General features: G+C 73.6%; 106 protein-coding genes, 1 tRNA gene, 2 rRNA genes and 1 pseudogene (2 of these 110 only partly in view). 46 read left to right on the forward strand and 64 right to left on the reverse strand.

Annotated elements, in window-relative coordinates; genetic code table 11:
- From mshC to ACSU6Z_RS05155, 4 genes are all read right to left on the reverse strand, one after another.
- A protein-coding gene (gene mshC, locus ACSU6Z_RS05140; RefSeq protein ID WP_437043284.1) for a cysteine--1-D-myo-inosityl 2-amino-2-deoxy-alpha-D-glucopyranoside ligase crosses the window boundary here: on the reverse strand, positions 1-1,110 show its 5' portion. It extends 120 nt beyond the left edge of the window; the window shows 1,110 of its 1,230 coding nt (coding positions 1-1,110); the start codon lies at positions 1,108-1,110; its stop codon lies off the left edge, out of view.
- Between the two features lie 175 nt (positions 1,111-1,285).
- Positions 1,286-2,116, reverse strand: coding sequence for an SCO1664 family protein (locus ACSU6Z_RS05145; RefSeq protein WP_437043286.1), 831 nt, complete (start codon positions 2,114-2,116; stop codon positions 1,286-1,288).
- On the reverse strand, positions 2,080-2,670 hold the full coding sequence (locus tag ACSU6Z_RS05150) for a DUF3090 domain-containing protein (protein WP_358782137.1): 591 nt from the start codon (positions 2,668-2,670) through the stop codon (positions 2,080-2,082). Before ACSU6Z_RS05150 ends, ACSU6Z_RS05145 begins: the two co-directional genes overlap by 37 nt.
- 114 nt (positions 2,671-2,784) lie before the next feature.
- On the reverse strand, positions 2,785-3,471 hold the full coding sequence (locus tag ACSU6Z_RS05155) for a histidine phosphatase family protein (RefSeq protein WP_437043287.1): 687 nt from the start codon (positions 3,469-3,471) through the stop codon (positions 2,785-2,787).
- Between the two features lie 61 nt (positions 3,472-3,532).
- On the opposite strand from ACSU6Z_RS05155, the gene corA reads away from it, so the two are divergent.
- On the forward strand, positions 3,533-4,534 hold the full coding sequence (corA, locus tag ACSU6Z_RS05160; protein WP_437043289.1) for a magnesium/cobalt transporter CorA: 1,002 nt from the start codon (positions 3,533-3,535) through the stop codon (positions 4,532-4,534).
- A 410-nt stretch (positions 4,535-4,944) separates the two neighbouring features.
- Here corA and ACSU6Z_RS05165 read toward each other — a convergent pair whose 3' ends face one another.
- On the reverse strand, positions 4,945-6,000 hold the full coding sequence (locus ACSU6Z_RS05165) for an LLM class F420-dependent oxidoreductase (RefSeq protein ID WP_437043291.1): 1,056 nt from the start codon (positions 5,998-6,000) through the stop codon (positions 4,945-4,947).
- A 192-nt stretch (positions 6,001-6,192) separates the two neighbouring features.
- On the opposite strand from ACSU6Z_RS05165, the gene ACSU6Z_RS05170 reads away from it, so the two are divergent.
- Complete coding sequence (locus tag ACSU6Z_RS05170) at positions 6,193-7,179, forward strand: aldo/keto reductase (RefSeq protein ID WP_437043293.1); 987 nt, start codon at positions 6,193-6,195, stop codon at positions 7,177-7,179.
- Complete coding sequence (locus ACSU6Z_RS05175; RefSeq protein ID WP_437043294.1) at positions 7,176-9,593, forward strand: ATP-binding domain-containing protein; 2,418 nt, start codon at positions 7,176-7,178, stop codon at positions 9,591-9,593. Before ACSU6Z_RS05170 ends, ACSU6Z_RS05175 begins: the two co-directional genes overlap by 4 nt.
- Before the next feature lie 96 nt (positions 9,594-9,689).
- Here ACSU6Z_RS05175 and ACSU6Z_RS05180 read toward each other — a convergent pair whose 3' ends face one another.
- Complete coding sequence (locus ACSU6Z_RS05180; RefSeq protein WP_437043296.1) at positions 9,690-10,400, reverse strand: hypothetical protein; 711 nt, start codon at positions 10,398-10,400, stop codon at positions 9,690-9,692.
- Between the two features lie 47 nt (positions 10,401-10,447).
- Between ACSU6Z_RS05180 and ACSU6Z_RS05185 the strand changes: the two genes are divergently transcribed.
- The gene (locus ACSU6Z_RS05185) at positions 10,448-10,636 is read left to right on the forward strand and encodes a DUF5703 family protein (protein ID WP_125500254.1); all 189 of its coding nucleotides are present in this window, start codon (positions 10,448-10,450) and stop codon (positions 10,634-10,636) included.
- Positions 10,637-10,756: 120 nt separating this feature from the next.
- Here ACSU6Z_RS05185 and ACSU6Z_RS05190 read toward each other — a convergent pair whose 3' ends face one another.
- From ACSU6Z_RS05190 to ACSU6Z_RS05200, 3 genes are all read right to left on the reverse strand, one after another.
- A complete protein-coding gene (locus ACSU6Z_RS05190) occupies positions 10,757-11,542 on the reverse strand; it encodes a chaplin family protein (protein ID WP_437043298.1) in 786 nt (261 codons plus the stop codon).
- 147 nt (positions 11,543-11,689) lie between these two features.
- Positions 11,690-11,923 (reverse strand): chaplin ChpH, encoded by a 234-nt coding sequence (gene chpH / locus ACSU6Z_RS05195; RefSeq protein WP_437050184.1) that lies wholly within the window; start codon positions 11,921-11,923, stop codon positions 11,690-11,692.
- Positions 11,924-12,109: 186 nt separating this feature from the next.
- Positions 12,110-13,435, reverse strand: coding sequence for a M20/M25/M40 family metallo-hydrolase (locus ACSU6Z_RS05200; protein WP_437050185.1), 1,326 nt, complete (start codon positions 13,433-13,435; stop codon positions 12,110-12,112).
- 198 nt (positions 13,436-13,633) lie between these two features.
- On the opposite strand from ACSU6Z_RS05200, the gene ACSU6Z_RS05205 reads away from it, so the two are divergent.
- Positions 13,634-13,721, forward strand: a tRNA-Leu gene (locus ACSU6Z_RS05205).
- Between the two features lie 71 nt (positions 13,722-13,792).
- Complete coding sequence (locus ACSU6Z_RS05210) at positions 13,793-14,164, forward strand: YchJ family protein (RefSeq protein WP_437043300.1); 372 nt, start codon at positions 13,793-13,795, stop codon at positions 14,162-14,164.
- Between the two features lie 39 nt (positions 14,165-14,203).
- Here ACSU6Z_RS05210 and ACSU6Z_RS05215 read toward each other — a convergent pair whose 3' ends face one another.
- The gene (locus tag ACSU6Z_RS05215) at positions 14,204-14,905 is read right to left on the reverse strand and encodes a FadR/GntR family transcriptional regulator (protein ID WP_437043302.1); all 702 of its coding nucleotides are present in this window, start codon (positions 14,903-14,905) and stop codon (positions 14,204-14,206) included.
- Positions 14,906-15,042: 137 nt separating this feature from the next.
- Here ACSU6Z_RS05215 and ACSU6Z_RS05220 point away from each other — a divergent pair, with 137 nt between their 5' ends.
- Both ACSU6Z_RS05220 and ACSU6Z_RS05225 read left to right on the forward strand, forming a co-directional pair.
- The gene (locus tag ACSU6Z_RS05220) at positions 15,043-15,570 is read left to right on the forward strand and encodes a gluconokinase (RefSeq protein WP_437043305.1); all 528 of its coding nucleotides are present in this window, start codon (positions 15,043-15,045) and stop codon (positions 15,568-15,570) included.
- Between the two features lie 83 nt (positions 15,571-15,653).
- On the forward strand, positions 15,654-17,051 hold the full coding sequence (locus ACSU6Z_RS05225) for a gluconate:H+ symporter (protein WP_437043307.1): 1,398 nt from the start codon (positions 15,654-15,656) through the stop codon (positions 17,049-17,051).
- Positions 17,052-17,352: 301 nt separating this feature from the next.
- On the opposite strand, the gene ACSU6Z_RS05230 is transcribed toward ACSU6Z_RS05225, so the two are convergent.
- Entirely contained in the window at positions 17,353-18,303 is a 951-nt protein-coding gene (locus ACSU6Z_RS05230; RefSeq protein WP_437043309.1) for a hypothetical protein, read from the reverse strand.
- A gap of 319 nt (positions 18,304-18,622) precedes the next feature.
- Here ACSU6Z_RS05230 and ACSU6Z_RS05235 point away from each other — a divergent pair, with 319 nt between their 5' ends.
- The 7 genes from ACSU6Z_RS05235 (at position 18,623) to ACSU6Z_RS05265 (ending at position 24,487) form a co-directional block, all read left to right on the forward strand.
- A complete protein-coding gene (locus ACSU6Z_RS05235) occupies positions 18,623-19,516 on the forward strand; it encodes a DMT family transporter (protein WP_437043311.1) in 894 nt (297 codons plus the stop codon).
- Between the two features lie 32 nt (positions 19,517-19,548).
- On the forward strand, positions 19,549-20,058 hold the full coding sequence (locus ACSU6Z_RS05240) for an NUDIX hydrolase (RefSeq protein ID WP_437043313.1): 510 nt from the start codon (positions 19,549-19,551) through the stop codon (positions 20,056-20,058).
- A gap of 81 nt (positions 20,059-20,139) precedes the next feature.
- Positions 20,140-20,532, forward strand: coding sequence for a YidH family protein (locus ACSU6Z_RS05245; RefSeq protein WP_437043315.1), 393 nt, complete (start codon positions 20,140-20,142; stop codon positions 20,530-20,532).
- Positions 20,529-20,861 (forward strand): DUF202 domain-containing protein, encoded by a 333-nt coding sequence (locus ACSU6Z_RS05250; protein ID WP_437043317.1) that lies wholly within the window; start codon positions 20,529-20,531, stop codon positions 20,859-20,861. Before ACSU6Z_RS05245 ends, ACSU6Z_RS05250 begins: the two co-directional genes overlap by 4 nt.
- A gap of 243 nt (positions 20,862-21,104) precedes the next feature.
- Entirely contained in the window at positions 21,105-22,139 is a 1,035-nt protein-coding gene (locus tag ACSU6Z_RS05255; RefSeq protein ID WP_437043319.1) for a phosphotransferase family protein, read from the forward strand.
- Positions 22,140-22,143: 4 nt separating this feature from the next.
- Complete coding sequence (locus ACSU6Z_RS05260; RefSeq protein WP_437043321.1) at positions 22,144-23,361, forward strand: acyl-CoA dehydrogenase family protein; 1,218 nt, start codon at positions 22,144-22,146, stop codon at positions 23,359-23,361.
- Between the two features lie 205 nt (positions 23,362-23,566).
- Positions 23,567-24,487 carry a LysR family transcriptional regulator gene (locus ACSU6Z_RS05265; protein ID WP_437043323.1) on the forward strand — a complete coding sequence of 307 codons (921 nt, stop codon included), beginning with the start codon at positions 23,567-23,569 and terminating at the stop codon, positions 24,485-24,487.
- Here the strand turns inward: ACSU6Z_RS05265 and ACSU6Z_RS05270 are convergent.
- The 3 genes from ACSU6Z_RS05270 to ACSU6Z_RS05280 all read right to left on the reverse strand — a co-directional run bounded on the left by ACSU6Z_RS05270 (position 24,426) and on the right by ACSU6Z_RS05280 (position 27,659).
- Entirely contained in the window at positions 24,426-25,019 is a 594-nt protein-coding gene (locus ACSU6Z_RS05270; protein WP_437043325.1) for a TetR/AcrR family transcriptional regulator, read from the reverse strand. The two genes, ACSU6Z_RS05265 and ACSU6Z_RS05270, sit on opposite strands and share 62 nt — an antisense overlap.
- A gap of 208 nt (positions 25,020-25,227) precedes the next feature.
- Positions 25,228-26,892 carry a class I adenylate-forming enzyme family protein gene (locus tag ACSU6Z_RS05275; protein WP_437043327.1) on the reverse strand — a complete coding sequence of 555 codons (1,665 nt, stop codon included), beginning with the start codon at positions 26,890-26,892 and terminating at the stop codon, positions 25,228-25,230.
- Positions 26,889-27,659, reverse strand: a complete 771-nt coding sequence (locus ACSU6Z_RS05280) for an SDR family oxidoreductase (RefSeq protein ID WP_437043329.1) — start codon at positions 27,657-27,659, stop codon at positions 26,889-26,891. Before ACSU6Z_RS05280 ends, ACSU6Z_RS05275 begins: the two co-directional genes overlap by 4 nt.
- A 214-nt stretch (positions 27,660-27,873) precedes the next feature.
- Between ACSU6Z_RS05280 and ACSU6Z_RS05285 the strand changes: the two genes are divergently transcribed.
- Positions 27,874-29,118, forward strand: a complete 1,245-nt coding sequence (locus ACSU6Z_RS05285) for an exo-beta-N-acetylmuramidase NamZ family protein (protein ID WP_437043331.1) — start codon at positions 27,874-27,876, stop codon at positions 29,116-29,118.
- A gap of 49 nt (positions 29,119-29,167) precedes the next feature.
- Here the strand turns inward: ACSU6Z_RS05285 and ACSU6Z_RS05290 are convergent, their stop codons facing one another.
- Positions 29,168-29,425: a hypothetical protein gene (locus ACSU6Z_RS05290; protein WP_437043333.1), complete on the reverse strand. Its 258-nt coding sequence runs from the start codon at positions 29,423-29,425 to the stop codon at positions 29,168-29,170.
- A 538-nt stretch (positions 29,426-29,963) separates the two neighbouring features.
- On the opposite strand from ACSU6Z_RS05290, the gene ACSU6Z_RS05295 reads away from it, so the two are divergent.
- Both ACSU6Z_RS05295 and ACSU6Z_RS05300 read left to right on the forward strand, forming a co-directional pair.
- Positions 29,964-30,566, forward strand: coding sequence for a hypothetical protein (locus tag ACSU6Z_RS05295; protein WP_437043334.1), 603 nt, complete (start codon positions 29,964-29,966; stop codon positions 30,564-30,566).
- Between the two features lie 160 nt (positions 30,567-30,726).
- Entirely contained in the window at positions 30,727-31,458 is a 732-nt protein-coding gene (locus ACSU6Z_RS05300) for a 3-keto-5-aminohexanoate cleavage protein (protein WP_437043336.1), read from the forward strand.
- A gap of 261 nt (positions 31,459-31,719) precedes the next feature.
- On the opposite strand, the gene soxR is transcribed toward ACSU6Z_RS05300, so the two are convergent.
- On the reverse strand, positions 31,720-32,214 hold the full coding sequence (gene soxR, locus ACSU6Z_RS05305; protein WP_437043338.1) for a redox-sensitive transcriptional activator SoxR: 495 nt from the start codon (positions 32,212-32,214) through the stop codon (positions 31,720-31,722).
- Between the two features lie 152 nt (positions 32,215-32,366).
- Here soxR and ACSU6Z_RS05310 point away from each other — a divergent pair, with 152 nt between their 5' ends.
- Positions 32,367-32,828: a MaoC family dehydratase gene (locus ACSU6Z_RS05310; protein WP_437043340.1), complete on the forward strand. Its 462-nt coding sequence runs from the start codon at positions 32,367-32,369 to the stop codon at positions 32,826-32,828.
- Positions 32,829-32,868: 40 nt separating this feature from the next.
- Here ACSU6Z_RS05310 and ACSU6Z_RS05315 read toward each other — a convergent pair whose 3' ends face one another.
- The 3 genes from ACSU6Z_RS05315 to ACSU6Z_RS05325 all read right to left on the reverse strand — a co-directional run bounded on the left by ACSU6Z_RS05315 (position 32,869) and on the right by ACSU6Z_RS05325 (position 35,114).
- The gene (locus ACSU6Z_RS05315) at positions 32,869-33,513 is read right to left on the reverse strand and encodes a TetR/AcrR family transcriptional regulator (RefSeq protein WP_437043342.1); all 645 of its coding nucleotides are present in this window, start codon (positions 33,511-33,513) and stop codon (positions 32,869-32,871) included.
- Positions 33,514-33,597: 84 nt separating this feature from the next.
- The gene (locus ACSU6Z_RS05320; protein WP_437043344.1) at positions 33,598-33,885 is read right to left on the reverse strand and encodes a YiaA/YiaB family inner membrane protein; all 288 of its coding nucleotides are present in this window, start codon (positions 33,883-33,885) and stop codon (positions 33,598-33,600) included.
- Positions 33,886-33,962: 77 nt separating this feature from the next.
- Positions 33,963-35,114, reverse strand: a complete 1,152-nt coding sequence (locus tag ACSU6Z_RS05325) for an acyl-CoA dehydrogenase family protein (RefSeq protein WP_437043346.1) — start codon at positions 35,112-35,114, stop codon at positions 33,963-33,965.
- 110 nt (positions 35,115-35,224) lie between these two features.
- Here ACSU6Z_RS05325 and ACSU6Z_RS05330 point away from each other — a divergent pair, with 110 nt between their 5' ends.
- Both ACSU6Z_RS05330 and ACSU6Z_RS05335 read left to right on the forward strand, forming a co-directional pair.
- On the forward strand, positions 35,225-35,875 hold the full coding sequence (locus ACSU6Z_RS05330) for a TetR/AcrR family transcriptional regulator (protein ID WP_437043347.1): 651 nt from the start codon (positions 35,225-35,227) through the stop codon (positions 35,873-35,875).
- A 34-nt stretch (positions 35,876-35,909) separates the two neighbouring features.
- Positions 35,910-36,632, forward strand: a complete 723-nt coding sequence (locus ACSU6Z_RS05335) for an ArsR/SmtB family transcription factor (RefSeq protein WP_437043349.1) — start codon at positions 35,910-35,912, stop codon at positions 36,630-36,632.
- A 102-nt stretch (positions 36,633-36,734) separates the two neighbouring features.
- Here ACSU6Z_RS05335 and ACSU6Z_RS05340 read toward each other — a convergent pair whose 3' ends face one another.
- The 7 genes from ACSU6Z_RS05340 to ACSU6Z_RS05370 form a co-directional block, all read right to left on the reverse strand.
- Entirely contained in the window at positions 36,735-38,063 is a 1,329-nt protein-coding gene (locus tag ACSU6Z_RS05340) for an MFS transporter (protein WP_437043351.1), read from the reverse strand.
- A gap of 207 nt (positions 38,064-38,270) precedes the next feature.
- Positions 38,271-39,356 carry a Zn-dependent alcohol dehydrogenase gene (locus ACSU6Z_RS05345; protein WP_437043353.1) on the reverse strand — a complete coding sequence of 362 codons (1,086 nt, stop codon included), beginning with the start codon at positions 39,354-39,356 and terminating at the stop codon, positions 38,271-38,273.
- 89 nt (positions 39,357-39,445) lie between these two features.
- A complete protein-coding gene (locus ACSU6Z_RS05350) occupies positions 39,446-40,834 on the reverse strand; it encodes an aldehyde dehydrogenase family protein (protein WP_437043355.1) in 1,389 nt (462 codons plus the stop codon).
- 156 nt (positions 40,835-40,990) lie between these two features.
- The gene (locus ACSU6Z_RS05355) at positions 40,991-41,464 is read right to left on the reverse strand and encodes a DUF3574 domain-containing protein (RefSeq protein WP_437043357.1); all 474 of its coding nucleotides are present in this window, start codon (positions 41,462-41,464) and stop codon (positions 40,991-40,993) included.
- A gap of 47 nt (positions 41,465-41,511) precedes the next feature.
- A complete protein-coding gene (locus ACSU6Z_RS05360; protein WP_437043359.1) occupies positions 41,512-42,759 on the reverse strand; it encodes an MFS transporter in 1,248 nt (415 codons plus the stop codon).
- 49 nt (positions 42,760-42,808) lie between these two features.
- A complete protein-coding gene (locus ACSU6Z_RS05365; protein WP_437043361.1) occupies positions 42,809-44,230 on the reverse strand; it encodes a CitMHS family transporter in 1,422 nt (473 codons plus the stop codon).
- Between the two features lie 159 nt (positions 44,231-44,389).
- Complete coding sequence (locus ACSU6Z_RS05370) at positions 44,390-45,007, reverse strand: TetR family transcriptional regulator (protein WP_437043363.1); 618 nt, start codon at positions 45,005-45,007, stop codon at positions 44,390-44,392.
- A gap of 207 nt (positions 45,008-45,214) precedes the next feature.
- Here ACSU6Z_RS05370 and hmgA point away from each other — a divergent pair, with 207 nt between their 5' ends.
- Genes hmgA through ACSU6Z_RS05385 form a run of 3 tightly spaced genes read left to right on the forward strand, consistent with a single transcriptional unit; the run spans position 45,215 to position 48,528 of the window.
- Positions 45,215-46,567 carry a homogentisate 1,2-dioxygenase gene (hmgA, locus tag ACSU6Z_RS05375; protein ID WP_437043365.1) on the forward strand — a complete coding sequence of 451 codons (1,353 nt, stop codon included), beginning with the start codon at positions 45,215-45,217 and terminating at the stop codon, positions 46,565-46,567.
- Between the two features lie 28 nt (positions 46,568-46,595).
- Entirely contained in the window at positions 46,596-47,345 is a 750-nt protein-coding gene (locus ACSU6Z_RS05380) for a GntR family transcriptional regulator (RefSeq protein ID WP_437043367.1), read from the forward strand.
- Between the two features lie 22 nt (positions 47,346-47,367).
- A complete protein-coding gene (locus ACSU6Z_RS05385) occupies positions 47,368-48,528 on the forward strand; it encodes a type ISP restriction/modification enzyme (protein WP_437043368.1) in 1,161 nt (386 codons plus the stop codon).
- Here the strand turns inward: ACSU6Z_RS05385 and ACSU6Z_RS05390 are convergent.
- Complete coding sequence (locus ACSU6Z_RS05390) at positions 48,525-49,262, reverse strand: TetR/AcrR family transcriptional regulator C-terminal domain-containing protein (protein WP_437043370.1); 738 nt, start codon at positions 49,260-49,262, stop codon at positions 48,525-48,527. The two genes, ACSU6Z_RS05385 and ACSU6Z_RS05390, sit on opposite strands and share 4 nt — an antisense overlap.
- Before the next feature lie 63 nt (positions 49,263-49,325).
- Between ACSU6Z_RS05390 and ACSU6Z_RS05395 the strand changes: the two genes are divergently transcribed.
- Complete coding sequence (locus ACSU6Z_RS05395) at positions 49,326-50,300, forward strand: ATP-binding cassette domain-containing protein (protein ID WP_437043373.1); 975 nt, start codon at positions 49,326-49,328, stop codon at positions 50,298-50,300.
- The gene (locus tag ACSU6Z_RS05400) at positions 50,297-51,079 is read left to right on the forward strand and encodes an ABC transporter permease (RefSeq protein ID WP_437043375.1); all 783 of its coding nucleotides are present in this window, start codon (positions 50,297-50,299) and stop codon (positions 51,077-51,079) included. The genes ACSU6Z_RS05395 and ACSU6Z_RS05400 overlap by 4 nt, the downstream gene beginning before the upstream one ends.
- Positions 51,080-51,764: 685 nt before the next feature.
- On the opposite strand, the gene ACSU6Z_RS05405 is transcribed toward ACSU6Z_RS05400, so the two are convergent.
- Positions 51,765-52,034, reverse strand: a complete 270-nt coding sequence (locus ACSU6Z_RS05405; protein WP_437043377.1) for a hypothetical protein — start codon at positions 52,032-52,034, stop codon at positions 51,765-51,767.
- Between the two features lie 573 nt (positions 52,035-52,607).
- Positions 52,608-53,414, reverse strand: a complete 807-nt coding sequence (locus tag ACSU6Z_RS05410) for an SGNH/GDSL hydrolase family protein (protein WP_437043378.1) — start codon at positions 53,412-53,414, stop codon at positions 52,608-52,610.
- A gap of 670 nt (positions 53,415-54,084) precedes the next feature.
- Between ACSU6Z_RS05410 and ACSU6Z_RS05415 the strand changes: the two genes are divergently transcribed.
- The 5 genes from ACSU6Z_RS05415 (at position 54,085) to ACSU6Z_RS05435 (ending at position 58,771) form a co-directional block, all read left to right on the forward strand.
- Positions 54,085-54,918, forward strand: coding sequence for a glycosyltransferase family 2 protein (locus ACSU6Z_RS05415; protein WP_437043380.1), 834 nt, complete (start codon positions 54,085-54,087; stop codon positions 54,916-54,918).
- Entirely contained in the window at positions 54,915-55,940 is a 1,026-nt protein-coding gene (locus ACSU6Z_RS05420; RefSeq protein WP_437043383.1) for a glycosyltransferase, read from the forward strand. The genes ACSU6Z_RS05415 and ACSU6Z_RS05420 overlap by 4 nt, the downstream gene beginning before the upstream one ends.
- A 22-nt stretch (positions 55,941-55,962) precedes the next feature.
- Positions 55,963-56,736, forward strand: coding sequence for a polysaccharide deacetylase family protein (locus tag ACSU6Z_RS05425; protein ID WP_437050186.1), 774 nt, complete (start codon positions 55,963-55,965; stop codon positions 56,734-56,736).
- A gap of 78 nt (positions 56,737-56,814) precedes the next feature.
- Positions 56,815-57,909, forward strand: a complete 1,095-nt coding sequence (locus ACSU6Z_RS05430; RefSeq protein WP_437043385.1) for a DUF5925 domain-containing protein — start codon at positions 56,815-56,817, stop codon at positions 57,907-57,909.
- A 46-nt stretch (positions 57,910-57,955) separates the two neighbouring features.
- The gene (locus tag ACSU6Z_RS05435) at positions 57,956-58,771 is read left to right on the forward strand and encodes a DUF72 domain-containing protein (protein WP_437043387.1); all 816 of its coding nucleotides are present in this window, start codon (positions 57,956-57,958) and stop codon (positions 58,769-58,771) included.
- 8 nt (positions 58,772-58,779) lie between these two features.
- Here the strand turns inward: ACSU6Z_RS05435 and ACSU6Z_RS05440 are convergent, their stop codons facing one another.
- Positions 58,780-59,151 carry a GntR family transcriptional regulator gene (locus ACSU6Z_RS05440; protein ID WP_437043389.1) on the reverse strand — a complete coding sequence of 124 codons (372 nt, stop codon included), beginning with the start codon at positions 59,149-59,151 and terminating at the stop codon, positions 58,780-58,782.
- Between the two features lie 102 nt (positions 59,152-59,253).
- On the opposite strand from ACSU6Z_RS05440, the gene ACSU6Z_RS05445 reads away from it, so the two are divergent.
- The 3 genes from ACSU6Z_RS05445 to ACSU6Z_RS05455 all read left to right on the forward strand — a co-directional run bounded on the left by ACSU6Z_RS05445 (position 59,254) and on the right by ACSU6Z_RS05455 (position 61,109).
- Positions 59,254-60,183, forward strand: a complete 930-nt coding sequence (locus ACSU6Z_RS05445; RefSeq protein ID WP_437043390.1) for a GNAT family N-acetyltransferase — start codon at positions 59,254-59,256, stop codon at positions 60,181-60,183.
- On the forward strand, positions 60,164-60,664 hold the full coding sequence (locus ACSU6Z_RS05450; protein WP_437043392.1) for a DUF402 domain-containing protein: 501 nt from the start codon (positions 60,164-60,166) through the stop codon (positions 60,662-60,664). The genes ACSU6Z_RS05445 and ACSU6Z_RS05450 overlap by 20 nt, the downstream gene beginning before the upstream one ends.
- Positions 60,665-60,974: 310 nt before the next feature.
- Positions 60,975-61,109, forward strand: a complete 135-nt coding sequence (locus ACSU6Z_RS05455; RefSeq protein ID WP_437043394.1) for a hypothetical protein — start codon at positions 60,975-60,977, stop codon at positions 61,107-61,109.
- 35 nt (positions 61,110-61,144) lie between these two features.
- Here ACSU6Z_RS05455 and ACSU6Z_RS05460 read toward each other — a convergent pair whose 3' ends face one another.
- Positions 61,145-61,624 (reverse strand): GNAT family N-acetyltransferase, encoded by a 480-nt coding sequence (locus ACSU6Z_RS05460; RefSeq protein ID WP_437043396.1) that lies wholly within the window; start codon positions 61,622-61,624, stop codon positions 61,145-61,147.
- Between the two features lie 167 nt (positions 61,625-61,791).
- Entirely contained in the window at positions 61,792-62,238 is a 447-nt protein-coding gene (locus ACSU6Z_RS05465) for a MarR family winged helix-turn-helix transcriptional regulator (protein ID WP_437043398.1), read from the reverse strand.
- Positions 62,239-62,337: 99 nt separating this feature from the next.
- Between ACSU6Z_RS05465 and ACSU6Z_RS05470 the strand changes: the two genes are divergently transcribed.
- Positions 62,338-62,712 (forward strand): cupin domain-containing protein, encoded by a 375-nt coding sequence (locus tag ACSU6Z_RS05470; RefSeq protein ID WP_437043400.1) that lies wholly within the window; start codon positions 62,338-62,340, stop codon positions 62,710-62,712.
- Between the two features lie 267 nt (positions 62,713-62,979).
- Positions 62,980-64,158, forward strand: a complete 1,179-nt coding sequence (locus ACSU6Z_RS05475; protein ID WP_437043402.1) for a Cmx/CmrA family chloramphenicol efflux MFS transporter — start codon at positions 62,980-62,982, stop codon at positions 64,156-64,158.
- 362 nt (positions 64,159-64,520) lie between these two features.
- Here the strand turns inward: ACSU6Z_RS05475 and ACSU6Z_RS05480 are convergent, their stop codons facing one another.
- Both ACSU6Z_RS05480 and ACSU6Z_RS05485 read right to left on the reverse strand, forming a co-directional pair.
- On the reverse strand, positions 64,521-65,594 hold the full coding sequence (locus tag ACSU6Z_RS05480) for a S1 family peptidase (RefSeq protein ID WP_437043403.1): 1,074 nt from the start codon (positions 65,592-65,594) through the stop codon (positions 64,521-64,523).
- Positions 65,595-65,920: 326 nt separating this feature from the next.
- Entirely contained in the window at positions 65,921-66,826 is a 906-nt protein-coding gene (locus ACSU6Z_RS05485; protein WP_437043405.1) for a S1 family peptidase, read from the reverse strand.
- Positions 66,827-67,651: 825 nt separating this feature from the next.
- Here ACSU6Z_RS05485 and ACSU6Z_RS05490 point away from each other — a divergent pair.
- A complete protein-coding gene (locus tag ACSU6Z_RS05490) occupies positions 67,652-68,089 on the forward strand; it encodes a cell division protein SepF (RefSeq protein WP_437043406.1) in 438 nt (145 codons plus the stop codon).
- 51 nt (positions 68,090-68,140) lie between these two features.
- On the opposite strand, the gene ACSU6Z_RS05495 is transcribed toward ACSU6Z_RS05490, so the two are convergent.
- The gene (locus tag ACSU6Z_RS05495) at positions 68,141-69,313 is read right to left on the reverse strand and encodes an acyl-CoA dehydrogenase family protein (protein ID WP_437043408.1); all 1,173 of its coding nucleotides are present in this window, start codon (positions 69,311-69,313) and stop codon (positions 68,141-68,143) included.
- 176 nt (positions 69,314-69,489) lie between these two features.
- A complete protein-coding gene (locus tag ACSU6Z_RS05500; protein ID WP_437050188.1) occupies positions 69,490-71,094 on the reverse strand; it encodes an MFS transporter in 1,605 nt (534 codons plus the stop codon).
- A 271-nt stretch (positions 71,095-71,365) separates the two neighbouring features.
- Between ACSU6Z_RS05500 and ACSU6Z_RS05505 the strand changes: the two genes are divergently transcribed.
- Both ACSU6Z_RS05505 and ACSU6Z_RS05510 read left to right on the forward strand, forming a co-directional pair.
- The gene (locus ACSU6Z_RS05505) at positions 71,366-72,532 is read left to right on the forward strand and encodes a mannosyltransferase family protein (RefSeq protein ID WP_437043410.1); all 1,167 of its coding nucleotides are present in this window, start codon (positions 71,366-71,368) and stop codon (positions 72,530-72,532) included.
- Between the two features lie 269 nt (positions 72,533-72,801).
- Positions 72,802-73,836: a phosphatase PAP2 family protein gene (locus tag ACSU6Z_RS05510; protein ID WP_437043411.1), complete on the forward strand. Its 1,035-nt coding sequence runs from the start codon at positions 72,802-72,804 to the stop codon at positions 73,834-73,836.
- Between the two features lie 129 nt (positions 73,837-73,965).
- Here ACSU6Z_RS05510 and ACSU6Z_RS05515 read toward each other — a convergent pair whose 3' ends face one another.
- Entirely contained in the window at positions 73,966-74,181 is a 216-nt protein-coding gene (locus ACSU6Z_RS05515) for an I78 family peptidase inhibitor (RefSeq protein WP_437043413.1), read from the reverse strand.
- A 739-nt stretch (positions 74,182-74,920) separates the two neighbouring features.
- Between ACSU6Z_RS05515 and ACSU6Z_RS05520 the strand changes: the two genes are divergently transcribed.
- Both ACSU6Z_RS05520 and ACSU6Z_RS05525 read left to right on the forward strand, forming a co-directional pair.
- Positions 74,921-75,721 (forward strand): hypothetical protein, encoded by an 801-nt coding sequence (locus ACSU6Z_RS05520; RefSeq protein WP_437043415.1) that lies wholly within the window; start codon positions 74,921-74,923, stop codon positions 75,719-75,721.
- A 73-nt stretch (positions 75,722-75,794) separates the two neighbouring features.
- Positions 75,795-76,076: a hypothetical protein gene (locus ACSU6Z_RS05525; RefSeq protein WP_437043416.1), complete on the forward strand. Its 282-nt coding sequence runs from the start codon at positions 75,795-75,797 to the stop codon at positions 76,074-76,076.
- Between the two features lie 65 nt (positions 76,077-76,141).
- Here ACSU6Z_RS05525 and der read toward each other — a convergent pair whose 3' ends face one another.
- From der to aroH, 5 genes are all read right to left on the reverse strand, one after another.
- Positions 76,142-77,620, reverse strand: a complete 1,479-nt coding sequence (gene der, locus ACSU6Z_RS05530) for a ribosome biogenesis GTPase Der (protein WP_437043418.1) — start codon at positions 77,618-77,620, stop codon at positions 76,142-76,144.
- 59 nt (positions 77,621-77,679) lie between these two features.
- The gene (locus ACSU6Z_RS05535) at positions 77,680-78,282 is read right to left on the reverse strand and encodes a lysophospholipid acyltransferase family protein (protein ID WP_437050190.1); all 603 of its coding nucleotides are present in this window, start codon (positions 78,280-78,282) and stop codon (positions 77,680-77,682) included.
- 53 nt (positions 78,283-78,335) lie between these two features.
- Positions 78,336-79,031 carry a (d)CMP kinase gene (cmk, locus tag ACSU6Z_RS05540; RefSeq protein WP_437043420.1) on the reverse strand — a complete coding sequence of 232 codons (696 nt, stop codon included), beginning with the start codon at positions 79,029-79,031 and terminating at the stop codon, positions 78,336-78,338.
- A gap of 111 nt (positions 79,032-79,142) precedes the next feature.
- Positions 79,143-80,228, reverse strand: a complete 1,086-nt coding sequence (locus ACSU6Z_RS05545) for a prephenate dehydrogenase (protein ID WP_437043422.1) — start codon at positions 80,226-80,228, stop codon at positions 79,143-79,145.
- The gene (aroH, locus tag ACSU6Z_RS05550) at positions 80,225-80,587 is read right to left on the reverse strand and encodes a chorismate mutase (protein ID WP_437043424.1); all 363 of its coding nucleotides are present in this window, start codon (positions 80,585-80,587) and stop codon (positions 80,225-80,227) included. Before aroH ends, ACSU6Z_RS05545 begins: the two co-directional genes overlap by 4 nt.
- Positions 80,588-80,826: 239 nt before the next feature.
- Between aroH and ACSU6Z_RS05555 the strand changes: the two genes are divergently transcribed.
- A complete protein-coding gene (locus ACSU6Z_RS05555; protein WP_437043426.1) occupies positions 80,827-81,237 on the forward strand; it encodes a Rieske (2Fe-2S) protein in 411 nt (136 codons plus the stop codon).
- 235 nt (positions 81,238-81,472) lie between these two features.
- On the opposite strand, the gene ACSU6Z_RS05560 is transcribed toward ACSU6Z_RS05555, so the two are convergent.
- From ACSU6Z_RS05560 to ACSU6Z_RS05600, 9 genes are all read right to left on the reverse strand, one after another.
- Positions 81,473-82,519 carry a pseudouridine synthase gene (locus ACSU6Z_RS05560; protein ID WP_437043428.1) on the reverse strand — a complete coding sequence of 349 codons (1,047 nt, stop codon included), beginning with the start codon at positions 82,517-82,519 and terminating at the stop codon, positions 81,473-81,475.
- Positions 82,519-83,211, reverse strand: coding sequence for an SMC-Scp complex subunit ScpB (gene scpB, locus ACSU6Z_RS05565; protein ID WP_437043430.1), 693 nt, complete (start codon positions 83,209-83,211; stop codon positions 82,519-82,521). The genes ACSU6Z_RS05560 and scpB overlap by 1 nt, the downstream gene beginning before the upstream one ends.
- The gene (locus ACSU6Z_RS05570; protein ID WP_437043432.1) at positions 83,208-84,236 is read right to left on the reverse strand and encodes a segregation and condensation protein A; all 1,029 of its coding nucleotides are present in this window, start codon (positions 84,234-84,236) and stop codon (positions 83,208-83,210) included. Before ACSU6Z_RS05570 ends, scpB begins: the two co-directional genes overlap by 4 nt.
- Positions 84,237-84,254: 18 nt before the next feature.
- Positions 84,255-84,827, reverse strand: a complete 573-nt coding sequence (locus tag ACSU6Z_RS05575; protein WP_437043434.1) for a hypothetical protein — start codon at positions 84,825-84,827, stop codon at positions 84,255-84,257.
- Positions 84,812-85,948: a ParA family protein gene (locus ACSU6Z_RS05580; protein ID WP_437043436.1), complete on the reverse strand. Its 1,137-nt coding sequence runs from the start codon at positions 85,946-85,948 to the stop codon at positions 84,812-84,814. Before ACSU6Z_RS05580 ends, ACSU6Z_RS05575 begins: the two co-directional genes overlap by 16 nt.
- A 410-nt stretch (positions 85,949-86,358) precedes the next feature.
- A complete protein-coding gene (ald, locus tag ACSU6Z_RS05585) occupies positions 86,359-87,483 on the reverse strand; it encodes an alanine dehydrogenase (protein WP_437043438.1) in 1,125 nt (374 codons plus the stop codon).
- A 133-nt stretch (positions 87,484-87,616) separates the two neighbouring features.
- Positions 87,617-89,707 carry a tetratricopeptide repeat protein gene (locus ACSU6Z_RS05590; RefSeq protein WP_437043440.1) on the reverse strand — a complete coding sequence of 697 codons (2,091 nt, stop codon included), beginning with the start codon at positions 89,705-89,707 and terminating at the stop codon, positions 87,617-87,619.
- Positions 89,708-89,897: 190 nt separating this feature from the next.
- On the reverse strand, positions 89,898-90,524 hold the full coding sequence (locus ACSU6Z_RS05595) for an NUDIX domain-containing protein (RefSeq protein ID WP_437043442.1): 627 nt from the start codon (positions 90,522-90,524) through the stop codon (positions 89,898-89,900).
- Positions 90,525-90,648: 124 nt separating this feature from the next.
- The gene (locus ACSU6Z_RS05600; protein WP_437043444.1) at positions 90,649-92,313 is read right to left on the reverse strand and encodes a CTP synthase; all 1,665 of its coding nucleotides are present in this window, start codon (positions 92,311-92,313) and stop codon (positions 90,649-90,651) included.
- 539 nt (positions 92,314-92,852) lie between these two features.
- On the opposite strand from ACSU6Z_RS05600, the gene ACSU6Z_RS05605 reads away from it, so the two are divergent.
- Together ACSU6Z_RS05605 and ACSU6Z_RS05610 are read left to right on the forward strand one after the other, a co-directional pair.
- Positions 92,853-94,655, forward strand: coding sequence for a glycoside hydrolase family 15 protein (locus tag ACSU6Z_RS05605; RefSeq protein ID WP_437050192.1), 1,803 nt, complete (start codon positions 92,853-92,855; stop codon positions 94,653-94,655).
- Between the two features lie 261 nt (positions 94,656-94,916).
- The gene (locus tag ACSU6Z_RS05610; RefSeq protein WP_437043446.1) at positions 94,917-96,572 is read left to right on the forward strand and encodes a PucR family transcriptional regulator; all 1,656 of its coding nucleotides are present in this window, start codon (positions 94,917-94,919) and stop codon (positions 96,570-96,572) included.
- 10 nt (positions 96,573-96,582) lie between these two features.
- On the opposite strand, the gene ACSU6Z_RS05615 is transcribed toward ACSU6Z_RS05610, so the two are convergent.
- The 5 genes from ACSU6Z_RS05615 to ACSU6Z_RS05635 form a co-directional block, all read right to left on the reverse strand.
- A complete protein-coding gene (locus ACSU6Z_RS05615; RefSeq protein ID WP_437043448.1) occupies positions 96,583-97,725 on the reverse strand; it encodes a glycosyltransferase family 4 protein in 1,143 nt (380 codons plus the stop codon).
- A 534-nt stretch (positions 97,726-98,259) separates the two neighbouring features.
- Positions 98,260-100,002: a DNA repair protein RecN gene (gene recN / locus ACSU6Z_RS05620; RefSeq protein ID WP_437043450.1), complete on the reverse strand. Its 1,743-nt coding sequence runs from the start codon at positions 100,000-100,002 to the stop codon at positions 98,260-98,262.
- A gap of 182 nt (positions 100,003-100,184) precedes the next feature.
- Positions 100,185-101,096 (reverse strand): NAD kinase, encoded by a 912-nt coding sequence (locus ACSU6Z_RS05625; RefSeq protein ID WP_437043452.1) that lies wholly within the window; start codon positions 101,094-101,096, stop codon positions 100,185-100,187.
- Positions 101,093-101,908: a TlyA family RNA methyltransferase gene (locus tag ACSU6Z_RS05630; RefSeq protein ID WP_437043454.1), complete on the reverse strand. Its 816-nt coding sequence runs from the start codon at positions 101,906-101,908 to the stop codon at positions 101,093-101,095. The genes ACSU6Z_RS05625 and ACSU6Z_RS05630 overlap by 4 nt, the downstream gene beginning before the upstream one ends.
- A gap of 7 nt (positions 101,909-101,915) precedes the next feature.
- Positions 101,916-102,245: a hypothetical protein gene (locus ACSU6Z_RS05635; RefSeq protein WP_437043456.1), complete on the reverse strand. Its 330-nt coding sequence runs from the start codon at positions 102,243-102,245 to the stop codon at positions 101,916-101,918.
- A 42-nt stretch (positions 102,246-102,287) separates the two neighbouring features.
- Between ACSU6Z_RS05635 and ACSU6Z_RS05640 the strand changes: the two genes are divergently transcribed.
- Positions 102,288-102,635: a sterol-binding protein gene (locus tag ACSU6Z_RS05640; RefSeq protein WP_437043458.1), complete on the forward strand. Its 348-nt coding sequence runs from the start codon at positions 102,288-102,290 to the stop codon at positions 102,633-102,635.
- Here the strand turns inward: ACSU6Z_RS05640 and ACSU6Z_RS05645 are convergent.
- From ACSU6Z_RS05645 to ACSU6Z_RS05660, 4 genes are all read right to left on the reverse strand, one after another.
- Positions 102,619-103,506, reverse strand: coding sequence for an ABC transporter ATP-binding protein (locus ACSU6Z_RS05645; protein WP_437043460.1), 888 nt, complete (start codon positions 103,504-103,506; stop codon positions 102,619-102,621). The two genes, ACSU6Z_RS05640 and ACSU6Z_RS05645, sit on opposite strands and share 17 nt — an antisense overlap.
- Entirely contained in the window at positions 103,503-104,540 is a 1,038-nt protein-coding gene (locus tag ACSU6Z_RS05650) for a FecCD family ABC transporter permease (RefSeq protein ID WP_437043462.1), read from the reverse strand. Before ACSU6Z_RS05650 ends, ACSU6Z_RS05645 begins: the two co-directional genes overlap by 4 nt.
- On the reverse strand, positions 104,537-105,580 hold the full coding sequence (locus tag ACSU6Z_RS05655) for a FecCD family ABC transporter permease (RefSeq protein WP_437043464.1): 1,044 nt from the start codon (positions 105,578-105,580) through the stop codon (positions 104,537-104,539). Before ACSU6Z_RS05655 ends, ACSU6Z_RS05650 begins: the two co-directional genes overlap by 4 nt.
- Before the next feature lie 128 nt (positions 105,581-105,708).
- On the reverse strand, positions 105,709-106,740 hold the full coding sequence (locus ACSU6Z_RS05660) for an HAD hydrolase-like protein (RefSeq protein ID WP_437043466.1): 1,032 nt from the start codon (positions 106,738-106,740) through the stop codon (positions 105,709-105,711).
- Between the two features lie 71 nt (positions 106,741-106,811).
- Between ACSU6Z_RS05660 and ACSU6Z_RS05665 the strand changes: the two genes are divergently transcribed.
- Positions 106,812-108,116, forward strand: coding sequence for a DUF1015 family protein (locus ACSU6Z_RS05665; RefSeq protein WP_437043468.1), 1,305 nt, complete (start codon positions 106,812-106,814; stop codon positions 108,114-108,116).
- 80 nt (positions 108,117-108,196) lie between these two features.
- On the opposite strand, the gene ACSU6Z_RS05670 is transcribed toward ACSU6Z_RS05665, so the two are convergent.
- The 4 genes and pseudogenes from ACSU6Z_RS05670 to ACSU6Z_RS05685 all read right to left on the reverse strand — a co-directional run.
- On the reverse strand, positions 108,197-108,931 hold the full coding sequence (locus ACSU6Z_RS05670; RefSeq protein ID WP_437050193.1) for a tetratricopeptide repeat protein: 735 nt from the start codon (positions 108,929-108,931) through the stop codon (positions 108,197-108,199).
- A gap of 15 nt (positions 108,932-108,946) precedes the next feature.
- Positions 108,947-110,026 (reverse strand): annotated as a pseudogene (locus tag ACSU6Z_RS05675) (hypothetical protein); the annotation flags it as partial.
- Positions 110,027-110,150: 124 nt separating this feature from the next.
- A 5S ribosomal RNA gene (rrf, locus tag ACSU6Z_RS05680) occupies positions 110,151-110,267 on the reverse strand.
- A gap of 105 nt (positions 110,268-110,372) precedes the next feature.
- Positions 110,373-111,024 (reverse strand): 23S ribosomal RNA (locus ACSU6Z_RS05685) (it continues 2,470 nt past the right edge of the window).

Below are 111,024 nucleotides of genomic sequence, written 5' to 3' on the forward strand. Positions count from 1 at the left end.
CGGGGCGTCCAGGTCGTTCGCGAGGGCGTCGCGGATCTCCTCGACGAGGGCGTCGGCGGCCGGGCCGTCGGGCCGGGAGACGGCCGCGCGCCAGCGGCCGAGGCGGGCGACGGCGTCCCGGAGCACCTGGTCGGTCCACTCCCAGTCGGAGCGGTAGTGGTGGGCCAGCAGCGCCAGGCGGATGGCGGCGGGGTCGACGCCCTCGCGCCGCAGCTGCGAGACGAAGACCAGGTTGCCCTTGGACTTGGACATCTTCTCGCCGTGGAGGCCGACCATGCCGGCGTGGACGTACGCCTTGGCCATGGGGAACTCGCCGGTGAGGACCTGGGCGTGCGAGGCGCCCATCTCGTGGTGGGGGAAGGCCAGGTCGGAGCCGCCGCCCTGGACGTCGAACCCCATGCCGAGGTGGTCGAGGGCGATGGCGACGCACTCGATGTGCCAGCCGGGCCGCCCGCGGCCGAGGGAGCCGCCGTCCCAGCTGGGCTCGCCCTCGCGGGCCGCCATCCACAGCATCGGGTCGAGGGGGTTCTTCTTGCCCGGCCGGTCCGGGTCTCCGCCGCGCTCGGCGGACAGCAGCCGCATCGCGGCGGCGTCCAGGTTCGACACCCGGCCGAAGTGGGGGTCGGACTCGACGGAGAAGTAGACGTCCCCCTCGAGTTCGTAGGCGGCACCGAGGTCCCGCAGCCGCTCCACGAGCGGCACGATGCCGGGTATGGCCTCCACGGCGCCTATGTACTGGCGGGGCGGCAGCATGCGCAGCGCCGTCATGTCCTCACGGAAGAGAGCGGTCTCCCTCTCGGCGAGGGCGGTCCAGTCGACGCCGTCCCGTTCGGCCCGCTCCAGCAGGGGGTCGTCGACGTCGGTGACGTTCTGGACGTAGTGGACCTGCCGCTTGGTGTCGAGCCACACGCGCTGCACGAGGTCGAACGCGTTGTAGGTCGCCGCGTGTCCCATGTGGGTGGCGTCGTACGGGGTGATGCCGCAGACGTAGATACGGGCGACGGGACCGGGGTCGAGGGTGACGAGGCCGCCGGTCGCGGTGTCGTGGATCCTCAGGTCGCGGCCCTGACCAGGCAGGGCGGGGACCTCGGAAGCGGGCCAGGCATGCATGTCATGAGCGTAACCGGAGCGAGGTTGCGGCCACGAACCGGATCGAGCGGATGGCCGAGGAGACGCTCTTGCACACGACCGGCCGCTGTGCTGCGACGGCGCCGGGCCGCTCCGTGCCGCCGCCACGCCGCGCGGCGGTGCCGGCCGCCGGTGCGGCGGCCGTGCCGGGCGGCCCCTACACCGGCGGCCAGGGGATCGCCGGCCACTTTCCGCCCGGCTCCGGATGGACCCCCGAGGCCAGCAGCGCGTCGACCCGCGCGCGCGTGGCGCCGATCTCGGCGGGAGTGATCAGTCCGGCCAGCCGGACCGCCAGGGCACCGCCGTCCTCCAGCGCCTCCCTCAGTCCGCCGAGCACGGCCACGGCCTCCTCGGTGAGGGGCTCCCCGGCCCAGCCCCACAGCAGCGTGCGCAGCTTGTCCTCGGTGTGGAAGGTGACCCCGTGATCGATGCCGTACAGCCGCCCCTCGGCCGCGGGCAGCAGGTGGCCGCCCTTGCGGTCGGCGTTGTTGATCACGGCGTCGAGCACGGCGAGCCGCCGCAGGCGCTCGTCGTCGGCGTGCACGAGCAGCGCGGTCCGCCCCTCCGCGACCTCGGCGAACCCGATCGCCTTCCAGCCGGGGCCGGGCTCCTCGCCCTCCACCAGGGCGAGGATTTCCGCCTCCGGCTCCGTCTCGATCCACAGCTGGCACATGCCCTCGCCGTAGGGCCCGTCCCGCAGCACGGTGGGCGGCACGAGCCCCCAGCCGGTGGCCTCGGAGACCTCGTACGCGGCGACCTCCCGTCCGGCCAGCGTGCCGTCGGGAAAGTCCCACAGGGGGCGCTCCCCCGCGACCGGTTTGTAGACGCAGGCGGCCTCGCGGCCCTCGTGCGTCACCGTGCAGTACAGCGCCGCGTTGGACGCCTCACGGATGCGTCCGCGGACGGTCAGCTCGCCCCGGGCGAGCAGGTCGGCGGCCGGCGCCCCGGCCGTCACGCCCCGCGGCGGTATCCGTTCTGGCGCGGACATACGTGTCCTTCCGGGTCGAGCGGGAGGCTGCACAGCGGGCACGGCGGCCGCCCGGCGTTGACGACGTCCAGGGCGCGCTTGGCGAAGGCTCTGGCCTGCGCGCCGGTGAGCCGGACCCGCAGCATCGGGGGCCCGTTCTCCTCGTCCTGCAGGAGCCGCTCCTCGGCCTCGGCGAGGTCCTCCTCGGAGTCGGCGTCGAGTTCGACGAGGGCCTGCGCCTCGACGATCATGCGCTGTTCCTCGCCGTCCCAGGCCAGCGCCATGGTGCCGACCCGGAACTCCTCCTCGATGGGGGTGTCCAGCGGGGCGGTGTCGGTGATCTCCACGGGGGCGACGGCGGGGACGGCGGCGCTGCCGCCACTGCGGCGCACCACCTCGTCAAGAAGCTCGTCCATGCGTTCGGCGAGCGCGGCGACCTGGGTCTTCTCCAGGGCCACGCTGGTCACCCGGGAGCCGGCGGAGGCCTGGAGGAAGAACGTACGGCGCCCGGGCAGTCCGACCGTACCGGCCACGAAGCGCTCCGGCTGGTCGTAGAGGAACACCTGACGGGACACGTCCTGTCTCCATTGAATGTCGTGGCGAAAAGGCGGATCGGCGGGATGAACGGAACCTGGTGGACGCCGTGGGACGGCGCTGCTGCGACCGCTTCACCCTACTGCGGCCGACGATCACGGTGCGCCCGCACCGCCCCCGACGGTCGCGTCGTCGCCCGGCGGCTCCTCCCGCGGCGCCAGGGAGGCGAAGTCGCCGGTGTCGCCGAGACGGACGAGGAACGGCCGCAGCCGGGTGTAGCGGATCGCGGTGACGGAACACGGTTCGACACTGATCCGCTGGAAGAGGTCGAGATGGAGCCCGAGCGCGTCCGCGACGAGCGACTTGATGATGTCCCCGTGCGAGCACATGAGGTAGACGGCGTCGGCGCCGTGGTCGCGCTCCACGCGCGCGTTCCACTCGCGCACCGCCTCCGCGGCGCGGGTCTGCATCGCGCGCATCGACTCGCCGCCGGGGAAGGCCGCCGCCGAGGGGTGCGCCTGCACCACCTCCATCAGCGGCTCGTCCTTGAGTTCGGCGAGCTTGCGGCCGGACCAGTCGCCGTAGTGGCACTCCCCGATCCGCTCGTCGGTGTGGGGGCGCAGCTCGGGCCGGGCGTCGAGCAGCGGGCGGATCGTCTCCCGGCAGCGCTGCAGCGGGCTGGTGACGACTTCGGCGAGGGGCAGTCCGGCGAGCCGCCCGGGCAGGGCGGCGGCCTGTGCGGCGCCGCGTTCGTCGAGGCCGACGCCGGGCGTCCAGCCGGCGAGCAGCCCCTCGGTGTTGGCGGTGGAACGTCCGTGTCTGACCAGGATCAGCGTGGGCATGCGGCCAGGGTAGGCGTAGGCAACGGCGCGGTGGCGCCGGGGTGAGGGGAGAGTGCGTTCGGTGATCGTCGACTGCGCCATCTACCGGGACGGGCGGCGCCGCGAGGGACCCGAGGACTTCTCCGACGCGCTCGGCGAGGCGCGGGCCGCGGGCGGATTCGTCTGGGTCGGGCTGCACGAGCCGACCGCGGAGGAGTTCGACCTGGTCACGCAGGAGTTCGCACTGCACCCGCTGGCCGTGGAGGACGCCTTGAAGGCCCACCAGCGGCCCAAGCTGGAGATGTACGAGGACTCGCTGTTCATGGTGCTCAAGCCGGTCGTGTACGAGGCGGCCGACGACACCGTCTCCTCCGGCGAGCTCATGGTCTTCCTGGGGGACGCGTTCGTGGTGACGGTCCGCCACGGCGAGGGCGCCCCGCTGAAGGCGGTGCGGAACCGGCTGGAGCAGGAGCCCGAACTGCTCGCCAAGGGCCCCACCGCGGTGCTGTACGCGATCGCCGACGCCGCCGTCGACCACTACCTGGACGTGGCGACCGAGCTGCAGGCCGACCTGGAGGGCCTGGAGGCGGAGGTGTTCTCGCCGGAGGACGGCGGCTCGCGCCACACCGCGTCGCGGATCTACAACTTCAAGCGGCAGATCCTGGAGTTCCGCCGCGCCGTAGGCCCGCTGGTGCCGCCGCTGTCCCGGCTGGCGGGCACGGGCCCGTTCGGCGGGCCGGTGCGGGTGCCGTTCGTGGACGACACCGCGCGGCCCTTCTTCCGGGACGTGCACGACCACCTCACGCGCGTGAACGAGTCGGTGGAGGGCCTGGACCGGCTGGTCTCGGACATCCTGTCGGCGCATCTGGCGCAGATGAGCGTCCGGCAGAACGACGACATGCGGAAGATCTCCGCGTGGGCGGCCATGGCCGCGATCCCCACGATGATCGCGGGGATCTACGGCATGAACTTCGACCACATGCCGGAGCTGCGCTGGGTGTGGTCCTATCCGGCGCTGATCGCGCTGATGGCCGTCCTGGAGGTGCTGGTGTTCCGGCTGTTCAAGCGCCGGGGCTGGCTCTGAGGGGCGCCCCGGGCGGTCCGGCGGACCCGGACGCGGGGCGAAGTCGGGCCGCCCGGCGCGCCGCGCCGCTCGGGCGTCTCGGGCCGCACGGTCACCGGCCGCCGGGGCGCCCCTTGGGCGCCTGCCGCGCGGGTGCCCGCGGCAAGCGCCGCCGGCTTCGCCCTCCGCCGGCCGGGGACGTGCCCCGTGCGGTCCGCCACGGCGGGGCCGTCGCCCCGGCGGACACGGATCCCGGCGAGCGGCGCTCCCACAGCGTGCGCCCCTCCGGGAGGAAGCGTCCGGAGGCGGGGAGGGGCGTAACCAGGCGCGCGCGGGCGCGTTGTCCTGCGTGACGGCCGTGGCGGGGAAGACCCCCGAGCCCCCACCACGGCCGCGAGAACCCCACCGGCCGCGTCGGGCCGTACGCCGCGTCAGGCGAGGCCGGCGCGCTCCAGGGCCTCGGCGCCGGCGCGCAGGGCGGCGATGCGCTCGTCGAGCGTGGAACCCGCCGGGGCGAGGGAGAGGGTGGTCACCCCGGCCGCCGCGTAGGCCTTCATCCGGTCCGCGATCCGGTCCACGGACCCCAGCAGCGTCGTCCGGTCGATCAGCTCGTGCGGTACGGCGGCCGCGGCCCCCCGCTTGTCGCCCGACAGGTACTTCTCCTGGATCTCGGCGGCGGCCCGCTCGTACCCCATGCGCCGGGCGAGCCGGTTGTAGAAGTTCTGCCGGGGGCTGCCCATGCCGCCGACGTACAGCGCGGTGTACGGGCGGAAGGTGTCGGCGAGCGCGGGCACGTCCCCGTCGTCGCCGAGGGCCAGCGGCAGGGTGGGGCAGACGTCGAAGCCGTCGAGGCTCTTGCCGGCCCTCTCGCGCCCGGCCCGCAGGTGCCGGATCGCCGTCTCCTCCAGGTGCTCGGCCGACGGGAAGATGAGCAGGGCGCCGTCGGCGATCTCGCCGGTCTGCTCCAGGTTCTTCGGGCCGATCGCGGCGATGTACAGCGGGATGTGCTCGCGCTGCGGGTGCACGGTCAGCTTGATCGGCTTGCCCGGGCCGCCGGGCAGGGGCAGCGTCCAGTGCTCGCCCTCGTACGTCAGCCGCTCCCTCGTCATCGCCCTGCGCACGATCTCGACGTACTCGCGGGTGCGGGAGAGCGGCTTGTCGAACTTCACGCCGTACCAGCCCTCGGACACCTGCGGGCCGGAGACGCCGAGGCCGAGCCGGAAGCGGCCGCCCGAGAGGGAGTCGAGGGTGGCGGCCGTCATCGCGGTCATGGCGGGCTGCCGGGCCGGGATCTGGAAGATGGCCGAGCCGACGTCGATGCGCTCGGTCCGGGCGGCGACCCAGGCGAGCACGGTGGCCGCGTCGGAGCCGTAGGCCTCGGCGGCCCAGCAGACGGCGTAGCCGAGCCGGTCGGCCTCCCGGGCGACGGCGAGGTTGTCCGCGTCCATTCCGGCGCCCCAGTAGCCGAGGTTGATCCCGAGCTGCATGGCCGATTCCCCTTACCGATCAGTAACGTCCGTTGGGGCCCGACCTTAGCGCGGCCCGCGCGTGCGCGTCAGCAGCGGGCGCCCGCGCTGTGGTGCGGGAAGCGCGGAGCGGCGGTGTGCGGCCGCCGGGAACGGGAACAGGTGACCCGCGGGCACCCACGTGCGAACCCCTAGCCAGTAATCTCGGCGTTCATGGAGCAGAGGCATCTCGGCCGCACCGGCCTGCGCGTGTCCCGCATCGGTCTCGGCACCCTGACCTGGGGGCGGGACACCGACGAGCATGACGCGGCGGAGCTGCTGAAGACATTCTGGGAGGCGGGCGGAACCCTCGTCGACACCGCGGACGTGTACGGCGACGGAGAGGCCGAGTACCTGCTCGGCAAGCTCATCGGCGGCCTGGTGCCGCGCCGGGACCTGGTGATCTCGACGAAGGCGGGCAGCGTACCGGACCCCGACCGCCGCTTCGACGGTTCACGCGGCCACCTGCTCTCCGCGCTGGACGCCTCGCTCGCCCGGCTCGGCACGGACCACGTCGACCTGTGGCACGTCCACGCCTACGACCCCCACACGCCGCTGGAGGAGACGCTCAGCGCCCTGGACCTGGCGGTCAGCAGCGGCCGGGCCCGCTACGCCGGGGTCTCCAACTTCTGCGGCTGGCAGCTGGCCAAGGCGGCGACCTGGCAGCTGGCCGCGCCGGGCACGCGGACCCGGCTGGCCGGCACGCAGATGGAGTACTCGCTGCTCCAGCGCGGCGTCGAGCGCGAGGTGCTGCCCGCCGCGCTCGACCTCGGGATCGGGCTGCTGCCCTCCTCACCGCTGGGCCGCGGTGTCCTGACCGGCAAGTACCGGGGGGACGCCACGCCGCCGGACTCGCGGGCCGCCTCCGAGCACCTGGCGCCGTTCGTGGCGCCCTACCTCGACGACACGGCCAGCCGCATCGTGGACGCGGTGGCGACGGCGGCGGACGGGCTCGCGGTGACCCCGCTCCAGGTGGCCCTGGCCTGGGTCCGGGACCGGCCCGGCGTGGCCGCGCCCATCGTCGGCGCGCGCAACGCGCGGCAGCTCACAGCGGCGCTGTCAGTGGAGGCCCTTAGTCTTCCTGAGGAGATCTGCCGGGCGCTCGACGACGTGTCGGCGCCCGTGCACCGCTATCCCGATCACGACTGGAGCACGCTGTGAGCACGGAGCCCGAGACCACGGAGCACGCCGAGCCGGGGGCACCGGGCACCACGGGGGCCGACGCCGGCCGGGGCACGGGCGCCCCGGCCGGGGCACGGGGCGGCGGGGGCGACTCCCCGGGCCCGCAGGAGGCGGGCACCGGGAGCCGGCGGGGCGGGGACGGGGAGTCCGGCGGCACGGACCCGGACGACCGGGAAGTCCCGCACACCGACGGCGGGCACGGGGACGGGGACGCCGGGGGCGCGGGGACCGGGGGCGGCGGTCCCGCCGACGAGGACCCCGGTCCCCGGGACCCCCGGACCGGGGAGGGGGCCGGAGCCGGGGACGCGGACGCCGGCAGCACCGATGCCGCGGGTGAGGGCGGGAACCTGTCCGAGGCCGAGGCCGAGTTGCTCGCCCAGCGGCTCGAACGGGAGCGCATCGAGCGGCGGAAGGCGGAGAGGCAGGGACCGATCGAGAGCGGGCGCAAGCTCAGCGGCAAGGCGGCCGACCTGCTCGCCGCCGTCCGGGCCGTCGAGAGCGGCCGGAAGCCGGCGGCCCCCGTCTTCGACGCCCCCGCGCCGAAGACACCACGCCCCGCCCCCGAGCCGCCGCGCCCCGAGCCGGTACACCGGCCGCAGCCGGCCCCGGCGGCCGCCCCCGCGCCCCCCGCGCCCGAGGCCGTCCAGGCCCTGCGGCGCGTGCTGGCCGCAGGCGGCGCGCCCGAGGCGCTCGCGCCGCAGGTCGCCGCGGTCCTCGGCGAGAGCGCGGACGAGCGGCTGCGCACGGACCCCTGGCAGCTGCTGCGCGTCCCGGGCGTGCGGCCGGAGCAGGCCGACGGGTTCGCGCGGACGCTGCTCGGCGCGGAGTGCGGCCCGGGCGACGAGCGGCGAGGCCGCGCGGTCGCCGGCTGGCTCCTGGAGCAGGCGGCCCTGGCCGGGCACACCGCCCTGGAGCTCCCCCAGCTCACGGCCGCGCTGGGCCGGTACGGCGTCCCGGACGCCGACGCCGCCGTGCAGAGCACGCTCGCCGAGGGCGAGGCCCTGCTGTTCCAGGACGCCCTGGAGGAGCCCGGCGGGACGGCCCGGCGGGACGACGCGACGCAGGAGGACGGTGCGGACGGCGAGGCCCCGGCCCGCGTCCTGGTCGGTCTGGAGCGGTACGCGCTCGCGGAGGAGAGCCTCGCCGACGGCCTGGCCCGGCTGGTGAACTCGGCGCCGGCGCGGGCCGCCGCCGAGGAGGACTGGGAGCGGGCCGCCTCGGCGCAGGGCTCCGCCGCCGATCTGATCCGCGCGGTGGCGGCCCACGGCCTGGTCCTGCACACGGGCGGCGAGGCGTCCCTCGCCGAACCGGCGGCGCTGCTGCGCGCCGCCCACGGCCTCGGACTGCGCGCCTGGGCCGCCACACCCGCCCCGGCCGGCCGCGCCCGCTTCGCGGCCCTGCTGGACCGGCCGGCGGACACCGCGGCGGCCCAGCCGTCGCCCGTGACGACCGTGACCGGTCTGCTGGCCGGTTCCGAGGGGCCTGGGCGGGACGCGGACGGGGCGCTGGACCTGGATCTGCTCATCGTGTTCGACGCGCCCCAGCTGGACGTCGAGGCGGCTGCGCTGCTGACGGAGTCGCTGCCGGACGGGGCCCGGCTGGTACTGGCCGGGGACCCGGCGGTGCTGTGGTCCGCGGGCCCGGGGCGGGTCTTCGCCGACCTCCTGGCGGCACGGATCTGCCCCCGGGTCGCCTCCCGGCGCCCGGATCCCGGGCCGCTGGGCGAGCTGGTCTCCGGCATCGGCGTCGGGGAGCTGAACCAGGTGCGGGCCCCGGGCAAGGAGGTCGTGATCGTCCCGGTGCGGGACGCCGGCGAGGCCGTGCACCGGACCGTGCAACTGGTCGCCGACTCGGTCCCCCGCGCGATCGGCGTCCCCGCCGGCGAGAGCCAGGTGATCACCCCGGGGCACGGCGGTGCCGTCGGCACCCGCGCGCTGAACGCGGCGCTGAAGGAGCGGCTCAATCCGGGCCCCGGCCGCTTCGGCGGCTTCGACCCCGGCGACCGTGTCGCCTACTCCCCCGTCCCGGGCCGCACGCTGCCGGGCCGGGTGGTGGGCGCCGACGCGGACGGGCTGCACCTGTCCTGCGCCGACGAGGCCGTCGTCGTACCGAAGGAGCAGGTGGAGCGGTGCGTGCGGCACGGGTGGGCGCTGACCGCGCACCAGGCCGCGGGCGGCCGGTGGCCCGCGGTGGTCGTGGTGCTGCCGGGTGACGCCGTACCGGCCCTCAGCCGCCCCTGGATCTACACGGCGTTCGGCCGGGCCGAGCGTCATCTGTCCGTCGTGCACGGTGTGGAGCAGGCGCTGCCGCGCGCCGTGGCCGAGGTCGCGGCCAAGCCGCGGACGACCCGCCTGCCGGCGCTGCTGGCTCCCCAGGTGCCCGCGGCCGGCTGAACGGGCGGGGACGGAACGCGACGGCGGCGGTCGCCGGGGCTGTCCCGGCGGCCGCCGCCGTCTGCCGTCGTCGTGCCGTGGGACGGCGCCCGCGGCTCAGCGCTCGGCGTCGAGCCCCTCGTCCCCGTCCGGGTCCGTGTCGAAGCCGTCGGGGTCCTCCACGTTGTCGTCGTCGTCATCGTCGTCGATGTCGTCGTCGATGTCGTCGTCGAAGACCGCGCTGACGTCGAAGCGGCAGACCACCTGCTGCGGGTCGATCTGTTCGAACGGTGCCTCCAGCCACTCGCCGGCCTCGGCGGGCTCGTCCGCGGCCGTCACCCACAGTGTGGAGTCGCCCTCCTCCAGGCCGAACTCCTTGTGCCGGGAGGCGATCTCATCCGGTTCGAACTCGCCGAACAGGAGGCCGAGCGCACCGTGGACCGTGCCGGAGGCGCTCACGTCCGCGCGGTCGTCCTCGTCCGCCGTCTCGATCCGCCGGGCCTGCGCCAGCAGCCGCTGCGGTTCCACGACGGTGTAGTCGCGGCGGATCAGTACGCTCAGCGCGTTCGGTTCCTCCGGGCCCGTGTACGGCGGCAGCGTGTCGTCCGCTCCGGGGATCTCGAAGGGGGTGACCTCGTCGTAGCGGTCGTAGAGCAGCTCGTCGTACGCCTCCGCGGCCGCGGCCAGCTGGTTGAACGCCTCGTAGACGGCCGGGTCGTCCTCCCCCGACCTGCGTTCGACCGCGGCCAGGTGGCGGTCGAGCGCGGTCTTGACCGCCTCGGCGGCGGCGCGTACCTCGGCAGCGGTGGGCTGCGCAGCATCAGACATAGTGCAGACGCTATCCGTAGCAGGCACCAGCCCGCACAATAGATGCGATGCCGGAATACGAATTTGTCGACGTGTACGTACCTCGCGGGGTCTCCCGCAAGGAGGCGACACGTCTGCTGACGGACCACGCCGAGTACGGACACTGGGAGTTGTACCGCCTGAGCCTGCTGCGCGACGGCAGCCGCAGAGTGCGATTGCGCCGGCGGATCATCCGCCAGGTGCGCGCCACGTGGTGAGCGGGCACGGGGAGTGAGCGACGCGCACGCGGCGGGCCCCGCGGGTGCGGGGCCCGCCGCGTGTGCCGGGTGTACGGCACCGGGTGCGTGCTGGACGCCGTGCCGCCCCCAGCCGCCGCGTCACGCCGAGGCACGCCCCTTGCGGTAGAGGACCGTGCCCGCGAGCAGCACGCCCGCGCCCATCGGCAGGGCGAGGCCGAGCGGCAGGTCGCTGCCGGTCTGCGCGAGCTGCGCGGTGCCCTCGGACTGGGTGACGGTCTGGACGTCCGGCTGGTTGGGGGCGGGGCGCGGGGAGTCGCCCGGCTTGTCGGGGGTGGCGGGCTTGCCCGGGTCGCCAGGCTTACCCGGATCGCCGGGCTTACCCGGGTCATGGGGCTTGCCCGGCTTCCCGGGAGGCGTCTCGTGGCCGCCGCCCGGCGGGGTGCCGTGGTGTCCGCCCCCGTTGGCGCAGTCGTTGCCCCCGGCGGCGTTGCCGAGGCCGACGACGCTGACGCCGTTGCCGCAGACGTTCACCGGAACGTGCACCGGCGCCTGGACGTGGTTGCCCGAGCCGACGCCCGGCGAGTCGCCGGCGTGGCCGCCCGCGTGCGAGCCGCCGTGACCGCCGGAGCCGCCATGACCGCCGGAGCCGCCGTGACCGCCGTGCCCTGCGGAGGCCCCGCCGTCCTCGTTGACGCACGTGTTGCCCACCGCCGGATTGAGGACGCCGACGACGTTGACCGTGTTGCCGCAGACGTTCACCGGGACGTGCACCGGCGCCTGCACCGTGTTCCCGGACAGCACGCCGGGCGACCGGGAGCTGGAGCCGTGGGCGCCCGAGTCGGCGTGGGCGGTGCCGCCGGCGGCGGCGATCACTCCGGTGGCCGCCGCCACCGTCATCAGACCCTTGCGCGTGACCTGTCGCATTCGCTGGATACCTGCCTTCGACCTCGTACTGATGTGCCGTGGTGACGTTGTCCCGAACCCGTCGTTCTCAAGGCGGGTCGGCCCCGGAGCGCATGGCGCGCACTCCGGGGCCGATGGGCTCAGCCCCTCAGAGGCTGAGACTCGACGTCACTTGTTGATGCAGGTGTTACCGAAGGCGGGGTTCAGCAGCCCGATCACGGAGACCGTGTTGCCGCAGACGTTCACCGGAACGTGCACGGGCACCTGCACGACGTTGCCGGACACGACACCCGGGGAGTTCACGGCGGCACCCTGAGCACCGGAGTCGGCGACGGCCATGCCCGCGCCGGTGAGAACCAGGCCACCCGTGGCGACCGCAGCAGCGACGACCTTCTTGATCATCATTCCTCCTAGTTGGCAATGCGATCCAAAGTGCGGATCACATGACGAGTAACGAGGAGGGAGTAATGGAGCTACGAGCTGATGGGCACATTCACCCGTTCCCAGTTGGCGTAGTACGCGCGATCGAATAACGGAGTCTCGTTTCAGCGGGCAAACCGGGACGCATCACTTCCGGACGCGGCGCCCTCAGGACGCGTCGATGAACCGGTCGAGCACGCGCACGCCGAACTTCAGCCCCTCCACGGGCACCCGCTCGTCGACGCCGTGGAACATGCCCGCGAAGTCCAGCTCCGGCGGCAGCTTCAGCGGCGCGAAGCCGAAGCAGCGGATGCCGAGGTCGTCGAAGGACTTGGCGTCGGTGCCGCCGGAGAGCATGTACGGCACCGCCCGCGCGATCGGGTCCTCGGCGCGCAGGGCGCTCTGCATGGCGTCGACGAGGCGGCCGTCGAAGCCGGTCTCCAGCGCCTTGTCGGCGTGCACGTCCTCGCGCTTCACGCGCGGGCCGAGGATCCGGTCGAGGTCGGCGAGGAACTCCTCCTCGTAGCCGGGCAGGAAGCGCCCGTCGACGTGGGCGGTGGCCTGGCCGGGGATGACGTTGACCTTGTAGCCGGCGCCGAGCATGGTGGGCGCCGCCGAGTTGCGCAGGGTGGTGCCGATCATGCGGGCGATGCCGCCGAGCTTGGCGAGGGTCTCGTCCATGTTCTCGGGGTCGAGTTCGGTGCCGAGCGCGTCGGACAGCTCGTCCAGGAAGGCCCGTACGGTCTTGGTGACGCGCACCGGCCACGTGTGGCGGCCGAGCCGCGCGACGGCGTCGCACAGCTCCGTGATCGCGTTGTCGTCGTTGGTCATCGAGCCGTGGCCGGCCGTGCCGTCGACGGTGAGCCGCATCCAGTGCATGCCCTTCTCGGCGGTCTCGACGAGGTACAGGCGCAGCTTCTCGTTGACGGTGAAGGAGAACCCGCCGACCTCGCCGATCGCCTCGCTGACGCCCTCGAAGAGCTCGGGGTGCCGGTGGACCAGGTGCTTGGCGCCGTACGTGCCGCCCGCCTCCTCGTCCGCGAGGAACGCCAGCACGATGTCGCGGGGCGGCTTGCGCCCGCTGCGCAGCCGGTCCCGGACGACCGCGAGCGTCATCGCGTCCATGTCCTTCATGTCGACGGCCCCGCGCCCCCACACGCAGCCGTCGGCGATCTCGCCGGAGAAGGGGTGGTGGGTCCAGTCGTCCGCATTGGCGGGGACGACGTCGGTGTGGCCGTGGATGAGCAGGGCGGGCCGGGACGGGTCCTCCCCCTCGATCCGGGCCACCGTGGAGGCGCGCCCGGGATGGGACTCGAAGATCTGCGGTTCGAGTCCGACCTCGGCGAGCTTCTCGGCGACGTACTCCGCCGCCTTGCGCTCGCCCGGACCCGAGTGGTCGCCGTAGTTGCTGGTGTCGATCCGGATCAGCTCGCGGCAGAGGTCCACGACCTCGTCCTCGCCGGTGACGCCCTCGGCCGTGCCCGTCTCGCTCACGTGCTTCCTCCCGCTGTCACTGCTGGTGGTCACTGCTGGTGGGTCCCCCTCATCCTCCTCCTCCCGCCGGTGCCGCCCAAGAGGGGTCCCGGCTCGTCACACGCCGTTCACGCCGGACGGGGGGTGATCGGGGCACTCCGAAAGCCTGGTAATGTTTACGTCGTCGCCGCGGGGAACACCCCGAACGACAGACACCTTGTCCGGGTGGCGGAATGGCAGACGCGCTAGCTTGAGGTGCTAGTGCCCTTTATCGGGCGTGGGGGTTCAAGTCCCCCCTCGGACACCACCGAAGGCCCCTGCGTCGCAGGGGCCTTCCGCGTGTCCGGGTGCCGGCCGTGAGCGGGCACAATGGCGGGCATGACCACGCGTTCCTGCCCGTGCGGACTGCCCGGGGCGTACGAGAAGTGCTGCGGCCGCCATCACGCCGGTGCGGCGGCGCCGACCGCCGAGGCGCTGATGCGGTCGCGCTACAGCGCGTTCGTGGAACGCGACGAGGCGTACCTGCTGCGCACCTGGCACCCCCGGACGCGCCCGGCGCGGGTGGACTTCGACCCGGGGATGCGGTGGACCGGGCTGGAGATCCTGGAGACGAGCGGCGGGTCGGCGTTCCACACCACCGGGACGGTGACCTTCCGCGCCTCGTTCCGGGGCGGCGCGCTGCACGAGCGCAGCCGGTTCGAGCGGGTCGACGGGGCCTGGGTGTACGTCGACGGGGATTTCCTGGAGTAGACGGGGACCTCCCGGGGCAGGGGGCGAAGCGGCCCCGGGTCAGGGGGCCAGGACGTCCAGTTCCCGCAGCGCCCCCACGGTGATCTCCCGGGTGAGCTCCTCCGCGCGGGCGGCGTCGCCCTCGCGCACCGCCTCCGCGACCTTCACATGGAGGGTGACGGCGGCGGGGGCGGGGTCGTGGAACATCACGTCGTGGTGCGTGCGGCCGGCGAGCACCTCGGCGACGACGTCCCCGAGGCGGGCGAACATCTCGTTGCCGGAGGCGTCGAGGATCACGCGGTGGAAGGCCACGTCGTGGAAGAGGTACTGCTCCAGCCGGTGGCCGCGTGAGTTGGCGACCATGCCGAGGGCGCACTCGGTCAGCTCCGCGCACTGCTCCGCCGTGGCGTTGCGCGCCGCGAGGCCGGCGGCGACCGGCTCGACCGCGGAGCGGAGCACGGTCAGGGAGCGGAGCTGGTGCGGGCGGTCGGCGCCGGCCAGGCGCCAGCGGATGACCTGCGGGTCGTAGACGTTCCACTCGGCCTTGGGGCGGACGGTCACACCCACGCGGCGGCGCGACTCGACCAGGTGCATCGACTCCAGGACGCGGACGGCCTCGCGCATCACGGAGCGCGACACCTCGAAACGCTGCGCCAGCTCGTCCGTACGCAGGACGCTGCCCGGGGGGTACTCGCCCGCCGTGATCTCGGGGCCGAGGGTGTCCAGTACGTGGCCGTGCAGCCCCCGGCCCGTGGTGCTCATGCACTCAGCGTACGGGGTGGATCACAGAACCAAAAAATCAGACTTATATGTCACAGGGTCTTGAATTCGTCGTACCTAATGGGTTTCAGTTGCCCCGACATCACGTGTCGACGAAGACAGCAGACAGCGAGAGCACGATGCATCAACCGCGCACCCCCCACGTCGTCGTGGTCATGGGCGTCGCGGGCACGGGCAAGACCACCATCGGTCCTCTGCTCGCGGCCCGGCTCGGCGTCCCCTACGCCGAGGGCGACGACTTCCACCCGCCCGCCAACATCGCCAAGATGTCGGCCGGCACCCCGCTCACCGACGAGGACCGGTGGCCGTGGCTGGACGCCATCGGCGCCTGGGCGCGCGGGCGGGCGGGGCTCGGCGGGGTGGTGAGCAGTTCGGCGCTGAAGCGGTCGTACCGCGACCGGCTGCGGGCCGCGGCCCCCGGTCTCGTCTTCGTCCACCTCACCGGCAGCCGCGAGCTGATCGAGGACCGGATGTCGCACCGGCAGGGGCACTTCATGCCGACGGCCCTGCTCGACTCCCAGTTCGCCACGCTCCAGCCCCTCCAGCCGGACGAGGCGGGCGTCGCCGTGGACGTCGCGGGCAGCCCCGAGGAGATCACCGAGCGTGCGGCGCGGGCCCTGAGGGACCTTCCCGAACCCACCCGGTAACCTCCGCGCCTCCCGGGGCCGCGCCCTCACCGGCGTCCGCGGCCCCGCCATCCCCCGAACCCCCTCACCTCAAGGGAACCACCGTGACCAGACTCAGCGTCGAGATGCTGGCAGCGGGGACCGCCGAGCCCATCACCTCGGCCGGCCACGCCCAGCTGGGCGTGGCCGTGCTGTCGGGCATCGCCGTCATCGTCCTGCTCATCACCAAGTTCAAGCTGCACGCCTTTCTCGCGCTGACCATCGGGTCACTGGCGCTCGGCGCGTTCGCCGGGGCGCCGCTCGACAAGGTGATCACCAGCTTCACCAACGGCCTCGGTTCGACCGTCGCCGGTGTGGGCGTCCTGATCGCCCTCGGTGCGATCCTGGGCAAGATGCTCGCCGACTCCGGCGGCGCGGACCAGATCGTGGACACGATCCTCGCCAAGGCGGGCAAGCGGTCGATGCCCTGGGCGATGGTGCTGATCGCCTCCGTCGTCGGTCTGCCGCTGTTCTTCGAGGTCGGCATCGTGCTGCTGATCCCGGTGGTGCTGATGGTCGCCAGGCGCGGCAACTTCTCCCTGATACGCATCGGCGTCCCCGCGCTCGCGGGCCTGTCCGTGATGCACGGCCTGGTCCCGCCGCACCCCGGCCCGCTGGTCGCGATCGACGCGGTCAAGGCCGACCTGGGCGTCACCCTGGCGCTCGGCGTGCTGGTCGCCGTCCCGACGGTGATCATCGCCGGTCCGGTGTTCTCGAAGTTCGCGGCCCGCTGGGTGGACGTCCCCGCCTCCGACCGCATGATCCCGCAGCGCGCCTCCGAGACCCTGGAGCGGCGACCCGGCTTCGGCGCCACCCTGGCCACCGTCCTGCTGCCGGTCGTCCTGATGCTCGCCAAGGCGCTGGTCGACATCATCGTCGACGCCCCGGACCACCTGGTCCAGCGCGTCTTCGACGTCGTCGGCTCCCCGCTGATCGCGCTGCTCGCCGCGGTGATCGTCGGCATGTTCACGCTGGGCGTGCCCGCCGGGTTCGGCAAGGAGCGCCTGTCGCAGCTGGTCGAGAAGGGGCTCGCGCCCATCGCGGGCGTCCTGCTGATCGTGGGTGCGGGCGGCGGTTTCAAGCAGACGCTCGTCGACTCCGGCGTGGGCCGGATGATCCTGGAGATCTCCGACGACTGGTCGATCCCGGCACTGCTGCTGGCCTGGCTGATCGCGGTGGCGATCCGGCTCGCGACCGGTTCGGCGACCGTGGCGACCGTCTCGGCGGCCGGCCTGGTGGCGCCGCTGGCGGCCGACATGTCCACCACGCACGCCGCCCTGCTGGTCCTGGCGATCGGTGCCGGCTCGCTGTTCTTCAGCCACGTCAACGACGCCGGTTTCTGGCTGGTGAAGGAGTACTTCGGCCTGAACGTGGGCCAGACCGTCAAGACCTGGTCGCTCATGGAGACGATCATCTCCGTGGTGGCCGGCGCACTGGTCCTGCTGTTGTCCTTGATCATCTAGGGCCTGGCATCACCCTCCCGTCGCCGCCCGCAGGACGGTCCCGCGGCGCCGGGCGCGTGCTCCGGGGGTCCCCCCGGCCCTCGTACGGGATGCGCCCGGGCCGGGGCCCGGTGCGGCGGGAGGCGCACGGCGTCACGGGGCGGACGGAGTCCGACGACGGGGCCCGGGGCGGCGCCTCGCGGACACGCCGGTCCGCCACGAGGGGCGGCCCAGCGGGACGGTGGAACGGTCCCGCTGGGCCGCCCCCTCTTCCTCCTGCCCGCGGTCGTCGTCGGACCGCCCTTCCGGGGGGCGCGGGGTGTCAGGCCCTGCCGAGCGCACTGGCGCGGGCGGCGCGGAAGGCGGCGCGGGCGTCGCGGCCGGGATACGACCAGGGCTGGGAGGTGGGACGGTCGCCGATGCGGTGGAACAGGGCGGCGGCCTCGGCGCTCCGCCCCTCGCAGAACTTGGCGTGGGCGAGGAAATTGAGGTCGACCAGCCGGCGCGGGTGGCCGTCCTGCTCCCACTCCAGCCACCAGTCGAAGGCCGCCTTCATCACCAGCCGGGCCCGGCGGCCCGCCCAGTGGCCCGAGGCGGCCGGGTCGGCGGGCTCGTGCCCGGTGGCGGCCAGTACGCGGTAGCGCTCGGCGTGTGCGATCACCGGCAGGATCGCCAGCGGAGAGTCGGCGGGTGCCCGTTCGGCGGCCCAGGCGGCGAACTCGTAGACCTCGTGCAGCGGGTCCGGGCCGGCGTCGGCGCGGCGTTCGGCGAGCCGGGCGACCATCAGGTGGTGGGCGTGGTGGTGGTCGGCGTACCGTCCGCGCACCTCCTCGAAGGCGCGCACGGCATCCCACTCCTCCCCCCGTTCGCACTCCAGCATCAGCAGCCCGAGCCAGGGCGTCGGATCGGCGGGGACCCGCCCGGCGGCGTTCCGGCACGCCTCGCGGGCGCGTTCGGGTTCCTCCTCGCCGCGCAGGGCGCGCCGGACCAGGGCCAGGGCGAGCAGGACCGCGGCGTCGGCGGACTCGGGCTCGGCGAGCAGCCACTCGCGGGTCCGGGCGGCGCAGCAGGGCTCCCCGGCCAGGACGGTCACCCGGTGGCCGCGCCGGTCCCAGTCGTCCCCGGTGCGGGCGAGCAGGGAGCGGGCGGAGCGCCATCGCCCCCGGGCGAGCGCGGTGCGGGTGGCGACGAGGTCGGCGTCGTCGAGAGCCTCGTCGAGGACCTGGGCCGCGCGTCCGCGGCCGCGGCCGAGGGGAGGCGGGGGTGGGGGCACCGCGGGACTTCCTCACGCGCTGTTTCGGGGCGTCGGCCACCGAACCCTCAGGAGCCGATCGATCACGCACAGCAAATCGTTAGCCAAGGCTTGGCGTCAAGGTCCCGGATGGCGTTATACGGTTCAACTACCCTTGCTTTACGGGTACTTGAGATATCCAGCGCGCCGTCCGGCCCCCATTGTGGCCTGCGTCATGGCGTCACGTGTTCCGCCCCCGCACCATGACACTGCGGTCACACCCCCACCGGGCACGGCGACGGCGCGGCCGGCCGCCCCGCGACGCACACCCGAGGCCCGCCCGACGATCGAGGTACGCAGCGTGTCGGTCCTGGTTCCCGCCCTCGCCCTGAGCGCCGCGTGCTGTCTCGGCTTCGGTTTCGTCCTCCAGCAGGACGCCGCCCGGCGGGCCCCGCCCGGCGACTTCCTCTCCCCGCGCCTGCTGCTGGACCTCATGCGGGTGCCGCGCTGGCTGGGCGGCACCGCGCTGGTGGCGGCCGGCATGGCGCTGGGCGCGGCCGCGCTGGGCCGGGGCGAGCTGTCCCTGGTGGAACCGCTGCTGGCGACGAACCTGCTCTTCGCGCTCGCGCTCTCCCGCCGGCGCACCCGACAGCCGCTGGGCCGGCAGGGCTGGGCGGGTCTCGTCCTGCTCGCGGGCGGCGTGACCGCGTTCGTCGTGGCGGGTGAGCCGCGCGGCGGGACCGCGGCGACCGACCCGCTCCGGCACTGGCTGATCATCGGCCCGACGACGGGACTCGCCCTGCTCCTCACGGCCTGCGCCAAGCGCTCGCGCACGGCCTCCGCCCCGGTCCTGCTGGCCCTGGCGGCCGGCCTGCTGTACGGCGTCCAGGACGCCCTGACCCGGGTCAGCGGCGACCGCTTCTCGGCCGGGGGCCCGGCCCATCTGCTGGCCTCCTGGCAGCCGTACGCCGTCCTGCTCATCGGCGTCACCGCGATGATCCTCGTGCAGAGCGCGTTCGAGACCGCGCCCCTGCGCATGTCGCTGCCCGCGCTGACCGCGGCCCAGCCGCTCGCCGGCATCGCCTGCGGGGTCGGCTTCCTCGGCGACCGGCTGCGCACCGACGCGGACGCCCTCACCTGGGAGGCATGCGGGCTGGCGGCCGTCGTCACCGGCATCGTCCTGCTGGGCCTGCACCCGGCGATGCCCCGGGGGACGGCACACCGGCGGCCGGCGCGGGACCTCCAGCCCCGCTGACCACCGCCGCGGGCCCCTGCTTGGATGGACCCATGAACGCTGCCGACGAGATCCTCGACATCGTCGACGACAACGACCGGGTCGTCGGGCGGGCCCCGCGCGGCGAGGTGTACGCGCGCGGTCTGCGCCACCGCTGCGTCTTCGTCCTGGCCCGGGACGCCCGAGGCCGCGTCTTCGTCCACCGCCGCACCGCGACCAAGCTGGTCTTCCCCTCCCTGTACGACATGTTCGTCGGCGGTGTGGTGGGCGCGGGCGAGTCCTACGACGAGGCGGCTCTGCGCGAGGCCGAGGAGGAACTGGGCGTGTCCGGGCTGCCGCGGCCCGCGCACCTGTTCACCTTCCTGTACGACGACGGCGCCGGGCGGAGCTGGTGGTCGGCGGTGTACGAGGTCCGCTGCGAGGCGCCGGTGCGGCCGCAGGCCGAAGAGGTGGCCTGGTACGACTTCCTCCCCGAGGAGGAGGTCGAGCGCAGGCTGGACCAGTGGGAGTGGGTGCCGGACGGACGGGCGGCGTACGAGAGGCTGCGGGCGTACCGGGGATGACGGGTGGGCCGGTCACGCCTCCCCGGTCCCTCCGGGCGGAGAGGAACCCCGGCACCCGCCCCAGCCGATAGGGTCGTGAACGTGATCGAATTCGCACGGACCGTCCGGCTGTGGTTCGCGCCCGGGGAGATCCGCCGCGAGGGCAGCACGCCCGACTACCGTTTCTCGCTGGCGAACGAGCGCACCTTCCTGGCCTGGCTGCGCACCGCGCTCGCACTGGTCGGCGGCGGCTTCGCCGTCGACCAGTTCCTGCCGGGCCTGCGCTGGGGCTGGCGCGTCGGCCTCGCCCTGTCGCTGCTCGCCGCCGGTGCGCTGTGCGCCCTGCGCGCGGTCAACCACTGGGTCCGCTGCGAGCGCGCCATGCGCCGGGGCGAGGACCTGCCGGTGTCGCGGTTCCCGGTCCTGCTCGGCGTCGTGATCGCCGTCGTGGCCGTCGCCATGGTCGCCGTGGTCCTCCTCGGGTGGGAGGGGTGACGCCCGCGGCCGCCCCGGACCGCGACCCCGGTCTCCAGCCCGAGCGCACCCGCCTCGCCTGGCGCCGTACGACCCTGTCGGCCACCGCGGCCGCCGTCCTCGCCGCCAGGACCGCCCTGCACGCCGACGCCTCACCCGCCGCGGTCGTCGCCGCCGTCCTGTGCTGCGTCCTCTGGCCGGCCTTCCTCGTCCTCGCCCACCACCGCATCCGCGCCCTCGCGTCGGCGGCGGGCCCCCCGGCGCTCCCCCCGGCGCACGCCACCGCCGCGGCCCTGGGCACGGTGGCGACGGCCGTGTGCGGGGCGGTCCTCGTGCTCCGAGTGCCCTGAGCGCCCCGAGTGCTCCGGGCCGACGTCCCGACGAACACCGGGGCCACCGGGACGGCCACCGGCAGCGGCCCCTCCCCCGTCCGGCAGTTCTCCGCCGCCCCGGCCGGGGGCTGCCGTCCGGTCGTGGCGCCGATCACGTTCCGTCCGGGCACTGGACGGCATACCGACCGGTCGGCATCATGAGCGAGTACCGTCCACCCGCCGCGGACCCCCGCAGGCCCGGCAGGACCCGTAGGAGCGACGATGAGCCCCGACCACTCGCCCGGACTCGACCTCGACCGGCTGCGCGGCCTGCTCGACCGCGAGCGTCCCGGTCTGGTGGGCGGCCCGCTGTCCGGCCGGCTGATCGAGGGCGGGCGCTCCAACCTCACGTACGCGGTCTCCGACGGCACGGCGAGGTGGGTGGTGCGGCGCCCGCCACTCGGCCACGTCCTGGCCACCGCGCACGACATGCGGCGCGAACACCGGGTGATCAGCGCTCTGCACCCGACGGACGTGCCGGTGCCGCGCCCGGTGCTGCTGTGCGAGGACGAGGAGGTGATCGGGGCGCCCTTCTACGTCATGCAGTTCGTCGAGGGCACCCCGTACCGCACGGCCGCCCAGCTCGCCCCGCTCGGTCCGGACCGCACCCGGGACACCGTGCTGAACCTGGTGGACACGCTCGTCGGGCTGCACGCCGTGGACCCCGCCGAGGCGGGCCTGGCGGACTTCGGCCGCCCGGAGGGCTTCCTGGACCGGCAGCTGCGCCGCTGGGCCAAGCAGCTGGCCGCCTCCCGCACGCGCGACCTGCCCGGCATCGACGAGCTGCACGCCACGCTCGGCCGGGAGCTGCCCCGCTCCCCCGCCCCGGCCGTGGTGCACGGCGACTACCGGCTGGACAACGTGCTGATCGGCGCGGACGACCGGATCACGGCGATCCTCGACTGGGAGATGTCGACGCTCGGCGATCCGCTGACCGACCTGGGCCTGCTGGTGATGTACAGCTCGCCGCTCGGCCTGCCCGACTCCCCCGTCTCCACCACCGCCGAGGCCCCCGGGCACCCGTCCCCCACCGAGCTGATCGAGCGGTACGCCGCGCGCTCGGGACGGGATGTCCGGGCCGTCTCCTGGTACACGGCGTTCGCCTGGTTCAAGCTGGCCGTGATCCTGGAGGGCATCCACTACCGCTACACGCGGGGCCAGACCGTGGGCCGCGGCTTCGACCGCATCGGCGACCTCGTCCCCGTCTTCATCGAGCACGGCCTGACCACTCTTCACCAGGGCCTCCAGGAGGGCTGATCGCATGGACTTCGCGTTCGACGCGCGCACCGAGGAACTGCGCGCCAGGCTCCTCGCCTTCATGGACGAGCACGTCCACCCGGCCGAGGCCGTCGCCCACGAGCAGCGGACACGGCTGGCGTCGCCCTGGGACACCCCGCCGGTCGTCGAGGAGCTGAAGGCCGAGGCCCGCCGCCAGGGCCTGTGGAACCTCTTCCTCCCCGACGCCGAGCACGGCGCCGGCCTGACCAACCTCCAGTACGCGCCGCTCGCGGAGATCACCGGCCGCAGCCCGCAGCTCGCGCCGACCGCGACGAACTGCGCCGCGCCGGACACCGGCAACATGGAGGTCCTCGCCCAGTTCGGCGACGAGCGGCAGAAGAAGCAGTGGCTCCAGCCGCTGCTGAACGGGGAGATCCGCTCCGCGTTCGCGATGACCGAGCCCGAGGTGGCCTCCTCCGACGCCACGAACATCACCACGCGCATCGAACGGGACGGCGACGAGTACGTCGTCACCGGCCGCAAGTGGTACATCTCCGGCGCGATGAACCCGGACTGCAAGATCTTCATCGTGATGGGCAAGACGGACCCGGACGGGGCCGACATCCGCCGCCAGCAGTCCATGGTCCTGGTCCCACGCGACACCCCCGGCGTCACCGTCCGGCGGGCGATGCAGGTCTTCGGGTACGAGGACCACTGGCACGGCGGCCACGCCGAGGTGGTCTTCGACCACGCGCGCGTGCCGGTGTCGAACCTGATCGGCGAGGAGGGCGGCGGCTTCGCCATCGCCCAGGCCCGGCTGGGCCCCGGCCGCATCCACCACTGCATGCGGCTGATCGGCATGGCCGAGCGGGCGATCGAGCTGATGTGCCGGCGGGCGGTGTCCCGTACCGCGTTCGGCAAGGCGCTGGCGCAGCAGGGCGTGGTGCAGAACTGGATCGCGGACGCGCGGGTGGCGGTCGAGCAGCTGCGCCTGCTGGTGCTGAAGACGGCCTGGATGATGGACACCGTCGGCAACAAGGGCGCCCACACCGAGATCCAGGCCATCAAGATCGCCACGCCGCGCACGGTGGTGGGCATCCTGGACCGGGCGATCCAGCTGCACGGCGCGGGCGGTGTCAGCCAGGACTTCCCGCTGGCCGAGCTGTACGCCGGGGCCCGCACGCTGATGCTCGCCGACGGCCCGGACGAGGTGCACCAGCGGTCACTGGCGCGGCGGGAGCTGAGGAAGCACCTCCCGTAGCCCCCGTGGCTCGGCGGGCTCAGTAGCCGCCGGAGTAGTGGTGGTCCGCGCGGGCCAGTGCGCGGACGAAGGAGACGAGGCGGAGCCGGAGCGGTGGCCTGCGGTGCACGCGCGGTGGTCTGCGGTTCATGCGTCCAGCGTGGACCGCGGCCCGTCCAGCGGTCCAACAGATGATTTCGCTGGGGACCATCTCTAGAGTAGATGGATGGAGTTGCGCCAGCTCCGCCACTTCATGGCGGTCGTCACCGAGGGCGGCTTCACCGCCGCCGCCCGTGCCGAACTCATCGTCCAGTCGGCGCTCAGCACCTCGATCCGGAATCTGGAGCGGGAGCTGGGCGCCGACCTGTTCGACCGCACGGGCCGCCGGGTGGTGCTCACGGAGGCGGGCCGTGCGCTGCTGCCGCAGGCCCGTGCGCTGCTGGCCGGTGCCCAGGCCGCGCGGGACGCGGTCGCGGCCGTGGCGGACCTGGCCGCGGGCCGGGTGGCCATCGGCACCATCCAGACGCTGACCTGCGTGGACCTGCCCGCCGAGCTGGCCGCGTTCCACCGCCGGTTCCCCGGCGTCCAGGTCTCCGTGCGGGACGCGCCGGTCGGCGAGCTGACCGAGGAGCTGCGCGCGGGCGAGCTGGACCTGGCGTATCTCGCGCCGGACGCGCGGGAGCTGCCCGAGGGGCTGACCGCGTACGCCGCCTGGCACGAGGAACTGGTACTGATCACCGCGCCGGGCCACCCGCTGGCCGGGGCGGGCCGGACCCTCGTCAGGGACCTCGCCGAGGAGCCGTTCGTCGACTTCCGCGCGGGCACCGGCCTGGAGACGGCGGTGCGGCGCCTGGCCGCCCACTGCGGCCTGGAGCGCCGCATCACCTGTGACGTCACCCAGATCGGGCTGCTGGTGGATCTGGTGCGCGCCGGGATCGGGGTGGCGTTCGTGCCGCGGCGGATCGGCGAGCGGGCGGGGCTGCCGTGCGTGGAGGTCCGGCAGCCGGAGCCGGCCCGCACGGTCGTCCTGGCCGGGCGCGGGCCGCGGCCGCGCAATCCCGCGGCGGCGGCCCTGCTCGATCACCTCACGGGCGCAGGGCCCGCAGCAGCAGGTCCGCCAGGTGGTCGGCCACTTCCCGCGGGGTGAGCGGGCCGTCGGGGCGGTACCAGGTGGACAGGTGGTGGACGGAGCCGAAGTGGTAGTCCACCACGAGGTCGGCGGGGGTCGCCGCGGAGAAGACGCCGGTCCGCTGGCCCTCCTCGACCAGCGCGCGGAAGCGCTCGTGGTAGCGGCGGCGCTCGGCGCGTACCTGCTTGTTCTTCTCGGGGCTGAGGTGGTGCATGGAGCGGAAGAAGATCGACGCGTCGTCGAGGTTCTCGATGGTGGTGACCACGACGTCGGCCGCCGCGTCCCGCAGCCGCTTCTCCACCGGCTCGTCGGCGTCCGCGAAGGTGTCCAGGCGTTCCTGCTGGAGGCGCAGCACGCGCGCGTACACCTCGTGCAGGAGGTCGTCCTTGGAGCCGAAGTAGTGGTAGAGCGCCCCCTTGGTGACGCCGGCCGCCTCGACGATCTCCTGCACCGAGGTGCGGTCGTAGCCCTGCTCGGCGAAGAGCCGGGTGGCGGCGGCCAGGAGCCGCTGCGGCACCGGTGTCCCGTCACCGTCCGTCGTCCTGGGCACTGCCGCCACCTGCCTTCCTGTCCGTTCCGCTGCTGGTTCGCGCTGCTAGGGCCTCTCGTTCGGATCATGCCGGGCTCGCGGGGCCTGGTGCCGTGCCCCGCCGCGTTGTCGTCGGTTGCCATGGCTCCGCCATGGCGCCCTCCTCCGCCTTGCGATGCACGGCACCGGGTCCCGCTCCCTGATCCGACCTGATCCCAAACGAAAGACCCTAGTCGCCGTACGACCGGGAACGCAGTTCCCGACGGAGGATCTTCCCACTCGCCGTCTTCGGCAGGTCGGGCAGGATCTCCACCTGGCGCGGGTACTTGTAGGCGGCCAGTCTCTCCTTGCAGTACGCGGCGAGCTCGCCGGGGTCCGCCTCGGCGCCCGGGCGCAGGCTGATGTACGCCTTGACGGTCTCGCCCCGGTACCCGTCGGGCACGCCGACGACGGCGGCCTCGCGCACCGCCGGATGGGTGTGGAGCACGTCCTCGACCTCGCGCGGCCAGACCTTGAAGCCGGAGGCGTTGATCATGTCCTTCTTGCGGTCGACGACGTAGAGCCAGCCCCGCTCGTCCATGAAGCCGATGTCGCCGGTGCGCAGTTCGCCGCCGGGGAAGGTCTCGGCGGTGGCGTCGGGGCGGCGCCAGTAGCCGGGCACGACCTGCGGCCCGCCGACGACGATCTCGCCCTGCTCCCCGAAGGGCACCTCCCGCCCCTGGTCGTCGACGATCCGCACGACGGTCTCCGGGCCGGGCAGGCCGACGGCGAGGGTCCCCGACGCCGGATCGACGGGCGCCTCCAGGTGGGGCGGGACGGAGGCGCAGGGGGCGGTGCACTCGGTGAGGCCGTAGCCGTTGCGGATGTACGGCCCGAAGCCGGCCCGGAACCTCTCCACCAGGGCGGGCGGCAGCGGGGCGCCGCCGGAGGAGATGGCGGCGAAGGACGCGAAGTGCTCGCGGGTGGCGGACGGGTGGGCGGCCAGCGCCATGAAGGCGGTGGAGGGGCCGACCGTGTAGTGGGGGCGGTGCTCGGCGAAGGCGTCCAGGACGACGCCGGCCTCGAAGCGGTAGGCGAGGACGAGGGTGCCCGCGCTGTTCAGGCAGGCGCCGAACTGGCAGACCATGCCGGTGATGTGGAACAGGGGGGCGAGGGCGAAGTAGACCGGGGCCTCGGGCAGGGCGAGCCCGGTCCGCTGCCGCTCGGCGTTGTACATGATGTTGCGGTGGGTGTTGGTGGCGCCCTTGGGGGTGCCGCTGGTACCGGAGGTGTAGCTGATGAGGGCGATGTCGTCCGGACCCGGCGCGCGGTCCTCGGGGGCGGGCCGGCCCGCGCGGGCGACGGCGGTCAGGTCGTCGGCGTCGGCGGCCCGCGGGAGCCGTTCGAAGGTGAGCACGCGCGCGTCGGCGCGCGTCTGGAAGTCCAGCTCGCAGGCGGTGAGCACGGTCCGCACCGGGGTGCCGGCGGCCGTCTCGCGCAGGTACGACTCCCAGGCCCGGTCGGAGCAGATCAGCGCCGACACCTCGCCGTCGCGCAGGACGTGGCCCACCTCCCCCGACTTGTACATGGGGTTGACGGGGACGACGACCGCGCCCGCCTTCCAGGCGCCGAGGACGGCGAGCACGAAGTGCGGGGAGTTCTGGAGCAGGACGGCGACCCGGTCGCCGCGCCGCAGGCCGCGGGCGGCGAGGTGCCCGGCGACGGAGTCGCTCAGCTCGTCCGTCTCGCGGTAGCTCAGACGGCCGTCGAAGTAGGCGAGGAAGGTGCGGTCGGGAGCCTCGGCGACGGCCCGGCGCAGGGCGTGCACGAGCGAGTCGGCGGGGCTGACGGGGGCCTTCTGCGCGTCGGTGAGGAGGGCCAGCCAGGGCTTGGCGGCGTAACGGGAGGCGGTCATCGGGCACTCGCCTCCTCCCACTGCCGCTGGAGCCGGTTCATGCCGCGCAGCCAGCGTTCGGGCTCGGCGGCGCGGGCGCGGTAGTACGCGGCGACCTCGGGGTGCGGCAGGATCAGGAAGCGGTCCTCCTCGATGCCCCGGAACAGGGCGTCCGCCACGTCCTCGGGGTCGATCGCGGTCGGCCGGAGCACCAGTTCCCCCGCGCTGCCGCTGGCGGTGAGCATGTCGGTGCGCACGCCCTGCGGGCAGATGGCGTGGACCTTCACGCCGCGGTGGCGGTACGTCAGGGACAGCCACTCGGCGAAGGCGTGGGCGCCGTGCTTGGTGACGCTGTAGGGGGCGGCGCCGATCATGGTGAGCAGCCCGGCGGCGGAGACGGTGGAGACGAACCGGCCGCCGCCGCGCTCCAGCCAGTGCGGGAGCAGCCGGTGGGCCGCGCGGACGTGGGCCATGACGTTGACGTCCCAGGCGAGCGCCCAGACGGCCTCGCCGGCCGCCTCCGAACCGCCGCCGGCGACACCGGCGTTGGCGCAGTAGACGTCGACGGTGCCGCCGAGCGCCGCGCGGGCCTCGTCGACGATCGCCGAGGCGTCGCCGGGGACCGCGATGCCGCCGATCTCGTCGGCGACGGCCTCGGCCCTCCGCGCGTCCAGGTCGTTGACGACCACCCGGGCGCCCTCGGCGGCGAAGCGGCGGGCCAGCGCGGCGCCGATGCCGCCTCCCGCCCCGGTGACGACCACTCCGGCATCCTGCACGGCTTCCACCATCGGTCTCCTTCGACGCGACGCGAGTCATCGGCTCTGCTGCCACGACAGACTAACCAGTCGGTATGTAAGGGGGAAGGGGTGTCCGCCACGGGGTTCCCCGTGGAGGTCGGGCGACGTCTCCCGCGGTGTGGCGCGGTCGGCCTCGTTCCGCGCGGCCCGGTCGGGCGCTAGCGTGCGTGGGCATGTCAGCCGCCGCGCTCCCGGAGGTCACCGCATGAAGCTGTCCAGACGGACCCTGCTCGCCACCACGGCCGCGGTGGCGGCCGGCACCGGAACCGGTACCGCCCAGGCGGCCCCCGCGGGCGGCAAGCGGCTGCGCACCGGTTTCGAGCGGCTGGCCGCCGACGGCTACGCCCTACTGGAGGGGCAGCGGGTCGGCGTCGTCACCAATCCGACCGGGGTCACCGACGGGGGAACGCGGCACATCGTCGACGTGATGCACGCCGACGACCGCGTCGACCTGGTCGCCGTCTTCGGCCCCGAGCACGGTTTCCGCGGCACCGCGCAGGCGGGCGGTTCCGAGGGCCGTCACGACGACCCGGCCACCGGTCTGCCCGTCTACGACACGTACCTCAAGAGCGGGCAGCCGCTCGCGGACGTCTTCACCGCGTCCGGCGTGGACACCGTCGTCTTCGACATCCAGGACGTGGGCGCCCGCTTCTACACCTACATCTGGACCCTGTACGACTGCATGGAGGCGGCGCGGCTGGCGGGCAAGCGGTTCGTGGTCCTGGACCGGCCCAACCCGGTGAGCGGGCGGGCGGCGCTGGGCCCGGTGCTGCACAAGGAGTTCGCGACCTTCGTCGGGCGGCAGCCGATCGCACAGGCGCACGGCATGACGGTCGCGGAGCTGGCGCGGCTGTTCAACGGGGAGTTCCTCGCGGCGCCGGTACCGCTTCGGACCGTGCGCATGTCGGGGTGGAAGCGGTCGGACTTCCACGACGCCTCGGGGCTTCCCTGGGTGCCGCCGAGCCCGAACATGCCGACGCCCGACACCGCGCTGGTGTACCCGGGGACCTGCCTGTTCGAGGGCACGAACCTGTCCGAGGGGCGGGGCACGACCCGGCCGTTCGAACTGCTGGGCGCGGAGGGGATCGACGGCCGGTGGGCACGGGCGGTGAACGAGCTGCGCCTGCCCGGCGTGCGGTTCCGGGAGGCGTACTTCGCGCCGGTCTTCTCCAAGTTCCAGGGGAGGACCGTCGGGGGTGTGCAGCTCCATGTGCACGACCGGGCGGCGTTCGATCCCGTGCGCACCGGGATCGCGCTGCTGGTGACCGCGAAGCGCGCGTGGGACGGCTTCGCCTGGCGGCCGGACCACTGGATCGACAAGCTGACCGGCTCCGCGCGCGTGCGCACGATGATCGACGCGGGGGCGGACACCGACGCGGTGGTGGGCGCCTGGCAGGAGGAGCTGGCGGCGTTCCGGCGGGTGCGGGCGCAGTACCTGCTGTACCGGTGAGCGCGGTGCCGGGCGGGCGCCGGGGCGCCGGCGCCCGCCCGGCGCGCGGTCAGCGGCGGGAGGTGAGCCCGACGGCCTGCCGGCGGGTCGTCCGGTTCCGCCAGCCGGTCCCGTCGTGTCCGGTGCCGCCCGGGGCACGGCGGACGATCGGGCCGGCGCACCACCGGTTCCCGGCCGCGCGGCAATCGTCGCCGGGGTAGACCTGGGCGGCCGTCTTCGCCGCCGCCTCCTTCGCGGTGCCGAGCAGCACGTCCCGGCGGGACCCGCACCGGTTCGCCGGGCACCGCCCCGATGTCCTGGTCGGCATGGCCCCACCAGCCGTACCGGAAGGCGCTGCCGCCGTGCGCGCCGGCCGGGCCGTGCGCGGCGGACGGGGCTCGCCGACCGGCAGGCCGCTGGTGAACGCCGTTTCCGCGGTTTTTGCCGTTTTCGCCGTTCCCCCCGTGTCCGTCGCCACCGCCGGGGAAAGCGGTGACACAGGAGCGGCCGTCGGGACGCATACCGACGCGGCCTTCAGGAACCCGGGGATTCCGCGAGGAGTTCTCAGTCCGTCGGGGGTGGTGCGCGGCGTGCGTCGCGGCATGGCGGCTCCTCCCGGCAGGGTGCGCCGGACGCTACCGCCGGTACCCCCGAGATCGAAGATGAGCATGCGTCACTTTTCGGAGTCAGTACAACAGGCACACGGTTCGCGTCGGCCGGCGCGCGGGCACCTCGGCCGGCTTATGGGGGCCATCGGAAAACGGATGGAGCCGAATCGCGTGTCGACACGTCTACTCGGCGACGTCCGTACGACGACGCCGCATGACCGGAATACACAGGTGCAAGTGTGACGGAGGTGCAGGGCGATGGCCGGTTTCCGGAGTCTGGCAAGACAGGTCCGCGATCCACGGTGTGATCTGGCGCTGCGGCGCTACTCGCTGCGCAAGTGCCTTGAGCGGTTCGCCCCTTACGGGCACAGGGCGACCTGGGACCACTTGTGCTCCCGGTGGGGGTTCGATCCGGAGGACAGGTCACCGGATCCGGCGCGGCTGGTGGCCGCGATGGACGAGCTGGAGGAGGCGCGAACGGTCTGGCTGGCCTACGAGGTGGAGTTCGCCAGGCGCCGCAAGAGGGAGAAGCACGACGGGTTGCGCAGGCCGGGCAGCGTGGACGACTGGCACCGGCTGACCTGGGGCGGCTTCGGCGTGGCGTGGTGCGACGACCCGCGGGTCCATCCCCGTGAGCCGCTGGCCGAGGTACTGCGCCGGCTGATCGCGGCCCTGCGGCGCGAACCGGGGGCGGTCTGCCCGGTGTGCGAGGGCGAGCGGCTCGTGTGGAGGTACGGCCTGGCGCACGAGCCCTCGGCGGGACCGGTCTGCGCGGACTGCGGCATCCTGGTCCCGCGGCCCGTCCTCACCCCCGAGGCGCTGGCGGACGCCAGGCGGGGACGGCAGTTGGTGCCGGCCTGAGCGATGGCCGGCGGCGTGCGCGACGGGGCGCGGCCCGCGGACGCCCGCAGGGGCGCGCCGGGACGCCGCGCCCCTGCGGGAGGCGGCCGTGCGTCCGGGGCACGGGCGCCGAGGTCCGCCGCGGGCCCGGTCGCCGGTGCGGTCCGGCATCCTCGAAGGCATGGTGCAGGTGTGTCTCAACGGCGGCCGGACGGCCGCCGACGGCGTGCGGGTGCCGCTGTCGCCGGAGGCGATGGCCGAGTCGGCGGCCGAGGCCGTGGCGGCCGGCGCCACGGACGTCCACGTCCATCCCAAGACCCCGTGCGGGAAGGACAGTCTGTCGCCTCGCGTGGTCGCGGCGACGCTGGAGGCGATACGGGCGCGGGTGCGGGTGCCGGTCGGCGTGACCACGGGCGCCTGGGCGGCACCGGACCCGGCGGCGCGGCTGGAGCGTGTCCGGGCGTGGACCGTCCTGCCCGACCACGCCTCGGTCAACTGGCACGAGCCGGGGGCCGAGGAACTCGCCGCCGCCCTGATCGAGCGCGGGATCGGCGTGGAGGCCGGCATCTGGTCCGGCACGGACGGCGCGGCCCGCTTCGCGGCCTCTGCGCTCGGTCCCCGAGTGCTGCGCGTGCTCGCGGAGGTCACGGACACCGTCCCGGCGACCGCGGAGGCGTCCGCGCGGGCACTGCTGGCCGAGATCGGCACCGCGCACGGGCGTCCCGTCCTGCTGCACGGCGAGGACGGCGGTGCCTGGCCGGTGCTGCGGCTGGCGGGGAGACGGGGCCTGGCGACCCGCATCGGCCTGGAGGACACGCTTCTCCTGCCCGACGGCCGGCGGGCGGAGTCGAACGCGCGGCTGGTCGCGGCGGGTCTGACCGAGTGGCGCTCCGCACGTGGACGCCGGCGCTGACGCGCCGTTCACCCCGTTCGCCGGTGTGCCGCTCGCACCGGCCCCCTCGCACCACCGCCCGGCCCCCGTCCGCGCACGCCCGGAAACGCGCCGCGCCGGCGCGGGAACCGCGCGCCACGATCCGGCGCCGGCCCATCCCTCACGGCCGTCCGCGGGCCGGAACCGCGCGGCGGGGCGCGACGGGGCCGCCCGGGCGTACGGGCGCCCGGGTGACCGGGCGCGCGGCGGACCCCGCGCACCGGCCGTGACGCGCCCGGCCGTTCAGGCGCCGGATCCGCCGCGCTTGCGGGCGGCGGCACCGGTCCGTTCCACCATCAGGCGGGAGCCGGCGCCCCGTTCGCCGAAGACGTCGCCCGGGTTGGACAGCACGCAGGTGTCCAGGGACAGGCAGCCGCAGCCGATGCAGTCGGTGAGGTGGTCGCGCAGCCGGTTCAACTGCTGGATGCGCTGGTCCAGTTCGGAACGCCAGATCTCGGAGAGGCGGGCCCAGTCCTCCCGGGTGGGCGTGCGCTCCTCGGGCAGCTCGGCGAGCACCTCGCGGATGGTGGCGAGCGGTATGCCGACCCGCTGCGAGGCACGGATGAAGGCGACCCGGCGCAGGGTGTCACGGCTGTAGCGGCGCTGGTTGCCCGTGGTGCGGCGGCTGGTGATCAGACCCTTGGACTCGTAGAAGTGCAGGGCGGAGACGGCGGCGCCGCTGCGCGCGGCGAGCTGGCCGACCGTGAGCTCGTGGATCTTCTCTGGAATCTGGGGCACTCTTCGAACCCTACCGACTCCCCCCTCCCCTTCCGTTGACACCGCCCGTACGACCGGAGCATGCTAAGCAGTCGCTTAGAGTAGGCGGCGCGAGACCGACACGAGCACCACAACCCAGGGCATCACGACCCTGCGACGCGGGAGGCCGGGACATGGCAGAGCCGAGGATCTTCACCTCCGCCGACGACCTGAGGGCGGCGGTGGGCGAGCGGCTGGGGCACACCGACTGGCTGGAGGTCGACCAGAAGCGGATCGACCTGTTCGCGGAGGCGACCGGTGACCACCAGTGGATCCACGTCGACCCGGAGAGGGCCGCCCAGGGCCCCTTCGGGACCACCATCGCCCACGGCTACCTGACCCTCTCCCTGCTGCCGCTCTTCGGACCGCAGCTGATCCGGGTCGAGGGCGTGAAGATGGGCGTCAACTACGGCACCAACAAGGTCCGTTTCCCTTCCCCCGTGCCGGTCGGCTCGCGGCTGCGCGCCACCGCGACGATCACGGGGGTGGACGACGTGCAGGGCGGCGTCCAGGTGACCGTCGCCTTCACCGTGGAGCGCGAGGGCGGCGAGAAGCCGGTGTGCGTGGCGGAGTCCGTCTCGCGCTACTACCTCTGAGCGGCGGCACCGGGCACCACCCGGCCGGCGGCGCCGGACGCTACCCCCGAGCGGTCCCGGGCCGCTTCGCCCCCACCATCCGCAGCACGAGGTCGGCGTAGAGCGCGCCGACCTCGTCGGGCGTCCGGGGGCCGTTGACGTTGAACCAGCGGGCGACGTCGATGCACAGCGACAGCACGGCGAGCGTGGTGCCCCGCACGTCCGCCACGTCGAACTCGCCCGACGCCACACCGTCCTCGATGATGCCCCGCACCTCGGCGTCGACCTGGCGGCGCAGCGCGAGGATCTCGGCGCGGGCGTCCGGCCCGAGCGCGTCCAGTTCGTACTGGACCACGCGCGCGGTGGTGCGCCGCCCCGCGTGCCAGCGGACGAAGGAGCTCACCGCGTCGGCGAGCCGCTCGGCGGCGCCGCCCTCGCCGCGGGCGGCCGTGCGCAGGATGTCCAGCGCCTTGTCGTGGCCGATCCGGCTGATGCGGTGGAGCAGCTCTTCCTTGGTCTTGTAGTGGATGTAGAGCGCGGCCGGGCTCATCCCGGCGCGGCCCGCGATGTCGCGGGTCGTCGTCGCGTGGTAGCCGCGCTCGGCGAAGGCCTCCACGGCGGCGACCAGCAGCCGCCGGGCCGCGTCCGGGGTGACCTCGCCCCACGGCTCGGTGTCGCCGCCCGCCGTCTCCTGCGCCGTACTCATCGCTCGCTACGCCCCTCTCGGTGACAGGAGCTCCACCATACCGCCGAGGGTGAGCGGGCGCTTAGCGCGCCCGCCCCGGGCGGCTCACAGCTTTTCGAAGGGGTCGTGCTCGGCGAGGAGCTTCTCCAGCCTCGCCTGGTCGACGCGGCTGACGATCTGCCCGGCCTCCTGCCGGTCGCGGACGACCTTGGCGAGGGTGAAGGCGGACGTGACGAGGTAGAGGACGGCGACGGCCAGGAAGGCGCGCACCCAGGCGTCCGTCCGCAGGTTGAAGATGCCGAGGGCGGTCGCGGCGAGGGCGACCGCGAAGGACGCGACGGCCTGGCCGTAGAAGGCGGCCGTGCTCTGCTGCTTGACCGGTGTGTCGCTCATGGGGACAAGGGTCGGCGGATGCGGCCGGGGCCGCATCCGCCGGGGTACTCAGGTCGCGTACTCAGGGCCGGGGGCGCCTAGAACGCCGACACGCCCGTCAGCGCGCGTCCGATGACGAGTTTCTGGATCTGGCTGGTGCCCTCGTAGAGGGTCATCACACGGGCGTCGCGCAGCAGCTTGCCCGCCGGGTACTCGTCGATGTAGCCGTAGCCGCCGAAGACCTGGAGGGCGTTGTTGGCGGCGCGGACGGCGGCCTCGGAGGCGAACAGCTTGGCCTTGGAGGACTCCACGGCGAAGGGCTGCCCGCGGTCGATGAGGTCGGCGACCCGCCAGGTCAGCAGCCGGGCCGCGTCCACGTCGACGGCGATGTCGCTGATCAGTTCCTGGACGAGCTGGTGGCGGGCGATGGCCTTCCCGAACTGCTCCCGCTCCCCGGCGTACTTCACGGCCGCGTCCAGAGCCGCCTGGGCTATGCCGACGCAGCCCGCCGCGACCGACATCCGCCCCTTGGCGAGGGCCGACATGGCGACCGGGAAGCCCTTGCCCTCCGGCGCCATCATCGCGGAGGCGGGGACGCGCACGTCCTGCAGCACCAGCTCGGCGGTGGCCTGGCCGCGCAGGCCGAGCTTGCCGTGGACGGTGCGGCGGGTCAGGCCGGGGGTGTCGGCGGGGACGAGGAAGGCGGAGACGCCCTTGTGGCCGGGGGCGTCGGTGGAGCGGGCGAAGAGCAGCACCACGTCGGCCCAGGTGCCGTTGGTGATGAACATCTTGGTGCCGTTGATGACGTAGTCGCCGCCGTCGCGCACCGCGCGGGTGGACAGGTTGCCGGCGTCGGAGCCGGTGCCCGGCTCGGTCAGGCCGAAGCAGCCGACGTACTCGCCGGAGGTGAGCCCCGGCAGCCAGCGCCGCTTCTGCTCCTCGCTCCCCCAGGCGGCGATGGTCTTGGCGACCAGGCCGAGGGAGACGGAGACGATGCCGCGCACGGAGGAGTCCCCGCGGCCGAGCTCCTCCGTCACCAGGCAGTACGCGAGGTGGTCGCCGCCCGAGCCGCCGTACTCCTCGTCGACGGTCAGCCCGAGGAACCCGATCTCGCCCAGCTTCTTCACGATCGAGCGGTCGACCTCCTCGGCGCGGTCCCAGGCGACGACGTGGGGGGCGATCTCCCGCTCGACGAAGTCCCGGGCGAGCTGCCGGACGGCGGCCTGCTCCTCGCTGAGCTCCAGGTTCATGCCGAGTCACCCCACAGAAAGACGACAGAGAACGGCGCAAGCCGTGGCTTGGGAGCCGCACCTTTAAATTAGCACTGCTAGTTTCCGAGCGCAGCCCTACTATGTGCGCCATGGCCCGACCGCGCAAGCCCCTGCTCAGCACCGACCGCATCGTGGAAGCGGCCCGTGCCCTGGTCGACGCGGAGGGCCTCGCGGCCGTCTCCACGCGCCGGCTCGCCGCGGAGCTGGGGGTCAGCGGGCCCTCGCTCTACAACCACTTCCGCACCAAGGACGAGATCCTGGAGGCGGTCGCCGACTCGGTCAGCGCCCAGGTCGACCTGTCGATGTTCGGGGACGGCCGGGACTGGCGGACCGCGCTGCACGACTGGGCGGTCTCCTACCGGGCCGCACTGCGCGACCACCCCAACATCGTCCCGGTCCTGGCCCGCGGCCCCGGCCGCCGCCCGGCCGCGCTGCGCCTGGCGGACGCCGTCTACGGCGCGATGGTCGACGCGGGCTGGCCGCCCGCGCAGGCGACCTCCATCGGCGCGCTGATGCGGTACTTCATCATGGGCTCCGCCCTCGGCTCCTTCGCCGGGGGCTTCGTGGACGACGCGAGCGCCTACGACCCGGCCGACTACCCGCACCTCGGCCAGGCCCACCTGCTGGCCGAGCAGCAGGAGAAGATCGACGAGCGGGCCTTCGAAACCGGGCTGGCGGCCCTGCTGGACGGGCTGGCGCAGCAGTACGAGCAGGTGCGGCGGACCGTCCCGCCCGCCTAGGACCCTTCGGTGCGCGCCGAACGGTCCCTGCCGCATGCTGGGGCCCATGGCCGACAACCCCCGAGCCGCACCGCTGGCGCGGTTCGCCGCGCTGATCGCCGACGGGACGCGGGCCACGTGCCTGCCGGCACTGCTCGACGGGCGGGCGTGGACCGCCGGTGAGCTGGCCCGGCACGCGGGAGTCGCCGCGTCGACGCTGAGCGAACACCTCGGCAAGCTGGTCGCGGGCGGTCTGCTCGCCGAGGAGCGGCAGGGCCGGCACCGGTACGTACGGCTGGCCGACGCGCGGGTCGCGCAGCTCGTGGAGGACCTGGCCGCGCAGGTCGCGCCCCAGGCCGCGGCCCGGCGTCCGCGCGCCCTGCGCGCGGCGGGCGCCGGGTCGGCGATGGCCCGCGGCCGCACCTGCTACGACCACCTCGCCGGGCGGCTCGGGACCGCGGTGACCGACGCGCTGACCGCCCGGGGACTGCTGCGGCAGGACACCGGCTTCGCGCTCACGGACGCCGGGCCGGCCTGGTTCGGCACCGTCGGCATCCGCCTCGACCGCACCGGCCGCCGCCCCCTCGCCCGCGCCTGCCTGGACTGGACCGAGCGGCGGCCCCATCTCGCGGGCGCCGCGGGCGCGGCCCTGTGCCGGCACGCACTGGACACCGGCTGGTGCGTGCGCATCGGCTCCGAGCGGGCGGTGAAGGTGACGCCGGCGGGTGAGCGGGCGCTGTCCGAGCTGCTCGGCATCGAGGCGGAGGCGCTGCGCTGAGCGTCGGCGCCCCGCCCGCCTGCCGCGTGCCGGTGGCAGGCGGGACGGCCGTGCGTCCCGCCGCCGTGGTGGGCGGGTCCGCGGCCCGGCATCGCCTCGCGGTCAGCGCGAACGCGCCCTGCCGGCCAGGACCTTGATGGACAGCAGGGCGATCACCGCGAGCGCGATGATGTAGCCGGAGACGGCCATCGACGTGCCCGTCGCCTCCAGCAGCAGCACCATCACGAACGGCGCGAGTCCGCCGCCGCCGACGGCCGCGATCTGGTAGCCGAGGGAGGCGCCGGTGTAGCGCATCTCGGCGGTGAACAGTTCGGCGAACAGGGCGGCCTGAGGGCCGTACATGACGCTCAGGAAGCAGCTGGCGACGAACGTGCCGACCGCCAGCCACAGCAGCGAACCGGTGTCGATCAGCAGGAACAGCGGTACGGCCCACAGCGCGAGGCCGGCCGCGCCGAGCGCGTAGATGCGGATGCGGCCGATCCGGTCGGACAGGGCGGCGGAGGCCGGGATCAGCACGAGCTGGGTGAGGCTGACGCAGAGGGAGACGGTGAGCACCGGCCCGCGCGCCATGTCCAGTTCGCGGGTGGTGTAGTCGAGGACGCCGGTGATGAGGATGTAGAACGTCGCGGTGTTCACGGCGAAGGAGCCGCCGGCCAGGAACACCGTGCCGAGGTGGCCGCGCACGATGGTGCGCAGCGGTGAGGTGCGCTCGCCCTTCTCCTTCTCGGCCAGCGCGCGTTCGGCCCGCCGGAACTCCGGGGTCTCCTCGACGCGGGTGTGGATGTACCAGGCCAGGCCCAGGACGAGCAGGCCCACCAGGAACGGCACCCGCCAGCCCCAGGACTCGAACGCCGCCTCGCCGGTGAGCGCGCCGGCCACCAGGAAGACGGTGTTGGCGGTCACCACGCCGATGGGGACGCCGAGCTGGACGACGCTGCCGTAGACGCCGCGTCTGCCCTCGGGGGCGTACTCGGTGGCCAGCAGCATCGCCCCGCCCCACTGGGCGCCGACGGCGACGCCCTGGACGACGCGCAGGAGGACGAGCAGGACCGGCGCGGCGACGCCGATCGTGTCGTACGTGGGCAGCAGGCCGATGCCGGTGGTGGCCAGGCCCATCAGGGTGAGCGCGAGGACCAGCATGGGCTTGCGGCCCTTCTTGTCGCCGAGCTGCCCGGCGACGATGCCGCCCAGCGGGCGGGCGAGGAAGCCGACGGCGAAGGTGGCGAAGGAGGCCAGGACCGCGGCGGTGGAGCTGCCGGAGGGGAAGTACAGGTCGCCGAGGACGAGGGCGGCGGCGATGCCGAAGACGAAGTAGTCGTACCACTCGACGGCGGAGGCGAGGGCGGCCGCCGTGGCGACGCGGCGGCGGTTGCGGTCCGCGGGGGCGGCGGGGGCGGGGGTGAGCGGTTGCGCGGAAGGTGCCGTGTCCATGGGTGCGCGCTCCGGGGGTGCGGGGGACGGAACCGGGGGGTGGCTCGGGTCCCGGGAACGTACTGACCGGACGGTATGGACGTCAACGGGTCGTGCGGCGGCAGTTTCCGTCCTCCCGGACGCGGCGCCGGGGGCCGCGGGCACGCCCGGGACCCCGGCGTCCCGAGGGGGCCGGGGTCGTGGGGCCGACAGGTCCTGGGGCGGGCGCTAGAAGACGACCAGCGCCCGTCCGCCCTTGCCCGCCAGCATGTTCTCGAAGGCGGCCGGGATGCCGTCCAGGGCGATGCGCTCGGTCACCAGGACACCCAGGTCGAGGCGGCCGGCGCGGACGTGCTCGGCCAGCACCGGGAGGTCGCGGGCCGGGTCGCAGTTGCCGTAGACGCAGCCGGACAGGGTCCGGCCCCAGTGGAAGATCTCCAGTGCGTTGAAGGTGACCTGCTGGTCCTTGCCGCCGATGCCGACGACGGTGGTGCGTCCGCCGCGCCGGGTGGATTCCCAGGCGGTGCGGATGGTGTCGGCGCGGCCCACGCACTCGACGGCGACGTCCACGCCCCGCTTGCCGGTGAGGGCGCGGACCTCGCGGGCCGTGGTGTCGGAGGCGACGACGTAGTCCGTGGCGCCGGCGGCGCGGGCCAGCCCCTCCTTCCGCGGGGAGACGTCGATCGCGACGATCTTCGAGGCGCCCGCGATGCGGGCCGCCTGGAGGGTGGCCAGCCCCACTCCCCCGGCGCCGAACACGGCCACCGTCTCGCCCGGCCGCACCCGGGCCGAGTGGTGGACGGCGCCGTAGCCGGTGAGGACCGCGCAGCCGAGCAGGGCGGCGTCGGTGAGCGGGATGCCGTCCGGGGCGGGCAGGACGCAGGAGGCGCGGACCACGGTCTCCTCGGCGAACGCGGCGACGTTGAGGCCGGGGTGCAGCCCGGTGCCGTCGTCCGCGCGGCGGGCGTACACCTCGGCGGCGCCCGCCAGGGCGTTGTCGCACAGCCAGACCTCGCCCAGCGAGCAGGGGTGGCAGGTGCCGCAGGACGGCGCCCAGTTGAGGACGACGCCGTCACCGGGCGCGACGTGGGAGACGCCCTCGCCGACGGCGACGACGGTGCCCGCGCCCTCGTGGCCGAGGACGGCGGGGACCGGCACCCGCATGGTGCCGTTGGACAGGGACAGGTCGGAGTGGCAGACCCCGGCGGCGGCGAGCCGGACGCGGACCCGGCCGGGGCCGGGCTCGGGGAGGTCTACCCCGGTGATCTCCAGCGGGGCCCCCGGGGCGGGGACGACGGCGGCGCGGACAGCCATGGGTTACGGCACCTCTCCTGTGAACTGGAGGGACGGGACTGGAGGACGGGACCGGAGGGACTTCACCGGAAGGAACCGGACGGGAGCGGCTAGAACTGGAGCGACTTGGTCTGGAGGTATTCCGCCAGGCCGTGGACGCCGAGTTCGCGCCCGACGCCCGACTGCTTGTACCCGCCGAAGGGCGCCAGCGGGTTGAACCGTCCGCCGTTGATGTCCACCTGGCCGGTCTCCATGCGGCGGGCGAAGGCGACCGCCTCGGCCTCGTCCGCGGCCCAGACGGCGCCGGCGAGGCCGTAGACCGTGCCGTTGGCGATCCGCAGGGCGTCCTCCTCGTCCTCGTAGGAGAGGACCGACAGGACCGGGCCGAAGATCTCCTCCTGGGCGACGGTCATGCCGGGGGTGACGTCGGCGAAGACGGTGGGGCTGACGAAGTAGCCCCGCTCGCGCGGCGCTTCGGGTCCGCCCGCGACGAGGCGGGCGCCCTCGGCGAGGCCCTTCTCGATGTAACCGCGCACCCTGGCCCGCTGCTTGGCGTTGACGACGGGGCCGATGCGGTCGCCGTACTTGGCGGCGGCGGCCGCGGCCAGCCCGACGGCCTCGTCGTACCGATCGCGGTGGACCAGCATCCGGGTCCAGGCGCTGCACGTCTGGCCGGAGTTGGACATGACGTTGGCGACGCCGACGTTGACGGCCCGGGCCAGGTCGGCGCTGGGCAGGATGACGTTGGCGGACTTGCCGCCGAGTTCGAGGGCGACCTTCTTGACGGCGGCGCCGGCGATCGCGGCGATCTTCCTGCCGACGGCCGTGGAGCCGGTGAAGGAGACCAGGTCGACGCCGGGGTGTTCGGCCAGGGCCTGGCCCGCGACCGGACCGAGGCCGGTGACCAGGTTGAAGACGCCCGCCGGGACGCCGGCCTCGTGCACCGCTTCGGCGAACAGCTGTGCGGTGAGCGGGGTGTCCTCGGCGGGCTTCAGTACGAGGGTGCAGCCGGCCGCCAGCGCCGGGGCGACCTTGGCGACGATCTGGTGCAGGGGGTAGTTCCAGGGGGTGATGGCGCCGACGACGCCGACCGGCTCCTGGTAGACGGTGGAGTTGCCGATCCTCTCCTCGAAGGCGTACGCCGCCGTCAGCTCGGCGTACGAGCCCGCGACCGCGATCGGCGCCCCCACGTGCACGGTCTGCGAGAACTTCAGCGGCGAGCCCAGTTCGGCGGTGACGGTCTCGGCGATCTCGCCGGCCCGGGCCACCAGGACGTCCCGCAGGGCCGCCAGGCGGGCGGCGCGCTCGGCGGGCGGGGTGGCGGCCCAGCCCGGCAGGGCGGCGCGGGCGGCCCGTACTGCGGTGTCGACGTCCACGGCGTCGCCGGCGGGAACCTGCGCGATCACCTGTTCGTCGGCCGGGTTCACCACCTCGATCACGTCCCGGCCCGCGGCGGGCCGCCAGGTGCCGTCGATGTACATGCCGTCGTGTGCCTTCATCACGTTCCCTCCGGGCGGGCCTCGTCGTCCGCGCCCCAAACTAGCGCTGTTAGTTTTCCGGCACCAGGGGTGGCCGCCATGGCACGGCCACCCGCCGCGGAACGGCAGCGGAGGACGGGACCGGGACCGGGGCGGAGGACGGGACCGGGGCGAGGGTCAGAAGTCGACCCTGGCCCGCAGGTCCACCCGGCCGACCGACTCCTGGGCGAACGCCTTCTCGTAGGCCCGGCGGATCTCCTCGATCCGCCGGTCGCTCCGCGCCGCCCGCGCCACCGGATACAGCAGGATCAGTTCGTACGACCGCTCCTTCTGGATCCGCCCGCTCGCGTCGCGCCACTGCCCGCGCCCGCTCCGCACGGTCAGCCCGTCCGGGAAGCCGGGCGTGACCTCCTCGTCGACGAACGCGGTGAACTGCTCCTCGGTGACGGCCGGTTCGCCGTCGGACCGCTCGGTGCCGAAGAGGAGCCGGGTCTCGGCGTACGGCGCACCGCGCGCCGGCGCGGCGGCCGCGACGGAGGGCGTGCCGTCGCCGTCGCCGTCGAGGGTGGCGTACGCGGTGGGCGCGGCGACGGCCAGCAGGAGACCGGCCGTCACGAGGGCCCTGCGGCCCCGGATGGGAGGGAAGTCCATGCCCCCTTCCCTACCCGGTCGCGGGCCGCCCGCCCACCCGTGCCGCCTCACCGCCGGCGGGTGGTGCGCCGCGGCGCCCGCGCCCGGCGGGTGCCCGCGGCGGGCGGCTGCCCCCCGGCCGGATCGGCCGGTCCGGCCGGGGAGCGCAGGGCGACGCCCGCGGAGAGCAGCAGCAGGCCGCCGAGCATGACGAAGGGGGTGGCCGCGCCGGTGGCGCCGGCGACCAGGCCCGCCCCGGCGGGTGCGGCGACCTGTCCGAGGCGGTTGCCGGTCAGGCGCAGGGCGAGGGCCGTCGAGCGGGCGCCGTCGGGGGCGGCCTGGACGACGGTCGTCATGGACAGCGGCTGGCCGACGCCGAGGCAGAAGCCGAGGGCGGCGAGCATCACCGCCAGCGCCCACACCGGCACCGGCAGCGCGACGCCCGCGCACAGCAGGGCCGCCAGCAGACAGGTCGCGGTCAGCAGGACGGTCCGGCCCAGCAGCCGCAGCAGGGGCGTCAGCACCAGGCGGCAGGCGATCGTGGCCGCCGCGCGCAGGCTGAGCAGGACGCCGATGACGGAGGGCGCGATGCCGCGGTGCTCGCCGACCACCGGGAGGTAGGCGGTGAGGATGTCCGTCGCGGACAGCACCGACAGGCTGACGAGGATGCCCGCCGGCACGCCGCGGGCGCGCAGGATGCGCCGGACCGGGACCCGCTCCCCGCGCCCGGAAGGGGACGCGACGGCCGCGGGGCCCTCGATGCGCCACAGCGAGGTGAACCCGACGGCGGCGCCCGCGCCCGCGGCCAGCAGGGCGAGCGCGCTGCTGCCGGCCATGTCGTGGCCGTCGACGAGGGCCCCGGCGGCGATCGGGCCGACGAGTTGGCCGAGGGAGGCTCCGATGGTGAAGTGCCCGAAGTTGCGGTCCTGTTCGTGCGGCGCGGAGCGGCGGGCGACCAGTGACTGGGCGCCGATGACGAAGCAGAGGTGGCCGAGTCCCATCACGCCGCTCCACAGCGCCATCGCCCACAGGGAGTCCGCGACGCCGCTCAGCGCGCAGCCGCCGGCGATCAGGAGCACACCGGCCGGCAGCAGCGGCGCGCAGCGGCCCTGGTCGGTGCGGCGGCCGAGGGGCACGGCGGCGAACAGCGGCAGCAGCGCGTACACGCCCGCGATGACGCCGACCGCCCGCTCGTCCGCACCGAGCGCCAGGGCCCGGTAGGAGACGGCGGGCCGGGCCATCGACACCGCCCCCTGCGCGCAGCCGAAGGCGATGACGAGGCGGAGCAGCCAGCCGCGGCTCCCACCGGGCTCCATGATCGTGGTCCTTTCGGTGAAGGGGGTCGGGAAGGCCGCGCCGGGGAGGTCAGACGATGCCGAACAGGACGGCCGCGCCGAGGACGGTGAGGCAGGTCAGCACGGCCCACTTCACCACGAACCTGGTGTGGTCGCCGAACTCGACCTTGGCCATGCCGACGAGGACGTAGACGGCCGGGACCAGCGGGCTCGACATGTGCAGCGGCTGGCCGACGATGGAGGCGCGCGCGATCTCCAGCGTGGAGACGCCGTGCGCCTGGCCGGCCTCCGCGAGCACCGGGAGGATGCCGAAGTAGAAGCCGTCGTTCGACATGAAGTACGTCAGCGGGATGCTGAGCACGCCGGTGACCAGCGCCATGTGCGGACCCATCCCGTCGGGGATGTTGTCCACCAGCCAGGTGGCCATGTGGTCGACCATGCCGGTGCCCTGGAGGACGCCGGTGAAGACGGCGGCGGCGAAGACCATGCCGGAGACGTTGAGGACGTTCTCGGCGTGCGCGGCGATGCGGGCCTTCTGGTCGGGCATGTGCGGGAAGTTCACGGTGAGGGCGAGCGCGGCGCCGAGCAGGAACAGCACCGGGATCGGCAGCCACTCCATGATCATGGAGGTGAGCAGGGCGACCGTGAGCAGCGCGTTGAACCAGTACAGCCGGGGACGCAGGGTGGGCCGGTCCGGGTCGATGCCGTGGAGTCCGTCGCCGCGGTCGGCGGTGTCGTGCGGCGCGGCGCCGGAGCCGCCGGTGCGCGTCCTGCCCTTCCCGGCACCGGCACCGGCACCGGCACCGACCAGCACCGTCTCGGTCTCCTGCTCCTCCTCCTTCTCCTTGCCCTCCGCGAGCGCCTCGTCCAGCGTCAGCACGCCCAGCCGCCGGCGCTCGCGGACACCGAGCACGTAGGCCAGGAGGAGGACGAAGAGGAGGCCGGCGGCCAGGGCCGGGATCATCGGGACGAAGACGTCGGCGGCGTCCACCTTCAGCGCGGTGGCGGCGCGGGCGGTGGGGCCGCCCCAGGGCAGGGTGTTCATCACGCCGTTGGCCATCGCGGCGACCCCGGTCATCACGACCAGGCTCATCTTCAGGCGCTTGTACAGCGGGTACATCGCCGAGACCGTGATCATGAAGGTGGTCGAGCCGTCGCCGTCCAGGGAGACGATCGCGGCCAGTACGGCGGTGCCGACGACGATGCGCATGGGGTCGGCCTTGCAGAACCCCAGGATCGCGCGGACGACCGGATCGAAGAGGCCGACGTCGATCATCACCCCGAAGTAGATGATCGCGAACATGAGCATCGCCGCCGTCGGGGCGAGGTCGGTCACGCCGTCGACGACGTAGTCGCCCAGGTGGGCGCCCTTGCCGACGAGCACGCAGAACAGCGCGGGGATCAGCACGAGCGCCGCGATCGGCGACATCTTCTTCAGCATGATCAGGACCAGGAAGGTCGCGATCATGACGAAGCCGAGGATGGTCAGCATGAGTGGACACCTAACGTTCGCCCTTGAACATCCCACCAGGGCAGGCGGTGCGACGACGTTAGGTGCCGCCCAGCAGTGTTAACAAGATGTTGACACGCGAGCAATAAGCGCAAAACTCCAGGTCACAGCCGCGTGTACGCCGCTGCGACAGCCGGTGCGTCAGTCCAGTACCCGCCCCAGGTACGCCCGCAGCAACTCCCGCACCTCCTGGATGATCTTCTCGTCCCCGTCCGGCGCGACCCGGAAGGCGAGGTGCACCAGGGTGTCGGCGGTCTCCACGGCGACGAGGAAGGCGCGGCGCACATCGTCGTCGAGGTCGCGGCCGATGTGCCCGGACAGCAGTGCGGTGAAGCGGTCGGCGACGCGGTGGTTGGGCCCGGCGCGCCTGGCGCCGACCGGTATCTGGTTGCCGAAGTCGACGAGCGAGAAGCCGGGCGCGGACCGCTTCATCGCCAGGTACTCGTCGAGCATCGCGTCCAGCGCCGCGCGCCAGCCGCCGTCGCCGGTCTTCCTCAGCCGCTCGGTCACGCGCTGCGCGTACCGTTCCAGGTTGCGCTGGGCGAGCGCGTCGGCCATCTGCCGCTTGTTGCCGAAGAAGCGGTACACCGAGCCGATGGGCACACCGGCGCGCAGGGCCACCGCCCGGGTGCTCAGGGCCTCGTAGCCGACCTCGTCCAGGAGGTCGGCGCAGGCGTCGAGGATCCTGGTCAGCCGTTCGGCGCTGCGCCGCTGCACCGGGGCGCGGCGGAGGGATGTCGCGTGGGGCACGGCCCTCATGATGCCTTCTCGCCGCGGCCGGGTGAACCGTGTCTCCCGGTACGGGCCCGCGGCCCCCACCCCACTTCCTCGCCCGGCCCTCGCCCCACCCGCCGCCCGCACACCCCTTGCGCCCGCGAGGCCCTCATTCCTACGGTGATGCATAGGAATCAATCACGGAACCGGCCGGCACCGGCCGGCGTGTGGTTCGGCGGCGAGGGAGCGATCATGGTCGATGGGGGTGCCTCCCGCGCGAGCGGGTTCGAGCGCGGGGGAGTTCGGAAGGCCGCGGAACAGCTGACGTACCTGTCCGGCTTCGGCAACGAGCACAGCTCCGAGGCCGTACCGGGCGCTCTGCCCCAGGGCCGCAACTCACCGCAGCGGGCGCCCCTCGGCCTGTACGCGGAGCAGCTCAGCGGCACGGCGTTCACCGAACCGAGGGCGTACAACCGGCGCTCGTGGCTGTACCGCATCCGCCCGTCGGCCGCGCACCCGGCGTTCACCCGCGCGGACAACGGCGCGACGGCCACCGCGCCCTTCACCGACATGGCCCCCGACCCCAACCGCCTGCGCTGGAACCCGCTGCCCGAACCGCCCGCCGGAACGGACTTCCTGGCGGGCCTGTGGACCCTCGGCGGCAACGGCGACGCCACCCGGCGCACCGGCATGGCCGTACACCTGTACCACGCCAACACCTCGATGGAGCGGGTCTTCGGCGACGCGGACGGCGAGCTGCTGATCGTCCCGGAGCGCGGCGGGCTGCTGCTGCGCACCGAGTTCGGCCTGCTGCACGCCGAGCCGGGCCATGTGGCGCTGATCCCGCGCGGGGTCCGCTTCCGCGTCGAGCTGCTCGACGGCACCGCCCGCGGCTACGTCTGCGAGAACTACGGCGCCCCCTTCCGCCTCCCCGACCTCGGCCCGATCGGCGCCAACGGCCTCGCCAACCCGCGGGACTTCCGGGCCCCGGTCGCGGCGTACGAGGACGTGGAGGGCCCGGTGGAGGTGGTCGGCAAGTTCTGCGGCAACCTCTGGACGGCCACCTACGACCACTCCCCCCTCGACGTGGTCGCCTGGCACGGCACCCACGTGCCGTACGTCTACGACCTGCGCCGCTTCAACGTGCTCGGGACCATCTCCTACGACCACCCCGACCCGTCCATCTTCACGGTGCTCACCTCCCCCTCCGAGACCCCGGGTCTCGCGAACGTCGACTTCGTCGTCTTCGCGCCGCGCTGGCTGGTGGGCGAGGACACGTTCCGGCCGCCGTACTTCCACCGCAACGTGATGAGCGAGTACATGGGCCTGATCGAGGGCGCCTACGACGCCAAGGCGGAGGGCTTCGTGCCGGGCGGCGGCTCGCTGCACAACATGATGTCGGCGCACGGACCGGACCGCGAGACGTTCGACAGGGCGAGCGCCGCCGACCTGAAGCCGCAGAAGGTCGACGACGGGCTGGCGTTCATGTTCGAGACGCGGTGGCCCGTGACCCTCACCCCCCGGGCGGCCCGCGCCGAGCACCTGCAACAGCGCTACGACGACGTCTGGCAGGGCCTGGAGCGGCACTTCCGCCCCTTGCCCTGATCCCTCCCCCGCCGGTACGGATGACCCCGTGACCTCCTTCGCCCCGGACTCCCTCGTCCTGAACCGCAAGCTGCCGCTGTGGTACCAGGTCTCGCAGTCGTTGCGCGCCTCGATACTCGGCCGCTCGCCCCGGGACCCGCTGCGCCTGCCCACCGAGGAGCAGCTGGCCGGGCACTACGGCGTGAGCGTGCTGACCATGCGGCAGGCGCTGAAGGAGCTGGAGGAGGAGGGGCTGATCAGCCGCCACCGCCGGCGCGGCACGTTCATCGAGCCGCACGCCCGGCGGGGCACCCCGGTCCGGTTGCTGGGATCGGTGGACGCGATCGTGGCCCAGCAGTCCGGCATGGTGACCGAGCTGCTGGAGCACGGCAGCGGACCGGTGCCGGCGGAACTGGCCGAGTACTTCCCGGATCTGGCCGAGACGGCGACGTACCACCGGCTGCGCCGCGACGAGAAGACCGGCGAGCCCACCAACCACGCCCGCAACTGGGTCCGTCCCGAACTGGCCGCGCGCATCGAGCCGGACGACCTGGCCCGCCGGCCGATGACCAAGGTGCTGCGGGACGTCGCCGGCGCGGACATCAGCCGGATCACGGACACCGTCCAGGCCCGGCTCGCGGACCCGGAGACGGCACGGCTGCTGCGGGTCCCGCTGCTCAGCCCGATCCTCCACTACACGGGCGTCACCTACGACACGGACGGGCGGGTGCTGGACGTGGCGGTCATCCACTACCGGGGCGACCGCTTCTCCTTCACGGTCACGCTGGACGCCACCTGAGGCCCTCGCGCACCGTCGTACGATGCCCGGCGTGACGTACGACGACGCTCCGCTGCTGGCGGACCTCATGCCGTGGTCCGTCGCACCGCCGCGGCTCGGCCGGGGCTGGCCCGCGGGACCCGACCCGGCCTCGCTCAGGGCCCGTTGGGACGCCTTGGTGAAGGCGGAGGGTCCCGATCGGGAGGTCCTGTTCGAGCCGACGCGCTCACGCACGCTGCACACGGCGGTCGGGCAGCTGCCGGGCCGGGGCGGCGGCACGGAGAGGCTGGCGCGCGCCGCGGGTCCGTGCCCGGAACCGGTCCGGGTACTGCGCGCCCCCTTCGACGAGCAGTGGCTCATCCCCGACCACCGGCTGATCGACGCGGCCCGTCCGGAGCTGTGGCGGGTGGCGGACGAGCGGCAGATCTTCGTCGTGGAGACACCCGCCCCCGCTCCCGGCCCGCTCCTCCTCGCCACCTCCCTGCTCCCGCTGCTCCGCCCCGGCCGCGTCCGTCCGCTCTACCGCCGCCCGGGCGGCACGGAGCCCAACCTGGCCCCCGGGCTCCTGGACCACCTCGCCGCCCGCCTCGGCCACGCCCCCGGCCCGCCGGACGTGCTGGCCTGGATCGTGGCGGCGGCCCGGCCCGGCCCGCGCGTCCCGCTCACCGCGGACCCCGCCCTGTGGGCCCACGGCGTCGCGCTGGGACACCGCGCGCTGTGGCTGATGCGGCGCGACGGCGAGCGGCCCAAGCTGCCCGGCGGCCGCCGCCCGTACGTCCGCGCCCCGCTGCCGGCACGCCCCCGCGCCCTCCACTACGACCGGGCCGGGGAGACGCTCCACCTCGACGAGGGCCGCGTCTCCCCGGTGCCGCCGGACGCCTGGGACTTCGAGGCGGGCGGGGTCCGCGTCCTGGAGCGGTGGTTCGCCGCCCGTACCGCCGGGGGCGAGCCGGGCACGCTGGCCGCGATCGGCCCGGCCCACTGGCCGCAGACCTGGACCTCGGAACTCCTGGAACTCATCACGGTCCTCGCGCTGCTCGCCGAACTCCGTCCGGCCCTGGAGGCGCTGACGGTGACCGAACCGGTCACCACGGCCGAACTGCGCGCGGCGGGAGTGCTCCCGGTGCCGGAGCGGGCCCGTCGGCCCGCCTCGGTGCTGGACCACCGGGAGGAGGGCCCGGAGGGGCAGTTCGCTCTGGTCTAAACCCTGTCGGGCCCCGGACGCCGGCCCGCGGGCTCGAAGCCGTCGAGCACCCGCCCCAGCATGCGCTCGAACACCGCCTCCAGGTCGATCGGCCCCGGGTCCTGGAGGAAGGCGGCGGCCAGGCGGGGGTAGGCGCCGCCCGCCATCTGGCCGCCCAGGTAGGCGGCCCGCACGGCGTTCTCCTGTTCCTCCGACCACGGCAGCGACCGGGTGCGCTCCGCCGTGGCCAGCTCGTTCGAGACGTACACGGTGACGCAGCCGTTCACCATCGCGACCAGCTCCATCTTGGTGCCGTAGGGCGCGTCGAACGAGTCGAGGCAGGCCATGCAGTGTTCGAGGTAGCGCAGGGTGTTGGGGCCGAAGCCGTACGCCGACGACATCAGGCGCGGCAGCCACGGGTGCCGGCGCATCAGCGCGCGGGTCTGCCGGGCCACCCGGAGCATGTCGGCACGCCAGTCGCCCGACGGTTCCCACAGTTCGTGCTCGCCGGCGACGGCGTCCACCATCAGCTCGTGCAGGTCCTCCTTGCGGGGGACGTAGTTGTAGAGCGACATGGTGCCGCAGCCCAGTTCGGCGGCGACGCGGCGCATCGAGACCGCCTCGAGCCCCTCGGCGTCGGCGATCCGCACCGCCGCCGCCGCGATGTCGGCGCGGGAGTACGCCGGACGGGGCCCACGGCCCGCGCGCTCGGGGCGCGTCCAGATCACTTCGGGTACGGCCGCTCGGCCCGCCATCGATCATCACCTCTTGCCCCATCCTAGTTACGTACACCGTACGTAGTGCGCTATGGTCGACCCATGACTACTACGTACGCTGTACTTAGTGAGGGTCTGGAGAAGCGGTTCGGCCGGGTCCACGCGGTGCGCGGGCTGGATCTCGCGGTGGCCGCGGGAACGGTCTGCGCGGTCCTCGGGCCGAACGGGGCGGGCAAGACCACGGCCGTCCGCCTGCTGACGACGCTGCTGCGGCCCGACGCGGGCTCCGCCCGGATCGCCGGGCACGACCTCCTCCGGGAGGCCGCCGCGGTACGCCGTCGGATCGGCGTCACCGGGCAGTACGCGTCGGTCGACGGCGACCTCACCGGACGGGAGAACCTGCGGCTGTTCGCCCGGCTGCACCGGGTGCGCGGTCCGGCGGACCGGGCCGCGGAGCTGCTCGGCCGCTTCGGGCTGACCGAGGCCGCCGACCGGCCCGTCTCCACCTATTCCGGCGGCATGCGGCGGCGGCTCGACCTGGCCGCGAGCCTGGTCCGCCGGCCCGACGTCCTCTTCCTGGACGAGCCGACGACCGGTCTGGACCCGGCCGCCCGTAACGACATCCGGGAGGCCGTGCGCGAGCTGCGGCGGGACGGCACGACGGTGCTGCTGACCACGCAGTACCTGGAGGAGGCCGACCAGCTCGCCGACGACGTCGCCCTGGTGGACCGGGGGCGGGTCGCGCACACGGGGTCGCCGGCGCAGCTCAAGGCGGTGGTGGGCGCGCACGCCGAGGTCGTCGTCGCCGACGCGGACGCCATGGTGCGGGCGGCTGCCGTGCTGGACCGGATGACCGGGGCCGAGCCGTCGTTCGACCGGGACCGCAACGCGGTCGGAGTGGTGACCCGGGACACCACGCTCACCCTCCCCCGCCTGGTGCGCGAACTGGACGCGGCGGGCGTGCCGCTGCTCGACGCGAGCCTGCGGCCGCCCACCCTCGACGACGCCTTCCTGCGGCTCACCCGGGGCACGGCCACGGACGGCACCACCGGCGACGACGAGGAGCGTGCGGCATGAGCTCACTGGTGTACGACGGCACCACGATGCTGGGCCGTCAGCTGCGGCGGACACGGAACAACCCCGGCCTGCTGGTCCTCACCCAGACGATGCCGGTCACCATGCTGCTGTTCTTCGGCTACGTCTTCGGCAGCGCGCTGGCGATGCCCGGCGAGGACTACCGCTCCTTCCTGGTGCCGGGCCTGCTGGCGGCGACGGCCGCGAACGGGATCATGACCGGCATGTTCCAGGCGGCGCAGGACGTCCACCGGGGGGTGACGGACCGCTTCCGCGCCCTGCCGGTGAGCCGGGCCGCGGTGCCGCTCGGACAGGCGGTCGCGGACGTGGTGGTCACGGCGGCCGGGACGGTGCCGCTCCTGCTGGTCGGGCTCGCGGTGGGCTGGCGGATCGAGGGGAGCGCGCCGGAAGCGCTGGGCGCCCTCGGCCTGTTGCTGCTGTTCCGGTTCGCGACGACGTGGACGGGGATCTTCCTGGGCCTGCTGACCCGCAACGAGGAGGCCGCCGGGCAGCTCGGGAGCGCCACGTTCCTGCTGCCGCTGCTGTCCAACGCCTACATCCCGGCCGACGGCCTGCCCGGCTGGCTGCGCACGGCCGCCGAGTGGAACCCGATCAGCGCGGTGGCGACGGCGTTGCGGGAGCTGTTCGGCAACGCCCCCGTGCCGGAGGGGGCCGCCTGGCCGGTGGCGCATCCGGTCGCCGGGTCGCTGGCCTGGTGCGCGGTGCTGCTGGCGGTGTTCATGCCGCTCGCCGCTCGCCGGTACGCGCACGGCGAGCGCTGACCGGCCGGTTCCGGGCGCATCGCCCGTGAGCGCCGCCGACGGCTGCCGGGCCCGGGCACGGCGAGGACCGCCGGCGAACCGGGCCCGGCCGGGACGCACGACCGTCCCGGCCGGGCCCCGCCCCGCACCCGGCGGCCGAGCACCGGTCAGCCGTGCGGACACCGGCTCCGGGCCGGCACCCGGCGGCTAGCGAGCATCGCTCACTCCGTGCGCGGCCGGCGCTCGCCTGCTTGCCGAGCACGTGGCAACCGGCCCGGACCGGTCCGCCGAGCAGCAGCAGGATGTCCCCCAGCCGGCGTGAACCGCCGCCGACCTCCGCCCTGTTACGCACGACGGGGAAGGCGCCGACGGTGGCCAGCAGCACGCCCACCACCCTCGGCAGCGGCATCCGGGCGCGGAGGGGGATCAGTTCCCCCGGCATCGTCGTCAGCGGGTACGTGGCCACGATCAGCTACGCGTCGGAGCCCGTGGACAGGTCGACGCCGACGTTCTCCAGGACGAAGTACACGGTGATGCGAGGAACCCGCTCAGGTGGAGCTGCCGCCGCTGCCGCGGGTCGGGGCGGGCGGACGGGTGTGGAACACGCCCGCGCTCGGGAGCGCACCGGGGCGCCGCCGCGTGCCGTGGGGGTGACGGGCGGCGTGTGCGCGGCGCCGGGACGGTGCGGTCGCCGGGGCGTGGGCCTTCAGTTGCCGCCGAACAGCGAGCGGCGCAGTCGGCGCAGGGGTGCGAAGAGCGAGACCCGGCCCACCTGGGCGCCCCGGCCGCTTCGCCGGTGCGCGGGCTCACGCGCGGTCAGCTCACGCATCAGCGAGGTCGCCTCCAGCGTCTCCCGCTGCGGGAGGGCGGGCCCTCCGAGCACTGCGAGGTGACGGTCGAGGCGCGAGCTGGTCGCGCTGCTCCCGCAGGTGATCGCAGGGATCCTGGCCCTGCTGCGCACTGTTATCTGTTCCATGTCACTCCCCACCCGTACGAATCCACCCGGCCCGGGCAGGCTAACCCTATCGCCCCAGGGCGGCACGCGTGTATCGCGGTCGCGGGATTCACCTTCCCCGCAAGGGGGTTGACGGTCACTCTCCGAATCCGAAGTACTTCGGGGCGAGTTGGACAACGGGCTGGCCGGCGGCCTGTGGCGCTCCCCCGCCGGGGCCCGCAGTTACGGCGGGTGACGTGGCGGACGGACCGGGCGGGGAAGTCGGCCAGGCGTGTCGCCGGTACGGAAGCCCAGGTCGCGCGGTGGTGTGCCGGGGCGTGGGCGCGGCGGCCGGCGGAAACGGTCCCCCTGCGGGCCGCCGCGTCCGCCGCGGGACGGGGTCCGTGCGCTCCTCCGGCGCGGGGGCGCCCGCTCCCCCCGCCGTCGCACCCCGGACGCCCCGGGCCGCGCGCGTCCGTGCGCCCTCCGCGCCGGGAACGTGGGCGATCTCACGCTCCCGGAACGCGTGGAGGGGGGCGGGTCCGGCCGGCCCCGCCCCCCTCCCTTCCCTCCGCTCGTCCTTCCGCTCAGGGCTTGCCGTGCCGTGGTGGGGGCTCAGGCGGTGCCGTCGAGCACCGGCAGGTAACCGCCGGACTGGCCGGCCGCGGTCGGGTGGTACGAGTCGCCGATGTTGAGCCAGTTGACGCTGTGGAGCCAGGAGTTGCCGGAGCAGATCTCGTGGCCCGTGAAGGGGGGACGTACGTCGCCGAAGGTGAAGCCGTGGTCGGCGACGCGCTTGGCGATCGCGGTGTTCAGGTGGTCGGACGCGTCGTTGATCGCCTTCCGCTTGGTCTCGGAGAGGCCGAGGCAGGCCGTGCCGAGCTTGTAGAAGCGGGGGTAGCCGAGGACGACGACGCGGGCGTTGGGGGCTCGGTCGCGAATCGCCGAGTAGACGCTGTCCAGCCGTCCCGGCAGCGTGGAGTCGACGTACGCCTTCGCGGTGGCGATGCGCGACAGGCAGGCGTTGTCGGACTGGAGCACACAGGTCGTCATGACGTCGGCGAAACCGGCGTCGTTGCCGCCGACGGTCAGGGACACCAGGCCCGTGGAGGAGCCGAGCGGGCCGAGCTGTCCGGCGAGGACATCACTCGTTCGGGCACCCGAGCAGGCGGTGAAGTGGAACGCCGAGGGTGAATGGGCGGCGGCCCACAGCTGGGGGTAGGCCTTCGTGCTGCGCTTGCAGTCGCCGCTGGAGGAGATGTAGCTGCCCGCGCCGACTCCGGAGGAGTAGGAGTCGCCGAGGGCCACGTAGTCGCCGGACGCGGTGGTGGGGACGCCCTGCGCCGCCGTGGCGCCGGCGAGGGCGGCGCCGGTCGCGAGGGCGAGTGAGGCCAGGAAGCCGACAATTCGGGAACGTCTCATGGAACCTCCCTTTAGCAGGATCTCTGCCTCAACCGTCGTAGCAGCAGGACGTGTTGACAGGAAGTGCTCATGCCAAGAATGTCTACGGTCATTCAAAAACGAACGAAAAAGTGACGGAGCGCAGACCCCGTCTTGACTGTGCGTACGGGACTGGGCGACATTGAAGCCCGGCATCCGACGCTTCGGGGGGCAAAGTCGGCCATGCATGGCATTGGCAGCAGACGCGGCCGGCGGTGGCGGCGACCGAACCGGTCGCACGGTCCACGAACCGGTCCTGCCTCCCGGGCGGACGACCGATGACCGGCAAGCCAACAAAAAAGTGAGGCTTCGTTACGAGCCTTGCCATAGAGGTTCATCCGTCAATACCGTCATACATACGCACATCTCACCCGCACCGGTCCGTCGGCACACGGCTCCAGGGGAGGGCTCAGGGACCGCGACGGCCCGTGCGGGGCGCGGTAGGGGGGGCCGAGCTCGGTGACCGCATCACGTGACCGAGCCGTGCCGCGCGGTCGGCTGCCGTTCTCCGGCGCCGACGGGCTTTGCCGACTCACCCGGCATGCACGGAGACCCGTTCCGTCGTGCCCCGGGTGAGAACCCCCCTTTCGAACCGGACACAGAGCCGGGCCGCCCGGGGGCGGCGGCCCGCCGGACGAGAGGGACCAGACCCATGAGCTCAGCGCTGCAGCCGGCGACCGCGGACCACGATCCGTCGGCCACCGGTCCGTCGACCGCCGGGAAGTACCGGCCCGTCTCCTCGCACCTGGCCATAGCGCCGCCGGTGAGCGTGGTGATCCCCGCCATGAACGAGGCGGAGAACCTGCCGTACGTCTTCAAGACCCTGCCGGACTGGATACACGAGGTCGTCCTCGTCGACGGCAACTCCACCGACGACACCGTCGCCGTCGCCCGGGAGCTGTGGCCGGGCGTCAAGGTCGTCGAACAGCGCGGCAAGGGCAAGGGGGACGCGCTGATCACCGGGTTCAAGGAGTGCACCGGCGACATCATCGTGATGGTCGACGCGGACGGCTCCGCCGACGGCCAGGAGATCGTCAGCTACGTCTCCGCCCTCGTCTCGGGCGCGGACTTCGCCAAGGGCTCCCGCTTCGCCAACGGCGGTGGCACCGACGACATGACCTTCATCCGCAGGCTCGGCAACGCCGCCCTGTGCGCGGTCGTCAACCGCAAGTTCGGCGCCCGCTACACCGACCTGTGCTACGGCTACAACGCGTTCTGGCGGCACTGCCTGGACAAGATCGACCTCGACTGCACGGGCTTCGAGGTGGAGACCCTGATGAACATCCGGGTCGTCAAGGCGGGGCTGAGGGTGCAGGAGATCCCCAGCCACGAGTACCTGCGCATCCACGGCACCAGCAACCTGCGGGCCGTGCGGGACGGCCTGCGCGTGCTGAGAGTGATCCTCCAGGAGCGCTCCAACCGCCGCGCCCTGCGCGGCCGTACGCACTCGCCGGTGCTCGGCGCGGTCCGGGGGAAGGTGTCTTGAGCACTCCCGACACCTCCGGCGACACCGGCGCCCTCGGCGTCTCCGTCGTGATCTGCGCCTACACCGAGGACCGCTGGGAGGACATCCTCGCGGCGGTCGCCTCGGTGCGGGCGCAGTCCCACCCGGCCCTGGAGATCCTGCTGGTCGTCGACCACAACGAGAGTCTCCGGGACCGGCTGGCCAAGGAGTACGGGGAGCACGGGGCGGCGGGCGAGGTGCGGGTGCTCGCCAACGCGGGTCCCCGCGGCCTGTCCGCCGGCCGCAACACCGGCATCGCCGCCGCGCGCGGGGAGATCATCGCCTTCCTCGACGACGACGCCGTCGCCGAACGGGACTGGCTCAGGCACTTCGCCGCCGGGTACGCCGACCCCCGGGTCATGGCCGTCGGCGGGCGCACGGTGCCCGTCTGGGCGTCGGGCCGCCGGCCGGCCTGGTTCCCGGAGGAGTTCGACTGGGTGGTGGGCTGCACCTACAAGGGCCTGCCGCCCGGCCGGGTCCGGGTGCGCAACGTCCTCGGCGGCAACGCCTCCTTCCGCCGCAGCGCCTTCGACGCGGCGGGCGGCTTCGCCACCGGCATCGGACGCGACGGCGACAAACGGCCGCTGGGCTGCGAGGAGACCGAGCTGTGCATCCGCCTCGCCCGCGCCCGGCCCGACGCCGTCCTGCTCGTCGACGACCGGGCGGTGATCCACCACCGGGTCCCCGAGGCGCGCGAGCACTTCGCCTACTTCCGCACCCGCGCCTACGCCGAGGGCCTGTCCAAGGCGCTGGTGGCACGCAGCGTCGGCGCGGGCAAGGGGCTGGAGTCCGAACGCCGGTACGCCACGCGCGTCCTGCCCGCCGGGGTGGCGCGCGGGCTGCGCGACGCGCTGCTGGGCCGGCCGGGCGGCGCGGGCCGGGCGGGCGCGATCGTCGCCGGGGTGCTCACGGCGGCGGGCGGCTACGTGGTGGGCAGCGTCCGGGCGCGGCGCGGGGGCGTCCGGTTCTCCGTCGCGCGGATCGGGGAGGCGGTCCGTGACTGACGACCGCCGGGTGCCGGTCCTCATGTACCACGCGGTCGCCGGCGACCCGAACGACGCCACCCGCGCGCTGTCGGTGACCCCGGAGGCGTTCGCGGAGCAGATGGCGGTCATCGCCGACCGGGGCCTGACCCCCCTGACCACGGCCGAGCTGGCCGCCGCCTGGCGCCTCGGCCGTCCGCTGCCCGCCCGGCCGGTGCTCGTCACCTTCGACGACGGCTACGAGGGCGTGCACCGCCACGCCCTGCCCGTCCTGGCCGGACACGGCTTTTCCGCCACGCTGTTCGTCTCCACCGGATGGCTGCGCGGTCCGTACGACACCGGCGGCGCCCTGGACACCATGCTCGACTGGGACCAGGTCCGGGACCTGGCCGCCGCGGGCGTCGAGATCGGCGGGCACAGCCACAGCCATCCGCAGCTCGACCAGCTCGACGGCGAACGGCTGCGCTCGGAGCTGATCCTGTGCAAGGAGATCGTCTCCGACCAACTGGGCACCGTCCCGGCCTCGTTCGCCTATCCGTACGGGTACTCCGACCGCCGGGTGCGGCAGGCGGTGCGAGAGACGGGGTACGCGCAGGCGCTCGCCGTCGGCAACGGGCTGGCGCGGCGGCGGCAGGGGCCCTACGCCCTGCGCCGCGTCACCGTGCGCCGCAGCACCGGGCCCGAGGAGTTCGAGCGGCTGATCGAGGGCCGGGCGATCGCCCGCGCCTTCGCCCGGGACCGGGCCCTGACGAAGGGGTACGCCGTGGTCCGCCGGGCCCGGCAGGTCCGCGGGCGGGTCCTGCGCGCCCGTGCCTGAGCCGGTTTCCGGGGCCCCCGCGCCGCGCGCACCCGGAAACCGGGTGCACGCGGCGCCCGGGTGCCGGATCATGGCGGCATGTCCGCGAACCCACACGACGCGCTGCCGATCCGGCTCCACGTCGACGACAGCGACTCCCCCGCCGACGTCGTCGACGCGCTGTTCCTCGGCCGCTTCGCGACGGGCGAGCAGCCGTACTCCCACGCGGTGAACATCGACCGCGTGCGGTCCGGGGCGACCCTCCTGCCGCCCGGCGCGCGCGTGCTGCGCGCGGCCCGCGACGACGACCGCAGCGCCACCCTGGCCGAGGGCGACGGCTGGACGGTGCTGGTCTCCCGCTGGAACCGGGGCGCCGACGTCACGGTGACGGCGACCAGCGCCGAACTGGCGCGGAAGGTCCTCGACCAGGCGACCGACGGCGCGGCCGACGAGCCCGAACCTCAGCCGGAGAACGTCACCATGGGCTTTTGGTACGTCTCCCCGCGCCGCGGCCCGCACCGCACCACCCGGCAGATCACGGCCGGCACCTGGGAGGAGGTGCGCGCCAACTACACCGCGCCGGTCGCGGAGGCGATGGACCGCCTGATGAGGACGACGCCCGAGGACATCGCGGGCCGGCTGCTGCTCCTGCACGGGCCGCCGGGCACCGGCAAGACCTCGGCGCTCAGGACGCTGGCCCGGTCCTGGCGGGACTGGTGCCAGGTCGACTGCGTCCTCGACCCCGAGCGGCTCTTCTCCGACGTCGGCTATCTGATGGACATCGCCATCGGCGAGGAGGACGCGGCGGGCAGGGGCCGCTGGCGGCTCCTGCTGCTGGAGGACTGCGACGAACTGATCCGCGGCGAGGCCAAGCACACCGCGGGGCAGGCGCTGTCCCGCCTGCTGAACCTGACGGACGGCCTGCTCGGCCAGGGCCGCAACGTCCTGGTCGGCGTCACCACCAACGAGGACCTGGAGCGGCTCCACCCGGCCGTCGTCCGCCCCGGCCGCTGCCTGGCCCGTATCGAGGTCGGGCCGCTGACCCGGCGGGAGGCGGTGGCCTGGCTGGGCCGCGAGGAGGGCGTCGGCCGCGAGGGCGCGACGCTGGCGGAGCTGTACGCGCTGCGCCGGGGGACGTCCCCGACCACGCTGCCGGAACCCCGCGGCGACGCCGAGGCCGGGCTGTACCTGTAGCCGCCGCGACGGGCGCCGCGACCGCTTCCGCTGCTTTGATGGACGTATGACCCTGTATGTGGGGACGTCCGGGTGGCAGTACGAGGACTGGCGGGGCGTGCTGTATCCGCAGGGGTGCCCGGTGCGGCGGTGGCTGGAGGAGTACGCGGCGGGCTTCGCCACCGTGGAGAGCAACAACGCCTTCTACCGGCTGCCGTCCTTCGACACCTTCGCCGCCTGGCGGGAGCGCACGCCGCCGGACTTCGTCGTCGCGGTGAAGGCGAGCCGCTTCCTGACGCACGTCAAGCGGCTGCGGGAGCCCGGGGAGCCGGTGCGCCGGTTGCTGGCCCACGCCGCCGGCCTGGGCGACCGCCTCGGCCCGGTGCTGCTCCAGCTGCCGCCCACACTGCGCGCCGACGCGGGGCTGCTGGACGCCTGCCTGGCCTGCTTCCCGCCCGGCGTCCGGGTCGCGGTGGAGCCCCGGCACCCGTCCTGGTGGACGGCGGAGGTCCACGACGTGCTGCGGACCCGGGGCGCCGCCCTGTGCTGGGCGGACGTGCTGTCCCGCCCCGTGACCCCGCTGTGGCGCACCGCCGGCTGGGGATACGTCCGCTTCCACCGGGGCCGCGCCCTGCCCCGGCCGCACTACGGCCGGCGGGCCCTGGCGGCCTGGGCGGCCCGGATCGCCGCCGCCTGGCCCGGGCCGGCGGACGTGTACGCGTACTTCAACAACGACCCGGACGCGGCGGCGGTGCGCAACGCGGTGACGTTCGCCGGGCTGGCGGGGGCGGCGGGGCTGACGGTGACGCGGACGCCGGGCCGCCCGCTGCCCGCGCCGGGGGCGTCCGGCGCCCGCCCGAAGCCCGGCCCCTCCTCGCCCTGAGCCGGGCCCTACTCCCCGTACGCCGCCCGCAGGGCGTCCCGTACGACCGTCAGCGCCTCGGCCTCCGTCAGCCCGAGCCGCCGGGCCCGCTCGGCGTAGGACCGCGCGGCGGACGCCAGCTCCCGCTCGGCGGCCGAGCCCGCGGCGGCCACGAACGTGCCGTGCCGGCCGCGCGTCTCGACCACCCCGTCCGCCTCCAGCGCCCGGTACGCCTTGGCGACCGTGTTGGCGGCGAGCCCCAGCGACTCGGCCAGCCCCCGCACGGTCGGCAGCCGGTACCCCACCGGGAGCGCGCCGGAGCGGACCTGCCCGGAGATCTGCTCGCGCACCTGTTCGTAGGGCGGTACGCCGCCGTCGTCGATGTGGATCTTCAAGGTCACGGGACGATTGTCCCGCACCCGCCCGGACCCTCGTCCGCCGGAACCAGCGCCCGCCGGAAAAGGGGAGGCGGGCGCTGGGGTTCCCGCGTAGCGTGCGCCTCCATGACAGTGATCGTGCGCGATCTGCGCCCCGACGTCCGCTCCGATCTGGAGGGCTTCGCCCGGGTCCGGCGCCTCGCCCTGCCGTTCATGCTGGTCACTCCCGAGTCCGTGCTCCACGCCCTCACCCGCACCCACCCCGACGCCCGCTTCCGGCCCCTGATCGCGGAGGAGGACGGGGAGGTGATCGGCACCGCCCAGGTGGGTCTCGCCCACGACAGCCCCGAGCCCGGCCGGGGGTTCCTCAACGTCCACGTGCGCCCCGACCGCACCCGGCGCGGCGCCGGCGGGCTGCTGGTGCGCACCGCCGAGGAGTACCTGGCCGGGGAGGGGGCGACGGAGCTGTACGCCTGGGCACTGGACGAGCCGGCGAACCACGCCTTCGCCGCACGGCACGGTTACGGCAGGCGCCGCTCCGCCCACTTCCTCCGCCTGGACCTCGCGGCCGGTACGCTCCCGCCGCTTCCGTCTCCTCCCCCGGGCGTCGAGCTGCGCACCGCCGCCGACTTCGCGGACGACCCGCGCCCGCTGTTCGACCTGGACGCGGAGACGACCGCGGACGAACCGGGGGACATCGGAGCCGAGCTCACCGATTACGCGACCTGGGTCGAGGAGAGCTGGAAGCACCCCCTGCTGGACCTCGGCCTGACGACGGTGGCGGTCGCCGGCGGCCGCCCGGTCGCCTTCACCGTCGCGCACACCGACGACGGGGCGCGCTGCTCGACCGCCATGACCGGCACCGCCCGCGCCTTCCGCGGCCGGGGCCTGGCCAAGCTCGTCAAGGCCGCCTTCCTGCACCGGGCCCGGGCCGCCGGGATCACGGAGGTGTTCACGGGCAACGACACCGGCAACGGCCCGATGCTCACCGTCAACGAATGGTGCCGTTACGAGATCTGCGCCACGGAGGTGCGCTATGCCCGCCGGATCGGCTGACCCGCGGCGCGAGCTGGAGGTCGTCCTGGTCAAGGCGGGCCGGACGAAGATCCGTTACGGTGCCGTGCTCGTGGCCGACGACGGCACCCGTATCACCGTCCGCGCCCCCTGGGCCGGTGCCGGCGCCCGCGACTTCGGCTTCGTCCGCTTCGAGGCCGGCGACGTCTTCACGGAGCACTACTGGCGCGACCGGTGGTACTCCGTGAAGGAGGTCCGCGCCGCCTCGGGCGCCCTCAAGGGCTGGTACTGCGACGTCACCCGCCCGGCCGTGCTCCTCGGCACCGAACTGGTCGTCGAGGATCTCGACCTGGACCTGTGGCGCTCGGCGGACGGCGCGGACGTGCGGCGCCTGGACGAGGACGAGTTCGCCGCGAGCGGACTGGCCGAACGGGACCCCGGGGCGGCGGCCCGCGCCGCGGCCGCCCTCGACGAGCTGGAGGAGCTGGCCCGCGGGGGCGGCCTCGAGGCGCTGACGGCGTGACACCGGACCGTACGCCCCCACTCCCGTCATATCCGCCCCGGGCCACCGCGTACCGCTCGATGCCCACCGCCCTCCTCCCCCTCCCCGGCGCCGGGCCGCCCCACGGCGTCGGACCCGGCCACCGAACCCCGGCCGGCACGCGGTGTGACGGAGGCGTCACCGTGTTTCACCTCGCCCCAGGGTGACACCCGCCACTGACAGCCGGGCCGTGACAGCCGCCACTGACACGGGTGCGGCGATGAGGAAGCGTTGCGGAACGGGTCCGCCTCCGTCAGGCCGCGGAGACCGGCAGACCCCGAAGGAGGCAGCCATGCGCCGTGTGACCGTGCACAAGCCCCGCAAGCAGACCGATGCCCGCCGGGCCCGCGAGGAGGCCGAGAAGCGTCCCGGCGGGCGCCCGGAGATCCGCCGGGACATCGCACGCGTGTGGTGGCCGGACGGCTGACGGGGCGGGAGCGGGCACGGGGCCGGGCCACGCCGTCAGAGCAGCCGCTTGCGGTAGGGGACGCGGTCGTAGGGCCCGTCCACGCGGCGTCCGACGACCTCGTAGCCGTACTTCGGGTGGATCCTCCGGTTCTCCCACATCAACGCGTTCGTGTGGAGCCGCACCTCGGGCAGGCCGAGCGCCCTCTCGTGCGCGTCGACGAACGCCGGCAGCCGCCTCCCCACCCCCTTGCCGTGCGCGTCGGGGCGGACGGCGACGCTGTCCAGGAACAGGTGGCCGGCGCGGGCCTCGATCACGGCGAGGCCGTCCACCCGCCCGCTTCCGGGCTCCTCGGTCACGAACACCTTCCCGGCGGCCACGTCCGCCGCGTGGTCCGCCTCCATCGGCTGCGGCACCACGCCGATGTGCGCGACGTAGGGGTGGTACGCCGTGCCGGTGACGTCCTTCACCGCCGGTACGTCGACGGTGACGGCCGGCCTGACGCGCCGGCCCGGGTTCACGAGATCGTCGGTCATGCCGCGAACGGCAGCCACCCGAGGGCAGCCTGATCACTTCCCCGACGCGGCATGAGGATCCCCCTCCACCCGCCTCGGACAGGCGATTTCCCCGTCTTCGAGGGCCGGCTCGCCGATCGCCCCGCGGGCCGGGCCACCCGGCCTCCGCCGGTCCGGGTGACTGCTCGTCACCAGGCGGGTCTGATGGGGCCGTTGGGTGCGAGGCGCAGCAGGCGGTCCCGCAGCAGGCGGACCTCGTCCTCGCCGAGCACCTCGGCCCATGTCCGCACGGCCTGGGCCGCCGCCTCCTCCGCGGCGCGCGTGCAGGCCAGCCCCCGCCCGGTCAGCACGATCAGCCGCGCTCGCGCGTCCTCGGGATGGGGCCGGCGCTCGGCGTACCCCTTGCGGACGAGTTCGTCGACGAGCTGACTCGCGGCCTGCTTGGTCACCCCCAGGTGGACCGCGAGGTCGGTGACGGTCGCACCGTCCGGGAGGAGCCGGGTGAAGGCGAAGCCGTGCGCGGGCCGCAGCCCCTCGAAACCGCGGGCGGCGACGCCGCCATGGATGCGGTGGGTCAGGTCACCGGCGACGGCGAGCAGGGCGGCGGACAGGGCCATGGCGTCGGAGTTCTGCACGGAGGCATTCAAACACTCTTGACGCATTGGTCAAGCTGCTTGACTATAAACCCATTCATCTAGTCAAGCACCTTGACCATGTGCCCGGAGGGAACAGCCATGCCCGTCGTCCGTTCGTCCGAAGCCGTCACGCACGAGATCCACGGTGCCCGTTTCGTCTCGTACGCCACCCCCCGCACCGGCAGCCGGGAGCTCGCCGCCTGGCGGGGCGAGATACCGGCGGGGACCAGGGCACCCGCGCACACCGTCAGCCGGGAGGAGATCTTCCACCTGCTCAGCGGCGAGCTGCTCATCACCCTCGACGGCCGCACCGAGCGCGTCATCGCGGGCGATACGGTGATCATCAACCCGGGTGTGACGTTCGGTGTCGAGAACCCCACCGACCGCACCGCGGTCTCCTGGGTCACCACCTCCCTCGGCCTGGAGGCGGAACTGGCCGACGGCACACGCCTCACACCCCCGTGGGCCAACTAGCCGTTGCGGGGCATGACGTTGGTGACACGGGCCAATGCCGGTAAAACCGGGGTGCCCCGACGGCCGGCAGTCGGGTACCGTGCGGGCCATGTCGAGTCCCGAGTCAGACAAGGTGGGGGGCTTTCGGTCACGCCGTCAGCCCCCTGAACCACTGAGCTCGTAGCCCTGTCGTCGCGCCGCATCCTGCGGCCGGGCGCGTGTGCCTTGGGGGCTGGCCGCGGTGACGAGATGACCTTCTCGTGCTTCTCCTCACCTCGGAGCCACTCGATGCCCCTGCCGTTGTATCTGCTTGCCGTGGCGGTCTTCGCCATGGGCACCTCGGAGTTCATGCTCGCCGGCCTCCTGCCGGACATCGCCTCGGATCTTGACGTCACAGTCGGGACAGCGGGCACGCTCACCTCGGCCTTCGCGGTCGGCATGGCCGTAGGCGCTCCCCTCGTGGCCGCGCTCGCCCGTGACTGGCCCAGGCGCTCCAGCCTTCTCGCGTTCATCCTCACCTTCGCGGCGGCGCACGCCGTGGGCGCCATCACCACCAGCTTTCCGGTCCTGTTCGCCACCCGGGTAGTCGCCGCGCTCGCGAACGCGGGGTTCCTCGCCGTTGCTCTGACCGCTGCCGCCACGCTGGTCTCGCCGGACAAGAGGGGACGTGCGCTGGCCGTGCTGCTGTCCGGCACCACGGTGGCCACGATCGCCGGCGTCCCCGGCGGGTCGGTACTCGGTACGGTGCTCGGCTGGCGGGTCACGTTCTGGGCCGTCACCGCTCTCTGCCTGCCTGCAGCTCTCGGCGTCGTGAGGGCAATCCCGGTGGGACGCGTGAGGGAGGAGACGACTGGCGCGCCAGCCTTGCAAGCGGAGCTCGCCCAGCTCACAAGGCCGCCATTGCTTCTGGTGATGCTGCTCGGTGCGCTGGTGAACGCAGCCACGTTCGGAAGCTTCACCTTCCTCGCCCCCGTCGTGACCGACACCGCCGGCCTGGGCGAGTTGTGGATCTCTGTCGCTCTGGTGTTCTTCGGTGCCGGCTCCTTCGCCGGGGTCACCGTCGCCGGCCGGCTGTCCGACCAGCGTCCCGGTCCGGTCATCGCAGTAGGGGGCCCGCTGCTGCTCGTCGGCTGGCCGGCTCTGGCGGTGCTGGCCGACGAGCCGGTCGCCCTGTTCGCCCTCGTGTTCGTGCAGGGCGCCCTGTCGTTCGCGCTGGGCGGCACCCTGATCGCACGGGTCCTCTACGAGGCCGCGGGCGCCCCCACCATGGCCGGGTCGTATGCGACCGCGGCGCTCAACGTCGGCGCCGCCATCGGCCCCCTCGTCGCGGCAACCACCCTCGGTACCGCGGTCGGGGACCTCGGGCCGCTGTGGGCAAGCGGGTTCCTGGTCGCTGTCACACTGCTCGTCGCGTTCCCCTTCCGCACCGTGGTCGCGGGCGGCCGAAGCGCCGGGGTGCTCCGGTGACACATGCGAACGCCCACGGAACGTCGAAGGACGCCGAAGGCTCACCGAACGCTGCCGCAACCGTCCGATCGCCCACGCGGCCGCCGAGGTCGGCGTCTCCCGCGCCTGCCTGTCCAGGTGGAAGAACCGCCGTGTCCAGTACGGCGCGAGGCCGGGCTGCGGGACCGCTCCCCGTCTCCCGTACTCCTCACCGACGCGGACCCCGCCCGACGCCGCCGAACGGATCGAGCGACTGCGGCCCGCCCCCACCCGCCTGGAACACCTCCCGCCCCTGACGCACCCGATCCGGGCGGCGTCCCGGCCGCATGGCTCGCCCGAGGCCCCGCCCCGTACGCGGGGCGGGGCCCGGGCGAGGCGTGCCGTCAGCCGATCTCCGTTCCGGTGGCCGCCAGCGCCTCCGTCACCGGCTGGAAGAAGGTCTCCCCGCCCGAGGCGCAGTCGCCCCTGCCGCCGGAGGTCAGGCCGATCGCGTCGGTGCCGGTGAAGAGCGGCCCGCCGCTGTCGCCGGGCTCGGCGCAGACGTCGGTCTGGATGAGGCCGGTCACGACGTCGCCGTTGCCGTAGTCGACGGTGGCGTCCAGGCCGGTGACCGTGCCGGAGCGCACGTGGGTGGTGGAGCCGCTGCGGGTCACCCGCATGCCGACGACGGCTTCGGCCGCGCCCGTGATCTCCTGCGCGGTGCCGTCGTAGAGGTTCACCTCGCTCGGGTGCTCCACCCCGGGGAAGTACCTGACCAGGCCGTAGTCGTCGCCGGGGAAGCGGGAGGCCGCGGTCCGGCCGATCCTGCGGCCGGAGGAGTCCGACCAGAGGAAGGCGGCCTCGGTGCAGTGGCCGGCGGTCAGGAAGTACGGTCTGCCGTTCCTGACCACGTTGAAGCCGAGCGAGCAGCGTGCGCCACCGCCGAGGATGGCGTCGCCACCCGCGATCAACGGCTTGAACTCCCCCTCGGTCCGCTGGAGTACGGCCGCGGAGCCGAGCCCGCCGACCACGTCGGCCAGTCTGTCCCACCCGGCCTTCGAGACCGTGCGGTCGGCGGTGACGACCACCTTGTTGGCGACCGGGTCGGTCACCCGGGAGGTGCCGGGGACGGCCGCCCTCCGTTCGAGGGCGGTGTGCGCCCGCCGCAGCTCGGCGAGGGAGTGCTCGACGACTCTCGCCCTGGCGCCGGCCGCCTCGACGGCCCGCGCGGTGTTCTCGTCGACCACGTTGACCACCAGGGTCCTGGTTCCCGCGTCGTAGTACGCGCCCGCCGTGCCGCCGCCGAGCTCCTCGGCGAGCGTGGAGGCGAGTCGTCCGGCCGCCGCGGACGACAGGGTCCTGGGCGCGGGGGCCTCCCGGGCGTTCGCGCCCGGGGAGGTGAATCCCGTGGCGAGCAGTGCGGCGATGCCCGCACCCGCCGCGGCGGCGTGCCGCACGAGTACGCGTCGGTGTTTCAACACACGTCCTCCTGTGGGGGGTTCGGCACAGGAGGACGTGGGGACCTCGTGCGCCGGAAGGATGGTGACGAACACCCACTGTCCCGAAGCCCACCGAAAGCACACAAGGGCGACTTCTGCACGCGCATACGGGCGAGTTCGCGCGCCCCTTCTGCGGTGTCCGCGCTCCGTCACCGCGGGGTGCGCGCGGCGAACACCGCGGGCCGGGTGGCCGCTGCGGCCCGCGCCCGTCCCGGTTCTGCCCGCGCCCGCCCGGCGGTGAGCCCCCGCACGCCGGTTGCGCGTGCGGGGGCTCACCGTATCGTCGGAACGGGGTGCGCGGCGGCTCAGTAGACGCTGACGCCGTAGGCGCTCAGGGCCTCGGTGACGGGCTGGAAGAAGGTCGTACCGCCGGAGGTGCAGTCGCCGCTGCCGCCGGAGGTCAGGCCGTAGGCGACACCGTTGCTGCCGTAGAGCGGACCGCCGGAGTCGCCGGGCTCGGCGCAGACCGTGGTCTGGATCAGGCCCGAGACGATGTCGCCGCCGCCGTAGTTCACGGTCGCGTTGAGGGCGGTGACCCGGCCGCTGTGCGTGCCGGTGGTGGAGCCGTCACGGATGACGGTGGTGCCCACGCTCGGCGTGGCCGCACGGGTGATGTCCACGCCGTTGGCGGTGCCGGGCCGGCTGACGGACCCGCTGTAGCGCACGATGCCGTAGTCGTTGCCCGGGAAGCTGGAGCCGGTCGTCGTGCCGATGGCCGAGGTGCGGCCGGAGTTGGAGTACCAGGTGCCCGCGCCGTCGGTGCAGTGACCGGCGGTCAGGAAGAACTGGGTGCCGCTGCCGTCCTGGACGTTGAAGCCGAGGGAGCAGCGCCAGCTGCTCGCGTAGATGGCGTCGCCGCCCTGGATGAGCTTGTTGAACTTGCCGGGGGTGCGCTTGATGGTGAGCGCGTCGGCGTTGGCGCCGGCCTGCTTCTTTATCTTGGCTATCTCGGCCTGGGAGACCGTGCTGTCGACGGTGACGAGCACCTGGCCGGTCTTGCTGTCGACGGCCCAGGCGGTGCCGGGGACGTCGGCCTTCAGTACCGAGTCGCCGGCGCTCTTGAGCTCGGCGGCGCTGAAGGTGGCGGGGGTGTCGGACGCGTTCGCGCTGGGGACCGCGATCGCGGCCGCGGCCACGAGCCCGGTGGTGACGGCGATCAGCCGAGTCCGTCTCGTGATGCCGCTGCGGGGGGTGGTGCGCTTGATCCTCACTTTTCGTTCCTCCACGGGGGAAGTCGGGGGCCTTCGTGGGGTCTGGGGCCCGTGAGGCGCAGTCGGAGGCACTGGGTGTCCGGATTCCGGACCCGCCGTGCCCCTGACAAGCGCTGGAGGGAGTATTCGGCCGAACGGCCGTTCGGCGCAAGGGCACCTTTCGGCCGCGCCGCTCCTTCCGAACGCTCCACGGCCCCCCGGGAGCAACCGCGGCCCGCCGCGCGCCCCTCCCCCGGCCGCCCTCAGGGGACGTCCCGGCGGTCGCGGGCTCCGTGCGCGACGGACGCGCGCGGGCCGGCGACCGGAGCCCCGCCGGTCGCCGGCCCGGGGAGCGACGCGACCCCGCCGTACGCCGCCTCCCGTACCGCTCCGCCCGCTCCACCCGTTCTGAGGTGCCGTCAGTACGGAGGCGGGCGGCCCGTCGCGATCCGCGGACCCGCCGCGGCCCCGGAAGCAGCCCGCACGGATGTGCCACCCACCGGTTGGCGAGGCTCTTCCCGGAGCCGGTGCCGGCGGGGTCCGACGACTCCGGAGACGACGCCCCCCGCGGTTCGTCACGACGCCGGGCTGCGGCATCGCACCGGCCACCGGTTCACCCGTATGCCCCGTCCCTCACCCGTGCGCCGGGAGAAGTCATATTTCACTCATGGTCAGCACCCGTTTGTGCAACGCCCCTTGGGACATACGGACTCTCGACGGATCCACTGTGCACCAGTACCGTCACAAACCCCCCGTGCGGCGTCCGTCCGCTTGGCGCGACGTCCGCATCATGGATGACCATAGGGATGCGGAAGGCACGAGAGACCGCAGAGAGAGGAGGCGTCCATGGGATCGGTACGCAAGGCGAGTGCGTGGCTCGGCCTCGTCGACGACAACGAAGACGAGCGCTACTACGACGACGACTACTCCGAGGGCACCGACTCCGAGGACGCCTGGGTCACCGACCCCCGCGTGAAGGTGGCCGCGGACTCCGCCGAGGAGAGGGGCCGCCGCATCGGCACGGTCACCCCGGACAGCTTCCGCGACGCGCGCGCCATCGGCGAACTGTTCCGCGAGGGCGTCCCGGTCATCATGAACCTCACGGCGATGGAGCCCGTCGACGCCAAGCGCGTGGTCGACTTCGCCGCCGGGCTCATCTTCGGCCTGCGCGGTTCGATCGAGCGGGTGTCCACCCGCGTCTTCCTGCTGAGCCCGGCCGACACCCAGATCGTCAGCGGCGAGCGCGCCGCGCACCGCACGGACGGCTTCTTCAACCAGAGTTGAGGCGGGGCCGCGCCCCGCAGCCCCGCCCGCGCCCTCGTCCCGCCCCGGCGCCTACCGGAACGCGTCGATCCCGGTGAGCGCCTTGCCCAGCACCAGCTGGTGCATCTCGACGGTGCCCTCGTAGGTGAGCACCGATTCCAGATTGGTCGCGTGCCGCATCACGGGGTATTCGAGCGAGATCCCGTTGGCCCCGAGAACGGTCCGGGCCGTACGGCAGATGTCGATGGCCTCGCGGACGTTGTTGAGCTTGCCGAAGCTGACCTGCTCGGGCCGCAGGCGGCCGGCGTCCATGCGCCGCCCGAGGTGATGGGCGAGCAGGATCCCCTTGTGCAGTTCGACCGCCATGTCGGCCAGCTTGGCCTGCGTGAGCTGGAAACCGCCGATGGGCCTGCCGAACTGCTCCCGTGACTTCGCGTAGTCGACGGCGGCCTCGAAGCAGCTGCGCGCCGCCCCCATCGCGCCCCAGACGATGCCGTACCGGGCGTGGGTGAGACAGCTGAGCGGCCCGCGCAACCCGGTGACCCCCGGCAGCACGGCGTCGGCGGGCAGCCGCACGTCGTCGAGGACGAGCTCGCTGGTGACGCTGGCCCGCAGCGACCACTTGTGCTTGATCTCGGGCGCGGAGAACCCGGCGCTGTCGGTGGGTACGACGAACCCCCGGATCCCCTCGTCGGTCCGCGCCCACACGACGGCGACCCCGGCGACGGAACCGTTGGTGATCCACATCTTGCGCCCGTTGAGGACCCAGTCGGAGCCGTCGCGCTTGGCGTACGTCCGCATCGAGGCGGGGTCGGACCCGTGGTCGGGCTCGGTCAGCCCGAAGCACCCCATGACCTCGCCGGCGGCCATCCGCGGCAGCCACTGCCGCTTCTGCTCCTCGCTGCCGAACCGGTGGAGGGCGTACATGGCGAGGGAGCCCTGCACGGAGACGAGGGACCGGATCCCGGAGTCGGCCGCCTCCAGCTCCAGGCAGGCCAGCCCGTACTGCACGGCGCTCGCGCCGGCGCACCCGTACCCGCTGAGCGACATCCCGAGCGCCCCGATCCCGCCCAGCTCCCTGGCGAGCTCCCGGACGCCGGGCAGCTCCCCCTTCTCGTACCAGTCGGCGACGTACGGCAGCACCCGGTCCGCGGCCCATGCCCGCACGGTGTCGCGGACGGCGAGGTCCTCCGGTTCGAGCAGGTCGTCGATGCCGAGGGGGTCGGCGGGGTCGAACGGGGACATGGCACACCCTCCGAGGACTCACTCAAAACTAGCAGCGCTAGTCACGGCTTCGGCCGACGTTACGTGGCGGTGTCCCGCACGTCCACCCTGCCCGGTTCCCGCGGCGGGCCCCCGCCCGGCCCCGCGGGCGGCGCCCGCCTCCCGGCGAACGAGCGGTGCGCGGGCGGGAGAGGGGCTCACGCCGAGACGCGGGACTCCACGGCCTCCCTGGGCACGGGCACCTCCACGGAGCCTTCGGCCTCGCACTGCATCGCCCGCGGCAGCCGCAGCGCCATCACGGCCCCCACCAGCAACAGCCCCGCACTCACCAGCAGCGTCACGTGCAACCCGTGCACGAAGGCGTCCGCCGCCGCCCGCCGCAGGGCCGCACCCGCAGGCCCTCCGAGCTCCGCGGCGACCTCGTACGCCTCCCCCAGGGAGTGCCCCGCCGCCGAGGAGGCCGCCGCCGGGACACCGGGCACGCCCGCCAGCCCGGGCGCGTACGCCGCGTTCATCACGGTGCCCAGCAGCGCGATGCCGATTCCCGCGCCCAGCTGGTACGACGTCTCCCCGATCGCCGCGGCCCCGCCGGCCTGGTCCTGCGGTGCCTCGCTCAGCATCGACTCGTACGCCCCGAACAGGGTCGTCTCCAGCCCGAAGCCGAGCAGCACGAACCCGGTCAGCAGCAGCGCGGAGTCGTCCGTCCGGCCCATCGCCGTCAGCAGCACCACCGCGCCCGCCGTCAGGCAGAACCCCGAGCACACCATCCGGCGCGGGCCGAACCGGCGCAGCATCCGCGCCCCCGCCAGGCCCGCCGCCATCGCCGCGAACGTCAGCGGCAGCAGCCGCAGCCCCGTCTGGAGCGGCGAGAGCCCGAGCACGAGCTGGAGGTACTGCGCGGCGATCAGTTCCAGGCCCACCAGCGCCAGCATCGCCAGCACGATGCAGCCCACGGAGGTGCTGAACGCCGGCCGCCGGAACATCCCCAGGTCCACCAGCGGGTGCGCCCGGCGCCGCTGCCGCCGCACGAACCCGGCCAGCAGGGCGGCGCCCGCCACCAGCGGCACCACGGTGAGCGCACCGGCCGCGGGCTCGCCGCCGCCGAGCCGTTTGACGCCCAGCACCACGGAGAAGAGCCCGGCCGCCGCCATCAGCGCCCCGGCCACGTCCCACGGACCGGTGCCGTCGCCCTTGGACTCGGGCAGCAGCAGGCGTCCCACCGGCAGGCTGACCAGCATCAGCGGGATGTTGACGAGGAAGACCGATCCCCACCGGAAGTGCTCCAGCAGGAAGCCGCCGAGCAGCGGCCCGATCGCCGCGCCCACGGCGGCCACCGCGCTCCAGACGCCGATCGCCAGCGCCCGCTCCCGCCGGTCGGGGAAGACCTGCCGCAGGATCGACAGCGTCGCCGGCATGATCATCGCGCCGCCGACGCCGAGCAGCCCCCGGGCCACGATGAGGACCTGGGCGGTCTGCGCCAGGGCCGCCAGGGCGGAGGCGACGCCGAACAGGCCGTATCCCAGCAGGAGGATCCGTCTGCGGCCGACCCGGTCGCCGAGCGTGCCGAACAGGATCAGCAGCGAGGCGCAGACGAGCGGGTAGACGTCGACGATCCAGAGCAGTTCGATCGCGCCGGGCCTGAGGTCCTCGGTGACGGCGGGCACCGCCACGTGCAGCACGGTGGCGTCGACGGCGACGAGCAGCAGGCTGACGCAGAGGACGACGAGCACCAGCCAGCGATTGGCACCGGCCCCGGCCGTCCGACGGCGCGGCGCGGTGGCGGCCGTGGTCGTCCCGGACATGCCGGACATGTGCGCACCTCCCAGAAGTTCCCTCGCGTCCGGCGGGCTCACGGGGGCGGGGGCTCCCCCGCGGCTCGGCCGGGGAGGAGCGGTGGTCCCCGGCCCGCGCTGCGGAAGGCGAGTGACTCGTCAGCGTACGCGAGTCCGCGCCGGGGGCACGTGGCGGACCTCTCACCCGCCCGGCGCAATGGTGTGGCGTACGCCACTGACTCCTCCGGCCGCCCCGCTCCCGCGGACGGCCCGGTTCCGGGCGCCGCCGATAATCGAGCGCGTGACCGACCTCGAGACGTGCGCGGCTCCGGCCCGCTCCGGGGCCCTGCGCCGGGCCGCCCCGGCGCTCCTCGGATACGCCGCCGTACGCGCCCTGGGCCTGCTCGCCCTGGCCCTGTGGAGCGCCGCGCGCGGCAAGAGCGCGTACACCCTGCTGACCGCCCGCTGGGACTCCCTCTGGTACCAGAGGGTCGCCGAGGGGGGGTACGGCTACGAGGTGCGCCTGCCGAACGGCGACGTCCACTCCGATCTCGCCTTCTTCCCCCTGCTGCCGTGGCTGGAGCGGCTGGGCGCGGCGGTGTCGCCGCTGTCGCACGCCGACGCCGGATTCGCGGTGAGCCTGCTCGCCTCGCTCGCGGCGGCCTGGGGGATCTTCGCGGTGGCGGACCACGTGTACGGCCGCCGCGCGGGGGTGTGCGCGGCGCTGCTGTGGGGAGTGCTGCCGGTCGGGATCGTGCAGTCGATGGCGTACAGCGAGTCGCTGTTCACCGCCCTGGCGGCCTGGTCGCTGTACGCGGTGCTCACCGGCCGCTGGGTGACGGCGGGTGCCCTGGCGTTCCTGTCCGGGCTGACCCGCCCGGTGGGGCTCGCCGTGGTGGCGGCGGTGTGGGCGGCCGGCGTCGTCTCGTACGGGCGACATCGGAGCGCGGCCGACGAGCGCGGCGCACGCCTGGCGCCGCGCGCCCTCGGCCTGGCCCTCACGCCCCTCGGCGCCGCCGGGTACGTGCTGTGGGTCGGCCATCGCACCGGCAAGGGCCCGCTGGGCTATCTCGACGTCCAGGCCGGGTGGCGCAACGGCTTCGACGGCGGCCTGGCCTTCACGCGCTTCGTCGCGGAGAAGTTCACGTCGTTCCCGTCGGCCCTGGCGGGACTCGGGCTGACCGCCGGGGCCGCCCTGGTGGTCTGGCTGTACGTCGTCTGCGTCCGGCAGCGTCAGCCGCTGCCGCTGCTGGTGTACGCGGGGGTCGTCACCGCGCTCGCGCTGTGCGCGTCGGGCTACTTCGGCTCCAAGCCGCGTCTGCTGCTGCCCGCCTTCCCGCTGCTGCTGCCGCTCGCCCGGACCCTGGCCGGGCTGCGGACCTCCGGATCGGCGCTGGTGACGGCCGGTGTCGCGGTCGCGTCGGCGGTGTACGGCGCCGTCTGGCTGAACGGCTCCGGTCCGCCCTGACCGGCCCTGCCCGGCCCCGCCCGGCCCCGGCCGGCCCGGCGCGGACCGGTGAGCGGCCGGGTAATTCCGCCCCACCTCTCGGTGAACCAATTCATAAGCACGATAAAACTGCCGTCCGGGCCGATCAAAAGAAATGAAGGTGGTCGGGCGCATGCTTTAGGGAATCGAGGGAATTAGTCTTCGCCCTGAGAGGAATCCCACATCACATCGTCATCACAAAGCCGTTGATTCGGCGGGGATCACACCTCACTCGCTGTAACGTCGATTGGGTGCGTACCGAACGGAACCTCACCCGCCTGGACCGGGTGTTCGCGAGGCTGGACCGTGAGCCGGAACGACCGGCCCACCTCGATGTGCCGAAGATGAGCCGGCACAGGATCGCGCTGTTCGCCTCGACCATGGCCTTCTATCTCGCGATCGTGTGGGCCGTACTCATCACTTCGTGGCTGGTCCGGCTCGACTGGCGGGTCATGTTCTTCCGGCCGTACCAGCAATGGCCGGAGATCCACGCGTTCGTCGACTACTACGTGGTGCTCGGCCAGCGCGGCCCCACCGCCGTGATGGTCGCCGCCTGGCTGGGCTGGCGCTCCTGGCGGCAGCACACCCTGCGCCCGCTCCTCGCCCTGGGCGTCTCCCTGCTGCTGCTGAACGCCACCGTCGGCGCCGCCAAGTACGGCATGGGCCGCCTGGGCCCGCACTACGCGACCGAGATCGGCTCGAACGAGATGTGGCTGGGCGGCGATATATTTCCGAGCGGTCACACCGCCAACGCCGTGGTGACCTGGGGCATCCTGGCCTACCTGGCCTCGACGCCGAGAGCTCGCCGCTGGCTGTCCGCCCTGTCCGCCGTCACCTCGCTCGGTGTCGGCATGTCCACCGTCTACCTCGGTACGCACTGGCTGAGCGACGTACTCCTGGGCTGGGCGGCGGGCCTGCTGATCCTGCTGGCCCTGCCCTGGTTCGAACCGCTGATCGCCCGCGCGGAGGCCGTGCTCCTCGGCCTGCGGGACCGCCTGCGCGCCCGCCGCGGCCGCACGGCACCGGCGCCCGGGCCCGCGCCGCAGCCGACCGCCGCACCGCCCGTGGTGCTCCTGCCGCCCGTCCCCGGCCGGAAGGACGCCCCGGCACGCGAGCCCGCCTCCCCGTCCCGCCCGCGGACACCGGCGTACCTGGCCCCGGGCCCGCACACGGCCCGTACGGAGCGCACGCCGGTCACCCCGGCCGGCAGCCGCCGCCCGCCGCACTCCGACCGCGTCCTGCGCGGCACGGCCGGCTCCGGCTCGAACTCCACGGCGCGCCCCTGACCGCCCGGGGACCCGGTACGCACAGGCCTTTGCGGCGCCCCGCCCGCACACGACGGCCCCGGCCCTCCCGCACGGAGGTGTCCGGGGCCGTCGCCGCGTGCGGCCCCGCACGGAGCGGTGTGCGCGGTGTCAGCCCTTCCAGGCGCGCGCCACGCGGCCGTCCCTCACCTCGAAGTTCAGCCGGCCCGCGCGGTACTCCATGGTGATGACCGCGCCCGGCGGCAGGGACCGCACCGTCGACCATCCCCGCTCCCGCGCCAGTCGTTCGGCCGCCTCGGAATCGAGGCCGACGTATGCGTCCGGACTGTCCTGGGGTTCGGCCGGGGGCCTCGGAATCGGTGCCATGCCGCCACGCTATGCCCTGTCCTACCGCGGGGGAAGGCGAAGCCGGTAACACGGCTCACAGACTCCTCCAGGGTCACATTTCTGTCACAGGATCTCGGTTCGCGTTTTGACCGAACTCCATCACACGGACGAGCGGTTCCCTACCGCCACCAGGAGCATGGGAAGGAAATTCCGCACACCCCGGCACTCCTTCGAATAACCGCACGGAAAAGGCCGGCCAATGACCCTTCCGCCCTTTCCATTCCAGTCGCGCACGGACCGCCGGAAGACACCGCGGACACAAGTACCACACAACTCGCGCACACGGTCTTCGGGGCCGGTCATGTACACATCCGCAACACCGCGGCTTCTCCGACCGCCCGGCGAGAGAGCCACCGGCGGGCGGCCCGCCCGCGGCCCGCCCGCCCCTCCGGACCGGTCCGCCACCACCGCGGGTACCGGCACTTTTCAGCCATCCGCTTCATCGGGCAATTTCCCGATTTGTCGACCAGCGCTTCCCGCCTCGCGCCCCCCACCACACCTGCTCGACAACCTTGCGAACAGGGCCAGTTGACGCCTCACGCCCCCTCCCGCGGGACAGGCGATCGCGTGCGCCGGATGGTTCGATTCCGTTCACTGCGGGGCGTTACTCCCGCCACGGATCCCCCGTTGTCTTCTTCATGAGCCGGGGACCCGCCCGGACCACAGGCCGGGAGCCACCTCCGGCCTCGCCACGCACCGCATCCCGAGGGAGCCACCCGTGCCGCCCATGCTCGACGTCAGCGACGAGGTACGCGCCGAGATCGGCGATGAGGAAGCCGACCGCCTGCTCACCGGAGAGACCGCCCCGGCCGGCTACGACTGCACGTCCTGCCGCACTCCGGGCGACCCCCGGCAGGAACTGACGAGCACCGTCCTGTTCGTCGGGGACGAGACCGCCGTCCTCGCCTTCGCCCACGCGGGCTGCCTGCCCTCGCAGGTGGTCAAGGTCACCGAGGAACAGCTCCAGGGCGCCGTGAGGTCCATCGCCGGCGGCACCGGCGACACGGTCGACGCCGTCGACGCCGTCGACTTCGCCGCGGAGCCCCGGCAGGCCGTGCTCGGGGTGACCAGCGGGCTCGTCCTGATCTCCGGGGAGCTGCACCCCGCCCTCGTCGTGGAGCCGACCGCTCCCATCGCGCGTCCCGGCACCACGACCACCGGCGACGACTTCCTGCCGCTCCTCCTCGAACAGGGCTTCCTGCCGGTGACCGGCCTGTCCGCCGTACCGCCCGTGCTGCACGGCTGGTCGGTGCTGCTCGCCATGGGGCAGCTGCACGCCGTGCTGCAGCCCTCCCCGAACGGCGGCCGGCCGGTGGCCTGGTGGCAGGCACACCAGCCCCTCCAGGTCACCGACGGCTGGCGCACGGCGGCCGGCAAGCACCAGCAGGTGCTGCTGTTCGCGGCGCCGGTCGGGTCGATCGGGCGGCAGCCGCGGGAGGACCTGCTGCGGGAGGCGCTGGACAAGGCGGCGGCGGGAGGGCGGCTCGTCGCCGCCGCGCTGCCGCTGGCGGGCACCTGACGCGCGGTCCCCGCACCCCGGGCACGACGACGCCCGGCCGCATCCCTTCGCGTCCGGGGTCGTTTGGACATACGTGCACGCATACGACGTTTCCCACCGCCACGGTGGCCCCTCGGCCACGCCGATCTACGACGCGCTCTACGCCGAGTACGTCAGGTCCTTCCGCGCCCTGCCGGGCGACCGCAGCGGCGAGGAAGAACTGGGATTCACCGCCTTCCGGAGCATCCCCGCGGGCAGGGACTCGTACGGTGCCTACAGCGCCGGGGCCCACAGCGCCCGCCGCACGCAGCAGTCGCCCTGGCAGCGCGTCGGCATCCATCCCGCACTGCCGCCGGCGCCCCGCACGGGCACCTGACAGGCGGCAGCGGAAGAGGGCGGTTCCCCGCGGGGAACCGCCCTCTTCCGCTGCCGCCTGTGCTTCTACTTCTTCTTCCCGCCGCGCTTCTCGCGCACCCGCACCGAGAGGTGGATCGGCGTCCCCTCGAAGCCGAACTCCTCGCGCAGGCGGCGCTCGATGAAGCGCCGGTAGCCGGCCTCGATGAACCCGGTGGCGAAGAGCACGAACCGCGGCGGCTTGGTACCGGCCTGGGTGCCGAACAGGATGCGCGGCTGCTTGCCGCCCCGGATCGGGTGCGGGTGGGCGGCGACCAGCTCGCCGAGGAACGCGTTCAGCCGGCCCGTCGGCACCCGGGTCTCCCAGCCCGCCAGGGCCGTCTCGATCGCCGGGACCAGCTTCTCCATGTGGCGTCCGGTGCGCGCCGAGACGTTCACCCGCGGCGCCCACGCCACTTGGCCGAGCTCGGTCTCGATCTCCCGCTCCAGGTAGTAGCGGCGCTCCTCGTCGAGGGTGTCCCACTTGTTGAACGCCAGGACGATCGCGCGGCCCGCCTCGACGGCCATGGTGACGATCCGCTGGTCCTGCACCGAGATCGGCTCCGAGGCGTCGATGAGGATGACGGCGACCTCGGCCTTCTCCACGGCGGCGGCGGTGCGCAGCGAGGCGTAGTAGTCGGCGCCCTGCTGGAGGTGGACCCGCTTGCGGATACCGGCGGTGTCGACGAACTTCCAGGTCACGCCGCCCAGCTCGATCAGCTCGTCGACCGGGTCGCGGGTGGTGCCGGCGAGTTCGTTGACGACGACGCGCTCCTCGCCCGCCACCTTGTTCAGCAGCGAGGACTTGCCGACGTTCGGACGGCCGATCAGGGCGATGCGGCGCGGGCCGCCGACGGCGGTGCCGAAGGTCTGCGCCGGGGCCTGGGGCAGCACCTCCAGGACCTTGTCCAGCATGTCGCCGGTGCCGCGGCCGTGCAGCGCGGAGACCGGGTGCGGCTCGCCCAGGCCCAGCGACCACAGGTACGCCGCGTCGGCCTCGCCGCTGGGGCCGTCCACCTTGTTGGCGCACAGCACGACCGGCTTGCCGGCCTTGCGCAGCAGCCGTACGACGGCCTCGTCGGTGTCGGTGGCGCCGACCTTGGCGTCCACGACGAAGACGACCGCGTCGGCGGCCTCGATCGCGTATTCGGCCTGGGCGGCGACGGAGGCGTCGATGCCGAGGACGTCCTGCTCCCAGCCGCCGGTGTCGACGACCTTGAAGCGCCGGCCCGCCCACTCGGCCTCGTAGGTCACGCGGTCGCGGGTGACGCCCGGCTTGTCCTCGACGACCGCCTCGCGACGGCCGATGATCCGGTTGACCAGGGTCGACTTGCCGACATTGGGGCGGCCGACGACGGCGAGGACGGGCAGCGGGCCGTGCCCGGCCGCCTCGATGGCGCCCTCGACCTCCTCGACGTCGAAGCCCTCTTCCGCGGCGAGCTCCATGAACTCCGCGTACTCGGCGTCGCCAAGCGCCCCGTGGTCGTGCTCCTCGCCCGAGCCCTCGGAGTGGATGTCGTCGTTCATGAAGTCCGTACCTCGTTCATCGTGGTGATCGGTGGAAAACCCCTGTACCGGGTGATCCACTACTCAAGTGTCGCCCGGCGCCCGGTCAGGCGCCTGGCGTTTTCCAGGTGCGCGGTGAGCTGCTTCTGGATGCGTTCGGTCGCCTCGTCCAGTGCCTTGCGGGTCCGCCGCCCGCTGCCGTCACCCGCCTCGAAGGGGTCGCCGAAGACGACGTCGATGCGGGAACGCAGGGGAGGCAGCCCCTTTATCAACCGCCCGCGCCGCTCGGAGCTTCCCAGCACCGCCACCGGGACGATCGGCGCGCCGCTGCGCACGGCGAAGTAGGCGAGACCGGCGCGCAGCGAGGCGAAGTCGCCCTCGCCCCGGGTGCCCTCCGGGAAGATCCCGAGGACTCCGCCGGCCGACAGCACGTCCAGCGCCCGGGTGATCGCCGTGCGGTCGGTGGTGGCGCGGTCCACCTTGAGCTGGCCGATGCCGGTCAGGAAGGGGTCCAGCGGGCCGACGAACGCCTCCTTCTTGACCAGGAAGTGCGTCGGCCGGGGCGCCACGCCCATGACCATGGGGCCGTCGAGGTTGTGACTGTGGTTGACCGCGAGGATCACCGGGCCGGTCGCGGGCACCTTCCAGGCTCCCAGCACGCGCGGCTTGAACAGCCCGTACATCAGGCCGACGCCGATGCGCCGCCCGACCTCGGCGCCCTTCTCGGACGGAAGGCTCACTTCCCGGCCCGCTTCTCCTCGACGAGCGTGACGACGCACTCGATGACCTGTGGCAGCGTGAGGTCGGTGGTGTCCACCTCGACGGCGTCGTCCGCCTTGGCGAGCGGCGAGGTCTTGCGGCTGGAGTCGGCCCGGTCCCGCTTGATCAGCGCTTCGCGGGTGGCGTCGACGTCGGCCCCCTTGAGCTCGCTGCTGCGGCGGGCGGCGCGGGCCTCGGGGGAGGCGGTGAGGAAGATCTTCAGGTCGGCGTCGGGCAGCACGGTGGTGCCGATGTCGCGGCCCTCGACGACGATGCCGGTCACCGCGGAGGCGGCGATCGCCCGCTGGAGCTCGGTGATCCGGCTGCGCACCTCCGGCACGGCGCTGACCGCGCTGACCTTGGAGGTGACCTCCTGGGTGCGGATCGGGCCGGAGACGTCCACGCCGTCGACCGTGATGGTCGGATCGGCCGGGTCGGTGCCGGAGACGATGTCCGGCTTGCCGGCCGCGGCGGCGACGGCGTGCGGGTCCGCGGTGTCGATGCCGTTGGTCACCATCCACCACGTGATCGCCCGGTACTGGGCACCCGTGTCCAGGTAGCTCAGGCCGAGCTGCGCGGCCACGGCCTTCGACGTGCTCGACTTGCCCGTGCCGGAGGGGCCGTCGATGGCGACAATCACGGGCGGGGCGGTCCGGGCGGCGCCGTTTTCCACGGGGGGACACCTTCCTGGTGCGGTGCGGTGGGAGTGTGCGGGGCGCGATGGTGCCCCGCACAAGGTTACTGGCAACCCGGAGGCCCTATGACAAGCACGTGATCGGCCGGATCACTGCCGGATGGCCCAGCCCCGCTCCCGCAGGGCCGCGGTCAGCACGGCGACCGCCTTCGGCTCCACCAGCAGCTGCACCAGGCCGGCCTGCTGTCCGGTCGCGTGCTCGATCCGCACGTCCTCGATGTTGACCCCGGCCCGTCCCGCGTCCGCGAAGATGCGGGCGAGCTGGCCGGGCTGGTCGTCGATGAGGACGGCCACGGTCTCGTAGACGCGCGGAGCGCTGCCGTGCTTGCCGGGGACGCGGACCTGACCGGCGTTGCCCCTGCGCAGCACGGCCTCGATCTCGGCGGCGCCCTCCCGGCGCTTGTCCGCGTCGCAGGACTGCAGGGCGCGCAGGGCCCGTACCGTCTCGTCCAGGTCGGCGGCGACGTCGGTGAGCAGGTCGGCGACCGGCCCCGGGTTCGCGGAGAGGATGTCGATCCACATCCGCGGATCGGAGGCGGCGATCCGGGTCACGTCGCGGATGCCCTGCCCGCACAGCCGTACGGCGGCCTCCTCGGCGTGCTCCAGGCGGGCCGCGACCAGGCTGGAGACCAGGTGGGGCATGTGGGAGACGAGGGCGACGGCGCGGTCGTGGGCGTCGGCGTCCATCACCACGGGCACGGCCCGGCAGTGCGAGACCAGCTCCAGGGCGAGGTTGAGGACCTCGGTGTCGGTGTCCCGGGTGGGGGTGAGCACCCAGGGGCGGCTCTCGAAGAGGTCGGCGGTGGCGGCGAGCGGGCCGGACTTCTCGCGGCCGGACATGGGGTGGGTGCCGATGTAGCGGGTCAGGTCCAGTCCGCGGGCCTCCAGTTCGCGGCGCGGACCGCCCTTGACGCTGGCCACGTCGACGTAGCCGCGCGCCGCCCCGCGCCGCAGGGCGCCGGCGAGCACGTCGGCCACATGGGCCGGCGGAGCGGCCACGATCGCGAGGTCGACCGGCCCGTCCGGGGCCTCGTCGGTGCCGGCGCCGAGCGCCGCCGCCGTACGGGCCTGTTCGGGGTCGTGGTCGGCGAGGTGGACGACGACGCCGCGCCGGGTCAGGGCGAGGGCGGCGGAGGTGCCGATGAGGCCGGTTCCGATGACGAGTGCGGTTCTCACTGGGCGATGTCCTTGCGCAGGGCCGCCGCGGCGCCCAGGTAGACGTGGGCGATCTCGGAACGGGACTTGTCCGACTCGATGTGCGCGAGGACGCGGACGACGCGCGGCATGGCGCCCTCGACGTCCAGCTCCTGGGCGCAGATCAGCGGTACGTCGGTGATGCCGAGCTTGCGGGCCGCGGCGGCCGGGAAGTCGCTGTGCAGGTCGGGCGTGGCCGTGAACCAGACGCTGATCAGGTCGTCGGCGGTCAGGCCGTTGCGCTCCAGGAGGGCGGTGAGCAGGGCTGCGACCTGCTCGTCCATGTGCCCGGCCTCGTCCCTGTCCAATTGGACGGCGCCCCGGACCGCTCGTACCGCCACGGCGTGCTCCTTGCTGACGTGCGTATCGGCTCTTGGTCCGTCCAGCCTAGCCAGGCGGCGCGCAGGCGGTGTGCGGCGCCCGCCGACCGAGACGCCGGCGCTCCTCCGCCGTGTCGCGCCCCTCCCGCGCCCCGGGGCGCTCTCGCCCGCCTCCTCCAGGTTGCTTCCGATCTGTCCGCTTCGATGCCAAGATGCTCCCCCGGTCGGCACATCCCCCCTCTCACCCTCGGAGCGACGACATGGCCCACCCCCCGACGCGGCGCACGGTCCTCATGGCGGCGGGAGCCGCGGCACTCCCGGCGGGATGCGGCGATTCCGGCGAGGGCTCCTCCGGCGAGACGCCCGCCGGGACGCCCTCCCCGGGCCGGGAACTGGCCAAGACGGCCGACATCCCCGTCGGCGGCGGCACGGTGATCAAGGATGAGCAGGTCGTGGTGGTCCAGCCGCGGAAAGGCGAGTTCAAGGCGTTCTCGGCGATCTGCACCCACCAGCGCTGCCCGGTGGCCGGCGTGGAGGCCGGCACCATCAACTGCACCTGCCACGGCAGCAGGTTCCGGATCACGGACGGCTCGGTGGCGAACCCGCCGGCGACCCGGGCCCTGCCCGAGCGGAGGATCACGGTGGAGGGGGATTCCATCCGCCTGACGTGAGGGGGCGCGTACGCTCCCGGCATGCATCCCCAGGCCCTGGTACGCGACCACACGATCTACGCCTGCGTCACGGGGTCGGTGCCTGCGGCCCGGTAACCACCGGAGCCGGGTCGGGGGCGTCGCTCACCGCCCAGGCGTCCCGGAGGGGCCCGGGCACCGGCATCCCGCCCCTTGGAAACGGTGCGGCCCGCGGAAGGACCGGGCGGCGGACCCGGTCCCCCGCGGGCCGGCCCTCCTAGAGGTCGACCTCCTTCATCAGCATCCCGACCTCGGTGTTCGACAGCCGCCGCAGCCAGCCCGACTTCTGGTCGCCCAGCGTGATCGGGCCGAAGGCGGTGCGGACCAGCTTGTCGACGGGGAAGCCCGCCTCCGCCAGCATGCGGCGCACGATGTGCTTGCGGCCCTCGTGGAGGGTGACCTCGACCAGGTAGTTCTTGCCGGTCTGCTCCACCACCCGGAAGTGGTCCGCGCGCGCGTACCCGTCCTCCAGCTGGATGCCGTCCTTCAGGCGCTTGCCCAGGTCGCGCGGGATGGGGCCGACGATGTGCGCGAGGTAGGTCTTCCGCACGCCGTACTTGGGGTGGGTCAGCCGGTGCGCCAGCTCGCCGTGGTTGGTGAGCAGGATGACGCCCTCGGTCTCGGTGTCGAGGCGGCCGACGTGGAAGAGGCGGGTCTCCCGGTTGGTGACGTAGTCACCGAGGCACTGCCGGCCCTCCGGGTCCTCCATGGTGGAGACGACCCCGGCGGGCTTGTTGAGCGAGAAGAACTGGTACGACTGGGTCGCCACGGTCAGGCCGTCGACCTTGACCTCGTCCTTCTCGGGGTCGACCCGCTTGCCCTGCTCGGTGACGATCTCGCCGTTGACCTCGACGCGGGCCTGGTCGATCAGTTCCTCGCAGGCCCGCCGGGAGCCGTAGCCCGCGCGCGCGAGGACCTTCTGGAGCCGCTCGCCCTCCTGTTCGGCGCCCGGGAAGGTCTTGGGCAGCTTGACCTCCTTGCGGCCCGCGTACCGGTCCCGGTTGCGCTCCTCCAGCCGCGCCTCGTACTCGCGCGAGCGCGCCGGGGCGCTGCGGCCCCGCCCGCCCGGCTTGGCACCGCCGCGGGCCGCGCCGCCGCGCCCGGCCTTCGGGCCGTCCTTGGTGGCGCCGGGGCCCACGTCGTAGCGGCGCTCCTCGGGGCGGGGCTTGCGGGGACGGCCCTGCCCCTGCTTCTGGTCCCTGTTGTTGCCGGCGCCGCGGTGGTTACCGCGCCCGCCGCTCTTGCCGCTACCGCTGCTTCGCATCAAAGTTCCGTCGTCGTCGTGTCTGTCGTACCGGGCATGTTCGTCGTGGGACGACCGCCGTCCGGATCCGGGGCGTCCGGATCGAACGACGGCACGCCTTCCTGGGTCTCGGCCTCGATCGCCTCCGCCTCCGGGAGGAAGGGCGCGAGCTGAGGGAGCTCGTCCAGACCGCGCAGGCCCATCCGCTCCAGGAAGTAGTTCGTCGTCCTGTACAGGATCGCACCTGTTTCGGGTTCCGTGCCCGCCTCCTCGACCAGACCTCTCTGGAGGAGGGTGCGCATCACACCGTCGCAGTTCACACCGCGCACCGCGGAGACGCGGCTGCGGCTGACCGGCTGCCGGTACGCCACCACCGCCAGCGTCTCCAGCGCCGCCTGGGTGAGCCGGGCCTGCTGCCCGTCCAGGACGAACCGCTCGACGGCGGGGGCGTAGTCGGCCCGGGTGGAGAACCGCCAGCCGCCCGCGACGTACCGCAGCTCGAAACCGCGCCCCTGCGCGGTGTACTCGTCGGCCAGTTCCCGCAGCGCGTCCGCGACCTGCCGCCGGGGCCGTTCCAGGATTTTCGCCAGGTGCTCCTCGGTCGCGGGCCCGTCCACGACCATCAGGACGGCCTCCAGGGCGGGCTTGAGCTCCAGGCCGGCGACGGTCCGCAGCCCGGCCGGAGGCCCGGTGGCCCCCTTCTCCTCCCTCACTCCCTCTCCTCCTTCTCGGGTTTCCCCGGCGACCGGTCGAACTCGTCGGTCACCAGGGGAGCGGTGTCCTCGTCGCCGCCGGTCCAGCGCACCAGCAGTTCCCCGAGCGCGGTCTCCTGCTCCAGCGCCACGGCCCTCTCCCGGTACAGCTCCAGCAGGGCGAGGAAGCGGGCGACGACCGTCAGGGTGTCGTCGGTGTCCGCGACGAGGGCCGGGAAGGCGGCCTCGCCCAGCTCCCTCAGCCGGGCGACGACGATCTGCGCCTGTTCCTGCACGCTGACCAGCGGCGCGTGGATGTGGTCGACGTACACCTGCGGCTCGGGCCTGGGCTGCATCGCCTTGGCGGCGAGCTTGGCCAGGCGCTCCGGGCCGATGCCGAGGACGACCTCGGGGAGCAGTTCGGCGTAGCGCGGTTCGAGTCCGACGGTCCGCGGGTAGCGCCGGGCCTCCGCCTCGAGCCGCTCGCCGAAGATCTCCGCGATCCGCTTGTACGCGCGGTACTGCAGCAGCCGCGCGAACAGCAGGTCGCGGGCCTCCAGCAGGGCCAGGTCGGCCTCGTCCTCCACCTCGGCGGCGGGCAGCAGCCGGGCGGCCTTCAGATCGAGCAGGGTGGCCGCCACGACCAGGAACTCGGTCGTCCGGTCCAGGTCCCAGTCCGGCCCCATCGCCCTGATGTACGCCATGAACTCGTCGGTCACCTGGGACAGCGCGACCTCGGTGACGTCCAGCTTGTGCTTGGAGATCAGCTGGAGCAGCAGGTCGAAGGGGCCCTCGAAGTTGGCGAGCCGCACCGTGAAGACACCGTCGTCACCGGGCCCCGGCCCCGCGTCCGGCGCCGCGGGGGCGGCCCCCGGCGCCCCGGGAACGGCGGGCCCGGCGTCGGCCGGGGACTGCACGGCGGCCGGCGCGGCTTCGGGGCCGGGCCCGGCCGGCGAAGCCGCCCGCGCGGCTCCCGGCCCCCGTCCCAGCGCGCGCCGGCGGCCGGCCGTGCCGGAGGAGGGGGCGGGGGTGCCGTACGAGGTCATAGCCTCCGCAGGCTACCGCTACCGCCCGCGCAGCCGCCGTACGAGGATGCTGGCGTCCCCGCGGGTCTCCAGGTCGGCGAGGACCACGGCGACCGCCTCGCGGACGATGCGGCCGCGGTCGACGGCGAGCCCGTGCTCGCCCCTGAGAACCAGGCGGGCGTGCTCCAGGTCCATGAGTTCCTCGGCGGAGACGTACACGGTGATCTTCTCGTCGTGCCGTTCCCGGCCGCTGGGGCGGCGGGTGGCGGCCCGGCCGCGCTTGCGGGGCTGGGCGGTGGCCGCGGCGGAGGCAGAACCTTCCTGCACCGCCCCCGCGCGCCGCGCGGAGCGCTCGGTGCCGCGGATGCGCGACTCGCCGGTCCCGGCCGGGTCCGCGTCCACCGCGACGTGCTCGGCGCCTTCGCCGTCACCGCCGCGCGCGGGCACCGCCTGCGGGGCGTCCTCGGCGGCCGCGGGGCCGGTCTCCCCCGCCGGCGCCGGCACCCGGGCGTCCCCGTTGGCCTGGCGTCGCGGGGTGGACGGCTGCAGCGCCGTTCCCCCTGTCGTGCGGAAGAGTTCGTCGGCCCCCGGCAGACTCACTCGGCGTGACACCGGGCGAGCACCTCCCTGGCGAGCTGGCGGTAGGCGGCGGCGCCGACGGAGTTGGAGGCGTAGGTGGTGATCGGTTCACCGGCGACCGTGGTCTCCGGGAAGCGGACCGTGCGCCCGATGACCGTGTGGTAGACGTGGTCGTCGAACGCCTCGACGACCCGCGCGAGCACCTCACGGCTGTGCACCGTGCGCGAGTCGTACATCGTGGCGAGGATGCCGTCGAGCTCGAGGTCGGGGTTGAGCCGCTCCTGGACCTTCTCGATGGTCTCCGTCAGCAGGGCGACACCGCGCAGCGCGAAGAACTCGCACTCCAGCGGCACGATCACCTTGTGGGCGGCCGTCAGGGCGTTGACCGTGAGCAGGCCGAGCGAGGGCTGGCAGTCGATCACGACGTAGTCGTAGTCGGGCAGCAGCGGCTTCAGCGCGCGCGCCAGCGACGACTCGCGGGCGACCTCGGAGACCAGCTGGACCTCGGCGGCCGACAGGTCGATGTTGCTGGGCAGCAGGTCCATGTTGGGGACCGCCGTCTTCAGCAGCACCTCGTCGGCCGACATGCCCCGCTCCATGAGCAGGTTGTAGACGGTGAGGTCGAGCTCCATCGGGTTGACGCCGAGGCCGACCGAGAGCGCGCCCTGCGGGTCGAAGTCGACGAGCAGGACCCGGCGCCCGTACTCCGCGAGCGCGGCGCCCAGGTTGATGGCCGACGTCGTCTTGCCGACGCCGCCCTTCTGGTTGCACATCGCGATGATCTTCGCGGGGCCGTGGTCGGTCAGCGGGCCCGGGATCGGGAAGTACGGCAGCGGGCGCCCGGTCGGGCCGATGCGCTCCCGGCGCTGCCGGGCCGCGTCGGGAGCGAGCGTGGCCGCGTACTCGGGGTCCGGCTCGTACTCGGCGTCGGGGTCGTAGAAGTGCCCCTCGGGAATTTCCTCGTAGTCGGCGAAGTGGTCGTGGGGGGCGCCACTTCCGTCGCCGGCCATGGCGTTCACGTGTTGGCCATCCATGCTCTGGTGTGCTGTCTGAGTCGCCCCTGGCATCTGGTGACTCTGGTGGGCTGCGAAGGTGCGCACAGCGACGGAGCCGACAGCCTCGTACCGCCCAGGGGCCCGGCCCTGCGCAGGCATTCCTGGTTGACCACCCCCGGGAGTAAATGTCGACTCATTCACAAGTCGTCTTACCTCCTTGGTGACCAGGAAACTTCTAGACAGGTCAGCGTGGCACCATGCCGACGGTTGGCGACTCTATGGCGTGTCGGCGGTTCGCAGCAACACAATCCGCCGGACCCGGCCTGATGTGTCGGCAATGAAACATCCCGCTGTCAAGGGCGTACGGACGTCGCACGGCAGGTTTCACCGGTGTGCGAATCGGCTCAAGGGGTGCGTTCGAGGCGAGTTGCCCGAGAATCGCGAAGTGACCATACACACATCCGGCCGGACCTTGTGGGACAAGGTCCGGCCGGACGCGTGAGGTTGACGGCACGTGTTGACGTATCGCCTTTTGCCGGTGACGACTTGGCCGGGGGGCGGCCGGCTGGTCAGCCGAGCAGGGAGGACAGCTCCACGTGGTCCAGGCCGTGCGCCTCGGCGACCTCCTTGTAGACGACCTTGCCGTCGTGGGTGTTGAGGCCCTTGGCCAGCGCGGGGTCGCGGCGCAGCGCCTCGGCCCAGCCGCGGTTGGCCAGTTCCACGATGTACGGCAGCGTCGCGTTGGTCAGCGCGTAGGTGGAGGTGTTCGGGACGGCGCCCGGCATGTTGGCGACACAGTAGAAGACCGAGTCGTGGACCTTGAAGGTGGGCTCGGCGTGCGTGGTCGGGTGCGAGTCCTCGAAGCAGCCGCCCTGGTCGATCGCGATGTCGACAAGGACACTTCCCGGCTTCATGCGGGACACCAGTTCGTTGGTGACCAGCTTCGGGGCCTTGGCGCCCGGGATGAGGACGGCGCCGATGACGAGGTCGGCCTCCAGGCAGGCCTTCTCCAGCTCGAAGGCGTTGGAGACGACGGTCTGGATCTTCGTGCCGAAGATCTTGTCCGCCTCGCGGAGCTTGTTGATGTCCTTGTCGAGCAAGGTCACGTGGAAGCCCATGCCGATGGCGATCTGCGCGGCGTTCCAGCCGGAGACGCCACCGCCGATGACGACGGCCTTGCCGGCCTGCACGCCGGGGACGCCGCCGGGCAGCACGCCGCGCCCGCCGGCCGCGCGCATCAGGTGGTAGGCGCCGACCTGCGGGGCCAGGCGGCCCGCGACCTCGGACATCGGGGCGAGCAGCGGCAGGGCGCGGTTCGGCAGCTCGACGGTCTCGTAGGCGATCGCGGTGGTGCCGGACTCCAGCAGGGCGTCCGTGCACTCCTTGGAGGCGGCCAGGTGCAGGTAGGTGAAGAGGGTCTGGTCCTTGCGGAGGCGGTGGTACTCCTCCGCGATGGGCTCCTTGACCTTCAGCAGCAGGTCCGCGGCGGCCCAGACCTCGTCGGCGGTGTCGAGTATCCGCGCGCCGGCGGCGACGTACTCGGCGTCCGTGATCGACGAGCCGACGCCGGCGCCGCGCTCGATGACCACTTCGTGGCCGTGGCGCACCAGCTCGTTCACGCCGGCGGGGGTGATGGCCACCCGGAACTCGTTGTTCTTGACCTCGCGGGGAATGCCGACCTTCACGTCGATCACGGTCCTTGGCTCAGAGGATGGGGTTGTTACAAGACATACCCAGGCGTACAGGGCACACCGGGAGAGACCGCAGGAGAAAGTGCGGCAGAGCCAGTCTAATGAAGGTGTTCCAGCTGTCTAGCCTTTCATTGCATCAATCTTCAGCGGATGCGCTACGGATTTCGCAGGCGTTAGGGCCGTGTTCCGGTCGTGCGTCGGGGCCGAGGGCCCCGGACGGGGGTTCCCGGAGCTCCTCGCCGAGCATCCGCTCGGCGGTGCTGCGGTGCAGTCCGGCCGCCGCGGGGTCGCCGAGGTGGTCCAGGGTGTCGGCCAGCCGCAGGTGCAGCGCGGCCTGGAGCCGTACGTCGTCGGCGCGGCGGGCCCACTCGACGGCCTCCTGGCAGGTGCGCAGCGACTCCTCGAAACGGCCGGCGTACTCCTGGACGCGGGCCAGCTCGCTCAACGCCCGCGCGTGGGCGGCCACGTCGCCCGCCCTGCGGTAGCCGGTGATCGCCGCGCGCCAGTTGCGCAGCGCCTCGCCGTAGCGGCCCGCGTAGGTGTGGGCGGTGGCGATCCTGCCGTACAGCCGGGCGGCGTCGGCACCCTCCTCGCGGGCGAGCCGCTGGGCGAGGGCGCGGCCGAACCAGTCGGCGGCCCGGTCGTAGTCGCCGAGCTCCAGGTGGGCACCGCCTACGGATTCCATCGCGCGGCCGGTCGCGTACGGGTCGTTCGCCTCCCTCCCGGCGTCCAGAGCGGCCCGGTAGCGCACCAGTGCGTCGGCCGTGCGGCCGGTGCGGGCGTCGAGGTCGGCCAGGTTCAGCAGGGCGGCGGCCTTCTCGCGGGGCAGCGCGCGCCGCTCGGCGACGTCGAGGACGAGCCGGTGGATGTCGTACAGGTCGGGCGCCGCGGCCCGGGTGCCGACGTGGGCCACCATCGTCCGCACCAGCTGGGACATCAGGCGCCGGGCGAGGGTGTCCAGCTCGCCGTCGGCGACCGCGAGGCGGGCGGCGGCCAGCAGCGCGGGCCGGCGCAGCCGCAGCCACTCGGCGGCGGCCCGCGGCGTGGGGAAGCGCACCGCGGGCGACATGCCGAGGAGCTTCTCGCGGGCCTGCGGGCTGTCCGTCTCGGTGATCGCCCGGCACGCCTGGAGCAGCCGTACCGTCCGCTCCAGCATGCGGGCGCGGGCCAGCTGGAGCTCGGCCGGCCGCTCGTACCGCTCGGCGAGGGCCAGCAGCAGGGGGTGCAGGCAGCCGGGCACCTCGTACTCGGGCAGCGGGGAGTCCACCGTCCGCAGCAGGCCGAGGGCGACGAAGTCGTCCAGGGTGGTGCGGGCGCCGTTGACCGAGCAGCCGGCGAGTGCGGAGGCGGTGTGCGGGTCGACCAGGCCGGCCGGGGCGAGGGCGAGCAGGCGCAGTATCCGCGCCGCGGGGCTGGGCAGGGAGGCGTGGACGAGGCGGAAGACGCGGCCGAGCGGGGTCCCCTCGCCGTCCTCGGCCCGCAGGTGCTTGACGAGGTCGGCGACGGCCGCCATGGGGCGGGCGGCGAGCCAGCCGCCGGCCAGTACCAGGGCGGCGGGCTGGCCCTGGCACTCCTCGACCAGGCACTCGGCGGCCCGGGGGTCGACGGTGACGCGGACGGAGCCGATGCGCCGGGAGATCATTTCGACGGCCGACTTGGTGTCGAGGCCGCCGAGAGTGCACGGGCGGACGTCGGCGATGCCGGTGAGCGGGCCGCCGGAGACGGCGACGGCCAGGCAGTCCGGGGCGTCCGGCAGCAGGGCGTCGACCTGCTCGGCGTCGGCGGCGTCGTCGAGCAGGAGCAGGACCCGGCGGCCGGCCAGGGCGGTGCGCAGGGCCTCGGAGAGGACGTCCGCGTCGGCACCGGCGGGGGTGGGGCGGTCCAGCGCCGTGAGCAGTTCGCGGGCGGCGTGCTCGACGGGCACGCGGGTGCCGTCGGGCTCGCTGAGCCGGACCCGCAGTACGCCGTCGGGGTACCGGTGGGCGACCTGGCGGACGAGTTCCCCGGCCAGCGCGGTGCGGCCCGAGCCGGGCCGGCCGGCGATGAGCAGCACGCGCGCGCGGGGAGCCTTGCGGCCGGAAAGGGTGTCCAGGCCTGCGCGCTCGATGTCGGCGCGCAGTTCCTTCAGCTCCCGGGTGCGGCCCAGGAAGCCGCCCGCCTCGGCGGCCTCCTGGGTGACATCGCCCACCAGCCGCACGCCGTCCGTGTCCACCGCCTGATCCGTCACGGGCCACACTCCCGGTCCCACCGCACGCCGACGCCCGCCGGAACTCCGGACCGGGCGTTTTTCCGAGCCTATTTCACCCTCTGCTACGGACCGGGAGGAGCACGGCGGGCACGACGGACACATCCCCCGATCGGATCAGCCGATCGTCATACTGCAGGTGGGGAGGGCACGCGGCCCTCCCGGAACGGCCTCAGTCCTCGAAGGGACGGGCCGGCCACGGCGCCCGGGCCGGGCGCAGCGCGTCGAGCCCGTCGCCCTGCCGGGCGGCGACCAGGGAGAGGACGCCCACCACGAGGCAGTTGTTCTGCAGGTCGCCGGCGAGCACCCCGCGGACCAGCTCCGCGACGGGGACCCGCTCCACCTCCATGTCGGCCTCTTCGTGCTCGACCTCGAACCGCTCGCCCTCGGCCTCGGACAGGCCCCGGGCGAGGAAGATGCGCACGGCCTCGTCACAACCGCCGGGAGTGGTGTAGACGTCGGTCAGCACCCGCCAGTCCTCGGCCTTGACGTGGGCCTCCTCGTACAGCTCGCGCTGGGCGGCGTGCAGCGGGTTCTCACCGGGGACGTCGAGCAGGCCGGCCGGGATCTCCCACAGCTTCCGGCGCACGGGATGCCGGTACTGGCGGATGACCAGGACGCGGTCGGCGTCGTCCAGGGCGAGCACGGCGACGGAACCGGGGTGGACCTGGTAGTCGCGGGTCGCCACCGTGCCGTCGGGCATGACCACGTCGTCGGTGCGGACGGAGGTCTTGTTGCCCCGGAAGGGGACGTCCGTCGCCCGGATCTCCCACTCCTCGTGGCTGTCCTTGATCGTCATGCCTGTCCTTCCAGACCCTTCCGGACGTGCAGAAGCGATGCGTACGGGCACGTCACGTGTACGAACGCAGCAAGGGTGCCCGTCTTTCGAAGACGTGCACCCCGGCCACCGTACAACCGTCGCGTTACTCGGCGGTCTTCCGCCCGGCCTGCTGCCGCTCCACGGCCGCCTTCACCAGACCGGCGAAGAGCGGGTGCGGGCGGGTCGGACGCGAGCGCAGCTCCGGGTGGGCCTGCGTGGCGACCAGGTACGGGTGGACGTCGCGCGGGTACTCGACGTACTCGACGAGCTTGCCGTCCGGGGAGGTGCCGGAGAAGACGATGCCGGCCTTCTTCTCCAGCTCCGCGCGGTAGGCGTTGTTCACCTCGTAGCGGTGGCGGTGCCGCTCCTCGATGTACTCCTTGCCGTCGTAGACCTCGCGGACGATGGAACCCTCGGCCAGCTTGGCCGGGTACATGCCCAGGCGCATCGTCCCGCCCATGTCGCCCTCGCCGGCGACGATGTCGAGCTGCTCGGCCATGGTGGAGATGACCGGGTGGGCGGTGGCCGGGTCGAACTCGGTGGAGTTGGCGTCGGTGATGCCGGCCAGGTTGCGCGCGGCCTCGATCACGATGCACTGCAGGCCCAGGCACAGGCCCAGCAGTGGGATCTTGTTCTCGCGGGCGTACTTGATCGCGCCGACCTTGCCGAGCACGCCGCGGTCGCCGAAGCCGCCGGGGATGCAGACGGCGTCGACGTCGCCGAGCTGCGCCTTGGCGCCGGCCGGGGTCTTGCAGTCGTCGGAGGTGACCCACTTGATCTTGACGCGGGCGCGGTTGGCGAAGCCGCCGGCGCGCAGCGCCTCGGTGACCGACAGATAGGCGTCGGGCAGGTCGATGTACTTGCCGACCAGGGCGAGGGTGACCTCGTGGTCGGGGTTGTGGACGCGGTCGAGCAGGTCGTCCCAGGTCGTCCAGTCCACGTCGCGGAAGGGCAGGTCCAGCTTGCGGACGACGTAGGCGTCCAGGCCCTCGGCGTGCACGACCTTCGGGATGTCGTAGATCGAGCGGGCGTCGGGGCAGGCGACGACGGCGGCCTCGTCGACGTCGCACATGAGCGAGATTTTGCGCTTGATCGCCGTGGGTACCTCACGGTCGCAGCGCAGCACGATCGCGTCCGGCTGGATGCCAATGTTGCGCAGGGCGGCGACCGAGTGCTGGGTGGGCTTGGTCTTCAGCTCGCCCGAAGGGCCGATGTAGGGCAGGAGGGAGATGTGCACCACGAAGACGTTGTCCCGGCCGACCTCGTGGCGGACCTGGCGGACGGTCTCCAGGAACGGCAGCGACTCGATGTCGCCGACCGTGCCGCCGACCTCCGTGATCACCACGTCCACCTCGTCGGTGGCCATGCGGCGGATGCGGTGCTTGATCTCGTTGGTGATGTGCGGGATGACCTGCACGGTGTCGCCGAGGTACTCGCCGCGCCGCTCCTTGGCGATCACCGTCGAGTAGACCTGCCCGGTGGTGACGTTGGCGGAGCCGTCGAGGTCGCGGTCGAGGAACCGCTCGTAGTGGCCGATGTCCAGGTCGGTCTCGGCGCCGTCGTTGGTGACGAACACCTCACCGTGCTGGAACGGGTTCATCGTGCCGGGGTCGACGTTGAGGTAGGGGTCGAGCTTCTGCATCACGACGCGCAGACCCCGGGCCTTGAGCAGCATGCCGAGGCTGGAGGCGGTCAGCCCCTTGCCGAGAGAGGAGGCGACACCCCCGGTGACGAAGATGTGCTTGGTCGTCGAGGATTTGGGCGGCATGGCCAAGAGGGGGCTCCCGTGGTCGCTGTCTGGGGGTGCGGTGCGGCTTCCTGCCGGAGGTCTCCGGCGGTGCCGTCGCTGCGGTTCGGGGCTCCCCTGCGGTTGTTTCCTTCTGGGGGCGTCCACCGGTCCACGGGCTACCAGCGTATCAGCGCCGGAGGGCGATGGCTTCCGGCCACGCTCCGCACGCACGCCGACACGGACGCGGGCGCCGGGCCGGGGCGTGCGGCGCTCACCCACCCGACAGGGGAAAGGTTGCCCGGAGCGGCACACGGATCATCCGCGTGCGTCGTATCCTGCTCGGACATTCGCTGCCGAGCCCGGCCGGCTGCGCGGCACCACCCCCCGCCTTCCCGCACCGGAACAACGAGAGCTCGTCAGTGTGTTGAGCAACAATTGTCTTTCGGCTTCACAGTGATTGGCTTCAGAGCCGATCGGCTGTTTTGCTTCATGGCTCAACGACGCTTTACAACCACCCCTTGACCGCATCAGCGACCGCCCCTTTGCGGGGTGACGTGGCCGTTCGACTGGAGTTGCACGTGGCCGGGCGCATCGAAGACTACGCACTCATCGGAGACATGCAGACCGCCGCGCTGGTCTGCCGGGACGGGACAGTCGACTGGCTGTGCCTGCCCCGCTTCGACTCGCACGCCATCTTCGCCGGTCTGCTGGGCACCGAGGAACACGGCTTCTGGCGGCTCGGGCCCGCCCACGCCGCGGACGTCCGCCCGCCGGTCGCGGACCGGCGCTCCTACCGCGGCGACTCGCTCATCCTGGAATCCGAGTGGGACACCCCGCGCGGCACGGTCCGCGTGACCGATTTCATGCCCCCGCGCGACGGCGCCCCACAGCTCATCCGCATCGTGGAAGGCGTCTCGGGCCGGGTGCCGATGCGGTCGGAGCTGCGGATGCGGTTCAGCTACGGGCGGGTGGTGCCGTGGGTGCACAAGCACGAGGGGCGCACGGTGGCGGTCGCCGGCCCGGACTCCGTGTGGTTCGACACGGAGTCGGAGACCTACGGCCGGGACCTGACCACCTACGCGGACTTCACGATCACACCCGGTGACCGGATCGCGTTCACCATCTCCTGGCAGCCCTCGCACAAGGGGGCGCCGCCGCTGCCGGAGCCGGAGCAGTCGCTGGAGGCGGCGGAGGAGTTCTGGCGCGAGTGGGTGGAGCACTGCACGTACCACGGCCCCTACCGTGAGGCAGTGGTCCGTTCCCTGATCACGCTGAAGGCCCTCACCTACGCCCCGACCGGCGGCATCGTCGCCGCGCCCACCACCTCCCTGCCGGAGGAGATCGGCGGCGTGCGCAACTGGGACTACCGCTACACCTGGCTGCGGGACGCGGCGATCACCCTGTCCTCCCTGCTGCGCACCGGCTACCGCGAGGAGGCCCGCGCCTGGCGCGAGTGGCTGCTGCGCGCGGTGGCCGGCGACCCGGAGAACCTCCAGATCATGTACGGCATCGCCGGCGAGCGCGAGCTCGGCGAGGCGGAGCTGGACTGGCTGCCCGGCTACGAGGGCTCCGCCCCGGTCCGGGTCGGCAACGGCGCCGCCCACCAGCTCCAGCTCGACGTGTACGGCGAGGTCACCGAGGCCCTGCACCTGGCCCACATGACGGGCCTGGCCCGCAACGACTACGCCTCGCTGCTCCAGCTGAAGCTGATCCGCTACCTGGAGGACCACTGGCAGGACCCGGACGAGGGCATCTGGGAGGTGCGCGGCCCGCGCCGCCACTTCGTGCACTCGAAGGTGATGGCCTGGGTCGCGGTGGACCGCACCATCAAGCTGATCGAGTCCGGTGACGCCGACGGCCCGCTGGAGCGCTGGAAGCAGCTGCGCGACGACATCCACCGGGACGTGTGCGAGAAGGGCTACGACAAGGAACGCAACACCTTCACCCAGTCCTACGGCTCCCGGGAGCTGGACGCCTCGCTGCTGCTCATCCCGCAGGTGGGCTTCCTGCCGCCGGACGACAAGCGGGTGATCGGCACCATCGAGGCGATCCAGCGGGAGCTGTCCACGCCGGACGGCTTCATCCTGCGTTACCCGACCGAGGGCGAGAGCGCGGGTGTCGACGGCCTGCCCGGCGACGAGGGCGCCTTCCTGGCCTGCTCGTTCTGGATGGCGGACGACCTGGCGATGATCGGCCGGGTGGACGAGGCGCGCCAGCTGTTCGAGAAGCTGCTGTCCCTGCGCAACGACCTGGGCCTGCTCGCGGAGGAGTGGGACCCGCGCCTCAAGCGCCAGGTCGGCAACTTCCCGCAGGCGTTCAGCCATGTGCCGCTCATCGACACGGCCCTGAGGCTGACGGCTTCGGGGGCCTACGGAGGCTGAGCGGCGGTGCGCGGGCGGCGACCGCCGCGCCGGGGCGACCCGCCCGCCCGCGCCGTCCGCCTCCGGTGGCGCCGCCCCGGGCACCGGGCTGGGGTCCGCGGCTGCGCCGGCGTGGCGGCGAAGTGACGCACACCACGGCGGATACGCGTCCGTGCGGCACCCGCCGGGCGCGACGCCCCCGTCGGGTGCCGGGGTCCGGTGCGCGCCGCCGTGGCCGCCCGGAGATGTCACCGGGGCACGCCCGCCGGTAGCGTCCGGCCCATGAACAGCGGCATCAGGGGCAGGGACCGCGGATTCGACACCCACGGCGCCGGGATCACCGTCCAGCGCGCCCTGGAACTGCCCGGACTGCGCAGCGGACTGCCCGAGGTGCTGGCGGGCTCCGACCGGCTGCACCGCACCGTGCGCTGGGTGCACGCGGGCGAGGTGCCCAACATCGCCTCCCTGCTCAAGGGCGGTGAGCTGCTGCTGACCACGGGTTACGGCCTCGGCACCCGCCCCGCCGACCAGCGGACGTTCGTGCGCGCCCTGGCCGAGCGCGGCATCGCGGCCCTGGTGGTCGAGCTGGGCCCGCGCTTCGCACGGCTGCCCGCGGCCCTCGTCGACACCGCCCGGACGGCCGGGCTGCCCCTGGTGCAGCTGCACCGCGAGGTGCCGTTCGTGACGGTCACCGAGGAGATCCACACCGAGATCGTCAACGGCCACTACGCACTGCTCCAGCGCGCCGAGGAGGTCCACCACCGCTGCACCGAGGCCCTGCTGGGCGGCGGCGGGGTGCCTCAGGCGCTCGGTGTCCTCGCCGACTTCGGCGACAACCCCGTCTTCCTGGAGACGGCCGACGGACGGCTGCTGTACGCCGCCGGGACGGGTCCGGAGGGCGCCGATCCGCTCCAGGTGTGGGAGGGGCTGCGGGGCCAGCGCAAGGACGCCCCGCCGCCCGCGGGATCGGTCCTGGTGGACGTGCCCGGCGGCGGTCCCGGCGCCGGGTCGGTGCGGGCGCGGCTGGTACTGCTGCCCGTCCGGGCTCCGCTGGCGCCGGTGCACCGGATGGCGGCGGAGCGGGCGGCGGGCATCCTGGCCGTGGTGCTGATGCAGGCCCGCCAGGAGGAGGAGCTGGCCGCGCGCGGGCGCGGCGACTTCCTCACCGACCTCGCCGAGGGCCGCGTCGCGGCGGAGGACGCGCCGGCGCAGGCCCGCGTCCTCGGTTTCAAGCCGGGTGGCGGCCCCCTGCTGCCGGTGGTGATGCGGCTGGGTGGCGCCTTGTCGCCCGCCGGGGGCGGCTGGGCGGTGCTGGCGCGCGCGGTCGCGGAGGAGCTGGCGGTGGTCGGGGTACCCGTCCTGCTGGGCGTACGGCCCGTCGAGGGCCGCGTGCCGCTGCTGCTGGGCCTGCGCTCGGAGTCGGAGCGGGCGGCGGTCGCGGACCGGGTCGCGGCGGCGCTGCGGGCGGGCGTGGAGCGGGCCGGGATGCGGCGGCCGGGGACGCAGCCGCCCGTCGTGGTGGTCGGGCCGGCCGGCGGCTGGGCGGCGGCGTCGGCGGGGCTGCGGCACGCGGCGGAGACGGCGGCCGCGGCGCAGGGCCTGCCGGACCGGCCCTGGTACGACGCCCGCCGCCTCGACATCGACCTGCTGCTGTGGCGGCTGCGCGATCACCCGGACCTGGCGGCGTTCGTGGACCGGGCCATCGGCCCCCTGCGCGACCACGACCGGCGCTCCAAGCCTGCCCTGCTGCCCACACTGGAGACGTACCTGGCGCACGCGGGCCGCAAGGCGGAGACGGCCCGCGAGCTCCACCTCAACCGGCAGACCCTCTACAACCGCCTGGCCCGCATCGGGGAGTTGCTCGGCACGGACCTCGACGACCCGCAGACGGTCCTGGCGTTGAGCCTGGCGCTGCGCGCCCGTCGGCACGTGCCCTGACGGCGGTCCCCTAGAGGTACGGCTGCGGTTGTGTCAGTTCGTCGTACACGCTGAGCACTTGGGCCACGGTCTCGTCCTCGGTCGGCCAGGTGGCCGCCTGCCGGACCCCCTTCTCCCGCAGCTCCTCCCGCCGTCCGGGATCACCGAGGAGCCGGACGACGGCCCGCGCGAGCGCCTCCGCGTCCCCGTAGGGAACGAGTTCGGCGGCGTCGCCGACGAGTTCGGGGATGCCGCCGACGTCGGTCGCGACGAGCGGCACGCGCGCGTGGAGGGCCTCCTGGGCGAGAAGCGAGCGCGCCTCCCGGCGGCTCGGCAGCAGGGCGAGGTCGGCCGCCGCGAGCAGGTCGGTGACGTCGTCACGGCGGCCGATGAGCCGGACCGGCAGCCCTTCGTCCTCGATCCGCCGCTGCAGTGCCGCGCGCAGCGGCCCCTCCCCGGCGACGACGACCAGCGGTACCGGGTCCAGGCGGCGCCACGCGCGCGCGGCGTCGAGCAGGACGTCGTAACCCCGGTGCCGGTCGAGGGAACCGACGGCGATGAGCAACGGGCGTTCGACGGAACCGAGTTCGGCCCGGAGCTTGGGGTGCAGCCCGTCCGGGTCCCCGGGCCGGGCGGGAGGGCGGGGACCGGGCAGTGCGACGGCGGCGAGCCGGGCGTCCCGCGCGCCCGCCCGCCGCGCCCGGTCGACCAGGTCCGAGGTGGCGCCGAGCACCACGGTGGCGGTCCGCATCACCCGCCGCTCCAGCACGCGCAGCAGACGGGCGCGCGGTCCTTCGGCGTGGACGCGGTCGTACCGGGTGACGACGAGCGGGGTGTGCGCGCGCCGCCCGCTGAGGGCGAGCACGGCGCGGAAGGAGGCGTGCAGCCCGTGCGCGTGCACCAGGTCGGCGTCCGCGCAGGCCGCCCGCAGCGCGGCCACGGCGACCGGGTCACTGCCGCGCGGCACGTGGACGTGGTCGGCGCCGGTGCCGGTGAAGTCGTAGGCGCGTTCCGCTTCGTCAGGGGCGCACACCGTCACCCTCACACCCCGTGCGACGAGCCCCGCGGCCAGCGAGCGCACGTGGGCACCGCTGCCGGTGTTGCCGCCGCCCAGCACCTGCACGGTGCGCAGCGGCGGCCGGCCGTGCGGTGCGTGGCTGCTCACGGGGGTCACGTGGCCGGGGCTCCTGGTTCGGCGTCGGGCGGTCACGAAGAACGTACAGAAGGATGGAGCGACGGGGACACAGCGTGCGCTTCTCTCCGGGTCCTTCGTCAAGGATGCCAGGACGTGGGGCCGTTCCGGGAACGCCGGCCCCGCGAGGGCCCGGCGGAACGGCGCTTCGGGTCACCCACAGGGGTGAGGTGCGGGCGGCGGGTTCCCGAACGGGAGGGCCGGGGCGCGGCGCCGGCGCGCTTCCCGCCCGCGAGCGCGCTCACCCACCACGGACCACCGCGTGCCGCCCTGTCCCCTCATCCCACGGACCACCGCACGCCACCCGGCCGCCTCCCACCGCGCCGCCGCGCTCGCCCGGTCCCCGCACGCCGCCGCGGCCACCAGCGCGGCGGCCGTGCGCGACCGGCCCGGGTGAGCGCGGCGGCGAGTCCGAGGGAACCGGTTCCACGTGCGCGATCGGTCATCCGGTCAGCCCAGGCGGCGGCACCGACACGCAGGCCGCGCCCCGCCCCCCGGTGCGGGCGGGGCGCGGCCCTACAGTTCCGCCCGCGCCGTGGCCAGCAGTTCCTCCGCGTGCGCCCGGGCCGCCTCCGAGTCCTCCTGCCCGGCCAGCATCCGGGACAGCTCCCGGATGCGTTCCTCGCCCTCCAGGACCTTCACGCCGGACCGGGTCACCGACCCGTCGTTCGTCTTCTCGACCAGCAGTTGCCGGTCGGCGAACGCGGCCACCTGCGGCAGGTGCGTGACGACCACGACCTGCGCGGTCTTCGCCAGCTTCGCCAGGCGCCGCCCGATCTCGACGGCCGCCTTGCCGCCGACACCGGCGTCCACCTCGTCGAACAGGTACGTCGGCACCGGGTCGGTCCCCGCGAACACGACCTCCACGGCCAGCATCACGCGCGACAGCTCGCCGCCGGAGGCGCCCTTGGCGATGGGCCGGGCCGGCGCGCCCGGGTGCGGGGCGAGCAGCAGCTCGACCTCGTCGACGCCCGACGGACCGTAGGCGACCGTGCGCCCGCCGACCTCCACGCCCTCGGGGTCCTCCGTCTGCCGGATCGAGAACGACACGCGCGCGTGGGGCATAGCCAGCGAGGCCAGCTCGGCGGTCACGGCGGCGGCGAACCGCTCGGCTGCCTCCGTCCGCGCGTCCGTCAACGCCTGCGCGAGACCGCCCAGTTCGGCCCTGAGGGCGTCCCGTTCGGCGGTCAGTTCCCCGATCCGCTCGTCGTCGCCGTCCAGCTCGGTCAGCCGCACCGCGCCGCGCTCGGCCCACTCCAGTACGGCGGCGACGTCCTCGCCGTACTTCCGCGTGAGCCCGTTGATCGCGGCCCGCCGTTCCTCGACCGCCGCCAGGCGGCGCGGATCGGCCTCCAGGTCGTCGGCGTACCCGGCGAGCTCCCCCGCCACGTCGCGCAGCAGGATCCCGATCTCCGCGATCCGGTCCGCGAGCGGCGCCAGCGCCGGGTCGTGCGACCGGACGGCGTCCAGGGCACGCTGGGCGCCCGCGACGAGGGTCGCCGCGTCGACGCCCTCGGGGTCCTCCGGATCGCCGGCGAGCGCGGCGTGCGCGGCCGTCGCGGCGGACGCCAGCGCCTCGGCGTTCCCCAGCCGCTCCGCCTCCTCCGCCAGCTCCACGTCCTCGCCGGGGCGCGGTTCGACGGCGGCGATCTCGTCGAGCCCGTAGCGCAGCATGTCGGCTTCCTGGGCGCGCTCACGCGCGCGCGTGGTGATCTCCTCCAGCTCCGCGGAGACCGCCCGCAACCGCTTGTACGCCGCGCTGTACTTGGCGAGCGGCACGGCGACCGCGTCACCCGCGTACCGGTCCAGCGCCTGCCGCTGCCGGGACTGTTTGAGCAGCCCCTGCTGGTCGGTCTGCCCGTGCACGGCCACCAGCTCGTCGGCGAGCTCGGCGAGCAGCCCGACGGGCACCGACCGGCCGCCCAGGTACGCCCGCGACCGCCCCTCGGCGGAGACGGTGCGGCTGATCAGCAGCGCCCCGTCGTCCAGCTCGGCCCCGGCCTCCTCGGCCCGTACGACGGCGGAGGCGTCGGCGGGCACGGCGATCCGCCCCTCCACGACCGCGTTCTTGGCGCCGATCCGCACCAGGGCCGGGTCGGCGCGCCCGCCCAGCAGCAACCCCAGGCTGGTGACCACCATGGTCTTGCCCGCGCCCGTCTCACCGGTGACGGCGGTGAAGCCGGGCGACAGCTCGACGACCGCGTCGTCGATCACTCCGAGCGACCGTATCCGCATCTCCTCCAACACGCACCCGACCATACGAGGTTTCGCCCGTGCTGTGCGACGTCACCCCACCCGACCGGGGCTGTCGCAGACCGTGACCTGCCCACGGGCCACTCGTTGCGCGAGCGTTCCCGCTGCCGCGGGAGCGCTCCGCTCGTGTCCGGAAGGGGTTCCGGACACGCCGCCTCCCCCACCCGCGGGAGGCGGGACGCCGCGGGTCACGCCTGGTGCGGTGCCCCGCGCCATCCGGACACCGGCAGCGCGAACTTCGCCACCAGCCGGTCCGTGAAGGAGGCGTGGTGCAGCCGGGCCAGCCGCACCGGCACCGCCCCCCGCCGCACCTCCACCCGCGCCCCGGCCGGCAGCTCCACCGTCCGCCGCCCGTCGCACCACAGCACCCCCGGCGGGATGTGCGGCAGCACCTCCACCGCCAGCACCGAGTCCGGCGACGTCACCAGCGGCTTGGCGAACAGGGCGTGCGCGCTGATCGGCACCATCAGCAGCGCCTCGACCTCCGGCCACACCACGGGCCCGCCCGCCGAGAAGGCGTAGGCGGTCGACCCGGTCGGCGTCGCGCACACGATCCCGTCGCAGCCGAACCCGGTCACCGGCCGCCCGTCGATCTCCAGCACCACTTCGAGCATCCGCTCCGCGGACACCTTCTGCACGGCCGCCTCGTTCAGCGCCCAGTCGGTGTGCACGACGTCCCCGTTGCGGTGGACGACGACGTCGACGGTCATCCGCTCCTCGACCTCGTACGCCCGGCTCACCACCCGCTCGACGACCTGGTCGAGGTCGTCCCGCTCGGCCTCCGCGAGGAAGCCGACGCGTCCGAGGTTGACCCCGAGCATCGGCACCCCGGAGGCGCGGGCGAACTCGGCGCCGCGCAGCAGGGTGCCGTCACCGCCCAGCACGATGAGCAGCTCGCACCCGTCCAGGCTCTCCGGCGTGGCCTCCTTGACCAGCTCCACCTCGTTCGGCAGCGGCAGGTCGCACGCCTCCGCCTCCAGGACGCGCACGCCCAGCCCGGAGCGCAACAGCCCCTTGACCACCAGTTCGGCGCTGCGCACGGCGGCGGGCCGCCCGGTGTGGGCCAGCAGGAAAACAGTACGAGCTCGGTTCTGTGTCAACGCGGCCCCTCCGCCACTGCACGGTCGATGTCGGCCGGGTCCGCCTCCGGTGCCCCGGCCCGCAGCCACAGAAAGTACTCGACGTTGCCGGAGGGGCCGGGCAGCGGACTGGCGGTGACGCCCTGCACGCCGAGCCCCAGTTCCCACGCCTTGCCGGCGACGCCCCGCACGGCCTCGGCCCGCAGCTCGGGGCTGCGGACGACTCCCCCGCTGCCCAGCCGCTCCTTCCCCACCTCGAACTGGGGCTTGACCATCATCACCAGATCGGCGTCCGGCCTCGCGCACCGCACGAGGGCGGGCAGCACCAGTCCCAGGGGGATGAAGGACAGGTCCCCCACGACGAGGTCCACGGGCTCCCCGTCGATCGCCTCCAGCGTCAGTTCGCGCACGTTGGTGCGGTCCTTGACGGTGACGCGCTCATCGCTCTGCAGCGACCAGGCCAGCTGCCCGTACCCGACGTCGACGGCGACGACGTGCGCGGCGCCCGCGCGCAGCAGGACGTCGGTGAAGCCACCGGTGGAGGCCCCGGCGTCCAGTGCCCGCCGCCCCTGGACGGCCAGGCCCCGCGGCACGAACGCCTTCAGCGCCCCGGCGAGCTTGTGCCCGCCGCGGGAGACGTACTCCGGGTCGCTGTCGTCCCGCGCGACGACGATCGCCGCCGCGGTCTCCACCTGCGTGGCCGGCTTGGTCGCGACGGTCCTGCCCACGGTGACCCGCCCGGCGGCGATCAGCTGGCTGGCGTGCTCGCGCGAGCGCGCGAGCTTCCGGCGGACCAGCTCCGCGTCGAGACGGCGGCGTGCGACTCCTGCCACGTTCGGTTCAGCTCCTGCGGTCGTGCGTCGAATCGGGATCGTGGCCCGAAGGGCCTCGTTCGGGGGTGGTGGCCGGGTGACCGGTGGGATCCGGAGGTCCCGGGCGGGCGTCGAGCGCGGCGAGCGCGTCGCGCAGCCCCCGGTGTACATCCTCGTACACCTCGGCGTGGCCGTCCGTGGCGAGGTGGTCGGCGTCGGCCAGCCGCTCCAGGTGGGCGTCCACCTCGGCGTCGCCGGTGGGCGCGCGGGGGACGTGCAGCGGGGCGGGGCCGGCGGGGGCGTGCTCCGCCTCCGGCTCCGTTCCCGCCGCCTCGGCCGGGTCAACTGCGTCGTCCATGCCCTGACGCTACCCCGAACCGCTGGGGTACCGTCGGTCGCGATGGCCACGATCGAGGAGTGCCGCGCCGCACTCGAGACGCTCTCGGACAACATGCGGAATGCCGAGGGGGACGTCCGCGCGGCCGCGGCCCTGGACCGCTCGGTGAGCTGCCACGTCACGGACCTCGACGTCACCTTCGCCGGCCGCCTCGTGGACGGCCGGATCCGGGTCGACGACACCTTCCCCGGGCCGCCGCGCGACAAGGCCCGGATCAGGCTGGCCCTGACCGGCGACGACCTGCTGGCGCTGGTCGGCGGCGAACTGGACTTCGCCAAGGCGTGGGGTTCGGGCCGGGTGAGGCTGGAGGCCGGCCTGCGCGACCTGTTCCGCCTCAGGAGGCTTTTGTAGCCGCCGGCTCCCCGGAACCGGTGCCCGCCCCCTGCCGCGCCTTGCGCGCCGCCGGAACGATCAGCGGCGTCCCCGTCTCGGGGTCGTCGATGACCTGGCAGCGCAGCCCGAAGACCTCCTCGACCAGCTCGGCCGTGACGATGTCGTTCGGCGCGCCCTGGGCGATCACCCTGCCGCCGCGCAGGGCGATGAGGTGGGTGGCGTAGCGGGCGGCGTGGTTGAGGTCGTGCAGGACGGCGACCAGGGTGCGCCCCTGCTCCTCGTGGAGTTCCGCGCACAGGTCCAGCACGTCGATCTGGTGCTGGATGTCGAGGTACGTCGTCGGCTCGTCCAGCAGCAGCAGCGGCGTCTGCTGGGCGAGCGCCATCGCGATCCACACACGCTGCCGCTGACCGCCGGAGAGCTCGTCGACGTACCGGTCGGCGAGTTCGGCGACCCCGGTCTGCCGCATGGACTCCTGCACGACCCGCTCGTCCTCGGCGGACCACTGGCGCAGGACGCCCTGGTGCGGGTAGCGGCCCCGGCCGACGAGGTCGGAGACGGTGATCCCGTCGGGCGCGATCGACGACTGCGGCAGCAGGCCGAGGGTGCGCGCGACCTTCTTCGCGGGCATCGACTGGATGACCTGCCCGTCGAGCAGCACCCGGCCCTGGCTGGGCTTGAGCATCCGCGACAGGGCCCGCAGCAGCGTCGACTTGCCGCACGCGTTGGGGCCGACGATCACGGTGAAGGAGTTGTCGGGTATCTCCACCGACAGCTGCTCGGCGATGACGCGCTGGTCGTAGGCGAGGGTGACGTTCTCGGCGGACAGACGGTTCACGGTGCTCCTTTGGTGGTTCGGCCCGCTGCTGACGCTGGGGCCGGCGCTCATATCCGGCCCTTCCTGCGCTCGGTGACCAGCAGCCACAGCAGGTAGGCCCCGCCGAGGACGCCGGTGACCACGCCCACCGGCAACTGGTCGGCACCGAAGGCCCGCTGCGAAACCCAGTCGGCGGTGACCAGCAGGGCGGCGCCCATGCACAGGGACGGCAGCAGGTTCGGGCCGGGCGAACGGGTCAGGCGCCGGGCGAGCTGCGGCGCGGTGAGCGCGACGAAGCTGACCGGTCCGGCGGCGGCGGTGGCGGACGCGGTGAGCAGCACGGCGGCGACCAGCAGCAGCATCCTCACCCGCTCGACGCGCACGCCGAGGGCGTTGGAGATGTCGTCGCCCATCTCCATCATCCGCAGCCCGCGCGCGTTGAGGAGGACCAGCGGCACGAGGACGGCGCACAGCACGAGCAGCGGCCACACCTGGTCCCAGCCGCGGCCGCTGAGGGATCCGGTCATCCACACCACCGCGCGGGTGGCGTCGACGATGTCCGCCTTGGTGAGCAGATAGCCGTTGATCGCCGTCACGATCGCGTTCACGCCGATACCGACCAGCACCAGCCGGTAACCGTGCACGCCCCGCTTCCAGGCGAGCACGTAGATGGCGAGGCCGGTCACCAGGCCGCCGGCGAGCGCGCCGGCCGTCACCTGGGCCGCGCCCCCGGACAGCAGCACGATCACCGTGAGGGCGCCGGCCGTCGCGCCCTGCCCGAGACCGAGCACGTCCGGGCTGCCCAGCGGGTTGCGGGAGATGGCCTGGAACAGCGCACCGCCCAGCCCCAGCGAGGCACCGACCAGCAGGCCCGTCAGGACGCGGGGCAGCCGCAGCTCGTTGACGATGAACTCCTGGCCGGGGTTCCCCTGGCCGACGAGGGTCTTCAGCACGTCGGCGGCCGGGATCGGGAAGTCGCCGGTGCCGATCAGCACCACGCTCACGGCGAGCGCGGCGGTCAGCAGCAGGACGACGACGGTCACGGCGCGGACGTCGAGACGGAGCGAGAGGCCACCCGGGGTCCGCACGGCACGGTTGGTCTTCACAGCTGGGCCGTCCTCCGCCGTCGTACGAGAAAGATGAACACCGGGCCGCCGATGACGGCGGTCACGATGCCGACCTGGAGCTCGGCGGGCCGCGCGGCGATCCGTCCGAGGATGTCGGCGCCGAGCAGCAGCACGGGCGACAGGATCGTGGCGTACGGCAGGATCCAGCGCAGGTCGGGCCCGGTGAAGGAGCGGACGACGTGCGGCACCATCAGCCCGACGAACACGATCGGCCCGCAGGCGGCGGTCGCCGCCCCGCACAGCACGGTCGCGGCGAGCATGGCCAGCGCCCGGGTGCGGTTCAGGTCGGCGCCGAGCGCCTTGGCGGTGTCGTCACCCATCTCCATGGCGTTCAGCGGCCGGGCCAGGGCGAGCGCCAGGACGGTGCCGGCCACGAAGAAGGGCAGCACCCGCAGGATGGTCTCGTCGGTCGCCGAGGACAGCGAACCGACCGTCCAGAAGCGCATCGCGCCCAGCGCCGCGTCGTCCAGGATCATCACGGCCTGGAGGTAGCCGAAGAGCGCGGCGCTGATCGCCGTACCGGCGAGCGCGAGCCGCACCGGCGTCGCCCCCCGGCTGCCGCCGAGGAACCACACCAGCGCCCCGACGGCCGCCGCTCCCAGGAACGCGAACCACACGTATCCCGTGAGCGAGGTGACCCCGAGGAACGAGATGGCGGTGACCACCGCGGCGGACGCGCCCGCGTTGAGGCCCAGCAGCCCGGGATCGGCCAGCGGATTGCGGGTCAGCGCCTGCAGCACCGCGCCGGACAGGCCGAGCGCGGCACCGGCGAGGAGTCCGAGGACGGTCCTCGACAGCCGCTCGTCCACCACGACGTCGCCGTAGTCCCCCGAGGCGTGGAACAGGCCGTGCCAGACCTGTTCGAGGGAGAGGTCCTTCGCGCCGACGGCGATGCTCAGCATGACGACGAGAACCAGGACCGCCACGGAGACGAGCAGCCCAAAGGCACGTATCGCCCGGCGTCTCGGGGGCGCGGGGGCGGTTTCCGCGCGCTGTTCGGGAGGACTGTCGACCAACACGCGGTTAGGTTAGCCTACCCTCGCATTCGATCACGATCCCCGAGGCGTCCCGCCCTGTGGCGCCCGCCCGAGAACCGTACGTCCATCCGCCTCCCCACGGCACCCCTCGCACCGGTCCCGTACCGGATTCAGAGCCCCAGCCGCGCCAGCGCCTTCCCCGCCTCCAGCGTGCACACGTCCTCCCCGGCCGCGGTCCAGGCCGCCGCGCACAGCGCACGCAACCCGTCCAGGGCCTCACCGTCTCCCTCGAGCTCCAGCCGTCCCGCTCCGGCCGCCGCCGTCCAGCCACCGCAGCGGAACCCGCCGTCCGCCGCCCCGGTGACCTCCGGCTGCCCGGTGAGCAGCCCCCGCAGATCGGCGTCGACGTACGTCGGCCGGTGCTGCGGCGGCGCGGCCAGCAGCCGGGCCCCGTCGGTCACACCGGTCAGCACGAGCAGGGAGTCCACGTCCCCGTTGAACGCGCCCTCGATGTCGGTGTCCAGCCGGTCCCCCACCACCAGGGGCCGCCGCGCCCCCGTCCGCAGGATCGTCTCCCGGTGCATCGGCGGCAGCGGCTTGCCCGCGACCTGCGGCGTGGCGCCGGTGGCGATCCGCACGACCTCCACCGCCGCCCCGTTGCCCGGCGCGATGCCCCGCGCACCGGGAATCGTCAGGTCCGTGTTGGACGCGTACCACGGCACGCCCCGCGCGATGGCGTAGCACGCCTCCGCGAACCGCCCCCACGGCAGTTCGGGTCCGCCGTACCCCTGCACCACCGCCGCCGGGTCGTCGTCCGCGGACTCCACGGGTTCCAGTCCTCGCTCGCGCAGCGCCACCCGCAGCCCCTCCCCGCCGATCACCAGCACGCGCGCCCCCGCCGGCACCTGCTCGGCGATCAGCCGCGCCACCGCCTGCGCCGAGGTGATGACGTCGTCCGCCCCCGTCGGTATGCCCAGCTCGGTCAGGTGCGCGGCCACCGCGTCCGGGGTGCGCAGCGCGTTGTTGGTGACGTACGCCAAGTGCATGCCGCCCGCGCGGGCCTCGGCGAGCGAGTCGACGGCGTGCGCGATCGCGTTCCCGCCCGCGTACACGACACCGTCCAGGTCGAGCAGCGCCGTGTCGTACGCATCGCTCAGGGCCTGCCCGCTGCCCTCGGGCCTCGTCCTGACACTCCGGCTCATTTCGCATCGCTCCTCGTTCGACGGCTTTCCCCGATGATCCCCCATGCCACCGGCACACGTACGATGCCGGGATGGACGCCGGGACGAACACAGCAGGTCACTCGGAGACAACGGCGCACCAGGGCCTGGAACTCATCCCGTTCCGGGGCCTTCGCTACGACCCCGACCGGGTCGGCAGCCTGGCCGCCGTGACCTCCCCGCCGTACGACGTCGTGGTCCGCCCCGACGGCCTGCACCAGCTCGAATCAGCCGATCCGCACAACATCGTCCGCCTGATCCTGCCGCAGGCCGCCACCCCCGCCGCCCGCAACGAACAAGCAGGCCGCACCCTGCGCCGCTGGCGGGCCGAGGGCATCCTGGCCGACGACCCCGAACCGGGCCTGTACGTCTACGAGCAGCGCGACGGCGCGGGACTGCTGCAACGCGGCATCATCGGCGCCCTGCGCGTGTCGGATCCCGCCGAGAAGCTCGTCCTGCCGCACGAGGACGTCATGCCGCACGTCGTCGCCGACCGAGCGGCCCTCATGCGCGCCACCTCGGCGAACCTGGAGCCCCTCCTCCTGACCTACCGCGGCGACACCACGACCGCCGCGACGGCCGCCCTCATCGAGCGCACCACCGCTCGGCCGCCCCTTTTGTCGACCACCACGGACGACGGTTTCCGCCACCGCCTGTGGGCCGTCACCGACCCCGGCGACGTGGCCCGCGCCCAGGCCGACCTGGCCCGGCAGCAGGTGCTGATCGCCGACGGCCACCACCGCTGGGCCACCTACCGCAGGCTCCGCGCGGAGCATCCCTCCCCCAGCCCCTGGGACCACGGCCTGGTCCTCCTGGTCGACACGGCCCGCTATCCCCTGCGCGTCCGCGCCATCCACCGACTCCTGCACGGCCTGCCCGTGGCGGACGCGCTGACGGCCCTGAAAGGCCACTTCCGCGTCCGTCGCCTCACCGTCCCCCTGGACGAAGCCCTGACGGCGCTCGCCGGGGCGGCCCGAGCGGGCAACGCCTTCCTCCTCGCCGGCGACGGCGCCTTCCACCTCGTCGACCGCCCGGACCCGGCCCTGCTGGCCCGCACGGTCCCCGCCGACCGCCCGGAGGCCTGGCGCGCCCTGGACGCCGCGGTCCTGCACGCCACGCTCCTCCCCCACGTCTGGCGCGTCCCCGAGGACTCCCCGGCCCACATCGCCTACATCCACGACACCGCCGCGACCGTGGCCAAGGCGGAACGCGACGGCGGCACGGCGGTCCTGATGCACCCGGTCCGCGAGGACGTCGTCCGCGACCTCGCCCGCCAAGGCGTCACCATGCCCCGCAAGTCCACCTCCTTCGGCCCGAAACCGGCCTCCGGCCTGGTCCTGCGCGCCCTGGACCTCTGACACGCCGTCGGCCCCCGGACATGCCGAGGGGGCGGGATCCGCGCGCGGATCCCGCCCCCTCACTCGTCGGACACCCGCCGTCAGTCGCGGTCGTCGGTGCCGGGACCGTCCGCCGGCTCCCCCTCCGCGGCCTCCTCGTCGAGCGCGTCGACGAACTCGACACCGTCCAGCTCGGCCAGCCGGTCGGAGGCGTCGGTGCTGCCGTCGCGGTCGGACTCCACGGCCTTGGCGAACCACTCCCGCGCCTCGCTCTCCCGCCCGGCGGCCAGCAACGCGTCGGCGTACGCGTACCGCAGCCGAGCGGTCCACGGCTGCACGGCGTTGGAGGCCAGCTCGGGGCTCTGCAGCGTCACGATGGCCGCGTCCAGCTGCCCCATGTCACGCCGGGCGCCGGCCGCGACGAGCCGCATCTCGACCTGCCCGGCCTTGTCCAGCTTGTGCACCTCGGGCGCACCGGCCATCTCCAGCGCCTTCTCCGGCCGCCCGAGCCCGCGCTCGCAGTCGGCCATGAGCGGCCACAGGTCCACGCCGCCGGTCATCCGCCGCGCGGCCCGGAACTCGGCCAGCGCCTCGCTGTACTTCTGGTTCGCGTACGCCGCGAATCCGGCGGCCTCCCGCACGGCGGCGACCCGCGAAGCCAGCCGCAGGGCCACCTTGGAGTAGCCGTACGCCGCCTCGGGGTCCTCGTCGATCAGCCGGGCCACCATCACCAGGTTCCTGGCGACGTCGTCCGCGAGCGTCTTGGGCAGGCTCTGCAGCTCCTGCCGTACGTCCTTGTCGATCTCGTTGCCCGTGACGTCCTCGGGAATCGGCAGCCGCTTGATCGGCTCCCGGTCCCGCTCGTCCCGGAACCGGCCTCCTCCACGCCGGTCGTCCCGGCCGCGGTCGTCCCGCCGGCCGTAACTGCCGCGTCCGCGCTCATCGCGTCCACGATCGTCACGGCGGAATCCGCCGCGGTCGCCACGCTGGTCGTCCCGCCCGCGGAACCCACCACGGTTACCACGGTCATCGCGCCGGTCGTCACGGCGGAACCCGCCACGGTCGCCACGCTGGTCGTCCCGCCCGCGGAACCCACCACGGTCACCACGGTCATCGCGCCGGTCGTCACGGCGGAACCCGCCACGGTCACCACGGTCATCGCGCCGGTCGTCACGGCGGAACCCGCCACGGTCGCCACGCTGGTCGTCCCGCCCGCGGAACCCACCACGGTCACCACGGTCATCGCGCCGGTCGTCACGGCGGAACCCGCCACGGTCGCCACGCTGGTCGTCCCGCCCGCGGAACCCACCACGGTCACCACGGTCATCGCGACGGAACCCCTCACGGTCACCACGCTCGCCGCCCCGGCGGTCGTCACGGCGGTCGTCGCGGCGGTCGCCACGCTGGTCGTCCCGCCCGCGGAACCCACCCCGCTCGGCACGATCGTCACGGCGGCCGAAGCCGGCGCGCTCCCCACGCGCTCCCCGGTCGTCGTCACGCCGATGCCCGAAACGGTCCCCGTCCCGACGCTCTCCCCGGCGGTCATCCCTGGGATCGTCACGGCGGTCGTCACGGCGGCCAAAGCCGCCCCGTTCACCCCTGCTGTCGTCACGCCGGAAGCCGCCGCGTTCCGGTCGGTCGCCCCGATCGTTGCGGTCGGGTCGGTCATCGCGGCGGAAGGGGGGGCGGTCTCCGTCCCGGCGGAAGCCCCGGTCGCGATCGTCACGCCGGTCGTCACGGTGACCGTAGCCGCCCCGGTCACGGTCGTCGCGCCGGTAGCCGCCCCGGTTGCCTTCTCCGCGCTCCGCACGGTCCCCACGGTCGTTGCCATGCCGGGGTCCGCCTCGGTAGCCACCGCGGTCAGAACGGTCACCACTGTCCCGTCGCCGCTGGTCGCGCTCCGGTCGGTCGTCGGGAGAGTTGGTGGACATCGGTGACTCCTGTCTTCGGTACCACAGTTAATTCTCGCGCAGCCGGGTACCCAGCGCGCTCTGGAAAAACAAAAGGACCCCTGGTCCCAGCTGTACGCTGGCGACCAGGGGTCCTCCAATAATTGTTCGGCGGCGTCCTACTCTCCCACAGGGTCCCCCCTGCAGTACCATCGGCGCTGTAGAGCTTAGCTTCCGGGTTCGGAATGTAACCGGGCGTTTCCCCTACGCTATAACCACCGAAACCCTAATGGTTTCGAGCGAACAAGCACACTCTTCAATTGTTTGTTCTACTCAAAGCCGACAACTGTTCGTTGTCTCAGAACTAACACAGTGGACGCGAGCAACTGAGGACAAGCCCTCGGCCTATTAGTACCGGTCACCTCCACACCTCACGGTGCTTCCAGATCCGGCCTATCAACCCAGTCGTCTACTGGGAGCCTTACCCCATCAAGTGGGTGGGAGTCCTCATCTCGAAGCAGGCTTCCCGCTTAGATGCTTTCAGCGGTTATCCCTCCCGAACGTAGCCAACCAGCCATGCCCTTGGCAGAACAACTGGCACACCAGAGGTTCGTCCGTCCCGGTCCTCTCGTACTAGGGACAGCCCTTCTCAAGACTCCTACGCGCACAGCGGATAGGGACCGAACTGTCTCACGACGTTCTAAACCCAGCTCGCGTACCGCTTTAATGGGCGAACAGCCCAACCCTTGGGACCGACTCCAGCCCCAGGATGCGACGAGCCGACATCGAGGTGCCAAACCATCCCGTCGATATGGACTCTTGGGGAAGATCAGCCTGTTATCCCCGGGGTACCTTTTATCCGTTGAGCGACGGCGCTTCCACAAGCCACCGCCGGATCACTAGTCCCGACTTTCGTCCCTGCTCGACCCGTCGGTCTCACAGTCAAGCTCCCTTGTGCACTTACACTCAACACCTGATTACCAACCAGGCTGAGGGAACCTTTGGGCGCCTCCGTTACCCTTTAGGAGGCAACCGCCCCA

Source organism: Streptomyces sp. enrichment culture, assembly GCF_964273145.1.
Classification (GTDB): domain Bacteria; phylum Actinomycetota; class Actinomycetes; order Streptomycetales; family Streptomycetaceae; genus Streptomyces.

What these genes read in the sequence shown, in the direction of transcription:
- ACSU6Z_RS05460 (WP_437043396.1), bottom strand. Translation starts at nt 61,624, where the DNA reads ATGACCGACGATCTCGTGAACCCGGGCCGGCGCGTCAGGCCGGCCGTC.
- ACSU6Z_RS05170 (WP_437043293.1), top strand. Translation starts at nt 6,193, where the DNA reads ATGGAGCAGAGGCATCTCGGCCGCACCGGCCTGCGCGTGTCCCGCATC.
- ACSU6Z_RS05570 (WP_437043432.1), bottom strand. Translation starts at nt 84,236, where the DNA reads ATGACCTCGTACGGCACCCCCGCCCCCTCCTCCGGCACGGCCGGCCGC.
- ACSU6Z_RS05560 (WP_437043428.1), bottom strand. Translation starts at nt 82,519, where the DNA reads ATGCGAAGCAGCGGTAGCGGCAAGAGCGGCGGGCGCGGTAACCACCGC.
- ACSU6Z_RS05610 (WP_437043446.1), top strand. Translation starts at nt 94,917, where the DNA reads ATGAACAGCGGCATCAGGGGCAGGGACCGCGGATTCGACACCCACGGC.
- ACSU6Z_RS05335 (WP_437043349.1), top strand. Translation starts at nt 35,910, where the DNA reads ATGCTGGGGCCCATGGCCGACAACCCCCGAGCCGCACCGCTGGCGCGG.
- ACSU6Z_RS05390 (WP_437043370.1), bottom strand. Translation starts at nt 49,262, where the DNA reads ATGGCGGGCCGAGCGGCCGTACCCGAAGTGATCTGGACGCGCCCCGAG.
- ACSU6Z_RS05665 (WP_437043468.1), top strand. Translation starts at nt 106,812, where the DNA reads ATGGACGCCGGGACGAACACAGCAGGTCACTCGGAGACAACGGCGCAC.
- ACSU6Z_RS05595 (WP_437043442.1), bottom strand. Translation starts at nt 90,524, where the DNA reads ATGACGATCAAGGACAGCCACGAGGAGTGGGAGATCCGGGCGACGGAC.
- ACSU6Z_RS05295 (WP_437043334.1), top strand. Translation starts at nt 29,964, where the DNA reads ATGGCCGGTTTCCGGAGTCTGGCAAGACAGGTCCGCGATCCACGGTGT.
- recN (WP_437043450.1), bottom strand. Translation starts at nt 100,002, where the DNA reads ATGGTCGGGTGCGTGTTGGAGGAGATGCGGATACGGTCGCTCGGAGTG.
- ACSU6Z_RS05290 (WP_437043333.1), bottom strand. Translation starts at nt 29,425, where the DNA reads ATGCCGACCAGGACATCGGGGCGGTGCCCGGCGAACCGGTGCGGGTCC.
- ACSU6Z_RS05535 (WP_437050190.1), bottom strand. Translation starts at nt 78,282, where the DNA reads ATGTACGGGCTGTTCAAGCCGCGCGTGCTGGGAGCCTGGAAGGTGCCC.
- ACSU6Z_RS05345 (WP_437043353.1), bottom strand. Translation starts at nt 39,356, where the DNA reads ATGGCTGTCCGCGCCGCCGTCGTCCCCGCCCCGGGGGCCCCGCTGGAG.
- ACSU6Z_RS05430 (WP_437043385.1), top strand. Translation starts at nt 56,815, where the DNA reads ATGTCCGCGAACCCACACGACGCGCTGCCGATCCGGCTCCACGTCGAC.
- ACSU6Z_RS05220 (WP_437043305.1), top strand. Translation starts at nt 15,043, where the DNA reads ATGCATCAACCGCGCACCCCCCACGTCGTCGTGGTCATGGGCGTCGCG.
- ACSU6Z_RS05580 (WP_437043436.1), bottom strand. Translation starts at nt 85,948, where the DNA reads ATGCCTGCGCAGGGCCGGGCCCCTGGGCGGTACGAGGCTGTCGGCTCC.
- ACSU6Z_RS05455 (WP_437043394.1), top strand. Translation starts at nt 60,975, where the DNA reads ATGCGCCGTGTGACCGTGCACAAGCCCCGCAAGCAGACCGATGCCCGC.
- ACSU6Z_RS05450 (WP_437043392.1), top strand. Translation starts at nt 60,164, where the DNA reads ATGCCCGCCGGATCGGCTGACCCGCGGCGCGAGCTGGAGGTCGTCCTG.
- ACSU6Z_RS05315 (WP_437043342.1), bottom strand. Translation starts at nt 33,513, where the DNA reads ATGAGTACGGCGCAGGAGACGGCGGGCGGCGACACCGAGCCGTGGGGC.
- ACSU6Z_RS05475 (WP_437043402.1), top strand. Translation starts at nt 62,980, where the DNA reads ATGCCCCTGCCGTTGTATCTGCTTGCCGTGGCGGTCTTCGCCATGGGC.
- ACSU6Z_RS05215 (WP_437043302.1), bottom strand. Translation starts at nt 14,905, where the DNA reads ATGAGCACCACGGGCCGGGGGCTGCACGGCCACGTACTGGACACCCTC.
- ACSU6Z_RS05515 (WP_437043413.1), bottom strand. Translation starts at nt 74,181, where the DNA reads ATGGCACCGATTCCGAGGCCCCCGGCCGAACCCCAGGACAGTCCGGAC.
- ACSU6Z_RS05645 (WP_437043460.1), bottom strand. Translation starts at nt 103,506, where the DNA reads ATGAGCGCCGGCCCCAGCGTCAGCAGCGGGCCGAACCACCAAAGGAGC.
- ACSU6Z_RS05445 (WP_437043390.1), top strand. Translation starts at nt 59,254, where the DNA reads ATGACAGTGATCGTGCGCGATCTGCGCCCCGACGTCCGCTCCGATCTG.
- ACSU6Z_RS05310 (WP_437043340.1), top strand. Translation starts at nt 32,367, where the DNA reads ATGGCAGAGCCGAGGATCTTCACCTCCGCCGACGACCTGAGGGCGGCG.
- ACSU6Z_RS05320 (WP_437043344.1), bottom strand. Translation starts at nt 33,885, where the DNA reads ATGAGCGACACACCGGTCAAGCAGCAGAGCACGGCCGCCTTCTACGGC.
- ACSU6Z_RS05660 (WP_437043466.1), bottom strand. Translation starts at nt 106,740, where the DNA reads ATGAGCCGGAGTGTCAGGACGAGGCCCGAGGGCAGCGGGCAGGCCCTG.
- ACSU6Z_RS05640 (WP_437043458.1), top strand. Translation starts at nt 102,288, where the DNA reads ATGGCCACGATCGAGGAGTGCCGCGCCGCACTCGAGACGCTCTCGGAC.
- ACSU6Z_RS05500 (WP_437050188.1), bottom strand. Translation starts at nt 71,094, where the DNA reads ATGTCCGGGACGACCACGGCCGCCACCGCGCCGCGCCGTCGGACGGCC.
- ACSU6Z_RS05435 (WP_437043387.1), top strand. Translation starts at nt 57,956, where the DNA reads ATGACCCTGTATGTGGGGACGTCCGGGTGGCAGTACGAGGACTGGCGG.
- ACSU6Z_RS05555 (WP_437043426.1), top strand. Translation starts at nt 80,827, where the DNA reads ATGGCCCACCCCCCGACGCGGCGCACGGTCCTCATGGCGGCGGGAGCC.
- ACSU6Z_RS05600 (WP_437043444.1), bottom strand. Translation starts at nt 92,313, where the DNA reads ATGCCGCCCAAATCCTCGACGACCAAGCACATCTTCGTCACCGGGGGT.
- ACSU6Z_RS05365 (WP_437043361.1), bottom strand. Translation starts at nt 44,230, where the DNA reads ATGCTGACCATCCTCGGCTTCGTCATGATCGCGACCTTCCTGGTCCTG.
- hmgA (WP_437043365.1), top strand. Translation starts at nt 45,215, where the DNA reads ATGGTCGATGGGGGTGCCTCCCGCGCGAGCGGGTTCGAGCGCGGGGGA.
- ACSU6Z_RS05495 (WP_437043408.1), bottom strand. Translation starts at nt 69,313, where the DNA reads ATGTCCCCGTTCGACCCCGCCGACCCCCTCGGCATCGACGACCTGCTC.
- ACSU6Z_RS05400 (WP_437043375.1), top strand. Translation starts at nt 50,297, where the DNA reads ATGAGCTCACTGGTGTACGACGGCACCACGATGCTGGGCCGTCAGCTG.
- ACSU6Z_RS05340 (WP_437043351.1), bottom strand. Translation starts at nt 38,063, where the DNA reads ATGGACACGGCACCTTCCGCGCAACCGCTCACCCCCGCCCCCGCCGCC.
- ACSU6Z_RS05360 (WP_437043359.1), bottom strand. Translation starts at nt 42,759, where the DNA reads ATGGAGCCCGGTGGGAGCCGCGGCTGGCTGCTCCGCCTCGTCATCGCC.
- ACSU6Z_RS05425 (WP_437050186.1), top strand. Translation starts at nt 55,963, where the DNA reads ATGTACCACGCGGTCGCCGGCGACCCGAACGACGCCACCCGCGCGCTG.
- ACSU6Z_RS05470 (WP_437043400.1), top strand. Translation starts at nt 62,338, where the DNA reads ATGCCCGTCGTCCGTTCGTCCGAAGCCGTCACGCACGAGATCCACGGT.
- ACSU6Z_RS05165 (WP_437043291.1), bottom strand. Translation starts at nt 6,000, where the DNA reads ATGCAGCTCGGGATCAACCTCGGCTACTGGGGCGCCGGAATGGACGCG.
- ACSU6Z_RS05285 (WP_437043331.1), top strand. Translation starts at nt 27,874, where the DNA reads ATGAAGCTGTCCAGACGGACCCTGCTCGCCACCACGGCCGCGGTGGCG.
- ACSU6Z_RS05355 (WP_437043357.1), bottom strand. Translation starts at nt 41,464, where the DNA reads ATGGACTTCCCTCCCATCCGGGGCCGCAGGGCCCTCGTGACGGCCGGT.
- ACSU6Z_RS05275 (WP_437043327.1), bottom strand. Translation starts at nt 26,892, where the DNA reads ATGACCGCCTCCCGTTACGCCGCCAAGCCCTGGCTGGCCCTCCTCACC.
- ACSU6Z_RS05330 (WP_437043347.1), top strand. Translation starts at nt 35,225, where the DNA reads ATGGCCCGACCGCGCAAGCCCCTGCTCAGCACCGACCGCATCGTGGAA.
- ACSU6Z_RS05405 (WP_437043377.1), bottom strand. Translation starts at nt 52,034, where the DNA reads ATGGAACAGATAACAGTGCGCAGCAGGGCCAGGATCCCTGCGATCACC.
- ACSU6Z_RS05210 (WP_437043300.1), top strand. Translation starts at nt 13,793, where the DNA reads ATGACCACGCGTTCCTGCCCGTGCGGACTGCCCGGGGCGTACGAGAAG.
- ACSU6Z_RS05635 (WP_437043456.1), bottom strand. Translation starts at nt 102,245, where the DNA reads ATGGACGACGCAGTTGACCCGGCCGAGGCGGCGGGAACGGAGCCGGAG.
- ACSU6Z_RS05415 (WP_437043380.1), top strand. Translation starts at nt 54,085, where the DNA reads ATGAGCTCAGCGCTGCAGCCGGCGACCGCGGACCACGATCCGTCGGCC.
- ACSU6Z_RS05155 (WP_437043287.1), bottom strand. Translation starts at nt 3,471, where the DNA reads ATGCCCACGCTGATCCTGGTCAGACACGGACGTTCCACCGCCAACACC.
- ACSU6Z_RS05490 (WP_437043406.1), top strand. Translation starts at nt 67,652, where the DNA reads ATGGGATCGGTACGCAAGGCGAGTGCGTGGCTCGGCCTCGTCGACGAC.
- ACSU6Z_RS05385 (WP_437043368.1), top strand. Translation starts at nt 47,368, where the DNA reads ATGCCCGGCGTGACGTACGACGACGCTCCGCTGCTGGCGGACCTCATG.
- ACSU6Z_RS05190 (WP_437043298.1), bottom strand. Translation starts at nt 11,542, where the DNA reads ATGCGACAGGTCACGCGCAAGGGTCTGATGACGGTGGCGGCGGCCACC.
- ACSU6Z_RS05265 (WP_437043323.1), top strand. Translation starts at nt 23,567, where the DNA reads ATGGAGTTGCGCCAGCTCCGCCACTTCATGGCGGTCGTCACCGAGGGC.
- ACSU6Z_RS05410 (WP_437043378.1), bottom strand. Translation starts at nt 53,414, where the DNA reads ATGAGACGTTCCCGAATTGTCGGCTTCCTGGCCTCACTCGCCCTCGCG.
- ACSU6Z_RS05240 (WP_437043313.1), top strand. Translation starts at nt 19,549, where the DNA reads ATGAACGCTGCCGACGAGATCCTCGACATCGTCGACGACAACGACCGG.
- ACSU6Z_RS05180 (WP_437043296.1), bottom strand. Translation starts at nt 10,400, where the DNA reads ATGTCTGATGCTGCGCAGCCCACCGCTGCCGAGGTACGCGCCGCCGCC.
- chpH (WP_437050184.1), bottom strand. Translation starts at nt 11,923, where the DNA reads ATGATCAAGAAGGTCGTCGCTGCTGCGGTCGCCACGGGTGGCCTGGTT.
- ACSU6Z_RS05395 (WP_437043373.1), top strand. Translation starts at nt 49,326, where the DNA reads ATGACTACTACGTACGCTGTACTTAGTGAGGGTCTGGAGAAGCGGTTC.
- ACSU6Z_RS05145 (WP_437043286.1), bottom strand. Translation starts at nt 2,116, where the DNA reads ATGTCCGCGCCAGAACGGATACCGCCGCGGGGCGTGACGGCCGGGGCG.
- ACSU6Z_RS05260 (WP_437043321.1), top strand. Translation starts at nt 22,144, where the DNA reads ATGGACTTCGCGTTCGACGCGCGCACCGAGGAACTGCGCGCCAGGCTC.
- der (WP_437043418.1), bottom strand. Translation starts at nt 77,620, where the DNA reads ATGAACGACGACATCCACTCCGAGGGCTCGGGCGAGGAGCACGACCAC.
- ACSU6Z_RS05370 (WP_437043363.1), bottom strand. Translation starts at nt 45,007, where the DNA reads ATGAGGGCCGTGCCCCACGCGACATCCCTCCGCCGCGCCCCGGTGCAG.
- ACSU6Z_RS05300 (WP_437043336.1), top strand. Translation starts at nt 30,727, where the DNA reads ATGGTGCAGGTGTGTCTCAACGGCGGCCGGACGGCCGCCGACGGCGTG.
- ACSU6Z_RS05325 (WP_437043346.1), bottom strand. Translation starts at nt 35,114, where the DNA reads ATGAACCTGGAGCTCAGCGAGGAGCAGGCCGCCGTCCGGCAGCTCGCC.
- ACSU6Z_RS05255 (WP_437043319.1), top strand. Translation starts at nt 21,105, where the DNA reads ATGAGCCCCGACCACTCGCCCGGACTCGACCTCGACCGGCTGCGCGGC.
- ACSU6Z_RS05185 (WP_125500254.1), top strand. Translation starts at nt 10,448, where the DNA reads ATGCCGGAATACGAATTTGTCGACGTGTACGTACCTCGCGGGGTCTCC.
- ACSU6Z_RS05350 (WP_437043355.1), bottom strand. Translation starts at nt 40,834, where the DNA reads ATGAAGGCACACGACGGCATGTACATCGACGGCACCTGGCGGCCCGCC.
- ACSU6Z_RS05280 (WP_437043329.1), bottom strand. Translation starts at nt 27,659, where the DNA reads ATGGTGGAAGCCGTGCAGGATGCCGGAGTGGTCGTCACCGGGGCGGGA.